The sequence below is a fragment of the Sphingobacterium alkalisoli genome, from assembly GCF_005049105.1.
Taxonomy (GTDB): domain Bacteria; phylum Bacteroidota; class Bacteroidia; order Sphingobacteriales; family Sphingobacteriaceae; genus Sphingobacterium; species Sphingobacterium alkalisoli.
In genome coordinates this window covers 1-115,343 of the sequence record NZ_SUKA01000010.1, presented here as the reverse complement: position 1 = coordinate 115,343, position 115,343 = coordinate 1, and the positions used below count along the sequence as shown (strand labels likewise).

At 41.5% G+C, this 115,343-nt stretch carries 94 protein-coding genes and 1 rRNA gene (1 of these 95 running past the window's edge); 27 read left to right on the top strand and 68 right to left on the bottom strand.

What is annotated here, in order from left to right; translation table 11 throughout:
- The 3 genes from FAZ19_RS22290 to FAZ19_RS22280 all read right to left on the bottom strand — a co-directional run.
- Window positions 1-1,090, bottom strand: partial view of a DUF7507 domain-containing protein gene (locus FAZ19_RS22290; protein ID WP_136822986.1) — the 5' end (the start) only. Its footprint begins 5,345 nt before the window's first position; the window shows 1,090 of its 6,435 coding nt (coding positions 1-1,090); the start codon lies at window positions 1,088-1,090; its stop codon lies off the left edge, out of view.
- Window positions 1,091-1,242: 152 nt separating this feature from the next.
- Window positions 1,243-1,986, bottom strand: coding sequence for a tyrosine-protein phosphatase (locus FAZ19_RS22285; protein WP_136822985.1), 744 nt, complete (start codon window positions 1,984-1,986; stop codon window positions 1,243-1,245).
- A gap of 214 nt (window positions 1,987-2,200) precedes the next feature.
- Window positions 2,201-2,761, bottom strand: coding sequence for a hypothetical protein (locus FAZ19_RS22280; protein ID WP_136822984.1), 561 nt, complete (start codon window positions 2,759-2,761; stop codon window positions 2,201-2,203).
- Here FAZ19_RS22280 and FAZ19_RS22275 point away from each other — a divergent pair, their 5' ends adjacent.
- Window positions 2,762-2,989, top strand: coding sequence for a hypothetical protein (locus tag FAZ19_RS22275; protein ID WP_136822983.1), 228 nt, complete (start codon window positions 2,762-2,764; stop codon window positions 2,987-2,989).
- Between the two features lie 98 nt (window positions 2,990-3,087).
- Here FAZ19_RS22275 and FAZ19_RS22270 read toward each other — a convergent pair whose 3' ends face one another.
- The 4 genes from FAZ19_RS22270 to FAZ19_RS22255 form a co-directional block, all read right to left on the bottom strand.
- On the bottom strand, window positions 3,088-3,714 hold the full coding sequence (locus FAZ19_RS22270; RefSeq protein ID WP_136822982.1) for a response regulator transcription factor: 627 nt from the start codon (window positions 3,712-3,714) through the stop codon (window positions 3,088-3,090).
- A 36-nt stretch (window positions 3,715-3,750) separates the two neighbouring features.
- The gene (locus tag FAZ19_RS22265) at window positions 3,751-4,548 is read right to left on the bottom strand and encodes a hypothetical protein (protein WP_136822981.1); all 798 of its coding nucleotides are present in this window, start codon (window positions 4,546-4,548) and stop codon (window positions 3,751-3,753) included.
- An 11-nt stretch (window positions 4,549-4,559) separates the two neighbouring features.
- Window positions 4,560-7,553 (bottom strand): sensor histidine kinase, encoded by a 2,994-nt coding sequence (locus FAZ19_RS22260; protein ID WP_136822980.1) that lies wholly within the window; start codon window positions 7,551-7,553, stop codon window positions 4,560-4,562.
- A gap of 222 nt (window positions 7,554-7,775) precedes the next feature.
- Entirely contained in the window at window positions 7,776-11,120 is a 3,345-nt protein-coding gene (locus tag FAZ19_RS22255; RefSeq protein ID WP_136822979.1) for a DEAD/DEAH box helicase, read from the bottom strand.
- A 345-nt stretch (window positions 11,121-11,465) separates the two neighbouring features.
- Between FAZ19_RS22255 and FAZ19_RS22250 the strand changes: the two genes are divergently transcribed.
- The gene (locus FAZ19_RS22250; RefSeq protein ID WP_136822978.1) at window positions 11,466-12,281 is read left to right on the top strand and encodes a metallophosphoesterase family protein; all 816 of its coding nucleotides are present in this window, start codon (window positions 11,466-11,468) and stop codon (window positions 12,279-12,281) included.
- On the top strand, window positions 12,281-12,883 hold the full coding sequence (locus tag FAZ19_RS22245; RefSeq protein WP_136822977.1) for a hypothetical protein: 603 nt from the start codon (window positions 12,281-12,283) through the stop codon (window positions 12,881-12,883). Before FAZ19_RS22250 ends, FAZ19_RS22245 begins: the two co-directional genes overlap by 1 nt.
- A 283-nt stretch (window positions 12,884-13,166) precedes the next feature.
- On the opposite strand, the gene FAZ19_RS22240 is transcribed toward FAZ19_RS22245, so the two are convergent.
- The 3 genes from FAZ19_RS22240 to FAZ19_RS22230 are packed head-to-tail and all read right to left on the bottom strand — an operon-like array spanning window position 13,167 to window position 16,021.
- Window positions 13,167-14,156, bottom strand: a complete 990-nt coding sequence (locus FAZ19_RS22240) for a mannose-1-phosphate guanylyltransferase (RefSeq protein ID WP_136822976.1) — start codon at window positions 14,154-14,156, stop codon at window positions 13,167-13,169.
- Between the two features lie 21 nt (window positions 14,157-14,177).
- Complete coding sequence (locus FAZ19_RS22235) at window positions 14,178-14,699, bottom strand: exonuclease domain-containing protein (protein WP_136822975.1); 522 nt, start codon at window positions 14,697-14,699, stop codon at window positions 14,178-14,180.
- A gap of 44 nt (window positions 14,700-14,743) precedes the next feature.
- The gene (locus FAZ19_RS22230; RefSeq protein ID WP_136822974.1) at window positions 14,744-16,021 is read right to left on the bottom strand and encodes a replication-associated recombination protein A; all 1,278 of its coding nucleotides are present in this window, start codon (window positions 16,019-16,021) and stop codon (window positions 14,744-14,746) included.
- A gap of 238 nt (window positions 16,022-16,259) precedes the next feature.
- On the opposite strand from FAZ19_RS22230, the gene FAZ19_RS22225 reads away from it, so the two are divergent.
- Window positions 16,260-17,360: a tetratricopeptide repeat protein gene (locus FAZ19_RS22225; protein WP_136822973.1), complete on the top strand. Its 1,101-nt coding sequence runs from the start codon at window positions 16,260-16,262 to the stop codon at window positions 17,358-17,360.
- A gap of 172 nt (window positions 17,361-17,532) precedes the next feature.
- A complete protein-coding gene (locus tag FAZ19_RS22220; protein WP_136822972.1) occupies window positions 17,533-19,650 on the top strand; it encodes a carboxy terminal-processing peptidase in 2,118 nt (705 codons plus the stop codon).
- Between the two features lie 75 nt (window positions 19,651-19,725).
- Here FAZ19_RS22220 and pgi read toward each other — a convergent pair whose 3' ends face one another.
- Window positions 19,726-21,372 (bottom strand): glucose-6-phosphate isomerase, encoded by a 1,647-nt coding sequence (gene pgi, locus FAZ19_RS22215; RefSeq protein WP_136822971.1) that lies wholly within the window; start codon window positions 21,370-21,372, stop codon window positions 19,726-19,728.
- Window positions 21,373-21,452: 80 nt separating this feature from the next.
- On the opposite strand from pgi, the gene prfB reads away from it, so the two are divergent.
- Window positions 21,453-22,536, top strand: a protein-coding gene (gene prfB, locus FAZ19_RS22210) for a peptide chain release factor 2 (protein ID WP_136822970.1) whose coding sequence is annotated in 2 segments (ribosomal slippage) — window positions 21,453-21,512 and window positions 21,514-22,536 — 1,083 coding nt in all. Because the reading frame shifts where the segments join, the coding sequence is not laid out codon by codon here.
- 90 nt (window positions 22,537-22,626) lie between these two features.
- Here prfB and dcd read toward each other — a convergent pair.
- Window positions 22,627-23,163, bottom strand: a complete 537-nt coding sequence (gene dcd / locus FAZ19_RS22205) for a dCTP deaminase (RefSeq protein WP_136822969.1) — start codon at window positions 23,161-23,163, stop codon at window positions 22,627-22,629.
- A 700-nt stretch (window positions 23,164-23,863) separates the two neighbouring features.
- Here dcd and FAZ19_RS22200 point away from each other — a divergent pair.
- A complete protein-coding gene (locus tag FAZ19_RS22200) occupies window positions 23,864-24,502 on the top strand; it encodes a 4'-phosphopantetheinyl transferase family protein (protein WP_136822968.1) in 639 nt (212 codons plus the stop codon).
- Between the two features lie 5 nt (window positions 24,503-24,507).
- Here the strand turns inward: FAZ19_RS22200 and FAZ19_RS22195 are convergent, their stop codons facing one another.
- The 25 genes from FAZ19_RS22195 to FAZ19_RS22070 form a co-directional block, all read right to left on the bottom strand.
- Window positions 24,508-25,548: an AI-2E family transporter gene (locus FAZ19_RS22195; RefSeq protein WP_136822967.1), complete on the bottom strand. Its 1,041-nt coding sequence runs from the start codon at window positions 25,546-25,548 to the stop codon at window positions 24,508-24,510.
- Window positions 25,549-25,619: 71 nt separating this feature from the next.
- A complete protein-coding gene (locus FAZ19_RS22190; protein ID WP_136822966.1) occupies window positions 25,620-26,393 on the bottom strand; it encodes an enoyl-CoA hydratase/isomerase family protein in 774 nt (257 codons plus the stop codon).
- An 82-nt stretch (window positions 26,394-26,475) separates the two neighbouring features.
- On the bottom strand, window positions 26,476-29,004 hold the full coding sequence (locus FAZ19_RS22185; protein WP_229707672.1) for a DUF5686 and carboxypeptidase-like regulatory domain-containing protein: 2,529 nt from the start codon (window positions 29,002-29,004) through the stop codon (window positions 26,476-26,478).
- A gap of 383 nt (window positions 29,005-29,387) precedes the next feature.
- A complete protein-coding gene (locus FAZ19_RS22180) occupies window positions 29,388-30,773 on the bottom strand; it encodes an NADH-quinone oxidoreductase subunit N (RefSeq protein ID WP_136822965.1) in 1,386 nt (461 codons plus the stop codon).
- A gap of 29 nt (window positions 30,774-30,802) precedes the next feature.
- Window positions 30,803-32,248 carry a complex I subunit 4 family protein gene (locus tag FAZ19_RS22175; protein WP_136822964.1) on the bottom strand — a complete coding sequence of 482 codons (1,446 nt, stop codon included), beginning with the start codon at window positions 32,246-32,248 and terminating at the stop codon, window positions 30,803-30,805.
- A gap of 24 nt (window positions 32,249-32,272) precedes the next feature.
- Window positions 32,273-34,192 (bottom strand): NADH-quinone oxidoreductase subunit L, encoded by a 1,920-nt coding sequence (gene nuoL, locus FAZ19_RS22170; RefSeq protein WP_136822963.1) that lies wholly within the window; start codon window positions 34,190-34,192, stop codon window positions 32,273-32,275.
- A gap of 22 nt (window positions 34,193-34,214) precedes the next feature.
- Complete coding sequence (nuoK, locus tag FAZ19_RS22165) at window positions 34,215-34,544, bottom strand: NADH-quinone oxidoreductase subunit NuoK (RefSeq protein WP_136822962.1); 330 nt, start codon at window positions 34,542-34,544, stop codon at window positions 34,215-34,217.
- On the bottom strand, window positions 34,537-35,040 hold the full coding sequence (locus FAZ19_RS22160; RefSeq protein WP_136822961.1) for an NADH-quinone oxidoreductase subunit J family protein: 504 nt from the start codon (window positions 35,038-35,040) through the stop codon (window positions 34,537-34,539). The genes nuoK and FAZ19_RS22160 overlap by 8 nt, the downstream gene beginning before the upstream one ends.
- A 1-nt stretch (window position 35,041) precedes the next feature.
- The gene (locus tag FAZ19_RS22155) at window positions 35,042-35,566 is read right to left on the bottom strand and encodes a NuoI/complex I 23 kDa subunit family protein (RefSeq protein WP_136822960.1); all 525 of its coding nucleotides are present in this window, start codon (window positions 35,564-35,566) and stop codon (window positions 35,042-35,044) included.
- A gap of 16 nt (window positions 35,567-35,582) precedes the next feature.
- Window positions 35,583-36,623, bottom strand: a complete 1,041-nt coding sequence (gene nuoH / locus FAZ19_RS22150) for an NADH-quinone oxidoreductase subunit NuoH (protein WP_136822959.1) — start codon at window positions 36,621-36,623, stop codon at window positions 35,583-35,585.
- Between the two features lie 13 nt (window positions 36,624-36,636).
- Window positions 36,637-37,653 carry a 2Fe-2S iron-sulfur cluster-binding protein gene (locus tag FAZ19_RS22145; RefSeq protein WP_136822958.1) on the bottom strand — a complete coding sequence of 339 codons (1,017 nt, stop codon included), beginning with the start codon at window positions 37,651-37,653 and terminating at the stop codon, window positions 36,637-36,639.
- Window positions 37,654-37,670: 17 nt separating this feature from the next.
- Window positions 37,671-39,026, bottom strand: coding sequence for an NADH-quinone oxidoreductase subunit NuoF (gene nuoF, locus FAZ19_RS22140; RefSeq protein ID WP_136822957.1), 1,356 nt, complete (start codon window positions 39,024-39,026; stop codon window positions 37,671-37,673).
- A 5-nt stretch (window positions 39,027-39,031) separates the two neighbouring features.
- Entirely contained in the window at window positions 39,032-39,559 is a 528-nt protein-coding gene (locus FAZ19_RS22135) for an NADH-quinone oxidoreductase subunit NuoE family protein (protein WP_136822956.1), read from the bottom strand.
- Window positions 39,552-40,787 (bottom strand): NADH-quinone oxidoreductase subunit D, encoded by a 1,236-nt coding sequence (locus tag FAZ19_RS22130; RefSeq protein WP_136822955.1) that lies wholly within the window; start codon window positions 40,785-40,787, stop codon window positions 39,552-39,554. The genes FAZ19_RS22135 and FAZ19_RS22130 overlap by 8 nt, the downstream gene beginning before the upstream one ends.
- 24 nt (window positions 40,788-40,811) lie before the next feature.
- Window positions 40,812-41,306 carry an NADH-quinone oxidoreductase subunit C gene (locus FAZ19_RS22125; protein ID WP_136822954.1) on the bottom strand — a complete coding sequence of 165 codons (495 nt, stop codon included), beginning with the start codon at window positions 41,304-41,306 and terminating at the stop codon, window positions 40,812-40,814.
- Complete coding sequence (locus FAZ19_RS22120) at window positions 41,299-41,853, bottom strand: NADH-quinone oxidoreductase subunit B (protein WP_136822953.1); 555 nt, start codon at window positions 41,851-41,853, stop codon at window positions 41,299-41,301. The genes FAZ19_RS22125 and FAZ19_RS22120 overlap by 8 nt, the downstream gene beginning before the upstream one ends.
- A 103-nt stretch (window positions 41,854-41,956) precedes the next feature.
- Window positions 41,957-42,337, bottom strand: a complete 381-nt coding sequence (locus tag FAZ19_RS22115; RefSeq protein ID WP_136822952.1) for an NADH-quinone oxidoreductase subunit A — start codon at window positions 42,335-42,337, stop codon at window positions 41,957-41,959.
- Between the two features lie 109 nt (window positions 42,338-42,446).
- Window positions 42,447-44,177, bottom strand: a complete 1,731-nt coding sequence (locus FAZ19_RS22110) for a tetratricopeptide repeat protein (RefSeq protein WP_136822951.1) — start codon at window positions 44,175-44,177, stop codon at window positions 42,447-42,449.
- A 26-nt stretch (window positions 44,178-44,203) separates the two neighbouring features.
- Window positions 44,204-45,127, bottom strand: a complete 924-nt coding sequence (locus FAZ19_RS22105; RefSeq protein ID WP_136822950.1) for a PstS family phosphate ABC transporter substrate-binding protein — start codon at window positions 45,125-45,127, stop codon at window positions 44,204-44,206.
- A 428-nt stretch (window positions 45,128-45,555) separates the two neighbouring features.
- Entirely contained in the window at window positions 45,556-46,434 is an 879-nt protein-coding gene (locus FAZ19_RS22095; protein ID WP_136822948.1) for an energy transducer TonB, read from the bottom strand.
- Between the two features lie 30 nt (window positions 46,435-46,464).
- A complete protein-coding gene (locus tag FAZ19_RS22090) occupies window positions 46,465-47,022 on the bottom strand; it encodes an ExbD/TolR family protein (protein ID WP_136822947.1) in 558 nt (185 codons plus the stop codon).
- Between the two features lie 12 nt (window positions 47,023-47,034).
- On the bottom strand, window positions 47,035-47,691 hold the full coding sequence (locus FAZ19_RS22085) for an ExbD/TolR family protein (RefSeq protein ID WP_136822946.1): 657 nt from the start codon (window positions 47,689-47,691) through the stop codon (window positions 47,035-47,037).
- 94 nt (window positions 47,692-47,785) lie between these two features.
- Window positions 47,786-48,616, bottom strand: a complete 831-nt coding sequence (locus tag FAZ19_RS22080; protein WP_136822945.1) for a MotA/TolQ/ExbB proton channel family protein — start codon at window positions 48,614-48,616, stop codon at window positions 47,786-47,788.
- 402 nt (window positions 48,617-49,018) lie between these two features.
- On the bottom strand, window positions 49,019-49,366 hold the full coding sequence (locus FAZ19_RS22075) for a translation initiation factor (protein WP_136822944.1): 348 nt from the start codon (window positions 49,364-49,366) through the stop codon (window positions 49,019-49,021).
- A 16-nt stretch (window positions 49,367-49,382) separates the two neighbouring features.
- On the bottom strand, window positions 49,383-50,258 hold the full coding sequence (locus FAZ19_RS22070; protein WP_229707674.1) for a diacylglycerol/lipid kinase family protein: 876 nt from the start codon (window positions 50,256-50,258) through the stop codon (window positions 49,383-49,385).
- Window positions 50,259-50,527: 269 nt separating this feature from the next.
- Between FAZ19_RS22070 and metK the strand changes: the two genes are divergently transcribed.
- Window positions 50,528-51,781: a methionine adenosyltransferase gene (gene metK, locus FAZ19_RS22065; RefSeq protein WP_136822942.1), complete on the top strand. Its 1,254-nt coding sequence runs from the start codon at window positions 50,528-50,530 to the stop codon at window positions 51,779-51,781.
- A 137-nt stretch (window positions 51,782-51,918) separates the two neighbouring features.
- Entirely contained in the window at window positions 51,919-52,341 is a 423-nt protein-coding gene (locus tag FAZ19_RS22060; protein WP_136822941.1) for a Dabb family protein, read from the top strand.
- 11 nt (window positions 52,342-52,352) lie between these two features.
- Here FAZ19_RS22060 and FAZ19_RS22055 read toward each other — a convergent pair whose 3' ends face one another.
- Genes FAZ19_RS22055 through FAZ19_RS22030 form a run of 6 tightly spaced genes read right to left on the bottom strand, consistent with a single transcriptional unit; the run spans window position 52,353 to window position 58,514 of the window.
- A complete protein-coding gene (locus tag FAZ19_RS22055) occupies window positions 52,353-53,624 on the bottom strand; it encodes a DUF58 domain-containing protein (protein ID WP_136822940.1) in 1,272 nt (423 codons plus the stop codon).
- Between the two features lie 56 nt (window positions 53,625-53,680).
- The gene (locus FAZ19_RS22050; RefSeq protein ID WP_136822939.1) at window positions 53,681-54,685 is read right to left on the bottom strand and encodes an AAA family ATPase; all 1,005 of its coding nucleotides are present in this window, start codon (window positions 54,683-54,685) and stop codon (window positions 53,681-53,683) included.
- Window positions 54,682-55,881, bottom strand: a complete 1,200-nt coding sequence (locus tag FAZ19_RS22045; protein ID WP_136822938.1) for a DUF4350 domain-containing protein — start codon at window positions 55,879-55,881, stop codon at window positions 54,682-54,684. The genes FAZ19_RS22050 and FAZ19_RS22045 overlap by 4 nt, the downstream gene beginning before the upstream one ends.
- Window positions 55,878-56,711 carry a DUF4129 domain-containing protein gene (locus FAZ19_RS22040; RefSeq protein WP_136822937.1) on the bottom strand — a complete coding sequence of 278 codons (834 nt, stop codon included), beginning with the start codon at window positions 56,709-56,711 and terminating at the stop codon, window positions 55,878-55,880. The genes FAZ19_RS22045 and FAZ19_RS22040 overlap by 4 nt, the downstream gene beginning before the upstream one ends.
- Window positions 56,656-57,561, bottom strand: a complete 906-nt coding sequence (locus tag FAZ19_RS22035; protein WP_136822936.1) for an ABC transporter permease — start codon at window positions 57,559-57,561, stop codon at window positions 56,656-56,658. Before FAZ19_RS22035 ends, FAZ19_RS22040 begins: the two co-directional genes overlap by 56 nt.
- Entirely contained in the window at window positions 57,552-58,514 is a 963-nt protein-coding gene (locus tag FAZ19_RS22030; protein ID WP_136822935.1) for a stage II sporulation protein M, read from the bottom strand. The genes FAZ19_RS22035 and FAZ19_RS22030 overlap by 10 nt, the downstream gene beginning before the upstream one ends.
- Window positions 58,515-58,660: 146 nt before the next feature.
- Here FAZ19_RS22030 and FAZ19_RS22025 point away from each other — a divergent pair, with 146 nt between their 5' ends.
- Window positions 58,661-59,389, top strand: coding sequence for an RDD family protein (locus FAZ19_RS22025; protein ID WP_136822934.1), 729 nt, complete (start codon window positions 58,661-58,663; stop codon window positions 59,387-59,389).
- 9 nt (window positions 59,390-59,398) lie between these two features.
- On the opposite strand, the gene fabD is transcribed toward FAZ19_RS22025, so the two are convergent.
- From fabD to FAZ19_RS22005, 4 genes are all read right to left on the bottom strand, one after another.
- Window positions 59,399-60,283, bottom strand: coding sequence for an ACP S-malonyltransferase (gene fabD / locus FAZ19_RS22020; RefSeq protein WP_136822933.1), 885 nt, complete (start codon window positions 60,281-60,283; stop codon window positions 59,399-59,401).
- Window positions 60,284-60,337: 54 nt separating this feature from the next.
- The gene (locus tag FAZ19_RS22015; RefSeq protein WP_136822932.1) at window positions 60,338-61,570 is read right to left on the bottom strand and encodes a M16 family metallopeptidase; all 1,233 of its coding nucleotides are present in this window, start codon (window positions 61,568-61,570) and stop codon (window positions 60,338-60,340) included.
- A gap of 95 nt (window positions 61,571-61,665) precedes the next feature.
- The gene (locus tag FAZ19_RS22010) at window positions 61,666-64,491 is read right to left on the bottom strand and encodes an outer membrane beta-barrel protein (RefSeq protein ID WP_136822931.1); all 2,826 of its coding nucleotides are present in this window, start codon (window positions 64,489-64,491) and stop codon (window positions 61,666-61,668) included.
- Between the two features lie 4 nt (window positions 64,492-64,495).
- Window positions 64,496-65,230 carry a hypothetical protein gene (locus tag FAZ19_RS22005; protein ID WP_136822930.1) on the bottom strand — a complete coding sequence of 245 codons (735 nt, stop codon included), beginning with the start codon at window positions 65,228-65,230 and terminating at the stop codon, window positions 64,496-64,498.
- 150 nt (window positions 65,231-65,380) lie between these two features.
- On the opposite strand from FAZ19_RS22005, the gene FAZ19_RS22000 reads away from it, so the two are divergent.
- Window positions 65,381-65,977 (top strand): ribonuclease HII, encoded by a 597-nt coding sequence (locus tag FAZ19_RS22000; RefSeq protein ID WP_136822929.1) that lies wholly within the window; start codon window positions 65,381-65,383, stop codon window positions 65,975-65,977.
- A gap of 454 nt (window positions 65,978-66,431) precedes the next feature.
- Here the strand turns inward: FAZ19_RS22000 and FAZ19_RS21995 are convergent, their stop codons facing one another.
- The 5 genes from FAZ19_RS21995 to rsgA form a co-directional block, all read right to left on the bottom strand.
- Entirely contained in the window at window positions 66,432-68,903 is a 2,472-nt protein-coding gene (locus tag FAZ19_RS21995) for a YfhO family protein (protein WP_136822928.1), read from the bottom strand.
- A 160-nt stretch (window positions 68,904-69,063) separates the two neighbouring features.
- Window positions 69,064-69,744 (bottom strand): potassium channel family protein, encoded by a 681-nt coding sequence (locus tag FAZ19_RS21990; RefSeq protein ID WP_136822927.1) that lies wholly within the window; start codon window positions 69,742-69,744, stop codon window positions 69,064-69,066.
- A gap of 165 nt (window positions 69,745-69,909) precedes the next feature.
- On the bottom strand, window positions 69,910-71,697 hold the full coding sequence (locus tag FAZ19_RS21985) for a TrkH family potassium uptake protein (RefSeq protein ID WP_136822926.1): 1,788 nt from the start codon (window positions 71,695-71,697) through the stop codon (window positions 69,910-69,912).
- A gap of 23 nt (window positions 71,698-71,720) precedes the next feature.
- The gene (locus tag FAZ19_RS21980) at window positions 71,721-73,520 is read right to left on the bottom strand and encodes an AsmA family protein (RefSeq protein WP_136822925.1); all 1,800 of its coding nucleotides are present in this window, start codon (window positions 73,518-73,520) and stop codon (window positions 71,721-71,723) included.
- 86 nt (window positions 73,521-73,606) lie between these two features.
- Window positions 73,607-74,527, bottom strand: coding sequence for a ribosome small subunit-dependent GTPase A (gene rsgA / locus FAZ19_RS21975; protein WP_136822924.1), 921 nt, complete (start codon window positions 74,525-74,527; stop codon window positions 73,607-73,609).
- Between the two features lie 132 nt (window positions 74,528-74,659).
- On the opposite strand from rsgA, the gene polA reads away from it, so the two are divergent.
- The 12 genes from polA to FAZ19_RS21915 all read left to right on the top strand — a co-directional run bounded on the left by polA (window position 74,660) and on the right by FAZ19_RS21915 (window position 88,591).
- Window positions 74,660-77,458: a DNA polymerase I gene (polA, locus tag FAZ19_RS21970; protein ID WP_136822923.1), complete on the top strand. Its 2,799-nt coding sequence runs from the start codon at window positions 74,660-74,662 to the stop codon at window positions 77,456-77,458.
- Window positions 77,459-77,464: 6 nt separating this feature from the next.
- Window positions 77,465-78,604 carry a toxin-antitoxin system YwqK family antitoxin gene (locus FAZ19_RS21965; protein ID WP_136822922.1) on the top strand — a complete coding sequence of 380 codons (1,140 nt, stop codon included), beginning with the start codon at window positions 77,465-77,467 and terminating at the stop codon, window positions 78,602-78,604.
- Window positions 78,605-78,650: 46 nt separating this feature from the next.
- Window positions 78,651-79,304, top strand: a complete 654-nt coding sequence (locus FAZ19_RS21960; RefSeq protein ID WP_136822921.1) for a phosphatidylserine decarboxylase family protein — start codon at window positions 78,651-78,653, stop codon at window positions 79,302-79,304.
- Between the two features lie 84 nt (window positions 79,305-79,388).
- A complete protein-coding gene (locus FAZ19_RS21955; protein ID WP_136822920.1) occupies window positions 79,389-80,423 on the top strand; it encodes a sensor histidine kinase in 1,035 nt (344 codons plus the stop codon).
- A gap of 70 nt (window positions 80,424-80,493) precedes the next feature.
- On the top strand, window positions 80,494-81,141 hold the full coding sequence (locus FAZ19_RS21950) for a DUF47 domain-containing protein (RefSeq protein ID WP_136822919.1): 648 nt from the start codon (window positions 80,494-80,496) through the stop codon (window positions 81,139-81,141).
- Window positions 81,142-81,175: 34 nt separating this feature from the next.
- Window positions 81,176-82,186, top strand: a complete 1,011-nt coding sequence (locus FAZ19_RS21945; RefSeq protein WP_136822918.1) for an inorganic phosphate transporter — start codon at window positions 81,176-81,178, stop codon at window positions 82,184-82,186.
- A gap of 230 nt (window positions 82,187-82,416) precedes the next feature.
- Window positions 82,417-83,805: an OmpA family protein gene (locus FAZ19_RS21940; RefSeq protein WP_136822917.1), complete on the top strand. Its 1,389-nt coding sequence runs from the start codon at window positions 82,417-82,419 to the stop codon at window positions 83,803-83,805.
- A gap of 168 nt (window positions 83,806-83,973) precedes the next feature.
- Window positions 83,974-85,383, top strand: a complete 1,410-nt coding sequence (locus tag FAZ19_RS21935) for a tetratricopeptide repeat protein (protein WP_136822916.1) — start codon at window positions 83,974-83,976, stop codon at window positions 85,381-85,383.
- A complete protein-coding gene (locus FAZ19_RS21930) occupies window positions 85,380-86,129 on the top strand; it encodes a shikimate dehydrogenase family protein (RefSeq protein ID WP_136822915.1) in 750 nt (249 codons plus the stop codon). Before FAZ19_RS21935 ends, FAZ19_RS21930 begins: the two co-directional genes overlap by 4 nt.
- Complete coding sequence (gene gldD / locus FAZ19_RS21925; protein ID WP_136822914.1) at window positions 86,119-86,706, top strand: gliding motility lipoprotein GldD; 588 nt, start codon at window positions 86,119-86,121, stop codon at window positions 86,704-86,706. The genes FAZ19_RS21930 and gldD overlap by 11 nt, the downstream gene beginning before the upstream one ends.
- Before the next feature lie 17 nt (window positions 86,707-86,723).
- The gene (locus FAZ19_RS21920) at window positions 86,724-87,365 is read left to right on the top strand and encodes an MBL fold metallo-hydrolase (RefSeq protein WP_136822913.1); all 642 of its coding nucleotides are present in this window, start codon (window positions 86,724-86,726) and stop codon (window positions 87,363-87,365) included.
- Complete coding sequence (locus FAZ19_RS21915; protein WP_136822912.1) at window positions 87,362-88,591, top strand: FtsX-like permease family protein; 1,230 nt, start codon at window positions 87,362-87,364, stop codon at window positions 88,589-88,591. Before FAZ19_RS21920 ends, FAZ19_RS21915 begins: the two co-directional genes overlap by 4 nt.
- Here FAZ19_RS21915 and FAZ19_RS21910 read toward each other — a convergent pair.
- Both FAZ19_RS21910 and FAZ19_RS21905 read right to left on the bottom strand, forming a co-directional pair.
- Window positions 88,588-89,238, bottom strand: a complete 651-nt coding sequence (locus FAZ19_RS21910) for a peptidase associated/transthyretin-like domain-containing protein (protein WP_136822911.1) — start codon at window positions 89,236-89,238, stop codon at window positions 88,588-88,590. The two genes, FAZ19_RS21915 and FAZ19_RS21910, sit on opposite strands and share 4 nt — an antisense overlap.
- A 70-nt stretch (window positions 89,239-89,308) precedes the next feature.
- Window positions 89,309-89,584, bottom strand: a complete 276-nt coding sequence (locus tag FAZ19_RS21905; protein WP_136822910.1) for a NifU family protein — start codon at window positions 89,582-89,584, stop codon at window positions 89,309-89,311.
- 215 nt (window positions 89,585-89,799) lie between these two features.
- Between FAZ19_RS21905 and FAZ19_RS21900 the strand changes: the two genes are divergently transcribed.
- From FAZ19_RS21900 to coaBC, 3 genes are read left to right on the top strand one after another with little or no spacing between them, the layout of a single operon-like run.
- A complete protein-coding gene (locus tag FAZ19_RS21900) occupies window positions 89,800-90,720 on the top strand; it encodes an outer membrane protein assembly factor BamD (RefSeq protein WP_136822909.1) in 921 nt (306 codons plus the stop codon).
- 26 nt (window positions 90,721-90,746) lie between these two features.
- Entirely contained in the window at window positions 90,747-91,076 is a 330-nt protein-coding gene (locus tag FAZ19_RS21895; protein ID WP_136822908.1) for a DNA-directed RNA polymerase subunit omega, read from the top strand.
- 12 nt (window positions 91,077-91,088) lie between these two features.
- Window positions 91,089-92,294, top strand: coding sequence for a bifunctional phosphopantothenoylcysteine decarboxylase/phosphopantothenate--cysteine ligase CoaBC (gene coaBC / locus FAZ19_RS21890; protein WP_136822907.1), 1,206 nt, complete (start codon window positions 91,089-91,091; stop codon window positions 92,292-92,294).
- Here coaBC and FAZ19_RS21885 read toward each other — a convergent pair.
- Entirely contained in the window at window positions 92,289-93,665 is a 1,377-nt protein-coding gene (locus FAZ19_RS21885; protein WP_136822906.1) for a methyltransferase RsmF C-terminal domain-like protein, read from the bottom strand. The genes coaBC and FAZ19_RS21885 overlap by 6 nt on opposite strands.
- Window positions 93,666-93,721: 56 nt before the next feature.
- Between FAZ19_RS21885 and FAZ19_RS21880 the strand changes: the two genes are divergently transcribed.
- Window positions 93,722-94,105: an SRPBCC domain-containing protein gene (locus FAZ19_RS21880; protein ID WP_136822905.1), complete on the top strand. Its 384-nt coding sequence runs from the start codon at window positions 93,722-93,724 to the stop codon at window positions 94,103-94,105.
- 147 nt (window positions 94,106-94,252) lie between these two features.
- Here FAZ19_RS21880 and FAZ19_RS21875 read toward each other — a convergent pair whose 3' ends face one another.
- The 13 genes from FAZ19_RS21875 to rrf form a co-directional block, all read right to left on the bottom strand.
- A complete protein-coding gene (locus tag FAZ19_RS21875) occupies window positions 94,253-95,626 on the bottom strand; it encodes a discoidin domain-containing protein (RefSeq protein ID WP_136822904.1) in 1,374 nt (457 codons plus the stop codon).
- A 2-nt stretch (window positions 95,627-95,628) separates the two neighbouring features.
- Entirely contained in the window at window positions 95,629-97,443 is a 1,815-nt protein-coding gene (locus FAZ19_RS21870) for a LamG-like jellyroll fold domain-containing protein (protein WP_136822903.1), read from the bottom strand.
- A gap of 11 nt (window positions 97,444-97,454) precedes the next feature.
- Window positions 97,455-99,446, bottom strand: a complete 1,992-nt coding sequence (locus FAZ19_RS21865; RefSeq protein ID WP_136822902.1) for a M60 family metallopeptidase — start codon at window positions 99,444-99,446, stop codon at window positions 97,455-97,457.
- 19 nt (window positions 99,447-99,465) lie between these two features.
- Window positions 99,466-101,193 (bottom strand): LamG-like jellyroll fold domain-containing protein, encoded by a 1,728-nt coding sequence (locus FAZ19_RS21860; RefSeq protein WP_169305749.1) that lies wholly within the window; start codon window positions 101,191-101,193, stop codon window positions 99,466-99,468.
- A 20-nt stretch (window positions 101,194-101,213) separates the two neighbouring features.
- Window positions 101,214-102,827: a DUF5008 domain-containing protein gene (locus FAZ19_RS21855; protein WP_136822900.1), complete on the bottom strand. Its 1,614-nt coding sequence runs from the start codon at window positions 102,825-102,827 to the stop codon at window positions 101,214-101,216.
- A gap of 31 nt (window positions 102,828-102,858) precedes the next feature.
- On the bottom strand, window positions 102,859-103,560 hold the full coding sequence (locus tag FAZ19_RS21850; protein WP_169305748.1) for a fasciclin domain-containing protein: 702 nt from the start codon (window positions 103,558-103,560) through the stop codon (window positions 102,859-102,861).
- 29 nt (window positions 103,561-103,589) lie between these two features.
- Complete coding sequence (locus tag FAZ19_RS21845; protein WP_229707675.1) at window positions 103,590-105,143, bottom strand: RagB/SusD family nutrient uptake outer membrane protein; 1,554 nt, start codon at window positions 105,141-105,143, stop codon at window positions 103,590-103,592.
- Between the two features lies 1 nt (window position 105,144).
- Complete coding sequence (locus FAZ19_RS21840; protein ID WP_136822898.1) at window positions 105,145-108,312, bottom strand: SusC/RagA family TonB-linked outer membrane protein; 3,168 nt, start codon at window positions 108,310-108,312, stop codon at window positions 105,145-105,147.
- Window positions 108,313-108,317: 5 nt separating this feature from the next.
- Window positions 108,318-109,364: a DUF5007 domain-containing protein gene (locus FAZ19_RS21835; protein ID WP_136822897.1), complete on the bottom strand. Its 1,047-nt coding sequence runs from the start codon at window positions 109,362-109,364 to the stop codon at window positions 108,318-108,320.
- A gap of 8 nt (window positions 109,365-109,372) precedes the next feature.
- Complete coding sequence (locus FAZ19_RS21830; RefSeq protein WP_229707676.1) at window positions 109,373-110,035, bottom strand: hypothetical protein; 663 nt, start codon at window positions 110,033-110,035, stop codon at window positions 109,373-109,375.
- Window positions 110,036-110,065: 30 nt separating this feature from the next.
- The gene (locus tag FAZ19_RS21825; protein ID WP_169305747.1) at window positions 110,066-111,574 is read right to left on the bottom strand and encodes a RagB/SusD family nutrient uptake outer membrane protein; all 1,509 of its coding nucleotides are present in this window, start codon (window positions 111,572-111,574) and stop codon (window positions 110,066-110,068) included.
- Between the two features lie 49 nt (window positions 111,575-111,623).
- A complete protein-coding gene (locus FAZ19_RS21820; protein WP_136822895.1) occupies window positions 111,624-114,581 on the bottom strand; it encodes a SusC/RagA family TonB-linked outer membrane protein in 2,958 nt (985 codons plus the stop codon).
- Between the two features lie 459 nt (window positions 114,582-115,040).
- A 5S ribosomal RNA gene (rrf, locus tag FAZ19_RS21815) occupies window positions 115,041-115,152 on the bottom strand.
- Window positions 115,153-115,343 lie beyond the last annotated feature (191 nt).

The following is a 115,343-nucleotide window of genomic DNA, read 5'->3' as shown; positions in this document are numbered from 1 at the left end:
TGCTGCGCAAGCCGGATCCGCGAAGATCGTATAAGGTAATGTTGCCGGTGTTGGTGACCGATATGGTATAGGGTATCACCTGGCCAGCCTGCTGAAAGGCATTGCTACGATCGGTGGTATGGGTAACGGTGAGGCCTCCAGTGCGCTGCATGCGTATCACCGTACAATTAGGGCAAGCGGGGTCGATCAAGGGATCGGTGGGGGCAAGTGGATTGCCATCCCGCGATACGGCTGTTACCGCCGTACCTTTTTGATCTTGTCCCTGTACCGTGGCCTGGTTGTACACGGCTCCGTGGTCCAGATCGGCCTGGGTAACGGTATGGGTGGCGACAAATTGCCGCGATACCCCTACGGCCAATGTGCTGACGGTACCCACGGCCGGTTGATCGGCCTTTGGGTCGGAGATCACGATCTGTTGCAGGGTGACATTACCGCTATTGGTGACCTGAATCGTATAGGGTATCTTGTCGCCTACTTTCGTATAGTTCTTGCTGCGATCGGTCGTCTTGACCAGATCTAATTTTAGCTGCTGCACGATGGGTACCACGGTGCAGGCCGGACAGCCGGGGTCGATCGGCGGTGTACCGGGCTGTGTGGGATCGAGCGGGCTGGGATCGGTCGATCGGACGATCAAGGGGGTGCCTGTAGCATCCCTTGCCTGCGCGGTAGCCTGTCCGTAAACGACGCCCCGGTCTACATCTTCCTGGGTAAGGGTATACACCGATACAAATGTACGGCGATCACCCACGGGAAACGTTGCAATGCTGCCTACAACGGGGGCATCGGCTTTGCTATCGGTAAGCTGTACCTGATAAAGCGGTACTGTACCGGTATTGGTAATCGTAATCGTGTACTCGATTACATCGCCGGGCTTGCTGTAGCTGTGTGTGCGATCAACGGCTTTGGTAAGCTGTACGCCCGCGCTGACTCCAGGCGCAGCAAAACTAGCTGCCTGGGCCACGACGCTGGTGGCACTTATTAAAACAAGTAGCAAAAGCCACCTGACACCTTCTTGGAGGCTGCTATATAGGGGTTTTTCTTTTTTTGGATTGGATGTTGGTAGGTTTCTATACTGGTTTTTATATATCATTTCACAACGTATTTTAAAACTAAGGCTCCACTCCTTTCCGCAATGAAGTTTTGGCAGATCTTCATTGCAGATTGGGTCGTAAAGGAGCGTGGCAGTATATCAGGCTGCCCGATTGGTTTATTGGTTAGGAAGTGGAAAAAACTATTCATGTGCTATGCGATACTAAAAAGAGTCTCGTTTTGAAGTGGACTATGCTTAAAATGGCCGGACAGATCTTCTTTTTTGACGTAATGCGCCAACGCACTTACATGGCGCAGCTGCCGTGCGTCGGTACCGACGAGATCAATCATGCCATTTTTGAGTAGATATTCGGAAACTTTCTGCTCGCGCCCCCCGTAGTAACCGTAGAGCGAAAGGATATTAAGTTGCAACAAACAGCCGAGATCCTTAAACTTCTTGAGGCGCTGTGGTTCCTGGTGGTAAAACACATACCGTTCGGGATGTGCCAAGATAGGCTTGTAACGCAGTTCGATCAACCGGCTGATGATATGTTCAATGCGCAGGCTTTCTTCTAGATAGGACATCTCGATAAGTACATGCCGACCCGGAAGACAGACGAGGGGCTTTCCGGTTGGGGATAGCAGGTCTTCAAAATCGGCATCGACCATGTATTCGGCCGCATAGGCCATACGGAGGTTGCGTCCTTTTAAACCCGACTGTAGTTCGCGAAACGCGGCTTCTATACTCGAATGGTCATTGGGATACAGCCGATTGAAGATATGGGGTGTGGCATAAAATTGATCAATTCCTAGACGGAAGAGGGTATCCATCATGAGCAGGCTCTCTTCAGGAGAACTGCTTCCATCGTCGAGACCGGGCAACAGATGGGAATGGACATCGACCTTGATCCAACTCAGATCATTATAACGACGTTTACGACTAAAAATACTAAACATACAATACGAGCAGTTAATAATAATTTCTCTACCACGAAATATCGACAACTGTACCCTTCCCGGCCGAAGGTCTTGTCCTGTACATCAACGCTATCCAACATCGCTCCTATTGGAGGAATACTGAATAGCGTGACTTGTTTTTCACGAGTAGTTCTATACTGTAAACAAAGTTACGCTGTAGGTGTAGGATAAAACCTACCCAAAGGGGTAGTTTTTATTTTAATCGTACGCGCCGCCAGGCGCTCCAACAAAACCATAGGGTAAGCAGCAGAAAAAAGAGGCTGATCCAGATGACTTGATTGATATCTCTTAACAGAAAGGTGCCCTGCAGTTCATTGGACAGCACTGTCATCACCAACGTGCCCTGTAAGAGAATCTGTAAGGAGTAAATGACAGCAAAACTGATCGCAAGGGGCCACCGGACTTGGAATCTGCTATTTTCACGTGGATCATAAATGTACAGCAGGCGCCATTGGGCCACGAGATAGACGGCGGAAAGCCCAAACCGCAGGATATAATGCCACTTTTGCTCGATGTAGCCATAGGAATGACGAAAACCCATTTTGATGTCGCTGACAACGAGTGCTAACAACTGTGCTTTCTCTTGGGCCGAAGCTAGTGTATAAGGGATGATATCGATAAGCCCAAATACAAAAGGGATCAAATGCAGGTACCAATAGCGCGAAATGCGGGCTCCGGGATAAAGGAGCAGCAGGGTATAATAGTAACTACAGGGGGCTGTTAAATAGTAAAAGGGAATCCCCTTATTATACAAATGAGGAAAGGAAGGCATATGGCCATTGACCAACATGAGGTAGACGAAAATATTCCAGGCGATGGAAATAACGGCAATGGAAACAAGGATCTCGGGCCGTCGCCGTCGAAGCCTTCTATGCGACAGGCGGTATGCGACTCCGATTATAGTGAGAACAAGACCGGATACGGAAAAACAAAAACCGAGAACAGTCATCAAATCCATGATAAGCTACAGGTTAAAAGTTAATTTGTTTGTTAGACAAGGAGGTTTAGACCTTGACTCCATCCGGCTTTGGAATCCCAAACCTAGTGAATTTTATGGTGACATACAAAATAAGTCTTCGGTTATTTATATTTTAGGATCAGCTCGGCCCGGCTATTGACCTGCAACTTCGCATAAATATTGCGTACGTGGTATTTGACGGTATCGACCGATATAAAAAGCTGCTCGGCAACCTGCTTCGTAGGGGCGCCACGCTGGAGTAAGGTGACAATCTCAATCTCCCTGGGGGTGAGCTGTTCGGTACGGTTTATCTCGGCTCTGTCGAGCGTGGGATTGAAGTGCTCGAATACCAAGCGGGCCACCTGCGGGCTCATCACCGACCCACCGCGCATCACTTCGAGCAACCGTGCTTCCAACTCGAACAGGGGTGTGCTCTTGAGCAGGTAGCCCGAAGCTCCGGCACAAAGGGCCTGGAAAAGATTGTCCCGGTCTTCAAATACCGTAAACATAATCACCTGAACGGAACTCGCTCTCTTCTTGATATACCAGGTGATCTCAATGCCCGATTTGCCGGGCAAACCGATATCGCAGAGTACCAGGTCAAGCTGTTGCCGGTCCCAAATATCTACCAAGCTATCCATGGAATTGGCCGTAAAAACCAATTCGAAGTGCTCGGAACTGGTAAAAAAGTTAGCAAGGGAATCTAATACGGGTTGACGGTCTTCGATAATGGCTAAACGGTGTTTCATGTTAGATTTTAGATATGAGATGTGAGATTTTAGATGTTAGATTTGCCTATTTGCGAATCTGCGTATTTGCCTATTTGCGGATCGACGTGGTAAAGCGCTATAAAAAACCCAGACACTGAAAAACATAAAGAACAGGCTTACCCACACAATCTGATTGATATCGCGCAGGATAAATGATCCCTGCAATTGATTAAACAATACATTGAGGATCATACTGCCTTGCAAAAATAAATGAAGGGAATACATGCCTGAAAACCCTATAACGGACCGCTTCTGAGCCGCATCGTGCGTTTCGCTGGGTTCAAAAATATAAATTAATCGCCACTGTGCCATCAAGTACACGAAGGCTAACAGAAATTTGACGATATAATGCCATTTTTGATCTATAAAACCATAACTATGCTTAAATCCCATCTGCAGATCGGTGGTAACCAATTCCAATAGCGCGACCTTTTCTTCTGTACTGGCTACTGCATAAGGCATAATATCAATAAGACCGAAGGCAAATGGCAATAGATGCAGATACCACAGTCGGGAGATCCGGGCCTTGGGATACAGCTTCAACAAGGTATAGTAGTAGGTGCAGGGGGCAATAAGGTAATAGATCGGAATGCCCTTATTATACAGATTAGGCCATTGTTTGATATGTCCGTTTAAGATCATAATGTAAATAATAATATGCCACATCATGACGCCTACAGCAATGCAGATAAGCTGCTCGGCACGATCGGTACGCAGGTGCTTATAATAAAAGCGGAGTAAGATACCGGCTAGCGAAAGTAATAGGCCCAACCCCGCAAAATAAAGTCCTAATACATAGGTAATATCATTCATAGTAAGCTCAATTAATCGTTAAAAAATAGCCATAAAAATCCCTTATGGAGTGGTACGGTAACCTCAACTTGATAGCCTGTATCGATAGGGCTGGACGAAAAACGGCCTCCGATCTGCTCTGCCCTGAGCTTCATATTCTGTACGCCCTGCCCCGGTCGGCCAGCTAAGATATGGGGCTCAACTTCCTCCACGCCTTCATTGCGTATCGTCATTTCAATGCGCTTTGCAAGTACATGCAGCTTGATATATACCTTTGCATTGCCGCCATGCTTACAGATATTGTGCAGAGCCTCTTTATAAATAAGGTATAGATTCTGCCGCACACTTTGTGGCATGCTGCGCTCGTACCGGTGGTCCATATCGAAGGTAATATCTAAGCCCAAAGGCTCGAGCATCTGACCGGCAAGGTGCTTCATCCGATCACCAAGGCTTCCTTTTTGATTGTTTCGTGCATCGATGGCCCATATGATATCGTCCATCATCTGGATGGCCTCGCGGCTATAGTTGCTGATGGATGCGACAGAATCGGCCTGTTGGATATATCGACCAAGTCGCAGTAGATCGGCCTGCATAGAGATACCTGTAAGGAGCCCCCCTACCTCGTCATGCAAATCCCGGGAGATTTGCTTGCGCAACCTTTTTTCGCCTTTGACCTTGCGTGTTCGCTCGTACAGCACAAAACTGGTCAGCCCCGCAATAAAGACCAGAACCAGCAGATAGAAGCCCTGTGTCTCGGTGAAGATGGGTTTCTTATACAGGAGCCAGCTGCGCTCGGCGGAGGCTCCCTGATTGCCGGATTGCAGGACAACGGAGACATGGTATTCGCCTGTAGGCATGCCCGTGAGATTGATCTGCCCGGAAGCGGGCATCGCCTGGTAACCATCCATCAACGGTAGAATGCGGTAGAACATTTTGTAGGCCTGTCGATACTGCGCTAAATGCGCGAAATCCATGGAAAACCAAACGGCATCCTCGGGCATATTAATCGTATCCTGGAGCTCGCCCCTGGCATAGGTATGCGCATACTGATTGGAACGCTTGCCGATATGGATACCCAACAATAAGGGATCTGGAAAATGATATTGGTCGATCGTGGAGAGCAACAGGGAGGGCCGGAAGGATACATAGCCACCGGTACCTCCCATAAATAGGCGACCCGTGGATTTGTCGTAATAGATGGCCTGATGATTAAATTCTTCGAACGGCAAGCCATCGCTGTGGTCGTAATTGTAAATATGCGAACCCACCCGGACGGAGAGCCCCTCGTGGGTACCCATAAAAAGGGCGGTATCCTGCCAGATAAACTGATAGACGACATCGCTCGCGAGTCCTTCTTTTTTCCCTATACTCCGCGCAGGATTATTATTTCTATCCAGAACAACCAGGCCCCGTCCTTTGGTGGCTAAATAGGTGCTGTCGCCAAGTACAAGGTGGTCGTAAACGACGAGCTTGGTCTGCGCGGCGGGATAAACTTTTTGCGAACGCCCTTTTCGCCAGGTAAAGTAACCGTCTTCGGAGGTGTAGCTTAATATCCCTTGGTGCCACCGCAGAGACATGATACGCATGCGCTGACTAAAAAAACCTCCCTTGCGATCCTGAAGAGGTGATACAACACCTGTAGACCGGGCATATTTCCAGATGCCATTGGATGTACCGACCAACAGCGTATCTGCGGTATACACCGCAGCACAATATGCCATGGGCGCAAAATGCTGTTTATAGCTACTCGGAACAAGCAAAGGTGCCTTTTTTACTTTCCCCTTTATCAGGTAACCCAAGAAATCTCCTTCTAATATGGTGTAGCTGGTATCGGAACTGATGGGCAGAAAGGCGTAGTAATTATTTTCCGGTGCTTCGGTAAATTTATCCTGCTTGCCGCGGATATCCATGCGATCGAGGTAGCCATAGCCGCCAAAATAGTATTGATCGCCCTGCCGGACCATGCCGCGCGCGGAACCGGTATCCATAAAATCAAAATCTACCTTTGCCGGAAAAACACTGTAAAGACCTCCGTCTGTAGAAAGGAACCATTCATCGCCGGCTCGCTGCCAGCTGTTTAACCGCTGATATAATACATCTTCTTCTAAGCGATGGGAACCTTCATAAAGCAACCGAAAGGCGGTATCCCTACTGTACTCGCGGTACTGTCCTTTTTTGTAAAACACCTTGACCCGGTCGCTATCGGTAAACGACCAGTGGCTCCAATTGGTAAAATCATCGGACGGGCCGTCTTCTGAACGTAGACTTGAGAGGCGAAAACGTTGCTTATCGTAAATATAGTAGCCGTGCCGGTAATTGCGGATAAGGACGCCTCCCTTGATCGGCAGCAGGTCTTCAATATAGTCGAAGACGCCGCTTGGAAAGGCGCGCAACCCTCGCCGATGGGTATGGAAATCGTAGCTATAGAGCCTGTTATTGAACGCGAGCCATACGTGCTGCTTATCGGCCACAAAAAGCCGACCGACAGGCTTGCGCTTGGTATCGGTATCGGGATCAAAATAAAATAAAAAAGTCTTGCGGTCGCTCTGGATCTGCCAGACCATCCCGTCGGCCGTAGCAATAAGGAACCGATCTCCCTGATTGAACATCCCCGCAACTTGAAGCCCCACCAGACCTTTGGCGTAGGATTCTTTATCAACGAACCGCCATTGCTGCGTGTCGAAGACCAAAAGACCATTGCGGCTGTGTAGCCAAATACGGCCCCACTTATCGGCGGCAAGGGACTCCAGCTCATCAAAGGGCACTTTGCCCGAAAATAATTTGGCAAAGGGCACGACATTGACACCATCATACCGATACAACTGACCGCCGGAAATGGTCCAGATAAGCCCACTTGGATCCTTAACGGCTGCCTTGATCATGCTATGATACCTATCAACTCCACGCATGACCTGCGCGTAGCGGTACGGCACCGTATTTCCTACGGCGTAAGAAAAACTTAACAGTATGAACCACAGCAAAAGCAGCAAACGGGATGTATTGTTATACGACGTGGTCTGTTCCATGAATTGCAAAAAGGTATTGTTGTTCTTATCCGGCTATCGAAGTTCAAACTTAGATAAAATGCTTTGCATTCGCGATACGAAACAGAAAAAAAAAGAAAGATTCCAACGCGGGGAGCGCCGGAATCTTTCAAACCAATTATTAACCTACCACATTAACGTAAATAATGTGCCATTTGTTGCAGGTTGATGATTTTTTAACATTTTTTTAACATTTATGCCTTATTACAGTATATCAAGGAGGTCATTTTTGGAAAAATTACGCAATAATAGCCCATCTGTTTTCACCATATCTTGTGCTAGCTTATGCTTTCGCTGTTGAAGATGTCTTATTTTCTCTTCGATGGTGTCCGAACAGATCAAGCGCACCGCAATTACATTCTTTGTCTGTCCGATCCGATAGCTCCGGTCGATAGCCTGGTTCTCTACCGCAGGATTCCACCAGGGATCTATGAGATAGACGTAATCTGCTTCGGTCAGGTTGAGGCCGGTGCCGCCTGCTTTTAAACTGATTAGGAATACCCGAATATGTTCGTTGGCCTGAAAATTATCGACCTTGGGCCCTCTGTCCTTGGTCTGCCCGGTCAGGTACTCAAAAGGTATTCCGCTGTTCTCGAGCTCGGTTCGGATGAGATCCAGCATTCCCACAAATTGAGAGAATATCAGAATTTTATGCTCACCGGATTTGTTGACAATCTGTTCCATCAATACGTCGATCTTGACCGCATCGGCTCCGGAATAGCCCTCCTTCAACAATACGGGAGAATTACAGATCTGTCGAAGACGGGTGAGCCCGGTGAGTACATGCATTCCATTTTTATGGATCTCATCCTCGTCTGTAGCAGATATATATTCGCGTAGCTCGCGTTCATATCTATCGTATATTTCCCGTTGCGTGGCATTCATTTCACAGAAGATCACTATTTCGGTCTTTTCGGGCAACTCTTTGGCTACCTGCTTTTTCGTTCGACGGAGCATAAAAGGCCTAATCTTCTCCTGCAATTCGACAGCTCTCTTGTTATATTGAAATTTATCAATGGGCAGTGCATACACATCCCTGAAATAGGACTTGCTACCCAACAGGCCAGGGCAGGCAAATGAAAGCTGCCCATATAAGTCGAATGTGTTGTTTTCGATGGGTGTGCCGGTAAGCACGATCCTATTTCTAGACTGCAGCAAACAGGCGGCTTTATAGCGTTCGGAATTTGGGTTTTTGATGGCTTGCGACTCGTCTAGAAAAATGTAATTGAACCGAAACTCTTTTAACCATCGGATATCGGAAAGCAGCATACCGTATGAGGTGAGGATGACCTCATAGTCGTGCATGTCGTCTGTATTCTTACTTCGATCGGCGCCATAATGCACTCTTACCGATATCGAAGGTGCAAATTTTGTGAGCTCATCCTGCCAATTGGAAAGCAAGGACGTCGGTACCACAATCAGATTGGTATGATGGGTATGCTTATCACGCTGTGACAGGATGAAAGCGATAACCTGTATGGTCTTGCCCAAGCCCATATCATCCGCTAGACAGCCTCCAAAGCTGAACTGATCGAGGAGATTCAACCAATTCAGGCCTTCCTGTTGGTAGCGCCTCAACGTAGCGTGCAGACCTACAGGGACAGGTACCTCGGGGATCTGCTTTATCTGCAGAAATTGCTGTGCATATGCTGCTAATTCAACCTCGACTTCTTCACTCCGCATTTCTTTCTCAAACAGATCGGAAATAGCGGTGAAATTGACTTTGGGTATCTTGATCAACTCCTTATCGATATCTCCGACCTGGAAGTAGCCCGCAATTTTTTGCATCCACTCCTCCGGCAGGAGGCCCTGTGTTCCATCGTCGAGCTGTACAAATTTACGTTTGTGGCGGATCGCCCTATGCAATTGCTTGAGGGAAGCTTGCTGTCTGCCAAAACGCACCTTTACATGGGCATTGAACCAATCTACTCCGCTGATGACCTGTATATCTACCTTGGCTTTATGCGGATTTAATGTATTCACCTTAAGCTCATTGAACCCTAAGATGGTCGCTCCCGCCTGCCTCCATAGCTCGAAGGCATCCAAAAACCAGCTGTCGTCCAAAAAGGCATCTTTATGGAGGTAAAAATACTCGTGCTCCTGCAGCTGCTGTTCGAAATCGGGATGCTGCTGCATGACCAAAGTGGTAAGCTGCAGCTCGGCTGCCTGATCTCGTGCTACTTGGAATACATTCCCATTTTGATCGGTATCAAGCAATTGCTGCCGCGAATAGACGGGTACTTCGATCGCTCCGTAGCGCATAACGGGTGTAATGGAGATGTAATTCCCTTCTTGATGCAGGTAGATGAGGGGGGCTCTTTCATAGCTTTTCTCCGCCAATTCGACAGCTGTTGCCGCTTTAATGTAGCTGTAGTGGATTTGGATGCGCTGTGCAAGTGGGGCGAGAACGGTCTGTAGAAATTCTTCGTATTTGGAAGAATGTATCAGCAACTTCTCGTTATTACGCTTAAAGAACTTGATAACCCGGAGCATATCGGAATCACTCACTAAGCTCATCCGATTACCGCGAACGACAAAGTACTCATTTCGAACAACCACATTGGTGAAGGGCAACATACTGTCATGGAATACCAACTGCCCGGTGATTTCGTAAAAGGGTTCCTTTTTAAAGACATGCAGTTCGATCTCTGCTTGCAGGGTATCGAGCGCTATCGGTACGAGGGATTTTGCGCTGATCTTCTCGGCGATGCTTTTATCGTGATAGTAGGTCTTCAACCCCATCGAATTCGCTACGATGACCTTCAGCGCTTCGAATTGAGCCTCCCCGTGCTCGGTCGTATACTGATCCTGAAAACTACTTACTGCCGTGTAGAATTTGACGTGTAAGAGATCTTGGGATTTCCATATTAATTGCCTCGTATCAATAGTTGTCAGCGGATTTTTGATCTTTCCGGACTGGCCCACGTCGCTTTCCATGACCTGGATATGGAGCTTATTATAAAACCGCTGATGACCAATAACGAGAATCTGCTTTTTTTCGGTATCCTGCTTGGCAAGCGAAGCTACCTTAGCGGGTTGGATCGGTAGGAGTTCCCGGTTAAATACGGCCGCATCGAGCTTCATTAATTCTTTTAACCGGGGCTGTATCTCTACGGCGCCGTTTTGATAGGCTAACTCAAAATAGACATCCAGATCGGGTTCATTTTCTAATCCATATCCCTTGGCAACGGGATGGATCTTTTGTCGACGAAGAGTGGGGTCGAAAAAGAGGCGGATCTCACTCCGCTCTAAAATGCTGAATATAATTTCAGCTTGATATGGGCAGAGAAACTGACTATTGGAATGATCGCAGGAACAGCTAGTAATCAACGATGTGCCTACCTGACTGACCGCTACTGTTGGAAAGGCGATTGCATTGATTGTCTTGGAAAACAGTCCTGCATTGATTTCGAGTTCGATGGGATAAATAGAATCGAAATCCCGCGGATCTAACGAAGCCGCGGATTGAACATGTTTCAATAAGCCAACATAGGAGAGCGCTTGTATGTCGGTATCGTGTAAAATGTATTCGTGTGATGATTCACGCATGCCTAGCATTTCTTCTTACTCTAAAATTCGCACGCCAGATACATTCCCACATGCAAGCAACCGCAAGTTCGCTAAAATATTGTTTTTTCCAACACAGCGGATTCTAAAAATCAGGGATTTCGCTTTTAAAAAACATTCGTCACTGCGAGGAGGTACGACGAAGCAGTCTACGCCCAATAATGAGATTGCTTCGTCGTCGTACCTCCTTCTCGCAAGGACGAGAAACGGACAAAAAAGTTAAAAGCGAAATCCCTATGCTAAAAATAGGAGATTTATCTGACTTTTTCGCCTTAAAAGTTAGTTTTATAAAGTATAATTTTGCGCTCGGATACTATACATATACATATGAAACCTCGCGTATTTCTTTTTGGTATAGCGCTGTTAATGCTGCTAACGGGCTGTAAGAAAGCTTTTCAATACTCGCTATTGGAGGTAAGACCCCTGGCACGTGATCTTAACGTCAAGGCTGTTGAACAGATCCGCTCGCTTCCACAGAAAAGTAGCTTTACTTTTTTGGTTATCTCGGATACCCAGATTGCATTGGGCGAGCTGAGCGATTTTGTAAAATATGCCAATAAGCACTATACCGAGGAGGGGATCGCCTTTGTATTACACGGTGGCGACATCACCGATTTTGGTGCGAACTACGAGTATAACGACTACTACAATGACATTAAAAAGTTGAAATTTCCGAATATCGCGACCATCGGAAACCACGATATGCTCGGCAATGGGCCAGAAATATATCGAAAATACTTCGGACCCGACGACTTCACTTTCCGCTATGGAAAAAGTGCATTTATTGTCTTTAATTCTAATTCGAGGGAGCGTGGATTTGATGGGACGCTACCCAACGAGGAGTGGCTCGCCCAGCAGATCCGGCAGACGGACACCCAAGAGACGGATCATATCTTTTTCCTCTCGCACGTACCTCCGATGTCGGCAGATTTCGATCCCAATAAGGTCGATTCGTTTACGGAGCTGCTTGCGTCTACCGATAAAGCAAGCCTGTCGATCCATGGGCATACGCATGTCTTTTCGTACGACGAGCCTTACAATGATGGCATGCCCTATCTCATCGCGCCCTCACTGGAGAAACGTTCGTTTGTGGAGGTTACCGTTGAAGATCAATCCATTTCCGTAAATCTTATCCACTACTAATGAGAGCCTATATTTTATTACTGCTTCTACCTTTTTTTCTCGCGGACGTTGTCTCGGCCCAGGATACCCTGCAAAAATCCGATCTGACCTACAAAGGTCTGGCCTACAAGATTATGCCCAGCAATATCAAGCTTCAATTTGCCGGAAATATTGGTCTATTCTCGACAGGTATTGGTTATGAATCGCCCAACAAACGTTGGAAAGGGGATCTGTTATATGGGTTTGTACCGCGCAGGTACTCGGGCACCGAACCTATCCATTCCTTGACCGTTAAAGGTAAATACAGTACGCTACATCGCGAATATAAAGAGGATATCCATGTGGAGTGGCTCCAGATGGGGCTATGGGTCAATTATGCCCTGAATGAGGATTTTTTCTTTAAACTACCAAGCTATTATGAACCCAATTATTATTTAATCCGACCGGGATTAAATATAGGGGGTTTTCTGGGTAGCGAGGTACGCTATAAGAACTGGGGGCTCTATTATGAGGTGGGTACAACGGATAAATACCTGATCCATTTTTTTAAAAATTTTCCATCGGTGCAGTTTAATCATATTGTCAGTGCAGGACTCGGACTGGTGTTCCATCTGAAGCCGTAGTTAGCGCAAATTTCGCTTTTAAATCTTCGTAACATTCCACTGGAAAAATACGATTTAGCACATCCAAAGGGTGCTAATGTTAAAAAAACGTTAAATATACATTTATTTAACCGTTTTGCTTGCAAGATATCAAAAAGCGCCTTATATTTGTATCATCATAATTTAGGTTTATAATTGGTTAGTAAAGGTTTTCATTCTCCCCGTTTGAAAACCTTTCTTTTTTTTTGTAAAAACTCTAAATTATTCATTTTCGAATCAAGTCTAACAGCTTGATATCACACATTTACAGCAGAGGCGAATTATTATTTTCCAATTCTTCATACAAATGCTTGACATCTTGTGAGGATCGCTTATGCACTACCAGGATGGCATCTTCGGTATGGACGAGAATGGTATTTTCTACCCCCAAGAAAGACACATATTTTTGGGTACCGATAACCATATTGCCACTGCTATCCACCTGATGCCCTTTTACTTGGAGGTAATCATACAACGAATCGTAAGACCCCATGTCGGACCAAATAAAGTTAGAGGGAATGACTTTTATGCGTTCACTGCGCTCCATTACGGCATAATCAATGCTCTTTGAGGGTATCTTAGCGGAAAGATCTGCTGAAAATGGGCCTCCGTTGGCAGATTCATACACTTCTTTGGATGTGCGGAATACTTTGGGCTCGAAACGGAACAGCTCCTCCAAGTAAATGGATGCCTTAAAACAGAATATTCCAGAGTTCCATAAAAAGTTTCCTTTTTTCAGAAATTCCTTTGCGGTATCTTCATTGGGTTTTTCGCGAAAGGAAAGCACATCGTTTCCTTGATATTCAATGTAGCCATATCCGGTCTCCGGACGTGTAGGCTGAATACCGAAGGTGACTAAGAAGCCTTCTTCGGCATATTTTATCCCTTGGCGCATGATATGCTCGTACGCTTCCTGGTTCTCGATTAAATGATCTGATGGCGTAACGATCAAAATGTCGTCCGGATCGCAGGCTAATGCCGCAAAAGCAATTGCGGCAGCGGTATTGCGGGGGGCGGCTTCGACAATCGTATGACTGTTGGCATCGGGAAGAAATTCTCTTGCGAGGTCTACATTCTTGATACCTCCCACCATAAGCGTTTTATCGGTGATCTTCTGATTTCGGGCTACTGTCAGTTCAAACAGGGACTGTCCTTCAAACAAGGGAATATATTGTTTGGGCTTTGCCTTGCGAGATAACGGCCATAGACGTGACCCCACGCCCCCAGATAATATTACATTAACAACAGATGCCATATAGTTTATTTTCGTAGATATCTAAATGATTAAAGAATCAGCTGCTCTATCTTGATGTAGATATAACAGCGCGCTTGCGCGGGCGTCGGAGAGTGCATCGTGATGGTCTAATGGAATACCCATAACCTGACAGCACATACTTAATTTTGTTTTTAAGAAACCTTTGGCTCTATAGATATTGCTGGTGCAATCCCATTTCTCGGGTAGATCTAACGCTTTATAGTTCAGTCCGTAAAACTTCATCGTGCGCTGCAAGACTGACCGATCAAAAAGCTCGTTGTGCGCAACCATCTTTTGATGGGATAATAAGGGTGCTAGCTGAGGAAACAGTTCGCTGAACGTGGGTGCAGTCAACGTGTCTTTTGCTTTAATTCCATGCACCCGCGTGGTCTGCCACATATATTTATTCTGTGGGGGCTGTACCAAACTATAGAATTCATGGGCGATTTTGCCATCCACTACATTTACGATTCCTACCGAGCATACACTCACATAATCGGAAGTGGCTAATTCAAAATCTATCGCGGTAAATGTTTCCATCATCGTACAAAGTTAACAATTTGATGTTAGATATTAGATTCTAGTATCTAATACCCATATTTTTCCTTCCATTTTTCTTTTAATGACTGCCGGAGCTTGTCTTCCGCACTGTTTTTACCGGGGTTGTAGAGTTTGGTATTCTGAATGGTATCGGGCATATACTCCTGGTTTACAAAATTACCGGTAAAGCCATGGGCATACTTATATTCGACACCATAGTTTAGTTCTTTCATGAGCTTGGTTGGTGCATTGCGCAGGTGCAAGGGTACTGACAGGTCGCCGGTCTGTTTTACCAATGCCTGTGCTTTATTGATGGCTTCATAGGCGGCATTACTCTTGGCGGAACTGGCAAGATACGTAACGGTCTGCGAAAGAACAATCCTGGACTCTGGCCAGCCTATTACATTGACTGCCTGAAAACAGTTATTGGCCAACAGAAGGGCATTTGGATTGGCATTACCTATATCTTCTGAAGCTAAAATCAACAACCGCCGTGCAATAAAAGAGGGGTCTTCACCGCCTTCTATCATCCGTGCCAACCAATATACGGCAGCATTGGGGTCGGAACCACGAATGGATTTGATAAATGCCGAAATGATATCGTAATGCTGTTCGCCCGTTTTATCATAACGCATATTTTGCTGCACCTGCTGCAGGACAAAATCATTCGTAATGGTCTTACCGTACGGCACCGCCGCATTCACAACGAGTTCAAAAACATTCAGCAAACGCCGGGCATCGCCACCGGATATACGAATCAATGCATCAAACTCGTTGATCTTTATGACATCATTTTTTAAAAACTCATCTTCCTTGATGGCTTTCTGAATCAACGAAACCAGGTCTTCCTCGCTCAAATTTTCTAATACATAAACCTGACAGCGCGACAACAAGGCTGAAATCACTTCGAAAGACGGATTTTCTGTGGTAGCGCCGATAAGGGTGACTAAGCCCTTTTCGACAGCGCCTAGTAACGAATCTTGCTGGGACTTCGAAAATCGGTGGATCTCATCAATAAAAAGAATGGGCTGCTCTTGGTTGAAGTTCATCAGCTGCTCGGCCTTATCGATAACTTCCCTTACATCCTTGACCCCTGATTTGATGGCACTCAAACTGAAAAAAGGTCGGTCGAGTTCTTTGGCGATCAGAAAGGCCAAGCTTGTCTTCCCCACCCCCGGGGGGCCCCAGAGTATCATGGACGGGATATTTTGCTGTGCTATTGCATTACGAAGGACGGCATCTTCGCCTACAATGTGCTGCTGACCGACATAATCGTTTAAATTCTTGGGCCGTAATCGCTCTGCCAACGGAATTCGTGTAACCATATCTACAAACTTAAGTGATTTTATCCAAACTCAAATAGCTACCGCGCGAACTTAGTGAAGTAGGCAGGGATTTCGCTTTTAACTTTTTTGTCCGTTTCTCGTCCTTGCGAGAAGGAGGTACGACGACGAAGCAATCTCGTTATTGGGCTTAGAATGCTTTTAAAAGCGAAGTCCCTGTGAAGTAGGCGCGACGTTTGTGAATATAAAGCATTTTAAGTAAATTTGATAAAATAGTTATATGCAAAGATCTTTTTTTATTCCCATCGTATCTGTACTAGTGACTGTTTTTCAAGTAGATTTAGTCGTAGCCCAACGTCAGGAGGTACCGCTGGATCCGGCTGGATTCGTCACAAAATATGATACCGAATTCGAGGGTGTGGGGCCAAAAGTGTATGTACTGCCTGCTCCGCGGACGAAAGAAGAAATGCTCACGGATACATTCGCAGAAATTTTATCGTTCCAGGATAGTATCCAACAGGCTATGGTCTACCAACGTCTGATCGCTGATTTTAAATCGACGAACAACGAGGGTCTGGTAAAAACAATCGTAAACCCGCTACCGCAAGATGAACTTGGCTGGAATACGGTAATTGAAACCAACATACAGCAAGAAAACCACGGAATAGCCTATGGATTGCTTAATGAATATGCCAACCAGTCTTTATCCATAGAACAGATTAACCGTGCGATCGCACTCTTAGAGAGTGCTTTACAACAAGCAAACAAACAGGAGAACACACGCGATCGTGGAATTATTCAATCGAACCTGTCTTCGCTATTGATCTATTCTAAAAACTTTATGGAGGCGGGCAACTATGAAGAGGCCTATTACCAACAAGCTGTAAAGGATAAAAGCATCGTGGAGCAGGCGGAATCGTTGGTGAAAATAGCCAAGATACAGGCGCAAGACAAAGACTTCAATTCGGCTGAAAACACCATTATCCGAAAAGCTATCCCCTTGTTTAACAGGAGCAAACATTACGAAGGTAAACTATTGGCCTGGCAGGAATTGGCCTCGATTTACCAGATGCAAAACAAACACACGGAAGCACAATGGTTTTTAATACAGGCTCGCGATCTGGCCGAAACAAAGAATTTTCCGAATGAGCTCGCCGAGATAGAATATATGTTGGCTTCGTCTAAAATCATTCAAAAAAACTACAGTGTCGCAAAAAAAGAGCTGGATCGAGCGAATAATCTTGCGCGCAAAGAGAACAACAAGCTGCTGCAGCTGGCCATTGTCGAAAAACTTGGCCGTATCAACATGATCCAACGCAATATTGATGATGCGGCTGAGAATCTTGAACATTACTGGGCCCTGAGGACCGAGCTTTTTTAAGCAAGGCACCCCACAATCCGGGCGTACTACGAAAGTTACAAGTGAATTGACACATTTTAGTAATTTATTACGTTAAGCAGATATAAGCTTGACATTTTTTTAACTAAATTTAGCCCTTTCAGAATTTGGAGAGAATTTTGCAAGAAGAATGACAATTAATACTACGTTACATATGTTTAAAAATTTAATTTTTTGTTTAGCCTTGATCTCTGTGGTGGCATGTGGATCTAAACCACGCGTGCAGTTGGAAGAGGGAGGGATAAACTTAGTTCCTACAGTACAACATGAGGTGATCGCTAAAGAAGTGGCTATGCTGCTGGAAAACCATAGCTATAAGAAGGTACCTATGAGCGATTCGGTATCTGCCATCGTTTTCGACAATTTGATAAAGTCGGTAGATCAAGGTAAAACCTACCTTATCCAAGCGGATATCGACGGTCTTCAACAGTATAAACACACCATCAGTCAGGATTTCCGGGACGGTGATTTATCGGCATCCTTTCTTATTTTTAATATCTATTCACAGCGTTATCTCCAATGTATGGAATACGCACTGACACAGATAGATGCTCCCCATGATTTTACCATCGAAGAGAACTACTCTAACTTTAGAGAGAAACTGGATTGGTTTAAATCGGAAGAGGAGCTGAAAGACCAATGGCGAAAACGCGTTAAATATGACTTGTTAAATCTTCGCCTGACTAGCACAGACAAAGATGCCGACCAGGATAAGCACAAAGAGACGCTCCGCAAACGTTACAACAACTTGATCTCGCAGGCTAAGAAGACGAACTCGAACGATGCTTTTCAGTTGATTATGACTTCCTTAACGGATGCTGTAGATCCACACACGACGTATTATAATCCTTCTTTCGCCCAAGCTTTTAACGAAGGTATGTCCAACACGCTTGAGGGAATCGGCGCACGTCTTCAGATGGAAAATGAGATGGTAACGATCAAGGAAATCATTGCCGGAGGCCCTGCCTTTAAAGACAAACGTTTGGAAATGGATGACCGTATCATCGGGGTAGCTCAGGATGATGGTGAATTCGAAGATATTATCGGCTGGCGCTTGGATGCAGCGGTAGCGAAAATCAAAGGCCCTAAGGGTACTGTCGTACGTTTAAAAATACTTCCGGCAGGGCAAGAGCTCACCGCACAACCGAAAATCATTGCTTTAACGCGTGAAAAGATTGTGATCGCGGAAGAGTCTGCTCAAAAATCGGTCAAAACCGTTCGGGGTGAAGATGGCAAATCCTATAAAGTGGGGGTGATCACCTTGCCTAAATTCTATATTGATTTTGAGGGTTACCGTAAGCGTGATCCTGACTATAAGAGTACTACACGGGATGTGAAATTAATTTTGGACAGCCTGAACGACGAGAAAGTGGATGCTGTGGTACTGGATTTACGTAATAACGGCGGAGGCTCGCTCCAGGAGGCTATCGAGCTGACAGGATTATTCATTGATAAAGGCCCTGTCGTGCAGGTACGTGATGCCCGTAACCGGGTGCAAGTGGAGAGTGATACCGAAAGTGGCGTAAAATGGAGCGGTCCGTTCGGCGTGATTATCAACAGGTTCTCGGCGTCTGCATCTGAAATTTTTGCTGGTGCGATTCAGGATTATGGCCGGGGTGTTATCTTAGGTTCCACGACCTATGGAAAAGGAACGGTACAATCGGCTATTGAAATGGCACGTTTTATCAGTCCGACAAACAGGTTATTGATGAAGGCTGCTGGAGGCGATCCGGATGTTCCTAATGGTGCGCCGGAATTTGGTCAGATCAATATTACGATGGGTAAATTTTACCGCGTAAATGGTAGTAGTACACAACATAGGGGGGTAGATGCTGATGTGATCTTTCCGACGCAGTATTCTGCTGAGAAGTTTGGCGAAAGCTCAGAGCCATCGGCCTTGCCTTGGGATCAGATAAAGACGACGACATATGCTAAAGTTGGGGATCTTACGACAACGATTCAAAAACTGAATGCTGCGCATCAGGCGCGTATGGCAAAATCGCCGGAATATAAATTCTTGCTGGAAGATATTGAAGAGTTTAATAAAGATGAAGCAGTGCCTCAAATTAGCCTGAACGAGATAAAACTAAAAAAGGAACGCGATGATAGCATGGCCAAAAATAGGGCGCGCATCAATAAAGTACTGGAACTGCGTGGGCTTCCACTTTGGAAAGAGGGCGAACCGCAGCCGAAAGTAGAATTTGACTTCCTACTGGACGAAAGTTTGAACGTGATGTCGGATTTTATTCCACTAGCCAGTCTTAGCAAGTAATATTGCTTATAAACAGAAAAAACCTTCAACACGATTACGCGTTGAAGGTTTTTTCTGTTTACGATAATCCTATTCCTAGCGCCAGGCCTTGTATTGATTGATCAATCCGTTGGTAGAGCTATCATGACTTGAAATCGCTGTATCACTCTCCAATTCGGGCAATATTCTATTTGCCAGCTGCTTCCCTAACTCTACTCCCCATTGGTCAAAGCTGAAAATATTCCAGATTATACCCTGAACAAAGATCTTATGCTCATAAAATGCGATCATTGTTCCTAAAGTTCGTGGCGTAATTTTCTTGATCAAAAAGGAATTACTTGGACGATTGCCCTCGAACACCTTATAGTTTTTTAATTTCTCTATTTCCGCTTCTGATTTGCCTGCTTGCTCGAGTTCGGCGACGACTTCTTCCTCACTCTTACCGTTCATCAATGCTTCGGTCTGTGCAAAAAAGTTAGATAACAACAATTGATGGTGATTGCCGAGGGGATTATGTGAAATGGCTGGCGCAATGAAATCGCAGGGGATCAGTTTTGTTCCCTGGTGGATTAACTGGTAGAATGCATGCTGCCCGTTGGTACCAGGTTCTCCCCAAATAATAGGTCCGGTTTCGTAATCTACCCTGTTGCCATTTCGGTCTATATACTTGCCGTTACTTTCCATATCTCCTTGCTGGAAATAAGCTGCGAAACGATGTAAATATTGGTCATAGGGCAATATGGCGTGACTTTCGGCTCCGAAAAAATTATTGTACCAGATGCCCAATAGCGCTAATATCACGGGTATATTTTCCTCAAAAGGGGCCTCTTGAAAATGTGTGTCTGCTTCGTAAGCACCTTGTAATACCTCTTCAAAATTGTCGAACCCGATCGAGAGTGCAATAGAAAGACCGATGGCAGACCATAGGGAATAACGGCCGCCTACCCAGTCCCAAAACTCAAACATGTTCTTTGGATCGATACCGAATGCCGAGACACCTTTTTCATTTGTACTCAAAGCGGCAAAATGCTTGGCTACATCGGCTTCCGTCGCTCCGGACTTAAGGAACCAATCTTTTGCCGTCTGGGCATTTGCCATGGTCTCTTGCGTGGTAAATGTTTTTGATGCGACTAGAAAGAGGGTTGTTTCTGGGTTGAGCCCCTTCAGCGTTTCTGCGATATGGGTGCCATCTACATTGGAAACAAAGGAAACGTTGAGGTGTGTTTTATACGATTTTAACGCTTCTGTCACCATAACGGGCCCCAAATCCGAGCCACCAATACCGATATTAACAACATCTGTAATCGCTTGTCCGGTATAGCCTTTCCACGCTCCAGAATGGATCTGCTCGCAAAAGGCTTTCATCTGCGCTTTTACCGCTTTTACTTTCGGCATCACATCTTCATTATCTACGATAACGGGCTCTCCGGATTGATTACGCAAAGCGGTATGCAATACCTGCCGCCCTTCGGTAACATTTATTTTTTCGCCTGAAAACATCGCCTGGATCGCCTTTTCCAATTGACATTCGCGCGCTAATTGCATCAGTAATGCAAATGTTTCGGCATTGATTCTATTCTTGGAATAATCTAGAAGGATATCATTCAGCTGCACGGAATAATTTTCAAAACGCAGAGGGTCTTCTTGAAAAAGTTGCGCGATGGATTTTTCGCTGATGGTGATATAATGATCTGCCAGGTACTTGTAGGCTGGGGTTTCTGTAAAATTGATGGATGGTAGCATATTTGATTCTGTTTAATCCAAAGATAAGAATTCTGAGCAGTTTATGCTAGTTTTCAGGTTGTACTGTTTACATTTGCGTTATGACAAAAGAACATATTCAAGACTTGAGGGACAGAGTGACGGCCCTGAGGAGGCATCTTTGACATAGATGCCAAAAAAGAGGAGATAGCGGAACAAACTGAAATCACCCTACAGCCCGACTTTTGGGACGATTCTAAAGCAGCGGAGGTCATCTTACGCGCGATTCAGATCACCAAAGTATGGACCGATCAGTACGATGAGGTTTCCTCGGCTGTAGACGACACCAACGTTTTGTACGAATTTTTCCAGGCAGGCGATGCTACGGAGCAGGAAGTCGAGGAGCAGTACCAGATTGCGCTGGCTCATGTCGAAGACCTCGAATTTAAAAACATGCTCAGTGCAGAGGAGGATCAATTGGACGCCATCTTACAGATCACGGCTGGTGCAGGTGGTACGGAGAGCTGTGACTGGGCAGCAATGCTCATGCGTATGTATATCATGTGGGGAGAAAGGCATGGCTGTAAAGTAACGGAACAGGATCACCAAGAGGGCGATGTTGCCGGTATAAAATCAGTAACGTTGCAGTTATCGGGCGATTTTGCCTATGGTTACCTAAAAGGCGAAAATGGGGTTCATCGCCTTGTACGTATTTCGCCCTTTGACTCCAACGCCAAAAGACACACTTCTTTTGCATCGGTATACGTATATCCGCTAGTAGATAATAATATTGAGATCGATGTTAAAGATTCCGAAATCGAATGGGATACTTTTCGTGCCGGAGGAGCTGGTGGACAGAATGTAAACAAAGTCGAAACAGCAGTACGTCTTCATCACAAACCGACAGGTATTATTATCAAAAATCAAGAATCCCGATCACAGCTTCAGAACAAAGAAAATGCACTAAGGCTCTTAAAATCGCAGTTGTACGAGATTGAAATGCGCAAACGTGCAGAGGCTAGCGCAGCTATTGAAGGGTCTAAAAAGAAAATTGAATGGGGATCACAAATACGTAATTATGTATTGCATCCTTATAAATTGATTAAAGATTTACGAACCGGCACGGAAACCTCCAACACGCAAGGGGTACTGGACGGGGATCTGGATGAATTCTTGAAATCCTATCTGATGGAATTTGGTGGCTAGTATTGAACAAGGATAAAAGGAACAAGGATAAAGGATTGAAAAACTTTCTTCGTTCCTTTAGTCTTTATTCCATCTATTCATGTTTCTTGTTTAAAACGAATTCTTCCACATCATACTTTCTACCGGACGCACGGTTTTGCTATTGTATTTGGCATTGCCTTTTGTGTTATATAGCGTCTCGATCTCTCCTTCAACAGCAAAGTAAATCAACTGACCGACAGGCATACCCGCGTATATACGAACAGGTTGTGCAACCGAAATTTCGAGTGTCCAGGTATTACAGAAGCCGACATCTCCTTTTCCGGCAGTGGCATGGATATCAATACCCAATCGGCCTGTACTGGATTTCCCCTCTAAAAAAGGAACATGGGCATGGGTCTCGGTATATTCTAATGTTACACCCAGATACAAGGTATTAGGCTGTAGTACAAAGCCTTCTTCCGGGATTTCGAAATGATCTATTTCATTGTGCTTCTTAGCATCTAAAACACGATCCCTGTAGGTTGCCAGATGCTTTCCTAGATGCACATCATAAGAATTTGTACCTAAACACGTACGATCATATGGTTCAATAACAATCGTTCCTTTTTCTATTTCTTCTAATATTCGCTTGTCTGATAAGATCATATGATAATTTAATAACTAGCCGCGCCAGAAAGTTTTCAAAAATACGTTATTACTTGAATCCAAGCAACTTTTAAAATCAATAAGGGGTTTTAATGAAGTTTTAAATTCGATATTTTTTGAGTCTGGTCCACCGCCTTACCTTTCCGCCACTAGCCGTGGCAGGGCTTCTCCTTTCTCCTTGACGAGAAAGGAGCAAAGAGTCAAGACTTGGTCAATGTTATGCTAAAAGCTTTTGGATTTACTAAACAGATCTGAGCCGTTGCACTTCGTAGATCTGTTCTTAACGCAAATCCAAAAGCTTTCTTAACGCTACATCGACCTAGGTCGTCCTTTTAAATTCAGCTAAAGTTTAAACTAATATTTAAGAATAAAGCACTATCCTTTCATCACCGATAAATGTCGCCTTAGCCATTTGCCTTTTGCAGGAGGAAGCACGGACCACTTTGGCAAATGGGTACAGCGACGACTTTTTGCTTCTTTTTTTAAGGTAAACGGCGTAGCCCTCATTCATACAAAAAATAAACACATATGAATAAAAAGAAGGCCCCTGTCGCGGGCAAGCGACAAAATAAATTTGATTAAAATAAACCTGCCTTTAATCCCATCAATTAACCTTAAATAAACAAAAGCCCACAATTCATGTATAACATGTTTTTAAATTTAATGTTGCCATTTCCCTTTTTACTGTTTACATTTATCTATGGCACTGGTATATTTAAGAGAGCTAGACAGCACAACCAAATTTGCAATTTGGAAGATTGAAGAAAATGCGCAAGAGCTCTTGGCGAAACTTCAATTGGATGAACATGAAAAAGCAAAGCTCCAGCAGTTTGGTAAAGGCAAACGAACGTTGCATTGGTTGGCTACCCGTGTGCTGCTGCGTTATTTATTACAGACGAGCGAATATATCAATTGCCCTTCAGATTCAAATGGTAAGCCTTACCTTCCAGACTACCCGTATAAAATTTCGCTGACCCACTCTTTCGATTATGCGGGCGTGATGCTCAGTACCAATGGGGAATGTGGAATTGACCTCGAAATCGTAAAAGACAAGGTACTGCGGATTAAAGAAAAATTTCTTAAACCAGAAGAGCTTACGTTTATTTCCGCTAAACATGAGGTCGAACAGCTATATGCCTGCTGGTGTGCCAAAGAGGCGGTTTATAAGTTGCAGGGGAATAAAGGCGTTTCTTTTCTGCATGACATGACCATAAAACCATTTGACTATAAGGCACAAGGGGTGATGACCTTAGTGCTACAAAAGGACAGTGATGCGCATGAATTTCATGTACATTATGAAAAATTCAACGCCTATATGTTGGGATATGTAGTAGAATAACCGTATTAATGCTGCTCCAACTGATCTCGCTTTAGCGCCAAACGCTTATTGGCTTTATAAATTTTTACGGCTATTAAAAAGTAGGCTAGAAGAAGGGGGCCATATACTAATCCCATGATTCCGAACAATGGCAACCCGATAATAACCCCTACTACGGTAATGATAGGATGGATATCGCCTATTTTTTTGGCAATTATAAGCCTTAATACGTTGTCAATATTGATGACTAGACCAAAACCCCAGAGTAATAATCCAACAGCTTGCCAACTCTGACCTTCGGCGAACAGGATCATTGCCGCCGGAACGAAAATCAGGGGCGGACCTATAAGTGGAATAAACGATAGTATAGCGCAGATAACACCCCAAAATAGGGGATCCGAAACGTCAAAGATCCAAAATCCCAACGCAAGACAGCCCCCCTGTACAATCGCTATAAAGGTCTGACCGACGATATTGGAATAGGTAATGTTTTTTAACTCATTACCAAATTCTACTGCATTCTCCGCGTCAAAAGGCATATAAAAAACGATGCCATTTTCGAAGCCTTTGTAATTGACAAATAGAAAGTACAAGATAAAATACATGACAGATATTTCTAAAAAGATATTGGCCGCCATACCCAAAACGGCTGTCAACAGTTCACCGGCATAGGCTGCACTGGCTTCAAGCTGCTCCTTTAGAAAGTCGGGCTTGCCCAACTTATCACCGACAAATGTATTGATCGCATCAATAATACTGTTTATCCAGTCGGGATTATCTTGTAGCTCCCTTGCTTTATTCAAAAGCATAGAGCCAATACCTACAAATGGAAGGACAATGATGAAAAGGGAAATAATAATAATAAACACCGAAGAAAGCGGCTTAGGCCAATGCCAGTTTTCGATCAGAAACCGATTGAGGTTTCGAAATAGGGTGTACATGACCATCGTTCCCAGAATAGCACTAAAAATTCCCTTTAATGCATACATCAGTATAGCACCGAGAAAAAGGACAATAATGAGGATGATGATATTCCGTTCCTTTTGTGAAAAAACAGCGTTATTCATATGTCAAAAAATCGTTTAGGGAGCTTGATCGCTCGAAAAAAATGTATCTGTAATGGTATAACAACAATGCACTAGAAATTTGGTTTTCGTTTTTCAATAAAGGCTGCAATCCCTTCCTTTGCTTCCGGAGAGGCGAAGCATTGACCGAATAACTCAATCTCCTTCTCAAACCCCTTTTGAGGAGTTTGTATTGCGGTATTTACCGCATCAATCGCCTTGGAAATGGCATTTGGTGATCTAGCAAATATCTTCTGAAGGAGTTGCTTACTGAAATCCATGATCGCAGCGGGATCAACGACATGATTCACCAGCCCCCAGTTATATGCCTCGTTGGCTCCTACCCTGTCGGCGGTCATGATCATCTCAAGGGCTTTTCCGCGCCCTATCAGCTGGGTGAGGCGCTGCGTACCGCCATAGCCAGGTATAATACCGAGGGAGACCTCGGGTAGCCCCAGCTGCGCATTGGTGGAAGCCACCCGGATATGACAGGACAAGGCTAACTCCAGACCTCCTCCAAGTGCAAAGCCATTGATAGCTGCGATCACGGGTTTAGAAAAATTGTAAATCGTATCCATAAGACCGTGTCCCTCCTTGGCTAAGGTCTCGGCGCCTGCATCATCCAAGGATGCAAATTCGGTAATATCTGCACCTGCAACAAATGCCTTCTCTCCCGCTCCTGTAAGGATCACTCCCCTTACTTCGGATTGCTGCTCCAGAAACCGGAATGCCGCGGTAAGCTCGAGCACGGTCTCCCGATTCAATGCATTTAATTTCTGTTCTCTATTTACGGTCAAAACTGCAGTTTGATCGGTTACCTGCAAGAGTAAGTTGTTATATGATGTCATTTCTACGTATTTACGGTTACAAATCTGTGAGGTATTATCTGCTTTTAGCCAAAATGATGCCGAGATAAGCGTCGTCTTGTTTTTAGAAATCAAAATGGAGCGAAACGCGAAACCGTTCTTTATTTATGCTCGCGTGATCGAGGTAATTGAGTCTTTTTATATATTCGACTTTAACTATTTTAAGGATATTATCGATGCCGACATATCCTTCCCAATAGGGGTTCTTGCCCAGAACATGCGTCATGGCATTTCCTTCCTCGTCGTTATCAAAATAAACGCCTCCTACACCATCATAGGGGTTATTCGAAGTCGACAGATCTCCATAGAACATTTTTGCGCCAAATACTTCGCGCAGTTTTAACTTTTTGATCAGAGGAAGTTTATTAAAAATAAATCCCTGAAGCTGGTGATCGTAGGAAAACTTAATGAATTGGTCGGCGACGAATTCCATATTATTGGTCAGTTCGTAGGAGATGGTATGACGGTCTTTGATTTCCTGGACGTTAGGCATTTCTAGAAGAGGATATGGCAACTCGCCCCAGATCTTTCCGACGGAGAAGGTCATATCGCCAAAACCAAGCTGATTTAAGAACCATCTTTTGGATACAAAAAACCGTAAAGCGTCGTACGTGTAGGGAACGTCCCAGAACCCCTTCAGGCCTCTGTTGTATTGCAGGCTGAAAATTGGATATTTTTCGACCACAGTGGTTCTCCGTAGATTACGGTAATAAAATTTTTCGAACGGTGCCCATCGCAGTGTCAGCTGTACATCGTTGGTATGGATCTGATCTAAAAATTGGGTGGTATCTATTGCTAACGGAAAGCGCAAGTCGCCCAGCGGTACCCTTCGCTGATGGGTCAGGTTTGTAGAAAGACTAATATGATTCCCAAACTCGACCAGATGTCCTAATCGGTAGGCATCGGAGCCCAACCATTTTAACGGTCTATTCGTACGAAAGCCCTGGAAAAAGCTATCTCCCTTTAAAAAGCCAATCCCTCGCCCTGGATCAAATACATCATGTTGTACGATACCCTCGATGTAATGCGCCGGAAAAGTTGCGATGGATTTTCCATTTAAAGACACTGCCGTCCTTAAGAAATATTTCCAAGCGTCATCCCGTGTGCCATAGGCCAAATATCCCTCCAGATACATTTTGTCGGAAAATGCTTCTGTGGTCCGCCCTCCTAATCTAAATCGATTCCCCTCCAGATTGTTCTGGTGATAGGCGTATTCGAGCGGACCTAACTCTACTTTGCCCAACGAATAGTAGCTTTGTGAAAAGAGGTATCCTATGGAGAGTAAGGTTTTGAACGATTTCAAATTGTTAACACTGTCTACATTACTGTAGGTGCGCTGCTCGACAGGGTTGAGCGCAACAGGACGATCTTGGCCTACGATGGAATTGGCATCCAATTTGGTTTCAATGGGCGCTCCGGTAAATAATCCATCGGGAAGGGACATCCGTGAATTATAATCTTCATTGACACTCAAGCGTTCGCCAAATACGGCATCCGTCTTCCCCCTACCAAATAGGACACGTACCATTGCCGTATCCTGAAGCATAATGCCATCCCGATCTGGTGAATAGGCCAAGCGAATAGTAAACTCATTTACCCAGTTGACGTTGGTGTTGGCACCAACGGACATATTCGCTTGCTTCACGGCATACCTGCCATCCAAAGAGACCTGCAATTCGCCTCGCAATAATAGATCGGTGCTATTACGTGGTTCGAATGCTAAGCGTACATACGGCTCCTTGGCTGTGCGAACCGTATCAAGGATATAGTACTTATAGTAGATCTTTCCATTGTCGGCAATGGGGCTTAAAAAGAGTTTATTGAGGAAAAAGATACTTTCGTCGTAGATGTCTACCGGTTGGAAGAGGTAGTTCATATACGACTGCATATTGGGGTTATTGATGTAGCGTGTATCAAATTCTGTCTTTTCCTGCGCACGGATGATTTTCTTTTGCCGGGAAGGGTTCTGCTTGACGTAATTGTCTGAGATATTTTCTTCCATATAGAGGGTAAGAAGTTCTTTACCCGCGACGACAGACGTATCGACGTTTTGAAAGAAAAAGCTCAGGTTGCCCAGGCGATTTTTGGCACTGCTTGGCGGATCAACCAATCCGAATTTTATCTTTTCATACTGTTTAAAATAAAGACTATCCTTGCCCGAAAGTCTATTTTTCCCTTTGTTGCGGATTACTAGATCAATAAGTTCGACAGCAGGATTATTTCTGTTGGAATATTTTCTCTTTCGGAATACATCGACGACTTCAATTTCATTCTGATCGGGCTTGAGATAGAGTGTCAGCATGGTATCCTGCGGAAGTACCGCGGCTTCTAGCGAAGAATACCCGATTGCTTTGATGATGAGGATCAGGGAAGAAGAATCGGAGGTCACCGAAAACTGGCCTTTAGCATCGGTAGATGTACCTATATTGCCCCCTTTTATAAATATACTTGCGCCTGAAACTGGCTTGTGAGATGCTTCGTCTATTACCTGCCCCTTATGTGTAAATTGAGCCAATGTAGAGAGGATTGTGAAATTCACAATGGCTCCTATAAGAAACATACGTAATAGCAACAATTTTCCTTCTCTGCCCATAACAACCTTGGTCGGTTATAAAGATACAATTTGTAGAGAAAGTTCAAAATTTAATGCCTAAAAAACCTTCATGATTATTAGCGATACCTCCCGAAGTGCCATCATAACGATCACGTCAGCCCCAGCGAGACGAAGTGAAGTCGAACAGGCCTAGGGATTTCGCTTTTAAAAACATTCGTCACTGCGAGGAGCTACTACGAAGCAGTCTAAGCCCAATAAATGAGATTGCTTCGTCGTCGTACCTCCTTCTCGCAAGGACGAGAAACGGACAAAAAAGTTAAAAGCGAAATCCCTGCGAACAGGCCTAATTGTTACTCTAACTCTGACGACCTGTTATACGTGCCTAGCGGAAAACCAGACAAGTACTTTGGCAGTACCGTATTTTACAGGATGCCCAGGATACAATCCGGATACAATCCTATCAAAAGGGTAACTACTGTCGCGATGATAAGAACAATTTTGAAATTCAGCGGCATACTTACTTCTATGGCTCCCTCGTCTGCTGACTTGAAATACATATGGACGACCACACGCAAATAATAGAAAACACCTATGGCTGCATTGATGGCGGCAAGGACTAACAAGGTAATTTGATAATCCTGCATGACGGTATTAAACATCATAAACTTACCAATAAATCCGGCTGTTAGCGGAATACCTGCCAACGAAAGCATGGCTATGGTAATCGTAATGGCCAACAATGGATTTGTTTTCCCGAGTTCATTAAACGCAATAAATTGATCCGATCCGTGGGCTCTTTTTACCAATATTAAACCTCCAAACGCAATTACCGAAGCTAACGAATAGGCTATCGAATAGGTAAAGATACCAGAAGCAGAATCTGCGCCGATTGCTACAATGGCAAATAGCATATAGCCCGCATGTGCTATACTTGAATAGGCCAGCATACGCTTAAAGCTCGTCTGCATCAATGCACTGATATTCCCCATGAATAGGGTGATCACCACGATCGTGAGTAAAACAGGTGTCCAATAATCATGAAGCGGGACAAATACATAGCTGAATAGACGTAAGAAACCTGCAAAAGAGGCTACTTTCACGACTGTACTCATATAGCTTGTAATCAATATGGGTGCACCATCATATACATCGGGGGTCCAGAAATGAAACGGTGCTGCACCGATTTTAAAACATAATCCGACCAGCAGCAGTAATATACCGCCGTAGAAGAGTGGAGAGATCGTATGTGGATTGTCTATCACATATGCCTTGACACCTGTGATATCGAATGTACCGGTCGCCCCATACAACAAGGTAATACCGAATAATAAAAAGCCTGTGGAGAAGGCGCCCATCAGAAAGTATTTCAAAGCGGCTTCATTGGAGTTGAAATCAGACTTTCGTATACCCACGAGTATGTAGAGCGTAACCGACATCACCTCTATGCCGACAAAAAGCATCGCAAAATTATGGTAGGAGCTGACCAACAAAGCACCTGTCAATGAAAAGAGCATTAAGGTATAGTATTCGGCGACGTTGCTACTGATAGCTCTAAAATATTCTTTGGAAAGCAGTAAGATCAAGCCGGTAATGACAATGCATAGGATCGAAAACGACAGCGCAAGATTATCAAATACGACCATTCCATGGTATACAGGCGTGGCACCTTTATCCCACGCAGCTATCTCAAAACCGATCGCTACGACAAGCCCGACTAATGTTACGGGCAACAAGGCATTCTTGGCTTTATACAGCCCTAAATACAATACTAATATTCCTAATAAAGACAGCGTTATAATCGCACCCATAATTCTTTTCGTATATAATATTCGCTATATTAAAATTTTACCTCTTGCAATATCTGTAGGACGGAAGCTTCCGACAGCTGCAATAACCCGTTCGGAAATATCCCTAGATACACAATAAGGATTGATACAACCGTGAGTACCACGATCTCGTGACCTTTTATATCGACGATATCCCTGTGCTGATCAGCCAGCTCGCCCAACATGGTTTGTTGATACAATCGCAACATGTACACAGCACCCAATATCAAGGTGAATCCAGCAAAGACGGCAAACCATACGCCGTAGTCAAAAATCCCCTTGAGCAGTAAAAACTCTCCGACAAAGCCATTGGTTAACGGAAGTCCTACGGCGCCCATTAGTATGATCAGGAAAAAGATCGCCAGTTTTGGCATTTTACTGGCTAGCCCACCAAGGTCTTGCAATAACCGAGTCTGTGTCTTTCTCTCCATAATGTCAATTACAAAAAATAATCCGATGACACTGATCCCGTGGTTTACCATTTGCATGATCGCTCCTTGAAGCGCTTCTTGGTTCCATGCAAAAACGCCTGCACTGATCAATCCGACGTGTGCTATAGAGGAGTATGCGATAAGTCGTTTGGCATCTTGTTGCTTGATGGCAATGATCGAAGCGTATACAATACCGATTACACATAAAATCAATACGAGCTGACCATAAGCAGCTACACCAAGCGGCGCAATCGGAATCAACCAACGGATCAATCCATATACACCCATCTTTAGCATGATACCAGCCAATAGCATAGTGCCTGCAGCGGGTGCATGGGTATAGGTGTCGGGTTGCCAGGTATGAAACGGAAAGATGGGGATTTTAATAGCGAAAGCTAAGAAAAAGGCCCAAAATATCCATCTTTGGGTAGGATCGGATAATGCTAATGTGGAGAAGGAACTCCATTCAAAGTCTTTGTTGGGGGTTTGATGGTATAGATAGATTATTGCTACCAACATGAATATACTTCCCAAAAAAGTATATACAAAAAACTTAAGATTGACTTTTATGCGATCGCCATCTCCCCATAAGGCACATATAAAGTAAATAGGAATCAAGGCTATTTCCCATCCGACATAAAAGGTAAAGGCATCCAAAGCAGTAAATACCAATATTAACCCGGCTTGCATAAAAGCTACCAAGGCATAGAAATTTCCTTTTAAGGATCTACCAAAGGTCGAAAGTACGATTAGCGGAATCAATCCATTTGTCAACAATACGAGCGGCAAACTGATACCGTCGATTCCGATATGAAAATGAATACCTAAACTCTTTATCCACGGAAAAGATTGTTCGAACTGAAGCGCCGCATCAGGGACAAATTGGCACAGGAACGGTACGGTCAATAGGAACTGCAATAATGATAAACCTAACGCCACCCATTTTGAAATCGTCGAGGACTTCATGAAGGCTAAAATCAGTGCGCTTATTATGGGGAATATCAGTAGTATAAAAAGGTTATCCATTGATTACTTCAATTATTTTTTAAACTATAGGTTTAACAATCCGTACAACATGATAGCGATCACGCCGACTACCATCATGAAAATATAAAATCCGACATGGCCACTCTGTAACTGCCGAATACCTCTACCCGAAACAATAAAGAAATTTGCTATACCGTTGACCAGACCGTCAATTGCTTCACGATCGACGATCTTATAGAAGAACTTAGACAACGCATCCAGCGGTCGTACAATTATCGCATCATAGATTTCATCAATATAAAATTTGCGATATGATAAGTTGTATAATGCGTTCTGTTGTTGTCCGTCTTCTTGCGGAATCTCTTCCCGTTTAACATATTTTGAATAGGCCACGAAAGCCATAACAAGCGCTGCTACCGATGAAATTCCCATTAGGATATATTCGGTTGTATGATCCAGATGGAAAGGTTGCGCGACGGCTTGGCTATCTGCGAATACCGGTGTCAAGAAATTGGATAGCCAATGGCTCCCGTGCAATGCTTCGGGAACATTGAGCAAACCGCCCCCTACCGCTAACAGTGCCAAAATAATCAACGGAACAGTCATCTGCCAAGGCGACTCGTGCAGGTGATGGCGCTGTTCTTCTGTACCTCTGAATTTACCAAAGAAGGTTAAATAGAGTAACCTAAACATATAGAAGGCTGTACAGAGTGCCGCGAGCAATCCTACTCCCCAGAATAAGGGGTTGTGGGCAAATGCATAGGCTAATATTTCGTCTTTCGAAAAGAATCCGGACAACGGGGGTATACCGGCGATGGCTATTGTACCGATCAGCATAGTACCGTAGGTGACGGGAAGCGCCTTTTTTAGTCCACCCATCTTGCGCATATCCTGCTCATTGCCCATCGCATGAATGACAGAACCTGCGCCTAAGAATAATAAGGCCTTGAAGAATGCGTGTGTCAATACATGAAAAAAAGCTCCTGTAAAAGCACCTACGCCTAATCCTAAAAACATATACCCCAGTTGGGAAACTGTGGAATAAGCTAATACTTTTTTAATATCGTTTTGTGTTACGGCAACCAATGCGGCCAATAGCGCAGTACAGACTCCGATAATGGCAATTACCTGCATCGTAACGGGAGACAGGGTAAACATAATGTTGGATCGCGCGATCATATATATACCTGCTGTAACCATCGTAGCGGCATGGATCAAAGCGGAAACGGGAGTCGGTCCTGCCATGGCATCCGGTAGCCAGGTAAATAACGGAATCTGTGCAGATTTTCCGGTAGCAGCGACAAATAACAACAGCGTAATCACCAATAAAGTCGAATCACCAGATGACATTTGAGCGGCTTGTCCTAACACCGTGCTGAATTCTAACGAGCCGAATGTGGCGATGATAAAGAATACGGCAATAAGGAACCCTAGATCGCCTATTCTATTCATTACGAAAGCTTTCTTTGCAGCGGAAGCGTAACTTGAGTTTTTATACCAAAAACCTATGAGCAGGTAAGAACACAGTCCTACCCCTTCCCATCCAATAAACATGACCAGGTAATTGGATCCAAGCACGAGAAGCAGCATAAAAAAAACGAATAGATTCAGGTAGGCAAAAAACTTCCCAAACCCGGCATCGTGCGCCATATAGCTAATGGAATACAGGTGTATCAGGAATCCGATCCCTGTGACGATGAGCAGCATAATAGCGCTTAGCGGATCGACAAGGAAGGAAAGGGAAAAATTAAGCGAGCCCACGCTAATCCAGTCGAATAGATGATAGGTGAATACGCCTGTTTCTCCTGCCTGACGGGCTGCATTTACTTCTCCAAATAACACGCAACTGATCACGAAGGAAACAAAGATTGCGCCACTACCAATTATCCCGATCAACGGCTTAGGTAGTAGGTTCCGCCCTAGTCCGTTTATTATAAATCCTATTAAAGCGCTTAATGGTACTAACCAAACTAATTCTATCATATTATACGGGTGTGCTTAATTATTACCAACGTAGTTTACTTAATGATTCTATATCCACTGATTTCGTATTACGGTACACCATAATGACGATTGCCAGACCTACTGCAACTTCAGCAGCTGCGAGTGCCATGACGAAGAAAACGAACACCTGACCGCTTGCATCGCCTCGATAAGCTGAGAACGCAGCCAACAGTAAGTTGACGGAATTTAGCATCAACTCGACACACATCATAATGATAATGACATTCCGACGAATCAGTACGCCAATTACACCGATGGAAAATATGACGCTACAAAAAATCAAATAATGATTTAATGGTATTCCTTGTATGGTTTGAATGACACTATCCATTAGATTCTTTTGTTTCTTTTTTAGCTAATAAAACGGCTCCAATCATTGCAGTAAGGAGTAACAGGGAGGACAACTCGAATGGCAGTAAAAACTCATCAAACAAAACCTTGCCCAGGTTCTCGACCAACCCCACATCTGTATTGCCGGTGACGTAATCGTTGTTGATTTCAAGCACACGAAACGCGCCCAAAAGTGTTGCCAATAAACTCATGCCTGCTATGGCTCCCATAATTTTGACCAAATTGGACTTCATGGGCTCGCTTTCCTTATTGAGGTTCAAGAGCATGAGCACAAAAAGGAAAAGTACCATGATAGCACCCATATATACGATGAAATTTACAACGGCCAAGAACTGCGCGTTTAACAGAATATAATGCACCGTAAACGTAAAAAATGTAATAACGAGATAGAGTACACTATGCACTGGATTCTTTGCAAAGATCGTCATCAAGGCAAAAAATATAGACAAAAATGCGACAAAGTAGAATATGGACATCTTATAATGATTTTTGCTGTGTTAACTGTATCAAATCTATTTTGGGCTCTACCAGCTTGTCCTTACCATAGATAAAGTCCTTACGTAGATAATCTGCCGTAACATGGGGACCATCTAAGTAAATAGCTTCCTTCGGGCAGGCTTCTTCACACAATCCGCAAAAAATACAGCGCAACATATTAATTTCATAAACAGAAGCATATTTCTCCTCTCGGTAGAGGTGCTCTTCGTCTTTTTGACGTTCTGCTGCCGTCATTGTAATCGCCTCTGCCGGGCATGATAGCGCACATAGGCCACATGCTGTACAGCGTTCCCTTCCTTCTTCATCTCGTTTAAGGGAATGTTGACCACGGAAATTTTTCGAATAGGGCCGGATTTGCTCCGGATATTTTATCGTAGGAATCTTCCTAAAGAAATGCTTCAAGGTAATACTAAGCCCTTTCGCGATGGCAGGTAAATATATACGCTCCCAAAAGTTCATTGGCTTTTGCTCTAATACTTTTTTTCTGTTTGATAACGACTGCATCTTGCTCCCTTCTTAACTAGTTAAAATAAGTATCCTTTACAATAGTAATTATTCCTGTCAATACAATATTGGCTATGGCCAGCGGAATCAGCATTTTCCAACCTAATTTCATCAACTGGTCATAACGAAAACGCGGTAATGTCCAGCGGATCCACATGAAAAAGAAGATAAAAGCGAATATTTTGGCGAAAAATACCAACACGCCTATAATGGTGATCCAGTTTTCTGACAGCCCCATTTCATACATGAATGGGAAATTATATCCTCCAAAATATAAGGCAGCCATCAGCGCGGATGAAACAAACATATTGATATATTCAGAGAACATATAAAGACCTAATTTCATGGACGAGTATTCGGTATGGTACCCCCCGATCAATTCCGTTTCACATTCTGGCAGGTCAAAAGGAACCCGATTACATTCTGCGAATGCGCAGGTCATAAAAATAAGAAATCCTAGTGGTTGTACCCAGATGTTCCAATTTACAAAACCAGACTGTTGGGATACAATATCGCCAATAGATAAAGATCCTGTTACCATCAACAAGGCTATGAGGGACAATCCCATTCCGATTTCATAACTGATACTTTGGGAGGCTGCACGAATAGCCCCCATCAACGAGAACTTATTATTCGATGCCCAACCGCCAATCATTACACCGTAGACACCTAATGCGATTACACCAAATATGTACAATACACCTACATTGATGTCGGCTACCTGTAAGGTTACCACGCGATCGCCAATCGTGAGATTTTGTCCCCATGGTATCACAGCAGAACTAATACAGGCGGTGATAATAGCAAGTGTCGGACCAATGATAAACAACGGTTTATGGGCACCTGCCGGAATAATTTCTTCTTTGAAAAAGAACTTCCCTCCATCACAAAGTGGCTGCAACAGGCCGAACAAGCCAGCACGATCGGGTCCATAACGATCTTGCATGAATCCTGCGATCTTACGCTCGGCCAGGGTGGAATACATCGCTATTACCAATGAAATGGTAAAAATGATGACAACCAGTATTAATTTTTCTAAAATAAAAGCTCCTTCCATTTCGCGTCTGTGCTTATTTTAATTTTTCAGTTCTTGCTAATTGTTCCTCATTTGCTTCTTGCAATGATGGATTTTCCTGGATAACCGCAGGTGGATTAAAGTTGTAATAGTGATTTGAATTGATAACCGACTCTTTATCTACCTTAGTGGGCTCCTCCAATATCCACTGGTTAGTCTGTTTGGTATCAAAGCGGCAGGTATTACAGATGAAATCTTCCACTTCGCCAAATTCGTCTTTTCGCCCTGTTACCCGAAGTACATCTGCGCCCTTGTACCATAAGGTGACCTTACCTGAACAGCTTGGGCAGTCTCGGTGTGCATCGACGGGCTTGGTAAACCAAACCCGATTTTTGAATCGAAATGTTTTATCCGTAAGCGCACCTACAGGGCACACGTCGATCACATTTCCGATAAAATCGTTATCTAATGCTTCCTCGATGTAGGTTGATATTTCGGAATGATCACCTCTATGTAAGATGCCATGTTCCCGCTTATTAGTCAATTGATTGGCGACATACACACAACGATAACATAAAATACACCTATTCATGTGCAATTGTATCTTATCTCCAATGTCGATACGTTCGAAGGTGCGGCGTCCGAACTCATAGCGTGTTTGCTCGGCACCATGCTCATAGCCCAGATCCTGCAACTTGCATTCGCCGGCCTGATCGCATACAGGACAATCTAACGGATGGTTGATCAATAAAAACTCCACAACACCTTTGCGCGCATCGACCACTTCGGGCGACGTAATATTTTGCACTTCCATGCCGTCCATCACTGTCGTACGACAGGAGGCTACTAATTTAGGCATTGGCCTAGGGTCTTTCTCAGAACCTTTGGATACTTTTACAAGACAGGTACGGCATTTCCCTCCTGAGCCTTCCAACTTGGAATAATAACACATCGCAGGAGGAACGATATCCCCACCAATCTGACGTGCGGCATTTAGAATAGAAGTACCCGGAGCTACATTCACCGGAATACCATCAATCGTTACTGTAAATTTTACTTCTTCTTCAGCCATCGTATCTGCTATTAATATTATTGTACTATGGGTGTAACCGGATCTGCATAATGTGCTAATCCATAATTCCTACTGAGTGCTTCCTGGGGCTGGGTAATATGCCATTCGAATTCATCTCTGAAGTGACGAATAGCTGCTGCAACCGGCCAGGCAGCGGCATCTCCCAACGGACAGATGGTATTGCCCTCGATACGGCGCTGCACATCCCACAACAAATCAATATCTTCTATGTTACCTCTTCCTGTTTCAATCTTATGCAAGATCTTTTCCATCCAACCTGTTCCTTCCCTGCAGGGTGAACACTGCCCACAGCTTTCGTGATGATAAAAGCGGGCAAAATTCCACGTATTGCGAACGATACATTGATCTTCATCAAAAACAATAAATCCGCCAGATCCCATTGAACTACCTGTTGCAAAACCGCCGTCGGCCAATGATTCGTACGTCATCAGTCGTGCGTTTCCATTGATAGTCTTTGAAATCAAATTTGCCGGTAAGATCGGGACCGATGACCCGCCAGGTACCAAAGCTTTCAGCTTTTTACCATTAGCAATCCCACCACAGTATTCGTCGGAATAGATAAATTCCTCTACAGGAAGTCCTAAGTCTATTTCATATACGCCAGGTCGTACAATATTACCACTAGCGGATATTAATTTTGTACCGGTACTTCTTTCAATGCCAATCTTGGCGTATTCTTCGCCTCCGTCGTTGATGATCGGAACAGTAGCAGCAATGGATTCCACGTTGTTTACCACTGTTGGGCAACCATAGAGTCCCGCAATCGCCGGGAAAGGTGGCTTGATGCGTGGATTGCCACGTTTACCTTCTAGAGACTCCAACAGAGCTGTTTCTTCACCACAGATATAGGCTCCTCCTCCAGGCTGAACATAAATCTCCAGATCATATCCTGTCCCTAAAATATTTTTCCCTAGAAATCCGGCGGCTTTCGCCTCCGCAATTGCGCGCTCTACAATGCGTATCTGCGGCATCATTTCACCTCGTATATATATATATGATGTGTTGGCTCCCAGGGCAAAACTCGACACAATCATACCTTCGATCAAAAGATGCGGTATATGCGTCATTAAATAACGATCTTTGAATGTACCGGGCTCGGACTCGTCGCCGTTGCACACCAAATAACGTGGCACACCTTCCGGCTTGGCCAAGAATCCCCATTTCATCCCTGTCGGGAAACCTGCCCCACCGCGTCCACGTAACCCGGATTTTTTCACTTCTTCTACGACATCCTCGGATGACATGGTTTTCAACGCTTTCTCTACCGCACGATACCCTCCCTGTTGTCGGTATACGTCAAAGGTATTGATGCCTGGAACGTCTATATGTTCTAATAATAACTTACGACCCATAATGATTACGCTTCCGTTTGTGCTTTATTTTTCAAAGTTTCAATCAATTGAGCGACACTTTGTTCTGTTAAGTTTTCGTAAAAAGTGTAGTCTGGTCCAATTTGTAATACCGGGCCATAACCACATGCGGCAAGGCATTCGACTCCGCGCCAGGAAAATAAACCATCCGATGTGACTTCACCCTCTTTTATGCCAAGGGTATTTTCTATATGTTGCATAATGCGCTCTGCACCGACCAAACAACATGGTCCGGTACGGCATATTTCTAAATTATACTTTCCCTGCGGGCGCAAAAAATACATCGTATAGAAGGTCGCCACTTCGTACACCTCGATCGGTTCGATGTGAAGGAACTGGGCAACTTTATCCATGGCGTCTGTACTTAACCAACCGTATTCCGCCTGCACCAAATGTAAGACCGGTAAAAGCGCAGATTTCTGTTTGCCTTCTGGGTACCGACTTGCGACTTCTGCAAACTTGTTCAATAGTTCAGTAGAAAACTCTACGGGGTGATTTTCTTTTACACTAAGCATCTAATTCTCCTGCAATAACATTTAAACTACTCATGTTAATAATAGCGTCGGAAATCAACATTCCGCTACTCATAGGTGCAAACATTTGGTAATTGATAAAGGATGGTCTCCTGAAATGAAGGCGATACGGTGTGCGACCGCCGTCATGAATTAAGTAGAAACCCAACTCGCCATTACCTCCTTCTACGGCGTGATACACTTCGGATTGCGGTGTTTCCCACTCCCCCATCACGATTTTGAAATGATAGATCAGCGCCTCCATATTGGTGTACACTTGCTCCTTTGGGGGTAGGTAAAACTCTGGGACATCGGCATGAAAAACGCCCGAAGGCTCTTTGGAAATTTTTTCCAACGCCTGTCGTATAATACGCATCGACTGCCACATTTCTTCGTTACGAACCAAAAACCGGTCGTATACATCGCCATTTGTACCCACCGGCACCTCAAAATCAAACTCTTCGTACGAACAATAAGGGGAAACGACACGAACATCGTAATCTACGCCTGTTGCGCGAAGAATAGGCCCTGACCAACTGTAGCTCAATGCTTCCTCCGGGGTAACTGCCGCTACGCCGGAAGTACGCTCTATGAATATTCTATTGCGTACAAACAATTCCTCAAACTCTGTTAAGACTGCCGGGAATCGCGTGATAAATTCTTCTATTTTTGAAAATGCGATTTCGTTAAAATCGCGTTCAAATCCACCTATACGTCCAATATTTGTTGTCAGGCGTGCACCGCAGATCTCTTCAAAAATTTCATAGATAAACTCACGCTCTTGCATCACATATAAAAATCCGGAAAAAGCGCCGGTATCTACACCTAGAATACCGTTACAAATAATATGATCGGCAATACGCGCTAGCTCCATAACGATTACACGCATGTACTGAACGCGCTTTGGAATTTCAATGCGTAGCAACTTCTCTACCGTCATATGCCATCCCATATTGTTAATAGGAGATGAACAGTAATTCAGACGATCGGTTAATGGCGTAATCTGATAAAACGGACGATGCTCGGCAATTTTTTCGAATGCTCGGTGAATATAGCCAATCGTCGAAACTCCGCTCACTATGCGCTCACCATCAATCTGAAGGACATTCTGAAAGACACCGTGAGTCGCCGGATGGGTGGGGCCCAAATTAAGGGTGATTAACTCATCTTGCGGATCATTATCAACAAAAACGCTCTTATTACTTGTTATTTCGGTGATAGGTAAACTCATCTGTACTCTTAAATTAACTTGGATCTAACGTCCAAAATAAAAATCTTTCTTATCTACCCGATTCGGATCTTCTAACGGATATTCCTTCCGCATGGGGAAAACACCTAGGTCGTCCATATTTAAAATACGTCGCAAATCCGGGTGTCCTTCGAAAATAATTCCAAAGAAATCATATGTTTCCCGCTCCATCCAATTGGCGCCATGCCAAACTACCGTAGCTGTTGGAATAACTGGATTTTGTCCATCAATATACACTTTAATGCGTAAACGTATATTTTGATAGAGATTGTGCACATGGTAAACAACTGCAAAGGATTTTTCCTGATTTGGATAATGTACTGCCGTAATATCCGTCAAGTAGCTAAACTGGAGTAGATCGTCCGATTTAACAAACTGTAATACGTCAATAATGCTTTCGACGGAGGTCTCTACCGTTAAAAGATCGTGTGGTTCTAGGGGATTTTGAATCTGGTCTCCAAATTTATCCTTTAGCCGATTTAAAACACTTTGATTATCCATTGTGCGTAACAATTCCGTATTTCTCTAATAATGCTTGATACTCGGGGGTATTTCTCCGATTAAGCGATTCGCTTTTTACAATATCTTGAAGTCGTAGTACCCCATCTAGAATTGCTTCGGGTCGAGGCGGACACCCCGGTACATATACATCTACCGGAATAATTTCGTCTATACCCTGTAATACCGAGTAGGTATCAAAAATACCTCCGCTGGAAGCACAGGCTCCGACGGCAATCACCCAACGAGGTTCTGCCATTTGAATATACACCTGCTTTAAAACCGGCGCCATTTTCTTGGCAATAGTGCCCATTACGAGCAACATATCTGCCTGCCTCGGGGAAAAACTAGGTCGCTCTGCTCCGAAGCGAGCCAAATCATATGTGGAACCCATGGTAGCCATAAATTCAATCCCACAACAGGAGGTTGCAAAAGGTAAAGGCCATAGTGAATTAGCCCTTGCCAGACCTACAGCTTTATCCAATGATGTTGCAAAAAATCCTGCCCCCTCTACTCCCGGAGGAGTTTCTCCTAACTTTACGTTACTCATGCTGTTATTGTTATTCGGTTTACTTCACTATGCTGATCGAATCAGCCACAAAATAGTAATTTTCAGCTTTCTAAAAAAAAGCTAATCTTTATTTATAACGATTCTAATCCCAATCTAGTGCCTTTTTCTTAATGACATAGATGAACCCCGCCAAGAGCATTCCCATGAAAATAAACATCTCGATAAGACCTTCTACTCCGAACTCCCTGAAATTAACGGCCCAAGGGTACATAAATATAACCTCGACATCGAATACCACAAACAGCAAGGCGACCAAAAAATACTTAATAGAAAAAGGTTGACGGGCATTTCCAATGACTTTAATCCCCGATTCAAACGAATCCAGTTTACTCTCTGTACGAACTTTAGGACCGAGTAAGTGTGTGCTTACAATAGCAAACACACCAAATCCCACAGCAACCGCCAGCTGTATAAGAATAGGAACGTAATCGACTGGAAGGCTTGCTCCCTGTAGGTTTTCCATAGTTTTCTAATTGTTGTTGTCTTAACAAAGATAGGGATTTTTGCCAATAAAAAAAGGGACTGAAACAGCCCCTTCTTATGATATTTATCATTAACTACCCAAATAGGGATTAACTTTCTAAATACTCAATATATGCATTTGCAAACTCATCTGCTGGAGATAACTTCACCGTATTCTGGAATGACTCCATTGCGGCATCATATTGCTCCTGTGTAATTTGGTAATATCCAATGTAGTTGTGTGCATCTACTAAATAAGACTTCTCCACATCCGTAATGGCTGTACCAGCAGCTTCTTTGTCTTTAAGGACTTGAATCAGCTGCGTAAATGCTGGAACAAATAAACCCTGACATTGGTCCGCTTCCTCTGGATTAACATTATCCAATGAAATATTTACATAACCTGTTAAATATAATGCACGTGCTAAATATTCGTCGTTAACTTTTTGATCGTTCGATTTGATAATAACGTCGAACGCTTTCAGTGCAGCATCGAATTCCTTCGCAGGATCTTCTCCTTTTTCTTTCTTCTTTACACCAGCACGGAAATTTGAATCCCCTAAGAAGAAATTTGCCTCGTAGAAATAATCGGTGCCTTTTTGGCTTGCCGGAATATTAAAAATACCAGATGCAACTTCGTATTTCCCTTGTCCATACGCAATCATACCTGCAGATCCGATCTCCGGCATCATCTCTGCATTCTTGGCTAAAGCAGTTTTCAGATTTGCCAATCCTTTTTCTACATTTCCAGTTTCAATATACGAAAGGCCTGAAAACAGATAATCATAATCAATTAACCGACTTGTATCCGATTCTGCGAATAGCTTATCAAAGTAACCCACTGCTTTTTGATAATCCTCATCCTGATTAACGGCGATATATCCTAAATAACGATACACTTTAGCATCGATACCCGGCGCATTTTCCAATTGCTGTGCCACTGTTTTCAATTCTGCGTATTCCTGACCAAACACCAAAAAGTCTGCGTAACGTACACGCGCATCGATCGAGTTGTCGCCCGTTACTTCTAAGTACTTCTTATAATTGGTAACCGCTTTAGCAATCTCCGTTTCGTAGGTTGCCTTTTGCTCATCTGTTTCATTAGGAAGACGCTTGGCAAATTGCAATTGTGTTTCCGCAAGCTCCCGATAAATAGGACCAAATGTAGGGTATTCTGCCGCTAATGCAGTTAATTGCTCTAAAGCTACATCATAAGCCTGTGCACGACGTGTAATAACTGCTTGAGCTACCTTTGCCTTAATTAAGTTTGGGTCTATATTTAACGCATCACGATAGTTAACATAAGCTTGACTACTCTCATTCAACCCAACGTAAGCGTCCCCCAGGGCAACCGGAATCAAGGGATCTTTCTGATTTTTCGATTTTGCCTGCGTCAAATACTCAATTGCTTTGGTATAATCCGGTTTTGGCGCATCAATATAAGCCCTACCTACAAAATATAGTGGTAGATAATCCTTCTTTTTTAAATCAGCAGTTCCTGCCGTAAATTTTTGTTCCGCAGCGGCGACATTTCCTTTTTCTAGATCTACAATCCCTAGTCCTATATTGTTCAATTGCTCTTTTGGACTATTGGTTAAACCCTCTTGAAAAACGATCGCAGCTGAATCCACCTTATCATTGATTAGATGAACCTGGCCCAGGTAAAAGTAATTCTCGCCATCTTTGGCTTTCTTTTGCACAAGATTCTGCAAAATACCTTTAGCTTTATCGTATTGCTCTGCCTCCATTGCCGCTTGAGCATCTTTTAAACTTTGCGCACTTGCAGTACCTACTACTGCCCCCGCCATTAAAAGACTCAAAAATAATTTGCTTTTTGTCATAACTTTATTTGTGTTCTTTATTGTTTCTAATTTATTCTATCTCTTATTATAATCTCTCGACCAGGCATCGTGGCGGGAAGCAATCCCGACTTTAACACGATCCGTTGCCCTCTATCTCCTGTCAAGAAGGCCGAAAAACCCACTCCTAATCCAAAGTTAGGTTGGTAGTTTAATACAAAAATTGCTCTTTTCAGCGGATATTCGTCCGTCGATAAAGTCGCCTGAGAGGGTTTCACATACCGATGCTTTCCCCCCTCATCATTTAAAACGCTTAATATACGAATTTTATCTATTTCCTTAAAAGAACTTTTTAAATATAGATACTGATTAAAACTAATCGCTCCTATTTTATCCACATTATCTGCAACCTCTTGCAATACCTCTTCGGACGATGTAAGTGCTTCCACATTGTTGCTCGCTATTTTTTCGATGGCACCTAAGTGTTTAAAATAACGCAACACGCTCGAGTTTACATTATCAAAGACTAGCTTCGTATTTTTGGCTTTATCTCCTTTTAATAAGGCCATAACGTCTACAACGGTAAAACTAGTATCTATGCTCGCATTATTTGTTACCAAAACTATGCCATCATATGCAATCGGATAAATGAATGGTTTAATAGAACGTTGCTCAAAAGATTTACTTTCTTCGGGTGTCAGCTTGCGCGTTAGCACAGCAAAGTTTGTCTCACCCTTTATCAGGGCATTGATTGCACGCACTTCAGCTGCCGGATGAGGAACGATGGTTGCATTATAATATGAACTCTCAAAAACATCCTTATTTTCTAGAAACAACGGTAATATCGTTTCATCAACTCCCACCTGCAAGCTTCCTTTTAGTACATCTTCGCTATCTTCTTTTGCTTGACTCTCTTGATTAGCGCTATTACCGCAACCAGCCAAGCTAAAAGAAAGAAACATAACTGCATAAGTCCAATTAACTACCTTCATCTAAAATTCTTTATATTGATGTGTCTATATTTTCTATCAGCTTCCATAAACCGAACGGTTTAACTTAATGGCTGAAGAGCTGTAAATATAGTTCCCATTATACTAGTAGGATTCGCAAACTTGAAAAAAGATTAATCCTATATCCTTCCTTTTTTCACTCCAAGCGCTGCTATGGAAGTTCCTAACGGGTGAAGTTATTTTGAAATAACCGAATAAAGCGCATAAAAGAATATACGATAAGCAATATACCAAACATATTCTTATATCGTGCGTCTATTTCTAAGGGAAACTTATCCCAAAATATAATCAATAGGCCTAACGTGAAATACACTAAAAACATGAAAAGGCCTAAAATAGACAGAAATCGCTGTGTCGGCGATTTCTGTCTAAACTTTGTATTACTATTCATTATTGAATTTTCACGCTAATTACATATTGGTTAAATCCAATCGAATTGGCAAGGTATAAGCAACGCGTACCGGACGTCCGTTTTGAATACCAGGACTCCATTTTTTTGCCTTTTTCAATAGATTAATAGCCGCTTGTCCAGTGCCGTATGATAAATCGCGAACAACTTTAATATCGGTCAATTCACCCGTTTTTTCCACGACGAAAGAAACCTGTATGGTGCCTTTTACTCCGGCATCAATTGCTCCCGAAGGATAGGCATAGTTATCACCGATCCATTTACGGAAGGCCGCTAAACCGCCTGGTGGCTCTGGTTGTACTTCTACGGCCGTGAAAATCTCGTCGCCCGTGCCTGTTCCACCTTCAACACCTTTGGTACTACCTGTAGCTGCACCAGCAACATCTTTCGTACCCCATTTACCTTCTGTCGTAACGGCGCCACCTTTCATCCCTTTCATTGCTGTGGGACCGATAAGCTTTTTCTTATCTGTCGCTTCCTCTACAGTAGCTACTTCTGTTTCAACAGCTTTTTCTTTTGGTACGGGTTTGATCTCGGGTAATGCCACGACATCTAACGCTGGCTTAGATTCTGCAATCTTAGGTGCCTCCTCTTCAACAGGTGGTTCCTCCTCTGGAGGTAACTCCTCAACAAGATCTTCCAATGTTACTTCTTCGGTAAAAGCGATTTCCTCCTGGGGAGCCTCGCTTTTCGGGAATAGCTTGATATCGAAAACCTGGGTAGCGCTAAACACAGCAACCACACCTGCCACGATCGCTAAAGCAATGTTAGTCGCCTTAGGGCCTAGCTTACGAAGCTCATATGCTCCGTAGGCCTTGTTTCTTCCTTCGAAAACAACATCGAGCCACTCGCTTTTGAATATATTTAATTTTTCAAACATAACTTTTTGATTTTATGTTGGATCCTGCAACTAATCGTTGTAGATTCCTTCTTCTTCCAATAGCGCGATCTCTTCCGCCATGATACGATTTGAAATCATGTAACGCTTAATGTCAGCGATCTTCATTTCGTCTAGCGCATCAATAATATTGCGTGTTACGGATTGTTCGCTCGGCCGAATAACGACGATTACGTCCTTTCCTCCTGCTTTTTTCGGAACTTCTGCCTTCATACGCGCTAACACCGCACGAATACCGTCTTTACTGTAATCGATCACAGCTGGTGGATAAATTGGACTTGTTATTGAGCCATTGTACCATACAATTTTATCATCCGAGCCCAATACTAGGGTCACACTACGGTGCTCATCCACGTTTACATCGGTATTTCTATCGGTTTCAACGTTTTTATCAGGCATCGCAACATCCATTGCTTGCGGCTTGTTCAATGAAGTCGTCAACATGAAGAATGTGATCAATAAGAACGCCAAGTCTACCATCGCGGTTAAATCGACCTTACCTCCGTTTTTCTTGGACCTTACTTTCCCACCCTTTTTACCGCCGCCGGAATCTTGATTTAATTCTGCCATATCTCTTTAATATTAATCAGCTTTAAGTCCGGTTACAAAACTGAACTTGTTCTGTTTTTGATTACGTAACGTTTCAATAATTAAGTTCAAGCTAGGGAACTTCTCATCAGCATCTGCTTTGATCGCTACCGTCATCAGCTCGATATCATCTGGATCTTTGCTATCTACTATAGCTCTATCTTTCAGGATCTTTGCCGAGGCGATACGTGCTTGCTTTACCCAATGAAACAACTCATTTGTCGGGTTTGATGTTGAGTCCACAGGAACACCGCTTTGAAGCTCCACCGTCCTCGCTCCTGATTCCAAAGCCAACAACTGTTTCATGTTTTTCATAGGAACACCAAAATCCTCACTAAGCTTAAATTGCTCGTACTCTTCGGCCGTGAAGTTGATCTTGTAAATACTGGACATATTTTTCAACGTCTCTTCGCGTACATTGGGATCACTCATACTGAAGAACACTTTCCCTTCATCACCAACGGTGATGACACTTAAATTACCATCAGGTAATTTCGCTTGAGAATAAGATGGAGCCGTATCAACAACTAATGTCTCAGGCGTCCTAGCTGTAGCTGTAAGAACGAAGAACGTAAGTAGCAAGAAAGACACGTCACACATCGCAGTCATATCGATCGCAGTACTGGATCTTTTTACTTTTGCTTTACCCATTTCTTTAGTTTTATTTAATTAACAACTCTGTCTTTATTTAATGATGCTATTGATTTTCATTTTCCATAAAAAAAATGAAAATACTTAAGATAGCCTATTTGTGGTTCGCAGCGTACGTCTGTACGATTGAGAAGCCAGCTTCATCAATAGAGTAAGTTAATTTGTCAATTTTTGCAGTCAGGATGTTGTACATTACAATCGCAAAAGTTGAAGTTGCGATACCTGTAGCTGTGTTGATCAAGGCCTCAGAGATACCATTTGCTAATTTCGCTGAATCTGGAGCTCCACCAGTTGCCAATGCCGAGAAGGCTTTGATCATACCCGTTACTGTACCTAATAGACCCGTCAATGTACCGATAGATACTAACGTAGCGATAACATTTAAGTTTTTCTCTAACATAGGCATCTCTAATGCAGTCGTCTCTTCAATTTCCTTTTGAATTGCTAAAGCTGATTTTTCTGCGTCTAAACCTGGGTTTGCTTCTACATCTTTGTATTTCAACAAACCTGCTTTGATTACGTTAGCAACAGAACCTTTTTGTTTGTCACATTCAGCAACCGCAGCGTCGATGTTTTGAGTTTTCAAAAATCCCTGGATTTTTCTTACAAAGTTTCCTACATTTCCTGTACCTGAAGCTTTTCCGATTACGATAAAGCGCTCAATAGAGAAAACCCATACCATCAAGAATAATCCAATAAGGATCGGAACGACAACTCCGGCGTGATAAACCATACCAAGGTAGTTACCTGGTTTCGGTTGGTTTTCTGGGTTGTCATCTATAAAGTTTGAAGCATCACCCATCACAAATTTCCATACAAGATAACCAAGTATAAAACAGATGATAATTGATAAGCTTGCAAATACATTACTTGAGTTGCCACTTTCTTGTTTTGCTGGGCCAGTAGTTTTTGGTGCGTTTGCCATTTTACTAATTTTTAGATTTTTACTGTTGTTTAATTATTATGTTTAATTCAATTTATAAGCACGAATACACGTTATTTTAACGTTCATCAAAACAAATATACTATTTTGTTACAAAAGTTAAATTTTATTTGCATTTAAATTATATTCCTTTTAATTCCGAGGCTTGAGATGATCATCAGCAGCAATCATATCTCAAATTCTATATCCTTAACGGCGCCTTCAGGTGAATATTTTACAATAAAAACCATTTTTTTTATGATATGCAAATTATTAAATTGTTAAATACAAAAAATAAGTAAGTGTTCACTCATTGAAAAGTATTCTTTTATCTAACGTTATCGCCAAAAATATATTATATAAAACATTAGTTATAACATATTTATCTAAAGCTGAAATCGTTTGTTATCCAATGCTTTTCGCTTTAAAGCCCATCTGAAGAAGCATGTCAAATATTTTTTGTTTAAAATCGCCTTGTATCAAAATCTCCCCATCCTTCGCACTTCCGCCTACTCCACACTTCTGCTTTAACGTCTTAGCTAAATCTGCTAAATCCTCTTCCTTACCCACAAAACCATCCACTATGGTGACAATTTTACCTTTTCGGGCTTTCTTATCTAACAATACGCGCAATCGTTGTTTTTCATTAGGTAATGTATCCTGATCCTGAATTTCTTCTGTATTTCTATAATCAAAATCATCAGCAGTTGAGTACACAACACCCTCGTAGCGCTGCTTTTTTTGCTTTGCCATATCTAGTTAATCTAATTTAACAAATAATTTTTAATGAGCTGGGTTTGACACTAATATTTAATGTTTTACCCATTTGAATAGGTTCACCATCTACATGTACAGGCCCTTCGCTAGCCCGTGCGATTTGAATATCCTTTCCGGGAATGATTTCTACATATTCGGACTGGTCGGCCGTTTTGCTAAATAGATGATAGATCATCATCGGTAATATGTACATCGGAAATTTGTGCACAATACACACATCCAACAAACCGTCGTTCACGGAGGCATTAGGCGCTATGTAGGCATTATTACCATATTGAGGAGAGTTGGCTACACTGATCATAAAGGCCTCTCTCTCGTATACTTTGTTATCGATCGTAAGTGTGTACCTACAGGGTTTATAATCACTCAACACATTCACGATAGACCGCATATATCCTATCGGCCCTCGGGTTGAATCATTTGCAAAATGATCGCTTACCGATGCATCAAAACCGAGTCCCGCGATATTAAAAAAAGGTCTATCATTCACCATGCCGCTATCTACCTCCACCACATCAAATCGATTGATACGACGGATTGCAGAGGTTTCATTTAAGGGAATACCTAAATAGAGGGCTAAACCATTTCCGGAACCTTCGGGGATAATCCCCAATGGCACATTGGTTCCGACTAAGGCAGATCCAAGTTCATTTATCGTACCATCGCCCCCGACTGCTATAACCGCATCAAAATTTTCAGCTACGGCTGTTTTCCCCAACTCGAACGCATGGTTAGGTCTTGTCGTTTGTTGGAAAGTCGGATTAAACTTTTGCAGATCAAGCACTTCCAGAACCTGCTTATTAAAAGATGTTTTCTTTTTACCTCCCGAAATTGGATTTATGACGAATAATATTTTTTTTCGATCCATTATTTAACACTGTTCTGTCGTAAAGATAAGCAATGGATCCGATTTAGGTATATCAAAAAAGGGTAATAAATAGAAATTAAGTTTTTATAATACCGAAAGAGTTGTAGCTTTGCATCGACAAAAATGTGGACTGATTTGCATTTACATCGAGATGTAAATGGGAGATTGCAACCACAGAAAAAAAGTGCTAAAACCTTTCAAAACTAAAAGTTTTTCCACTTCTTATTCTTAGAAGCATCTTCGGCAAATCATAATTTCAAAGATTTAATATGGCGTACTTATTTACTTCCGAATCCGTTTCGGAGGGGCATCCTGATAAAATTGCAGATCAAATCTCCGATGCCTTAATCGATAATTTCCTGGCATGGGATGAAGACGCGCGCGTCGCGATAGAGACTTTAGTAACGACGGGACAGGTTGTATTGGCGGGTGAAGTAAAGTCAAAAATTTACCTGGATGTACAAAAGATAACACGCTCGGTGATCGAACGTATCGGATACACCAAGTCGGAGTATATGTTTGAGGCAAATTCGTGTGGGGTACTTTCGGCAATACATGAACAGTCGGCTGATATCAATCAAGGTGTGGACCGTGTTACAAAACAAGAGCAAGGGGCTGGTGACCAGGGAATTATGTTTGGGTATGCCAATAACGAAACAGAAAATTTGATGCCCTTGGCATTAGATTTATCACATCGCCTTTTGTACGAATTAGCTGCACTGCGCCGGGAAAACAAGGAAATAACTTATTTACGTCCCGATGCCAAATCGCAAGTGACCCTGGAATACAGCGACGATCACAAACCCACACGTATCGACACCATTGTTATATCTACACAGCATGATGACTTTGCGTCGGAAAAAGAAATGCAGGAAAAGATTAAAGCTGATATTATAGCGATCCTACTTCCTCGTGTAAAAGCGCAGCTAAAACCTGAGTTACATGCGCTGTTTAGTGATGACATCAAATTCCACATTAACCCAACCGGTAAATTTGTCATTGGAGGCCCTCATGGCGACGCTGGTCTGACCGGACGCAAAATCATCGTTGATACTTACGGGGGAAAAGGAGCTCACGGTGGCGGTGCCTTCTCTGGAAAGGATCCTTCAAAGGTAGACCGATCGGCCGCGTACGCCACAAGACATATTGCAAAAAATCTCGTAGCCGCAGGAATTGCCGATGAACTGTTGGTGCAAATTTCTTATGCTATTGGCGTAAAAGATCCGATGGGCATCTATGTGAACACCTACGGCACAAGCAAAATAAATTTATCTGATGGTGAGATCGCGAAAAAGATTTCAGAAATATTTGATATGACGCCCTACGGGATTGAAACACGTTTGGGATTACGCAATCCTATTTATTCGGAAACTGCGGCATACGGGCATATGGGACGTACGCCAAAACGGGTTACCAAAACGTTTGAGAACTCCAATGGGGAAGTCAAAACTATTGAAGTAGACCTCTTTACGTGGGAACGACTCGATTATGTTGACCGAATAAAAGAAGCGTTTAACATTTAACACGCACACTACCTGACGACAAGAGCTGTCAAAAAGCTGTTATAGCCTTTTTTGACAGCTCTTGTTAATTTCCACTATCTTTTCGAAGCAAACGTTTATTTTATTTATATTAGTTGCTGAATCCTAAACAAGTGGCCATGAAAAGAAGAAACTTTATAAATACCTCTACCGCGGGCATAGCAGCTCTTACGCTAAGTGGCGTAACCGCAAAACCAAAAACATTCTCGAAAAAAATTCAGGAACAAGCTTCTGGAACGATTGTACACACGGTGTTTTTTTGGTTGAAAGAAGGCTTGACTGAAGAGGAGATCCAAAATTTCACTGAATTTTTTGAAGAACTCCGAGAAGTACCCACGGTGCAAAGCCTCCACTATGGAAAACCAGCTCCCACTACCGCGCGCGAAGTAGTCGATAATTCATTTTCTTATAATCTGATCGTGACATTCGCGAATATGGAGGACATCAATGTCTATGAAACACATCCTTTTCACCTTAAAGCAATTGAGAAATACAGTCACCTATGGACAAAAGTAAAAGTGTCGGACACCATACTCATGTAGTTTCTAATGTGCTATATCAAACCTCGCGCTTTTATTTCTAAATATTTGTTTATTGAATTAATGCTCAAGTCTGCAGGGTTCGTAAAGATGGTCTGCAGACCATTTCTATTCAGTTCCTGAATAATTAATTGTTTTTCATAGACAAATTTCTCAGCAATAATCTTATTGTAAATATCATTTATCTTGAATGCAGGTTCTTTGGCCATGTCGACTAGTTCTGTATTTTTAAATACGACGACAACTACAATATGGCTTTTGCTGAGCATCTTAAGGTAAGGTAGCTGTCGATACAACGCATCCAAGGTTTCGAAGTTGGTATACATGAATATCAAGGAACGCTTGTTGATGTTCTTCCTTGCAAATGCATAGAGATTCCCAAATTCGGACTCTTCAAATAGCGTGGAAATACCGTATAACTTATCAGATATTTTCCGAATTTGGTTATTTCTCTTCTCCGCCGGCACATGATTATTGATATCCTTTGAAAAGGTAAGCATACCCGCGCGATCCTGCTTTAATATAGCCGCATTGGAAAGCACTAAGGTGGCATTGATCGCATAATCTAATAAGGTCATTTCATTAAAGGGCATCCGCATCGCTCGTCCGGTATCGATGAACGAATAAATTGGCTGGGATTTCTCTTCTTGAAATTGGTTTACCATTAGCTTGCTGTGCTTGGCGGAAGCTTTCCAATTCATATGCTTGTACTCATCGCCACGCACATATTCTCGCACATGATCAAATTCCAATGTGGATCCGATCTTGCGAATACGTTTTACACCCAATTCCACGAGACGGTCTGTAGTTGCTAATAGTTGATACTTCCGCATTTGAATAAAAGAAGGATAGCAGGGAATGATCCTATCTTCATCCAATATAAATTTACGCTTAAATAGCCCTGTATACTTTACTAAGGCGTTACAAACACCAAATCGGTATGTTCCACGTGTTACGGGTGTCAAGTTAAACTGAATTTCTTTTTCGGCATACGCCTTGATCAGCAGACGAAATTCATTATCCCGAAGCTGTAACTGTTCCGGGAACTCTTCCAAAACATTAACCGTGACCGATACAGGAAACATGCTCTTGATGAGAAGCGAAAAAGGATTTTCGTCTCCGTTGGATAGCTTTTCGGGATATTTCCTTTGCAATAACACCTTATTATTGGGAAAATATAAAACGAGGAGATCCCACACACAAATCGCAAGCCACACCCACATCAGAATATCCACCACGATGCGAAAATCTTGTATATAGGCTGAAAGAACATATAGGGCTGCCATCCCCGACAGGATATAGAAAAAGAGGTTCGTAATATATAATCTCCTAAACACTTTCATTACCGCGGAATCTCTACACTTTCAATGATCTGACGTACAATATATTCTGTTGAAAACCCTTCCATCTCCTTTTCTGGTGTGAGCAGAACACGATGTCCAAGAACCGATGGAGCAACATACTTTACATCATCCGGTGTAATAAAATCGCGTCCCTGCAGGGCAGCAAAAGCCTTAGACGACTCCAAAATAGCAATCGATGCCCGCGGAGAGGCACCCAGCGTTAGGTTTTGATCTACACGTGTTTGTTGTATGGTTCGTGCAATATATTGGAGAATATCTTCGTGCGCATAGATCAACTTCACCAAGTTTTGGAAATGGATAAGCTCATCAACCGAGAGCACGGGCTGTACTAGATCTTCTTTATTTGTCGCTTTCTGTGCATGGTGTTCCCGTAATATTTCCAGCTCTTGCTCGTATGCGGGGTAGTGGACATCTATTTTAAATAAAAATCGATCCAGTTGGGCCTCCGGCAATCGGTATGTCCCTTCATGTTCAATCGGGTTTTGAGTAGCAAAAACAAGGAAAGGGCGCGTCAGCGGATAGGTGTGTCCATCGATTGTGACCTGATTTTCGCTCATGCATTCAAATAATGCCGATTGTGTCTTGGCGGGTGCTCTGTTAATTTCGTCGATGAGCACAATGTTTCCAAAAATAGGTCCTTTCTTAAACTCAAATTCGTTTGTTTTCAAATCTAGAATAGTCGACCCCGTGACGTCGGACGGCATCAAATCGGGTGTAAATTGGATGCGCTTGAATTTGCTATTGATTGTCTTCGCAATCAGTTTGGCGGTGAGCGTTTTAGCGACTCCGGGCAAACCTTCTATTAACGAATGCCCTCCGGCAAGAATAGACACCAACAACATATTGATCACCTTATCCTGTCCGATGATTACCTTCTTCACTTCTTGCCGTACTTCGTCAAATTTGGAACGCAATACAGTGACATCTATTCGATTTTCAAATTCCGGGGTATATTTCTCAGGTGTATTTTCTAGTTCGTTCATATGTTATTCGCTTTACTTTTAAAGTTTTCTATGCTATTGTTGATGAATTTAACATCTTCGATGGTGAAGTTTTCGAGATGTCTATATCGATCGAGATGTGTTACTAACGATTGGGTTTCTTCTACAGGCACCCCCGATCTACGAGAAAGAGTCCGAATGAAATCCGGGTTCATCAGATCCAACGTATCCAGTTGATAGCTGCTCCGAATCGCGTAGAGAAAATAGTCAATCTTTTTAAGAACAATATTCCCAGGCTGACCATTTTCATAATACAACGTACCTATAGTTTTCGCAAAGTCTCTTGAAAGATTGGATTCGGGTTTTACAATCTGTACGGCTCGTTGTTCACGCCTGCTTTTAAAAAGAAGCAGCAACAGCAATCCTATCAACAGCAGATACCAAGCCTGTCGAAAGCCAGGCAGCGAGAGTACGACACGAAGTGGTGATCGCGACACGTTGCTATCGTAATAGTTATCGATCCAGCGTATATTTTTGTGATTTACGATTTGGAGTGCTTTACTCGAATAGTGGTAACCTGCCCGAGTTAACATATTATAATTCGTGAATACCGACGGGGCCGCGTGCAAGTAGAAATGGCCCTTACCAAAGGATACCTTGATAAAATTAGGTATTTTCCTTCCCCTCGAATGTAAATTTCCCAAAATAGTACAGCTTTTGCTATTCAGCTTGGTAAATACAGTAAAATCCGTTACTTTTTCCAATCTAATGCGTGCAGTATCACCCGCCAACGAGTATCTCACACGCTCATCCGAAGGAAAAAATATGGAGTGACGCAGCTCTTCCTGCGCGACACCCAGTGTATCTAACAGCCATTCGTTAAAATACAAGCTGGAAGCAAACACCTCTCCTCCATGCTGTACAAAATCCAAGAGCGGCTTCATCTTCTTGTCGCCATAGTCACCATAATCGAGGATATCGATCAAAGCCGTATTGTATTCCCGAAGACTGTCAAGCTGTTCGATTTCTTCATACAGCGGCTGTTTTGAATCTTCGATTTCCCTGGCTGTTCCTAATACGGAAGATAACTCCTGATGGAGCACGTATAATCCGAACGGGATCTTGTCGCGCTGATCGAAGGTGGGAGTCCAATTTATCGGACGTTTGGTTCCTGCATCAATAAGTGCTATTCCTCCTAGTACGACAATAATTAAAACGACAATAATCCCCCTGTTCATAACCACTTCCTTTGAAATTGTTGAAATACGCTTGCATAACGGTTGTATTCATTTTTATCAATCGGAAATTCTCCGAACCAAACATAGTCAAAGATGGCGACACACTCCTGAAATTGCCGTTTCAATTCTTGATTACCTATTTCCTCAGCTAATTCCATATTCGTTTTGGTATGTTTCCATTCGACAACTCCTTTTCGAGATAGCCCCTGAATAGTAAGCAATTGCTGATATCGAATAGCCAGCGGAAAATTTTCTTTTTTTAATGCTTCATGGATATAATCCAGCACATTTACCTGCATCAGATTCTGCTCTACAAAATGTACTTGTTTCTCTTCGTCAGCATCTTCATCTTCTAAATAAGTCATCAGCTTATTTCTATTGAAGATCAGTTTATAAATCAGGAATAGAAACATAATTCCTCCTATCGCTCCTAATATATAGAAAAAGGTCTTGTTTATTCCCGTGGTGTTAGGTTTGGGAAATAAATCTTCCAATAGCTTAGTAATACGATTCAAGATCGTATCGATAAAATTCATCTTCTGTGCCACGCTCTCGGAATACACAAAATCTTCCTCCTGATACTTCGCAATTAGCTGCTCGAAGGTTTGCTTATTTGCATCCGTCAAATGCGTTGCTGAAGGTATGGAATCGTAATAATTGCTTCGCCAATATTCACGTACCTCAATCGTATCTACAGATTTTTCCTCCTCGGGTGCTTCCAACTGTTGCGAAAAGGACTGAAAATTGTTGAAACAGAGTAACAGCAGCACCCATCTATGCATGGTTACTCCTTCCGATTTTGGATATCTTTTCGAAGATATCCTCTCCATACTTTAATTCCTTCGCTGTTTCATAAATGATTCCGTAGCTCATGACAGCTAGCATGGCATAAACAATACCAAATAGCGTCAAAATGCTCCCTCCTACTGAAACCAGCATTCTACCGTAGAATGTTTCGAAAAAATCGGAACTGAATTCCAATGAATTATAAGCAATCAAACCGATAAGAAGTGACGGGATCAATACCACTAGACTGAGCAAGGATTGAAACAAAAAGCTCACGACGTAAGAGGCTATGCCGTACTCAAAAGCTCTCCTTTTTAACGCCGAAAATGCCGATAGAAAACAATCGGTCAAATCGTCGTAGCCTTCCCTATAAAATAAAAAAGCACAGAAATACCACAGCCCGATCATAGCATAAAATATACCCAAGGCTATGGAACCTACCAGTGGGATGAACACGCCCAAAAAAGTCACGATTCCGATCGGAATAATAGCGATAATGGACACGATAAAAGCCGCTAATAAGAAGCGCATGTATTTCGTTATATTTTCCTTAAAATTCTTCCACACATCCTTTTCGTCAAATTCAAGTTTACGGGTATCCCGAATCAACAAAAAGTATTCTATTGCAAATCCAAAAGCGACCAATGCGGTAATAGAAAGTATGATAAATGCCGCTCCGATATAAAAAAACAGATCGACAGAGAATTCGGCAGATAGGTTATATTTAGTAGAAATATAATAGGAAATCAGTAAAACAATACAAATCGGAAAGAATAAAAGCCTAACCATCACTTTGGAACAGTGCCCCAATATAATCTTAAGCAGATTAATAAAATCTTGAACAAACTCTCCGAGCTTCCGTTCTCGTTTAAACTCAAAATCTATTAATTCCATTCGTGTCTTTTTGCCATTTGCCGCGGTTTAATAATATAGGTATATACGATCGCTATCAGCGACAGGGTGATGCAGAACAGACTCAGCCAAACCGAAGCCTGATAGTGTCTCGTCACGAAACCTTCTAATGTTCCAGCAACTATAAAGAAGGGAATTGTACTAATCAACACCTTCGCTGCCCGTTTTGTGGCTCTTTTAAATGACGCTAACCTCGTATACGATTTCGGAAACAGAATACTGTTTCCTATCGCCAAGCCACAGCCACCCGCGACTACGATAACGGATAGTTCTATCGTGCCATGGATCCAAATAGCGGACAACGCTTCTTGGAGTACGCCGTACTTATAAAATAAATAATGGAATGACCCTACCATTATCCCGTTGCTAAACAGAATAAAACCCGTCCCTATACTCAGAAAAACACCATAAATAAAAGCGAAAAATGCTACTTTAATATTATTAATGGTGATAAAAAGTGCGCCACCAAAGCTATCCCCCTGTTGGTATACAGCCGCAGGATTACCTGCCTTTATATTATCAATTGTCATATTTACATAGGTATCACCCATGATCAAACGGACGAAATGTTCGTCGTATTGAGCCGATACAAAGCCAATTACATTCGCTAACAAGAATAGTAATAAGGAGTAGATCATCGGCCGACGAATCTGCCAAATGGCTTCATATATTTCATATCGGAAGAAATGAACTAACTTATTACTTGAGGACTTTTGATCCTTATAAATGATTTGATGCGAACGAATTGCCAATTCGTTCAGATATATCGTGGTCTTACTTTTGGGATAAAAGGTTTGCGCGTAGGCGAGATCGTTGGAAAGTTCGATATAATTTGTCGCAAGAATATCTGGATCAACATCAGATTTATTTGTCAAATTATTCTCAATTGACACCCATTTTTCTTTATTCCGCTCAATAAAGGATGCTTCTCGCATAATTTAAATTATAGTCCCTAACTCAAACATAGATAAAATGCTTTGTATTTACGAATACCCAGTGCAAAAAAATCAATTATGATTAATTTTCCTTTATATGCAATATATTTGTAATAACTGCATAGTGAAGATTTTTTCAGGTCGATATGAACAAACTTTATATTAATACGCCGCAAAACGTAAAATTTGAATACAAATTGGCTTCTCTAGGGGCTAGGGTTCTGGCGTTCGCCATTGATTATGGAATTATAATGACTTATTTTATATTCACATTCCTCTTGCTTGCCTTCTCCGGATTTCTTGACCGCAAAGATAATTGGTTAATCATGGGAATGGTATCCTTCGCATCTCTTCCAGCTATATTCTATACGCTCATTCTCGAAACGGCAATGGAAGGTCAGACCATAGGCAAGCGATTAATGAAAATAAAAGTTGTAAAGATTGACGGAACACGCGCTACCTTCTATCAATATTTTATCCGTTGGATAAGCAATACCGTAGATGTCTTTTTAAGTATGGGAGGCTTGGGTATACTGAGTATTATTCTGACGAAAAACAGCCAGCGGCTTGGCGATCTGGCCGCTGACACCACCGTAATTAATGTTAAGGAGGATCTAAAATTAAAGATGACACTCTTTGAAGAGATAACGGCAGAACACCAAGTTACCTATCCAGAGGTTGTCGGGCTGACGGATCAGGATGTCAATCAGATTAAAGAAATCTTTGAAGTAGCAAAAAGTCGAAAAAACTATGGTATTGTTGTTGCACTGGCGACGCGTGTGGAGATCCTGTTGGGTATAAAATCACAGTTTGCACCTGAAGATTTTATACCCCTCATCATACAAGATCACTATTACCTATACAGAGACAAATAGCAGCCGGTGTTATAACGAAGCTGAGGACGTTTGTACCTGTCTATCTACTTTCTTCACCAATCCTTGCAGTACGTTGCCGGGCCCTACTTCCACGAAAGCTTCGGCTCCATCGGTCAACATATGTTGAACGGTCTGCGTCCATCTTACCGCCCCAGTCAATTGGGCGATCAGGTTAGCTTTTATCTGCTGTGGATCGGTATATGGTTTGGCATCCACGTTTTGATAAATGGGACAGGAAGGAGCCTTGATTTCTGTAGCCTCAATTGCCGCCTGCAACTCTACTTTTGCAGGTTCCATCAAAGGAGAATGGAAGGCGCCACCAACATTTAGTTTCAGCGCACGTTTAGCACCTGCTTCTGTCAATAATGCGCACGCCTTGTCGACACCTTCTACAGATCCTGAGATCACCAACTGTCCTGGGCAGTTATAATTGGCTGGAACGACTACATCTTCGATCTGTGCGCAGATCTTTTCTACCGTCTCGTCGTCTAGACCTAATATTGCCGCCATTGTTGAAGGTTTCAGTTCACACGCCTTCTGCATGGCATTTGCACGTTGTGACACCAATTTTAAGCCATCTTCAAAAGATAATGCGCCTGCCGAGACTAAAGCAGAAAATTCACCTAAAGAGTGTCCGGCCACCATAGAAGGTTGAAAAGATGTCCCCAGCGCTTTGGCCAAAATTACCGAATGTAAAAATATAGCAGGCTGTGTAACATTGGTCTGCTTCAAATCTTCATCAGTACCGTTAAACATCACATCTGTAATGCGAAATCCGAGTATTTCATTTGCCTGTTCAAATAACGCCTTCGACTCTTCGTTCGAATTGTAAAGATCTTGTCCCATTCCGACAAATTGAGCCCCTTGCCCTGGAAAAATATATGCTGTTTTCATTTAAATAAGTAAAAAGCTAAAATTAAAAAATAAAAATCACAACGCCGCAATCTATCAATCTTCGGGCATGAATGCCAAAGAAACCATCGCTTCTTCCTCTAAAAACTCCTGCGATAGCGCTAGGATATCCGTTGCATGCACATCATCTATTTTTAAAAACACTTCTTCAAGCGAAATAACCCGATCGTAATCGATTACATTTTTAGCTTCCGCAATGATCATACTCATACGATTTTCCTCTGCAAGAGCGATCTGCCCCTTGAACTTCTGTTTGGCACGTTGCAATTGATAAGGTGAGATAGGCTTACTTTTTAATGTATGAAGTTCTTTTTTCACCAAACGCACAGCCCTATCTAATTTATCTTCATCGGTACCTAGATAGATGCTAAAATTGCCAGTATCACCGTAAAGTGTTAAATTCGATTCTATCGTGTATGCGATACCGTGCTTTTCGCGAATCCCTAGATTTAAGATAGAACTCATTCCAATCCCACCAAGCATATTATTGAGCAATAACATGGCTGTTTTCCGGTCGTCGTAAATGCCGAATGTTTGCATGCCCAACATATAATGTGCTTGATTAATCGGCTTATACACAGCGATCGTACCGGGTTTGCTACCCTCTACTAAATCACCTTTCCTAGCCGGCACGTTTCTTTTGATCTTACCAAAAATCTTATTTGCAATGCGTTCCATTTGTGCTTTGGTATATCTACCTGCTACTGCTATGATGATTTCCTCAGTATTGTAGTTAGAAAGCATGAAATCATAAACGTCTGTCTTGACTATACTCTTCAGATCGGACTCCAGCCCCAAAATATTGTGTCCTAAACCCGAATTTGCAAAAAGTAAATCTTCGAAATCATCCATAATAGATTCTTCCGGACTGTCCAAGTAAGACGCAATCTCATCCAATATTACCCCTTTCTCTTTTTCCATTTCGTGATCTGGAAAAGTGGAATGAAAAAGTACGTCTTCAAATAAATCCAATGCTCTCTCCAGGTAAGGATTCAAAAATGATGCGTGTATACAGGTGTACTCTTTGGTTGTATAGGCATTCAGATCGCCCCCCACCTGCTCTAGGCGATTCAAGATCTGGTTGGTAGAACGTCGTTCTGTACGTTTAAACAATAAGTGTTCGATAAAATGCGCGACACCATACTTTCCTTCTACTTCATGACGCGATCCCGCATTCACGATCATACATGTATGGGTAATCGAAGAATCTTGTTGGTGTAAGAGTATGCGTATTCCGTTATCCAATCGGATAAGATCTAATTCCTGCATGGAAAAATGAAATTAAAATGTTTGCAAAGCTACATAATTAAATACAAAACGGCTGAAGTATCCTTCAGCCGTCCCTGCTCCATACTTAAATGCGACTACATTCTAGGGCGACGCATTCCTCCCGGAAATGAGTTTCCCGAATCAGGCGCCATACCCGAAAATTTCTGAAGCTTAAAGGTAAAGGTAAGCATGAAATAACGTGCCAATCGGTTCGTTCTACTATCGGTCAAAATATCGCCAACCGAACGATCAATGTTTGTTTGTTGATTTAATAAATCGAAACCCTGCAAACGAAGTGTGCCACGTTGTCCTTTCATAAATCTTTGTTCGATATAGGTATTGATTATAAATGGATTTGCATCCGTACGATATCCTTTATTAAACTCCTTGGATACATCAGCACCAAAAATTGTAGTAGGCGTAATATTCACAGAACCAATCAGTGATGGCGTGATTTTTCTTGTGTTTGGCGATGCAAAATCAGGTAGTGAGGAGCTCGTAATATTATAGGCATAGCGAAGACCAGGATTGATCTCCAAATTCTCCGACGGATTGTACCGGAAAAATAGCATCTGATTAATTGTCGTATTGTTCGTTACTCCTTTAGCAAAATCATCAGCTGTTGCACTTTGTGTTAAATAGGATATATTACGGTTGAAGTTCACTCCTCCTCCATACATAATGTTATACGTTTTCTCTTTTAAAGATCTTCCCCAATGGTAAAAAGAACCAATAGAATACACAGGAGAAGATTCATTTTGATAACCCACTTCCTGATACAAACCGTCGCCATCTACCGTATAGCGTCTATTCATTGAAACGATCTTGTCCTGCGTTAGCTCAGTCCGAAGAATAGCAAAAAATGTTTTCCCTTTTTGAAAATCGCCAGAGCGGAAACGCAAATTCATGGAGTGTCTAAATTCTGGATCTAATTCTGGGTTACCAATGGTGATATTGGTTCTATTTGTTGACACCTCAAAAGGCAATATCTGCGAAACTCCTGGTTCAGAGGAACGTCCTGAATAGTTCAGGGTCAAATTAGATTGCTTAGAGAATTTGTATTCAAAACGAGCTATAGGAATAATATTGAAATTAGCACGATCAATCACCGCCGATTCTGTTGCACTAAATGCATCTCCTTTTAATTGGGAGGGTTGTACAGAAGCGCCAAGGGAATATTTAATTTTGTCGTTATCATACATATAACTAGCACCTACACGGTGAGTCGTGAACGCATAATCATAATCATAAGAATAATTCAATAGTGTAGAACTTAACGGATCACCGTTCTCATCCTGTGCTCTTTGGCGATTATAATTATCGTAGTCATTGATATTGTAGTCGTATGTTACCTCCAGCTTCGCGCGTTCACTGAACGGCTCAGTATAAGAAATTGACGTCCCTGCATTCCAACTTTTATTTTGAGATTCGCGAAGGGTTTGTTCAAAAATTTCGTTAACGGGTACATCTTGATTGGATGGATCGTAAACCAAACGCTCCAGAATTTGATTATACTCATTATCTGTAACAGCATTATCATAATTAAAGTTGAAAAATAAATTTCTCCCTTTGTCGTTTAGCTTTCGGTTATATAAACCCGAAAAGTTATATCTCGGAGAATTCACATCACTGATCGAGGTCTGATTCTGAATATTATCTAACACGCTTTCATCATAAAAGGTTGAATTTGCGAGATTATCGGTTGTATTCTTGTTGAAACCAATCTGAGGGGTAAATTTAACATAATCATTATCCGAAATATTCCACTCTAAATTTCCTTCAAAACGGTGATTGGCACGAATACTATTGTTATCCTGATCAGACTCTTCGGTGAGGCTCTGTCCAATATATTCGGTAAAGGAATTGGAAAGGGTATTGTTATCATCTCGACCAAACGAATAACTTCCATAAAGCTTTAACTTATCACTAAAATCGTGACGTATATTTAAACCTACAGATCCCGTGTTCGTAATCCCTTCGGATCCGCCAAACATTCCACTACCTCCGCGACCTCCTCCTCCTTGCCGCCCCCGGGCGCCTCCTCCCATGGAATTGAAATCGAAAAGATTAGCATTCATATTGTTTAGATTACCTAAGAAAGAAACCTGTGTTTTATCTCTAAACCCCATGACCATACCTGTCGCTTGATAGCGTTCTTCAGTCCCCGCTCCCACTCGAAGTGTAGTAGCAACACCATTATTATATTGAGGGTCTATTTGAATATTCAGCACCTTCGTTGACTCTCCCGACTTATTTCCGGTAAGATTTGCCATATCGCCATAATCGTCTACTACCTGGATCTTCTCAATGATATTTGCGGGCAGGTTTTGCGTAGCTGTTTTTACATCTCCACCGAAGAAATCCTTCCCGTTAATACGCACTCTGGTAATCGCCTCGCCTTGTGCCGTTACATTTCCGTCTTTGTCGACTTCCACGCCCTGCAATTTCTTTAATGCATCTTCTGCAACAGAGCCCTCTCTTAGCTTTAGATCTTTGGTGCCATATTCTACCGTATCGCCTTTCACCTGCACTGTAAGCACACCACTAACGATTACTTCCTCCAGCATATTTGGTATCCCTTTTAATTCAAAAGAAGGTATAATCATTTTCTGTTCACCAACAGGAAACGTAAATTCCCGTTCGAAAGCCTCGAAGCCTAAGCTTGCAATCCGAATTTTAAATTGATTACCCTTTACATTATTAAAGGTATATATACCTGCCTGGGAAGAACTTGTTCCCAATGAGTCTTGATCCGACACCAATAACACCGATGCTCCTGCCACTATCCGTGAAAGCGAATCTCTCAGCATACCTTGTACTGTCTTTCCCGTCTGTGCCTGGATAGATCCTGCACACGTCAACAAGAGGATAAGTATTAAGGATTTTAAAAAACGACTCATATTATTTGATTTTCTCTTCATTTTATTATTTCACTTTACCAAAGACCCATACGTCCGTTTCGAACTTATACGGATTGCGTGTACTTTCTACAACTTGCATTCTACCGTACATGGAATAAGGAGAACTACCTGACCTATTCTTTGCGGCCTTTTGCAATTGACGAAACACATTGTTAACGACGATCTGTACCGCGATCTCCTCTTCTTCAAACTCGATAAGACCTAATGGAATCTCCGCCTCATACAGAAAGTGCTCGTTGCTATCCAATTTAACAACAGCCTTTACACCATAGTTATTTTCAAAGGAAAGAAGTCCGTTTATTACTTTTGAAAAACCTTTCACGTAGTAGCCTCTTGAGCTATTTAATAGTTCCTGTTGAAATGCCGAACGATCTAAATCTTCGTTTTGAGATAGTGCACGTAACCGCTCTCTGTCTGGAAAGGGATAGGTGAGTTGAGCACCATCCTTCTTTCTGTCTGTATAGCTGAGATTAACAATGATGCCGTTACGAATAACTTCCTGTCTCAATACGGGATCCTGAACACGCACCGCCACAAATAGCTTGTCCCCTTCTTTCCCTATTCCAAATGACCACGCATCGTCTTCGATGGGAATTAGCTGATCGTTCCATTCATTAAGATTACCATCTATAACGATACCGGATATTGGTTGAAAGGTATACGTATCCGATTTTTTCTTCTGCGAAAAAGTGGTAAATGGCAAACTCCCTACAACTAATAATACCCAAAATTTATTCATCGTTAAATTTATCTGTACCTTTATATAACAAAAACTGTGAAACTTATCTTTAAACAAGTCCATATTTTGTACAAAAGAACAAATAAGTAACGTAAATTAATGTTAACGATATTATATCACAGATAAGTTACACTTTTATAGAAGAATATAATGTTACTATCTCATTTTCAGCACACCTATCTCGAAGCCGGCTGCGATGAAGCAGGTCGGGGTTGCCTTGCCGGCCCTGTTTTTGCCGCAGCTGTAATATTTCCACCTGCCTATTGCAATCCGCTACTGAACGATTCAAAAAAACTATCCGAAAAACGACGGATGGAATTACGTCCTGTTATTGAAAGCGAAGCTTTAGCATTTGCAGTGGCGAGCGTCTCACCTCAGGATATTGATAAAATCAACATTCACAATGCTTCCTACAAAGCCATGCATTTGGCACTAGATGCATTAGCCGTGAAAGCGGAGTTTATTCTGGTTGATGGCAATAGGTTTATCCCTTACCAGGATGTAAAACATGAATGCATTATAAAAGGGGATGGAAAATACCTATCCATAGCCGCCGCTTCTATTTTAGCAAAAACTTATAGGGATGATTTCATGAGCGATCTCGCTGGAGAGTATCCATCATATGACTGGAAATCCAATAAGGGCTATCCTACCATAACTCATCGAAATGCCGTTTTACAGCATGGATTCACACCACATCACCGGAAAACGTTTCGCGTTACAGATCCGCAATTAAAGCTCTTTTAAAACCGTAAGAGGTGGCGCCAAAGCACGACATTACCCACTTTGCGAATCAGAGGAACTATTGCAGAATGGTTTGGATCAATGTTAAAGAGTAAGGGGGATAAAAAAGGAAGCAAAAAAGTCGTCGCTTTACCCATTCGCCACATTGGCTAGTGCTTCCTACTGCAAAAGGCAAATGGCTAAGGCGACATTTTCGAATTTGTGAGGATAGTGCATTGATTATATTGTACTTTTTGCTTCAGCTGAATTTAAAGGGACGACCTAGGTCGATGTAGCGTTAAGAAAGCTTTTAGATTTGCGTTAAGAACAGATATACGAAGTGCAACGGCTCAGATCTGTTTAGTAAATCCAAAAGCTTTTAGCATAACATTGACCAAGTCTTGACTCTTTGCTCCTTTCTCGTCAAGGAGAAAGGAGAGAAAACCTCTTTCCCTTAATATCTCTATCGAATCCCTCTTTATACTTTTTTAGGCGTTCGCTTCCTGTTTGTATACCATACGGCAGCAATTAAGCCGAGGACTAATACGAATGAAGCTATTAAAGAAACCATATTGCTAATGCGCATGGTTGAGGGGGCGAAAACAAATTCAACGGTATGATTTCCTCCGGGAAGTTGTAGCGCCCTTAATATGTAATCCGCCCGTAAAATAGGTGCTTCTTCACCATCTATATACGCTTTCCAGCCCTTATCGTAATACACTTCGGAGAACACCGCAAAAGCATCGTGTGGTGCAGAATACTCGTATTTTAACGTGTCTGGATGATAGCTCACCAAATTTATTGCAGCATTACCGGGCTGTCCCAATCGACTTGCATTGACCTTATTTTTAAACTCCTCGTGTACAAATGCTTCTTTCAAAGGATCAAAGCTACTGATGGCTTGCATCTCCTGTGCATTGTCTTTCACGAAAGTTACTTTTTCTACGAACCATGCATTGCCTGCCGCTGTGCTCCTACGCTGGATACGCTCCGCCCCATTTGACTGATCCTTAGTCATTATATAACGCACGTTGAACATGTCCAACACGTCTTCATTGATAGCACCATTAAACTGATGTTCGAGCACCTCTTGGAAACGCATGAGCTTCGCAGCATGATAGCCTCCTAAATTTTTGTGAAAATACGATGCATGCGCATCCGAGAACGGATTGGTCGTCAAATCCAAAACCCGATAGCTAGGGTCATTATCCATGCGAATCAATTGATCGACTTCTTTCTCCTGGATGGGTCTCTTCGTTAGGCTTTCTTCCAAGAAGGATTTATCATTCAAATATCGCTTATCCACGGACCATAGATCTACTAAAGTCACGACCCCTAAAATAGCCACGAAGACGGTGGATGTTAGCTTTTTCTTATACAATCCCCATACAGAGGCGAAGATTAATGCCACAATGAACAACGAACGCCAAGCATCAGCCGAGGCCAGTGCAGAACGGTCCTTTACCAAAGCGTTACCGAGCTGATTGCCCATATTCGCATCACCAAGTTGTTGTCCTAATCCCGCTATAAGTTCACTGTGATTAGACGATCTGAAACCCAAAAACAGATCGGGTAAAAGTGCTACAAGCAAGCAAAATCCACCCACACCTATAAAGGTGTACAATACTTTTTTATCTAGCTTGGGTATCTCTTGTGCCCTATTCAACAGCTCGTGTACTGCCATAACGGCCAGTAGCGGAACCAGAATAGAAAGGATAACCAAAATAGATTCTACAGCTCTAAACTTGTTGTATAAAGGCGCATAGTCGAAGAAAATATCCGAGACCAACGGAAAATGGCGACCCAAAGCTAACAACAGAACGAGCGCAGAGGTCGCGAGTATCCACCATTTTAAACGATCCTTAACAATGATAATTCCTAATATAAATAGAAAGAAAATTCCGGCTCCAAAATACCAAGGCCCCGAAGTACCCAAGTGTTTCTCGCCCCAATATGTTGGTATGTTTTGTGCAAATTGTACGGCCTGTACTTCAGGCACACCAAGTCCCGTAAAAAACTTGACCACATTCGACTCTTTGTCCAGTACACCTTGTGATTTACCGCCATACGCGTTTGGAATAAGGAAAGTTATATTTTCACCAATTCCCTGGCTCCAGGCGTATGCATACTCCCTATCCAACCCGCCATCTTTCGCACCATCTTCCACTTTTACAATATTCGCTTTACCTCGGGTTGTGAGCTTACTATATTCATAAGTAGGAAACAGCACAGAAGCATTCACCAGTACAGCGATTACCGCAGCGGCCAATTGTACAGCAGTGGCTTGCGCAAATTTGGGCAATTTCTTATCCCGAATCGCATAATACAATTCAAAGCCAACCAAAACCAACATGGCAATAAACAAGTAGTAGGTCATTTGAATATGGTTAGTCCGAATTTCCAAAGACAGGAAAAGAGCCAATAAAACCGAACCCCATAATCGATTGCCTCGATAGCATAGAATAATAGAACCTATTATCGGGGCCATATATGCTATGGCGTAAGCCTTATTAACATGCCCAGCCTCTATGTAAATAAAATTATACGATGAAAATGTAATAGCAATGGCACCCACAGCGGCCAGCCAGGGCTTCACCCGTAGTACACTAAGCAGGAAATATGCGCCCAACAAAAAAATCAATATAACATCAGCTGGCAACGGAAATACCGTTTTAATCGCTCTATTAAAATAGGTTGTTACATTTGAGGCATGCTCATACCATATCTGATAGGTAGGCATCCCTCCGAACATGGAATTCGTCCATTCCGGCGCATGCCCGTCTTTCTCCTTATAGTCGAAAATCTCTTTTTGGCTCCCTAAAGCCTGTACAACGTCATGCTGCGCCAACGCTTTACCCTGCCATAGCGGAGAAAAATAAAAAATCACCAATAATATAAATATGGCAACGATAATAAGATGTGTTGAGTTTTCCTTAAACCAATTTTTCATCCGTATATAATTTGTTTTTTTAATGTGATGAAACAATCATGAACATATTCCTTACCTTTTGGTATGCTCATGATGGATTCATCTATAATTTAGCGATTATGCTTTTTTGTTAATGGTCAAAAATAGATAAATGATTTTAATATTTCCTATATATACAGAGCTAGTTTCCCTTTTCAATTAATTTTTTGATATCGGAAAGTTCGCCAAACAATACCAACAAGTCATTTTCATGGAGAATGGTGTCAGATTTTGCGATCCCTGAGGCCTTTTTGCCACTTGTACCTTTCCCTGCACTGTCTGAAAGATGAAGCGTTGTCAAAACAATGACTTTGTATTTATTCGTCAAATCCGCCTCTTTTAAGGTCAGTCCGATATATTTGGTCGGCACCTTCGTTTCGATAATACTATATTTATCGGATATTTGGAAGGAGTCCACAATATCTATATTATCTAGGCGCAGGGCAAGGCGTTCAGCGGCTTCTTCCTCAGGCATTATATATTCATCGATTTGCATCGCCTCCAATACTGTCTTTTGCAAATCGGAGACAACACGGCCAACGATCCGTTTTACCTTAAATTGCTTCATGAGGGCAGTCGTGAGTAAAGAAGCTCCCTCATCTTCACCTATAGCAATTATGACGGCATCACTATCCTTTAGGGGTAATGAGCCTACCGCATCTTTATCCGTCGTATCCATACATACCGTATGTGTGATTCGGTCTTTAAATTGTTCGACAATAGTCAGACTTTTATCGGCAGCAATTACTTCGTGCCCCAACTCGGTCAAACGAATCGCCAAGGATCTTCCAAAGTGTCCTAATCCTAAAACTATATACTTCATTTATTTCTTTTTTTTGTTGCTAATGACCTTACTATGCCAAATACAACCCATCGTATTTAAATCCGGAAGCGCCATCTTGAACTCAATAGCGCTACGCATGGCAAGATGCATAACAGTTTGGCATTTAACGTACTTTTTAGCATGATCATAAGCTCCTCTAGATCATCAGAATAATATTTTCTCAGCTGGATAAATATAGCTTTTGTTCTTGATATTTTTTATAAATGCGACCAGAAGTGTTAGTGTACCAACCCGTCCTACAAACATCGTAAATACTATAATGATCTTGCCCGGGCTGCTTAGTGAAGGCGTCGCACCCAAGCTTAAACCGCAGGTGGTGTACGCGGATACTGTTTCAAATAACAGTATCTTCATTTTTTGTTCAGGTTCTGTAAAACTCAGCAGTATAAAGGACAATGTAATAGTTATTAAGGAAAGGATAATGATAGCGAAAGCTTTGTTAACAGATTCGGCAGCAATACTTCTCCTGTAGATTTCTAAGGAATCTTTACCTCGCGCTAATGAAAATATATTCATCAACGCTATAGCCACCGTCGTCACTTTTACCCCGCCGCCCGTGGAGCCTGGCGCAGTACCAATCCACATCAATGTCGTTAGCATAATCAAAGTAGGGGCAGTAACTAGATTTGGGTCTACACTATTAAACCCCGCTGATCGTGAAGCATTTGCCATAAAAAACGAAGTTACCCATTCACCAATCACTGTTCGATCTTGCATTAGCGTTTGATTTTGCTCCATCACAAAGTATGAACCTGTTGCCAATACCAGTACGATCATATTGCATGAAAGGATGAACTTTGTATTAAAAGAAAATGATTGGGGCCGGTGAACACGCTTTTGATTAAAAAAGATCGCCCCCAATACACCTCTTAATTTATCCTTGACATAGGTATAGAAGTTAAATATTGTACTAAATCCTAAACTTCCAATAACGAATAAAAGGGAAAGGGCAATCTGAAAGTTATAATTATACCTGTAGGTATCGTTCATCAAACCGTCTTTGATAATGGTAAAACCCGAATTACAAAAAGACGAAATGGCATGGAAAGCACAGAAAAATATTTTTTCTCCTAAACTGTCAAATACAGCATCTTCAACTGAAATGTAAATAAATACGCCGCCAATAAACTCAAAGAGCAGTGTAATAAAAATAATCGTCAACAAAGTTGATATTACTGCGTTCAATTTATTTTCCCCTAATATTTCACCAAACATGAGCTGATTTTTAAACGAAAAGCCGCCAGAGAAAAAATAACCAAAAAAACCCGTAAATGTCATAATCCCCAATCCACCAACCTGCACCAACAGCATAATAACCCCCTGCCCGAATAACGAAAAATTTGTCGAAATATCTGTAACTGTTAACCCGGTAATACATACGGCACTTGTTGCCATAAAAAAAGCATCGACAAAACTTAGTGGCTCAATTAAGGTCGTCCTTGGCAGCATAAGAAGAATAGTACCAACAAGAATAAGACTCAAAAAGCTAATAACAAATAATATAGTTGGATTAAAGTAAAAATTATCGAAGAAAAGACTGTTTTTGGACAATTCAGAAAGAAACACGAGCGCAATTCCAAGATACAACCATTCCTCTTTTGCAAAGAACGCCAGGGGCTGCCCGTTCGTTAAGCGGGCGACTATGATGAACAAAAAGTACAAAATGAGGAAAATACTAGAATAGTTGGAAACCGTAATCTTTTTGAGGATCAAGATGGACGAGATTTTACGAATCAATTCTAATACAAAAAGCATGTAGAACATAAAACGAATGGCTAGTTCCGTTTTAAGAGCTATGTCAGGATTTGTAATGTAGCCTACGTGAACAACGACTGTGAGCGCACAAACCATACTCACATAGAACATGACCTGTTCAACTACTTTTTTTCGATATGTAAATACAAACTTTAAAAAGCTAACAGCTGTCTCCATCACACAAACATAGGAAAATACCGCTATTCTTCCTCTTCGTCCTTTTCCTTTTTCTTAAAAATACCTTTTATAAAATTTCCGGTTTTCTTAAGCACCGAATTTGAGTTCTTAGCAGCCTCTTTGGCTTTCTCCGCAGTGCCCATCAGCCTTGCCTCCCGCTCGGGGCTTATACCAGCAGTTTGCTTTATGCCATCCAGCAAACTTTGCCATAGTGTTTTAAAGAACGTGTGCTGAGGATCCCGTCTATAATTAATTTTTCCCACGTGATAGATTTCATTCGCGTCGGGGTTGCTATCGTTAATAATGATCTGATTTACCAGGAAGGAAACAATCTTTTTAGATGTTTGTGCTTGTCCCTTCTCCTGTTCATTGAGCAGACTCAGCTTTAAGTTATTATAATCAAATCTAAAATCGCCCCAGTTCCTATGATCGGTCCCCTCCATATCAAAGGTTACTCTCTTCATGTTTCCTGATTTCAACTCTACATTCAACAAAGGTCGCAAAATACGGTTGAAAGCCGTGGCATTCATGGCTCCTACACTACCTTTATAGGTATGATACCCCGTCTTACTCAACATATCAAAGCTAAATTTTGCATGCAAATTTCCCGAATTCATGATCTTTGCAGAAAGATCTGCCCTCATAAATTTATCCTTATGGAGTGTCAATGTATCATTCGTTACATTAGTTAAGTTTCCTTTTGCATTGTTAAAGCTGATGGAACCTTCTCTGCCATATTTGGCGCTAAATTCATAATACGTAATCGTGACATTATCCACCAAAACAGTATCAAATCGAATGATACTGTTTAGTTTCATTAACTTTTGATGAGGCGAATGCCCTATTTTATTCTTCGGATATTTGGGATAGCGCGTATCATTCGACAGATCTACCGTTCCATTTTTTAGGCGCACGATAGATCCGATCGTTTGCTGCTTTTCGACAAGTTGTCTAACATCTATATTTTCAACAGAAAGGCTATCGATCTTAAGCACTGTCATCGTGATATTCCTGTTCTTCTGCTTAAAGAAAGCCGACTTACTCATCTTAGGTTCATACGCAAACTTCGTTAACAACAACGATCGGTCTTTGCTGTTAAATTTCAAATCTTTAAAACGAAGCTTATAAAAATCATCTGGAAGATCGTACGCAAACCCCGGAATATGTACATCAATCATTTTGGCGTAGAATAATCTACTCGAATCATGCTGCGAGTCTTTATCCAATAATATATCTTCCAATTTAACATTAACCTTGTCAAGTTTGATGTTGCTGGATTTCCCTTTCTCTATCTTCGAGTAGGTAAACTTAACACTATCCAACTGCACATCACGCACATTAACGGACGTAAAAACATCCTCTATGCTCTCGTAAAGTGTCTTTTTAGGGTCGTTAGATACGGTATCGTTAAAAGCATGCTTCTCTGACCACAAATAAACTTCAGGCTCTTCTAAAACAATGCTTTTAATACGTAACGTTCGATTTCGCAGCACATCCCATAAGCTGAATCTTCGCACTTTCAACGATTTCACTTTAATATGAAAACGGTTATCTGGCGCTTTCTTGCTCGCTATCATCTGCTGATAAATCGCAGAATCGGGGATTAATTCGGCCTGACGAAGCGTAACATTTCCTAATCCAATATTGAGATCCAACTCATCGTACGTTAAGGTATAGAGTCCATCCGAAGAATTATGTATTGCCTCCTTAAGCTTGGTTTCCAGAATGGGCTTCCAGTTTCTTCCATAGTACCACAGCACCCCACCTACCACTAAAAGTATAATCGCCAGAACGATAAGTGCCCATTTCCAGATTGGTTTCATATGTATATAATCATTACTTTGTGAGATTGGGTGCGCGTCGAGCAACCTTTAATTAAAACAATAAACAATATCTTTTGTTTTAACGCCTACCTCCTTGTATCCTCATTGTTATATATACTGAGGTAACTATCGTAACGTGATGACTCGATTAAGCCTTCTTCGACCGCATCCATTACCACACAACCGGGCTCATTCAGGTGTCTACAGTTATTAAACTTACACTTGTTCATCAATTGCCGCATCTCTGGAAAAAAATGTGACAGCTCCTGTCTTTCGATATCCACTATTCCTAACTCTCGGATGCCGGGCGTATCGATCAATTTACCTCCAAAGGGTAGGTCGATCATCTCGGCAAATGTCGTGGTGTGTTTACCTTGGTCAGACCAATCCGAGATATTTCCCGTTCTTAATTCTGCGCCGGGCACGATCCTATTCACCAAAGTTGACTTTCCCACACCCGAGTGGCCGGATACCAACGTAACCTTGTCTTTCAAAAGATCTCGAATCGCAGCCATATTAGTTCCCTCTATAGCCGATACTTCATAGCAGGGATAGCCTATATTTTCATATATCGCCTTGTATTCCTGTAATATTTCCAAACCTTCGTCGCTAAACAAATCCAATTTATTAAACACCACAATAGCCGGAATATCGTAGGCCTCTGCCGTCACCAGAAAACGATCGATAAAACCGAGTGAAGTTGGAGGAGAAGCTAACGTAACCACTAAAATAGCCTGATCCAGATTGGCACCAATAATTTGTGTCTGCTTGGAAAGGTTTATTGATTTGCGAATGATATAATTTTTCCGGGGCTCTAATGTGTTGATTACGCCGCTTGCCTGATCGGGTTCTACCTCAAAATGCACCCAGTCGCCCACTGCAATAGGATTTGTGGTCTTAATATCCTTGGTTCTAAACTTCCCTTTGATACGACAATCGTATTTTAGGCCATCTTCTGCCGAAACCTGGTACCAACTTCCGGTGGATTTTGTTACTAACCCTCTCATGCTTCCGTATTTACCGATTTATCTATCATATCTTCATGCAAAAGTCGTAAAAAATTATTAATATCGGGCTTGCACTGATTTTATTACCTTTGTGTAAATACGGCAGTATCAATAAAACAAATTATTCTACGGATGAAAAAATTATTTCTATTAGACGGGATGGCGCTCATTTATAGGGCTTACTTTGCATTAAACAAAGTACCCAGGTTAACGAGCTATGGTCTGAACACTGGTGCGATAATGGGATTCACCAATACCTTATTGGAAGTATTAAAAAATCACCAGCCTTCGCATATTGCTGTGGTGTTTGACACGGCAGCTCCTACCAACCGTCATTTGGAATTCGAAGCCTATAAAGCACACCGTCAGGAAATGCCGGAAGACCTTGCAACCTCTATCCCCTATATCTTTCGTCTTATTGAAGGTTTCAATATCCCTATTATAACAATGGACGGTTACGAGGCAGACGATATCATCGGTACGTTAGCCAAAAAGGCAGAAAAAGAAGGATTCACCGTGTACTGCATGACACCGGATAAGGATTTCGGCCAATTGGTATCAGATCGTATATTCATCCTTAAACCGGCACGTATGGGCAATGGCGCCGAAATATTGGGCGTAGCGGAAATACTTGAAAAATGGGAGATAACAGACGTTTGTCAGGTTATTGATATTCTCGGACTTTGGGGCGACGCTGTCGACAATATCCCAGGAATACCGGGAATTGGTGAAAAGACGGCAAAAAAATTAATCCAGGAGTTTGGCTCAGTAGAGGGAATCATTGCCAATTCGGGCCAACTAAAAGGAAAACAAAAAGAGAATGTAGAAAATTTTGCACAGCAGGGACTGATTTCCAAAAAACTCGCTACGATATTACTCGATGTACCTATTGATTTGGATGAGGAAGCCTTAGTATTGGATCAACCAAATAAGGAGCTTTTGGAGCCTCTTTTTGCGGAATTGGAATTTAGAACGCTGGGCAAACGCGTATTTGGAGAAGATTTCACCATCACTGACTCCACTTCCAAATCTACGAACGGACAGATGGATCTATTTGCGGCAATCAGCGAAACACCTGTTGATAGCAGCACAGAAATACCGTTGCCTGCACCTCCTTCATCTAACATTTTAAACACCGATCACGATTATATATTAGTCGACACCGTACAGGAGATCGAGAAATTGGCCAACCTTCTAGCGGATCAAGCGCGTTTTTGTTTCGATACGGAATCAACTAGCTTGGATGCTTTGCAGGCGGAGATTGTGGGATTATCCTTCGCATTTGAAGCCGGTAAGGCCTATTACATTCCTACCCCAAGTGACAAAACGGAAGCACAAGCTATTGTCAATATCTTCAAACCGATCTTTGAAAATCCGGCGATTCAAAAAATAGGACAGAACATTAAATACGATCTACTCCTTTTGTCGAGGTACAACGTCAATATGCGTGGCCCGCTATTTGACACCATGCTAGCCCATTATCTCATTGATCCCGACACGCGCCATGGAATGGATATTCTTTCGGAGACCTATCTGGGCTACAGTCCAGTATCTATTACAGAACTTATCGGCGCAAAGGGTAAAAACCAAGGCAATATGCGCGATGTGGAAATGGAAAAAATCAAAGAATACGCCAGCGAAGATGCTGATATTACCTGGCAACTTCACGAGAAATTCAAACCCCTGCTGGAAAACACATTTACCAGATCGCTTGCTGAAGAAGTAGAGTTTCCTTTGGTATATGTATTAGCTGAAATGGAAAAAACAGGTGTTAAAATCGATGTTGACACGCTCCGAACCTTTTCCAAGTCGTTAGAGCGTGACGTTGCCACCCTGGAAAACACGATATATGAAAAGACGGGCGTAAAGTTCAATATTGCCTCTCCAAAACAACTTGGCGAGGTGTTGTTCGATAAGCTTCAATTGGATCCCAAAGCCAAGAAAACAAAAACGGGACAATATAAAACGGGGGAAGACGTACTATCTGCGCTCGCGCACAAATCCGATATTGTCAAGGATATATTGGACTTCCGTCAACTCCAGAAGCTTAAATCCACTTATGTAGATGCATTACCTAGTTTGATCAATCCAGAAACTGGCCTCATTCACACTTCGTACAATCAAGCTGTAGCGGCTACGGGCCGCCTGAGTTCTACGAACCCTAACCTACAAAATATTCCGATCCGTACAGAAAAAGGACGTGAGGTACGTAAGGCTTTCATTCCAAGGGCTGATAATCACGTCATTCTATCTGCCGATTATTCGCAGATTGAACTACGTATTATGGCCGAATTGAGCCAAGACGAGAATATGCTCGATGCATTTATGCAGGGGCATGATATCCACCGCGCGACAGCAGCCAGAGTATACGGAATAAGCTTGGAGGAGGTAACCTCCGAACAGCGACGGAATGCCAAAGCGGTCAACTTTGGAATCATCTACGGGCAGTCAGCGTTTGGACTCTCGCAGAGTTTGGGGATTCCACGCCGGGAGGCAGCAGAAATAATTGAACAATATTTTGCACAGTACCACGGTATCCGTACGTATATGTCAACAGCCATAGAATTTGCCAAAGAAAATGGCTATGTCGAAACCATTCTAAAACGGCGTAGATACCTACGCGATATCAATTCGGCAAATATGACCGTACGGGGCTTTGCAGAACGGAATGCCGTAAATGCGCCAATCCAAGGTTCTGCCGCCGATATGATCAAAGTTGCCATGATCCATATTCAACAAGATATCAAAGATAAAAAGTTAGCTGGCAAAATGATTATGCAGGTACATGATGAGTTGGTATTTGATATTCCGACACATGAGATAGAAGAATTTAAAAATATTATATTTGATCGAATGAAATCTGCTATTCCGATGCGCGTACCGATAGAGGTCGAGATAGGAACGGGTTCCAACTGGTTAGAAGCACACTAGAATTTTATGAAAAAATCGGTTTTACTTTTAATATACGCATTATTCTACGGCAATCTTTGCTGGGCACAGCAGGATTCCGTAAGCAAGCCGATTTTCTTTGAACAGGCGCCACAGGGCTTAGTACGATTCTTCTTTGACCAGAACTATTACCTCGTTGATAAAAATTGTCCGTACAAATACATTGAACGAGTAGTCGGCTTTATCCCATCCAAGAATCAATTTCATGGTGAATTTAAAGATTTTGGCCCTAATGGCCATATCCTTCTATCTGGAAATTATATTAACGGAAAGAAGGATGGTATTTTTAAAGCATATCATCCCAATGGGAAACTGAAGTGGGAAACTACTTTTAAAGACGGCGAATATTTTGGGGAATGGAATTATTATTACCCGGATGGCAAGCCGATGTTATTTCTGGAATTTGACACGGCCGACTATGCCATCAAACAGATGTGGAATCAAAAAGGCAAGCAGATCGTAACCGATGGCGAAGGGAAATATGACTTTACGATGCCCATTATTGGGTTTACGGAGCATGGTTTCACTTTTTACAATAGAAAAGGAAAAATAAAAAACGGGAAGCCCGAAGGCATCTGGCAGGTTATGCTCGGCGATCATCAAAAAACGAACTACTATATAGGAGAAGAATATTATGAAAACGGTATTCGCCATAGAGTACACCACGTGTATGATTTTTTTAACTATTATAGGGCCAGTCTTACCAATTTAAAAGAATTCAGCATTTTACCGAACGACTATTTCGGGCTAGCGGAGCTGCTTCTTTCCAAAAACTGCTCTTTTGATGATTTTTCGGGTTTTTCGATTTACTTAGCGAAGCGTTTTACCACATCTAAAAACCTATTGAATCGGCAAATAGAAGGTGATTTTCAAGCCACTATTCAATATAAAGTTGCGGTTTCCTTAGAAGAGGAACCAAAGGTGATCGAAATCAACTTCCCAGATTCTCTTCCGCCAGATACAAAAGAAGCATTGGAAACTATTATCAGAGATGTACCTTATTACCTCCATTCTTATAAAGATGGTCAAGAAATAGATGATATGCTAACCGTTACATTTAACATCACAAACAGTCCTGACGAGCTGATTTTTCATTCCGTACGCATCCAACGAGAAAAGGGTGAATAGTTAACATAAAATTTTCTAATTTTGTAAAAAAACAGATTAAATACTTATGAAATTTCACAAGGAGGGCTATACCAGTCTTGCAATCACCATATTATTCATATTCATCATAAATGCCATAGCAGATTATTATGATGCAGCTGCTTCGATCAAATGGATATTGTATATATTTTCTGCTTTTCTTTTTATTACCATCGTTCAATTTTTCAGGAGTCCTAGAAAAAACATTGCTCTTGAAGATGGAGTGATCTTATGTCCAGCGGACGGGAAAGTGGTCGTTATCGAGGAAACAGAAGAGACCGAGTATTTTAAGGATAGAAGAATACAGGTATCGATCTTCATGTCCCCAGTTAATGTACATGTGAATAGAAATCCCATTTCAGGTATTGTATCCTACTTCAAATATCATCCGGGCAAGTTCTTGGTCGCGTGGCATCCCAAATCGTCTACCGATAACGAGCGCACCACAGTTGTTGTAAAACATCAAAACAATACAGAAATATTATTCCGTCAGATTGCTGGAGCACTGGCTCGTCGGATCGTATGGTATATAAAAGAAGAGGATGTTGTAACACAAGGCAGCGAGTTTGGTTTTATTAAATTTGGTTCCCGTGTGGATCTCTTTTTACCACTGGGCACCGAGATTAATGTCAACATAAATGACAAAGTAGTTGGCGGTAAAACCATTATTGGAAAATTTTAATATTATCTTAACATATATATAACTAATTTTAGGCTTCAAAATTTGAAGCTTTTTTAACCCCTTCCATGACCATCAAGAAGCTGTATGAATTTTAGGGCATTGGTTATCAGCTTATCTCTCGTATTCGCGGGATCGCTGGCTTTTATAAGTCTTTTCTACGAAAATAACTGGACACGTTTCATCCTCATATTTTTCGTGGCGCTTGTAGTGAGCTATATCGCGCTGGATAATATTTTCCAGAACTATATCAATAAGAGGATTAGTAATATCTACAAGCTCATAAACAACCTAAAACTTGGCAAAGACATTCAAAATGTATTAGCACAACATTCGAGCGATGATCCGATTAAAGATGCGGAACAAAAAGTACGTGATTGGGCGACACAGAAAGTATCCGAAATTGACAAGCTCAAGGAGCAGGAAAAGTTTCGGAGAGAATTCCTATCCAATATTGCGCACGAATTCAAAACACCGCTGTTTGCGATTCAGGGATATATCGAAACGATGCAGGATGGCATGCTTGAAGAAGACCCCGAAATGGCACTTATCTTTCTGAGTAAAGCATCGAAAAATATTGATCGGCTAACCTATCTTATCAATGACCTGGATGAAATATCCAAATTGGAATCGGGAAAAATTTCCCTAAACATTCAAAAATTTGATCTCGCCTCACTTATCACCGAGACAACAGAACAACTTGTTGACAAAGCAAGGAAAAGCAATATTACCCTCATTACAAACTTAAAAAATAACAACAGCATTTTTGTAAAAGCTGATCGGCTAAAAATACAGCAAGTATTAATCAATCTGATCGATAATTCCCTGAAATATGGTAAGACGAATGGCAAGACTACGATCAGCGTATTTCCCCTTATTGACCAGATTCTTGTGGAGGTAACCGACAATGGCTACGGAATAGAAGAAAAAAATCTAGCTCGCGTTTTCGAACGGTTCTACCGTACGGACAAAAGCCGGTCCCGGGATATCGGCGGATCGGGACTCGGACTCTCCATTGTAAAACATATATTAGAAGCCCATCAGCAAACGGTGAATGTAAGAAGTACGGAAGGAATCGGCACCACTTTTGGATTTACCTTGGCAAAGAGTAAAACAGGCTAAACATTAAACCAGGCAAACTTAACATTAACTTAACATTAAGGTTATACTTTTGTAGCAAATATTTATCATTATGTCTTTAAATAGCATTTTTCAGTATTTTGTCCCGAAGGACAAAAAATTCTTTCCCTTATTCGAACAAGCTGGGGCCAATTTGATTGAGATGGCAAAGTTGTTAAAAGAAAGTGTCAACAGCACAAACCTAGAGATCAGAAAAGAAATATCTAAAAAATTAGAAGACCTTGAACATACCGGTGACAACATTACCCATCAGATCCATTTAGAACTAGGTAGAAATTTTATCACCCCTTTTGATCGCGAAGATATCCACGCGCTAGCAAGTTCGCTAGATGATGTTGCTGATTTTATTCATGGCGCTTCCAATAGAATGGAACTTTACAAAGTGGAGCTGCCAAGTCAAGCGATGATTGAAATATCAGATTTGATATTGGAAGCTACGGAACATGTTGCCACAGCGTTGTACGAGCTGAAAGATCTTAAAAACATCCGAAATATCACCGATTCATGTGTACGTATTAATAGTGTAGAGAACAAAGCAGACTATATTTTTGACAAAGCAGTAGCTGATCTTTTCGAATATGAGAAAGATGCGATTACGCTTATCAAATATAAAGAGGTACTATCGGCGATGGAAGATGCTACAGATAAGTGTGAGGATGTGGCCAATGTATTAGAAAGCATTTTAGTTAAAAATGCATAACACCCTTCTTAACACTATTAAAGCATAATATATTATGATAACAACATTATTAGTCGTCGTTATCGTGTTGGCTATTGCATTCGATTACATCAATGGTTTTCATGACGCAGCCAATTCTATTGCGACGGTGGTTTCGACTAAGGTACTTACACCTTTTATGGCGGTGCTTTGGGCGGCATTATTCAATTTCGCAGCTTATTTTTATTTTACCGACCACAAAGTAGCCAATACCATTGCCAAGACTGTCCTTGAACAATACATCACACTGGAAGTTATCTTTGCGGGTCTCGTCGCCGCAATTTCCTGGAATTTATTTACGTGGTACTATGGTATTCCATCCAGTTCGTCGCATACCTTAATTGGAGGATTTGCGGGTTCGGGAATGGCATATGCTTTAATCCTTGGAGCAAACCCACTTGAAGCGATCAACATCAGCGCAACGTTAAAAATTATTTCTTTCATTGTCCTTGCGCCTGTCATCGGGATGACGATATCGATCATCATTACATTGATTATTATCAACCTGGCCAAAAAATCCCGACCCTCTGTTGCAGAGAAATGGTTTAAAATCGGTCAATTGATCTCCTCTGCTGCGCTAAGTTTTGCCCATGGAGGGAACGACGCACAGAAAGTAATGGGTGTGATTGCTACAGCCTTAATTGCGCAGCAAGTTATACCCAATTTTGAAGCCATGCCTGCTTGGGTGCCCCTATCCTGTTACGTTGCCATCGCCGCAGGAACGATGAGCGGTGGTTGGAAAATTGTAAAGACGATGGGAACTAAAATCACGAAAGTGACTCCGTTGGAAGGTGTAAGTGCCGAAACGGCAGGAGCAATTACGTTAGGGATCACGGAACACTTTGGTATACCGGCCTCTACTACGCATACGATTACCGGCTCGATTATAGGGGTAGGTGTAGTGAAACGGGTATCGGCAGTACGTTGGGGGGTCACGATTAGTTTACTGTGGGCATGGGTACTCACCATTCCGGTTAGCGCCGTGTTGGGTGGAGTCACTTTGGCTATCATACACTACATTCTATAAGTTGCCATTGGTCATATTTTACTACATCGGCGTTGAATTATCGACTTTCAATGAAAAAGAATTGAAAAAATTTGGTGGATATGATTCTAATCTGTAATTTTAGCCAATATTTTGGTGTTTAACACCTTAATTACAACAAGATGGAGCTATTATAATTTTTGGCATCGTTATTGTTAAGTTATGTTAAATTGAGAACAATTAAAATTTTAATAACCTTTAAACAAAAGAGTATGAACTATTCTACAATTAAAAAAACAGCTGTTGCAGCTTCTTTAGTAGCCGCTTTAGGCTTTGCTGAGACTGCACAGGCTCAAACTCCTACTGTATTTGGCGGTAGATCACAATACAGAACTTGGTCAATCGGCCTTCAAGGTGGTATCACTACACCTAACGTATTGGTAGGTGGATCAAACAACTTCGGTCAAAAAGTTGGTCTTTTCCAAAATAAAGTTGGTGAGTACTATGGTTTGACTATTCGTAAACAATTCTCTCACTTATTCGGTATTGAATTAGAAGGTAACCGTGGTCGTGTCAAAACTTATAACCATGAAGTATCAGGCCCTGCTATCGAAAGCACAGCTTGGGGTATCGACGCTAGATCAGCAGAAACTGAAATAAACTGGGCTGGTAGCTTGAATGGTGTATTCCAATTGGGTACAGTAGACTTCATGAGAAGAGAAAATGCAGTTAATTTCTACGCTAAAGTAGGTTTAGGTGTATTGGCAAACAACCCTGTTCAATACACAAACAACGATTTCACAGGTGCTGAAGTAGATAACAAAGGTTCTTGGGGTGAAGAAATTTTCGGTGACCGCGAGCCTGTTGGAGATAGAGATTTCAAATTAGCAGCTTACGTACCAGTTGGTGTAGGTGTTAAATTTAAATTATCTGAAGTAGTTGCGTTGAACTTAGGTTACACAATGAACTTTACAGACGACAACTTATTATACGGTCCTGGTCGTTCAGATGTTAAAGGTAAATTCTCTAACTTATACGGTGGTTTAGAATTCACTTTAGGATCACGTGATAAAGAAAACTTAACATTTACAAACCCAGTAGCTACATTATATGATGAATTAAAAGATCCATCATTACGTAATGAAGTTGAGGCGTTAAAACAACGTGTTTCTACATTAGAAGGTACTGTTGATCAATTAGGTAAAGATTCTGATGGTGATGGTGTATCTGATAAATTTGACAAATGTCCTAGCACTCCTGCAGGTACTGTAGTTGATGGTTCAGGATGTCCGATCAAATTTCCAGAGCCAGTAGTACAAAGTAACAATGCTACAGGCGCTTACTACTCTCCAATTCAATTCGAATTTGATAGTTCAGTATTAAAAACTTCTTCATACTCTACTTTAGATAAATTAGCTAAAGAATTGCGTGATGCTAACTCATCTGTTACTTTAGATGGTTATGCTTCTGCAGAAGGTACTGAAGATTATAACATGAGCTTGTCTAAAGACCGTGCTAACGCAGTAAAACAATACTTAGTTAACGCTGGTGTTTCTGCTTCAAGCATCAATGCTAATGGTTACGGCGAGGCTAATCCAATTGCATCTAATGCAACTGAAGATGGTCGCGTTCAAAACCGTCGTGTTGAAATCAAAAAATAATCCTACTTTTTACAAGTAAGGTTAACATAAGAAGAAAGCCGTTACTCATTGAGTAGCGGCTTTTTTGTGTTAAACCTTCCCTTTATATTACATTCCTATGTTAGGATGTGGAAAATAATTTATAGTAACTTTACACCGAAAAGTGTATTTTTCAATAAATCGTAGAATATGGAAGAGGAATTTGAATTTGGATCTCCGGAAGAACAGAAGCAATCTGTGGACCGTTATGAAGAAATGATTCGTAATGATGATCAGTATTTTTTCGATTCGACCGCTTTTGAAGGGATTATTGAATACTATACAGACAAAAATGACCCCATTAAGGCCTTGCAGGTTATCGATTACGCGATTAACCAACATCCTTATGCTACTTCTTTTTTACTGAAAAGGGCCCAGCTTCTAGCAAGCATACAGCAATTTGATGCGGCATTATCTTCGCTCGAAAAAGCAGAGCTTCTAGAACCCTCAGAAGGAGACATACATTTGATCAAAGGGTCAATCTTAGCTTCTTTAGGAAGCTACAAGGAAGCCGAAGACGCCTTTCTGTATGCGCTTTCGCATGCCGAAAATAAAGAGGACGTCTATTATCAACTTTCTGGCCTTTACCAGATACAAGGTGATTACGACAAGGCAATTACCTTTTTGAAGAAGAGCCTGGAGATCAACATGGAAAACCAGGATGCCTTATATGAGCTAGCCTTTTGCTACGATATATTGGATAAACAGGAAGAAAGCATTGTATTCTATTCACAATACATTGATAACGAACCCTACTCTTATGCCGCGTGGTATAACCTCGGAAATGCCTACCACAAACTAAGTCGGTTTGAAGAAGCCATTGATGCCTATGATTATGCAATATTGATTAAGGAGAATTTTGCTTCAGCATACTTTAATAAAGGAAATGCGCTGGTAAATCTGGATAAATATTCTGATGCAATCCTAGTCTATAAACAGACTTTTGAATATGAACCTCCTAATGCCGACACGTATTGTGCTATGGGCGAATGTTATGAAAAACTGGAGCAGATGGACACCGCACGTGATTACTACAAAAAAGCGGTCAAGTTGGATAACACCATGGCAGATGCCTGGTTTGGAATAGGCGTCACCTTGGATTTTGAAGAACGCTATTTCGAATCGCTGCACTTTTATAAAAAAGCCTTGGAGATAGATGATGAAAACCCAGACTATTGGTTTGCAATAGCCGATGCACGATACAAATTGGGACAAATCGAGGAATCTGAAATGGCATATGGCAAAGTGGTCGAGCTAAACCCCACTGATATAGAGGCATGGCTTGATTTCTCTTCCATCTACTTCGAACAAAAAAAGTATACCGAAGCAATTGAAACCATGTCGGAGGCGATAAAATGCAATCCCGATTCAGCGGAGCTGTACTACCGGTTGGTAGCTTATCTCTTTGCCAATGGACAATATAACGACGCGCTTAATTTCTTAGAATTAGGTCTGGCCATATCGCCCGAAAAGCACTTTATTCTATTTGATTACCTTCCGCAGTTACAGGGCAATCAAATCATCGTCGACATCATCAAAAAATACGCGTCCGATAAATGAAAAAACTTGGTTTGATTGGGTATCCTCTTGGACATTCATTTTCTAAAAAATATTATCTCCAAAAATTTGAACAAGAAGGTATCGCAGATATAAATTACGATCTATACGCCATAGAAGATATTCAGGACTTCCAACACCTATACCGTTCTGATGTTGGCTTTTATGGTTTTAATGTAACGATCCCCCATAAGCGCAGCGTGATGCAGTTTATCCATGAACTCTCTGCCGAAGCGCAGGAAATCAATGCGGTCAATTGTATTAAGATTAAAAGAGAAGGGGATGGTATTTATTTAAAAGGTTTTAATACCGATGCATTCGGGTTTGAGGAATCCCTTAGACCACTCCTAAAACCCGTACATAGACAAGCGCTTGTATTGGGAAATGGAGGTGCCGCAAAGGCGGTAATATATACCTTAAAGAAATTAAATATTCCCCATCTGATCGTTAGCCGTACACAGGAAAATGGCGATCTGACCTACGAAGCATTAAAACAGATCGACTTAAAAAATTATCAGATCATAATCAATTGTTCCCCTGTGGGTACTTTCCCGCATGTACAGTATGCGCCGGATATAAACTACGAACAGCTCTCCACAGATCATTTACTATACGATCTAATCTATAACCCCACAGAGACTCTTTTTCTACAAAAAGGAAAACAGAAAGGTGCTGTGATTAAGAATGGACATGAAATGCTTATCCTCCAAGCGGAAAAAAATTGGGAGATCTGGAATAATGAAGAATAAAATACGGATAAGCCTAGCCTTTATTATTACGCTTCTCGTACATATCGGTTGCCAGCCAGCACCGTACACGCCAAAGCCTAGAGGTTTTTTTAAGATTGACTTTCCTGAAAGAGAATATGTGCACGCCAACACAGGATGCCCTTTTGATATAGAGATCCCAGGTTATTCCCTACTTGTTGCAGACCCTTCACAGACTAAGCATACCTGTTGGAAAAACGTAGATTTCCCCCAATTCAATGCCCGTCTGCACCTCAGCTATTACCGCATCAGTCCGTCTGCTCCGTTTGATTACCTCACGGAAGACGCCCGTACATTTGTATTCAAGCATACCGCTAAGGCGACTTCCATTGACCAAAAAAGCATCCAACATAACGATCATAATCTATATGGAGTGGCGTATTCCATCCGCGGGAATACCGCTTCGAACTATCAATTTTACGTCTCCGACAGCACCACACATTACCTAAGAGGAGCATTATACTTTAATGAGAAGCCACATCTAGATTCTATTCAACCTGTTTTAGATTTTTTGAAAGAGGACATTCGCCATATGATTTCTACTATTAGGTGGAAATAATTCCCTAGATTTGAGGTATGATAAGCATTGAAACTTTCGTATTTAACCCTTACCAGGAAAACACGTATATACTACATGATGAGCAGCGCAACTGTATCATCATCGATCCGGGTATGCACAATCCTATGGAGGAACAGAAACTTAAATCTTTTATCGAAACGCATACACTCACCCCTACTTTACTGCTCAATACCCACTGCCACATCGATCATGTGCTGGGTAATAGGTTTGTTTTTGACGAATGGGGTCTAAAGCCTCAATTTCATGAAGGTGAAGTTCCCGTATTGGTTGCCGTGCAGAATTACGCACCGCAGATGGGAATCCGGTACGACGTTTCCCCGATTCCGGATACGTTTTTAACCGAACATGATACGGTGCAATTGGGGAACCACGAACTGACCCTTATTTTTGCTCCGGGGCATTCACCTGCACATCTTTGCTTTTACTCGGCGGCCTTCGGCTTCCTAATCGGGGGGGATGTGCTGTTTAGAAACAGTATCGGACGCACAGATCTACCAGGAGGAGACCATGATACGCTATTGGCCAATATTTCCACCAAAATTTATACCCTACCGGATGATACGGTTGTATATCCCGGCCACGGCCCTAGTACTACCATCGCGTTAGAAAAAAACACCAATCCATATATTAGGGGATGAGACACATAAGAGTTCCTTTACTATTTGCTTTTAGATATCTTTTTTCGAAGAAATCGGTGAACGCTATTAACATTATTTCGCTGATCAGCGTAGTGGGTGTCTTTGTGAGTACGGCCGCATTGGTCATTGTGCTTTCTTTTTACAACGGCATGGAGAGCTTTATACTTTCCATGTACAGCACATTCACCCCCGAGCTTCGGATAGAACCCGCAAAGGGAAAGGTTTTCTCTACCCATACCGCGGGGTTAAAAAAAATAGCGGCAGACAAACGCATAAAAAGCTACTGCGAGGTGCTAGAAGACAAAGTATTGCTGCAGTACGACAACCAACAGTTTATCGGGCAGTTGAAAGGGATGGATCCCGAAGGTCTGTCCAAACAAGGGACAGAAAATATCCTTCATACCGGGAATTATACCCTTCAGCATGACAGCACGTTTTACGCCCTTATCGGTGCACAAGTGCAGGCCAACCTGAACGTGCCAATATCTGGCATTGATAATATTATTGAGTTATTTTCGCCACGAAAAGGGGCTTCCGTGAATAGCGTGAACCCGTTGGACGATTTCAATTCACGAAAGATCAGTTTGAGCGGTGTCCTGACCTATCAGCCCGAATTTGATAATCTGGTCATCGTACCGCTGGCGTTTGCGCGCGATTTACTTGGCGAAGCCGATAAAATCACCGCAGTAGAAATATTTTTGACCGATTCCCTCCAATCCCATGCTGTTCAAGATGAAATTAAAAACACCTTAGGTAAAGACTTCCATGTAAAGAACAGAGAAGAACAGAACCCTACCTTATACAAAACCATAAAATCCGAGAAATGGATCGTATTTTTTATTCTTACGTTTATCGGAATCATTGCGATATTCAATATTGTGGGCTCATTGACAATGCTCGTGATCGACAAGAAAGACGACATGAAAATCCTCCAAAGTTTGGGGGCCGAGCGTTCAATGATTGAGCGTATCTTTTTTATTGAGGGAATTCTTATCTCTCTTATCGGTGGTGTTCTAGGTATTATAGTAGGGTATATATTCTGTAAATTACAGGAAATCTATGGATTTATACGCACCGGCGAGACGGATGGTTCATTAATAGATGTTTATCCGGTGGATATTCGTTCGGAAGACTTTGTACTGGTATTTGTGACGGTAGCCTCCTTGTCGTTACTTGTAGCCTACTTCTCCTCCAAATTGAGCGTAAGAGAAATCGGCAACCCTTAATATTTCAGTTTTTCCCGGCTCCAATCGCCTCTCTTTATTTGTTGGATCAATTCTCCCCAGGCGAAAGGGTTTAACAGCGGATTGCTAAACCGTTGATTAATGTTCTTATTGTTCATTATACCGTGCCGTTGCGAGGAATTGTAACTTTGGATCTCTTCAGCACTTCGAGGCACGATTCGCGCCAAAGCAGCCAAAGCTTCCGGAGTAAGGTTTTTTCGCGCTGCTGCAATATTGTCATCTCCCAGGTTCAATGCCATGAATTCAGAAACATATTGTTCATAGCTGGCCCAAGGAAATGGTGTAACAGCCGGGAGCTCAATGACCAGGCTTTGCATCTTTATATGTGCGGTGTGTCTATCTAAGTCTGCTTCGGGAATAACAAACGTTACGGGGTCGTATCCTACCGAACTAAACCGGATGGTATCGCCGACATGTGCTACAAATGAAAAGTAACCATCATTGTTAGACACGAAAACCTGTTTGTTAAAGGATATATTTGTTATCGACACATAGGCTACAGGAAGATCGGATCCGATGGAGGTAATCAAACCACTAAACTGCAATATTTTCCGCTCCTGCGATTGGGCTGTTACAAACAGGCCTAACGTCAGGAAAAGGATTGCGATATGTCTAAAGCTATTTGGCATCTTAACAAAACTAAAGAAAATAAATCTGTAACCGCTGTTAAAATGTGTTAATCACTACACAACAATTCTATTACAATTGATTAGGTGTAGTCGCATTAGGGTCGTTTATATCAGTGATATTAATTGCTTCGACCGACACAATTTCGGGGACAGCTTTTTTGATTGCCTGCTCCAGGCCGGCTTTAAATGTCATGATACTCATAGAGCAACTTGCGCAGGCCCCTAATAATTTCAACCTAACCACATTGTCTGCTGTTATCTCTTCAATACTCACATTACCCCCATCTGTTTCAAGATAAGGCCTAATACCATCTAATGCTTGTTCGACTCGTTCTGTTATGGTCATTCTTGTTTCAATTACTTTTACCAGTTGTAAATATACACATTTTTATTTTCATTGCCACGTTGGATTAATTTATAATGCAATAGCATGACACGCGAAATAATTAGGTTAAACTTTGTTAAACTGCATATCCGTTCCCATAGTAATCCATTAAAATCAAGTAAATTGCGCTTCAAAAATTAATTGAATATTATTGTTAATTGACGTATCTTTGTAAAATGTTTTTAAATAAGCGAATAGGAATACTAACTGCCTTTCTGGTCATCATTTTCTCTTTTACGGGCTGTAAAAGTAAATTCGAAAAACTACGAAATAGTAATAATCTTGGGATGAAATACCAGGAAGCCGTTAAATTATACGAAAAAGGGAAGTATTCGAAGGCTTTAATTTTATTTGACGATTTAATTCAAAAATACCGTGGACGTGCGGAAGCGGAGGATTTGTACTACTTCATGGCTTATACCAACTACAGACTGAGAGATTATACCTCTGCGCGCTTTCACTTTAAGCGCTTTGCAGATACCTATCCAGGCAGTATAAGAGCTGAAGAATGTCTGTTCATGTCTGCTTATTGTTACTATGTTGAATCGCCTAGGTCAAATTTGGACCAAGAGAATACGAGAAAAGCAATCGACGAATTACAACTTTTCATCTTTAGGTATCCCGAGGCCGAAAAGGCAAAAGAAGCAGGCGATTTAATTCAGAATCTACGGGATAAATTAGAAAAAAAAGCATTCGATAACGCTAAACTATATTTCAATATGGGCTTGGCAGATGATTACCGTGCCGCGGTAATTGCCTTAGAAAATGTGTTGAGAGAATATCCGGATACCAAATATGCCGAGGAAATAGAATATTTAATGATGAAGTCGCAATATTTATTTGCCGACAACAGTTATCCTAATCGTCAGGAAAAACGTTTTAACGAGGCAATAGACTATTACAATTCATTTGTCAACAACTATCCGGAGAGCAAATATAGATCGGAATTAGACGGATTAAAAGCCAGTGCAGACAAAAAGATTGTATTTGCGATTCGTCGATTGGATGAATTAAACAAACAAATTGAAGAGCGTGAAAAAGAACTTGGGATCACACCGGTACAAGAACTTTCAGAAACGAACAGTACAACAAATTAATAAGAGTTTTCATAATATATAACAATATGAGTCAATCAAAGAGTAACACCGTTGCTAATTCTACTGTCACCCGAGATTTAAGAGATTTCGATAAGACCACGGATAACCTTTACGAGTCTATCGTCGTGATCAGCAAAAGAGCAAATCAAATTGGGGTAGAAATCAAAGAAGAGTTAACATCAAAGTTAGCGGAATTTGCAACTAGTAATGACAACTTAGAAGAGGTATTTGAAAATCGCGAGCAAATTGAAATTTCGAAACATTACGAGCGTTTACCAAAACCTAGCTTAGTTGCTATCGATGAGTTTTTGAACGACAAGGTGTATTTCAGAAACCCTGCTAAAGAACAAGAATAAGCTGCAGGCGCCATGTCTTTGAAAGACAAAAATATTTTGCTAGGTGTATGCGGCAGTATTGCCGCATACAAAATAGCTTCCCTGATACGACTCCTCGTAAAAGCTGAAGCCCACGTACAGGTGGTAATGACCCCTGATGCCACGCAATTTATTACGCCGCTCACCCTTTCCACCCTTTCCAATAATCCAGTTTTAGTAGATTATTTTAACCCCAAAACAGGGGAATGGAATAATCATGTGCATTTGGGATTGCAATCCGATCTGATTCTTATTGCCCCTGCCTCTGCCAATACGATTGGGAAGCTGGCGAATGGGCTATGCGACAACTTACTAGCAGCAGTATATCTTTCGGCCAAATGCCCCGTATATCTGGCCCCCGCAATGGATTTGGATATGTGGCAACATGCCGCTACACGACGCAATATTGCTCTTCTCGCATCCTATGGTAATATTATTATCCCTCCGGGTAATGGAGAACTGGCCAGTGGATTAGTCGGCGAAGGTCGTCTTGCAGAACCCGAAGATATCCTATCGTTTTTACTGGAACATAGCACTACTACACTGCCTTTAAAAGGCAAACGGGCTCTTGTAACAGCGGGCCCTACGTATGAAGCCATTGATCCGGTACGATTTATCGGTAATCACTCCAGCGGTAAAATGGGCTATGCGATTGCAGCCCGATTGCAGCGTTTAGGTGCAGATGTAACGTTAGTGAGTGGCCCTACGAGCTTGAAAACACCTCAAAATGTAACACAGATAGCTGTTCAATCGGCCGCGCAGATGTTTGAAGCCTGTGAAGCAGAATTTCAACAGGCCGACATTATCGTAATGAGTGCCGCAGTAGCCGATTACACACCAACTGTCGTAGCCGATCAAAAAATCAAGAAAAAAGCGGAAGATTTTAGTATTGCGCTGAAAAAGACAACGGACATCCTTGCTACGCTGGGTAAAGAAAAGAGAGAAGGCCAAACGTTGGTGGGATTTGCACTCGAAACGAATAACGAACTCGAAAATGCAATCGATAAATTACACCGCAAGAATTTAGATCTTATCGTATTAAACTCCATGCAAGATAAAGGTGCCGGATTTGCGACAGACACCAATAAGATTACCCTTATCGATCGGGCAAGAAATATCCATAGCTACGATCTGAAATCAAAAGAAGAAGTCGCAAAAGACATCTGTATGCATATAATTGCGCACCAGACAGCACTATAGATTAGCGATCCGTATCCTCTTCGGATAATAATTATTGATGCGATTGGGCATCGCTTTCATCCAACCTAGATTCATTCCTTTATACCTGATCAGTATCCAGCCTAATTTGCCTGTGGTATTAAGCTCAACCGGAAGCACTTCTTTACGCAGGAAACTTAATGCATTTTCTAAATCAAGCGATAGAAAAGGAATGTTGCTCTGTATGTAATTACTAAGGGCTAGATCGTGCGAAGGGATGAGTTCCTTCCCCGTAAATTTTCCAATTTGTGTGCCCGCATTTCGCAGGTATAATACATTTTGAAGCGCTTTTAGATCTAACTCGTACTGACTAGGTATTATATGGATATTATCCTGGTGTGAGAACACGAATACCTTGTCGTCGTTGTGTACCCATTTTGGGATTATGTCGAGCGGAACATCATACTTTTCGGGCTTTATCCTTTTCATCGCAAATGAATCCTGTATGCCGCTCCGCTGTAGCACAGCAAAGGAAAAGCACTCGCCGCCTTCCATTTTGTGTGGATAGAATCGAAAAGCGCTCGCCTTATACTTTGGCGATGTCGTTTCCTCTATCTGCCAATCGGTGTTAAGATTTAATGGCACACTAACCATGTCGAATGTCTCGATCAACCAATCCACTATCTCTTCATTCTCTTCCATGGAGTCCGAGCAAGTGGAATAAAACAAATAGCCATTTGTTTTTAAAGAAGCGATACTTGTGGTTAAAATCCGTCGCTGCCGCTCGCTGCACAGCGCGACATTTGCTTCCGACCATTCGTCTATCGCCGTACTATCATCTTTCCTCAATACGCCCGAACCGGAGCAGGGCGCATCGACGACCATTAGATCAAAATATCCAGGCAACCGATTAAAGGCAGAGGGATCATTATTGCTGATTACGACATTCGGATTACCCCATTTCATCAGGTTATCTGCTAAGAGGATGACCCGGGCCTTAACGATATCATTGGCAACCAGCAGGCTATCGGGATGAAGTGAGGCATTAAGTAACGTAGATTTTCCGCCGGGAGCTGCGCACAAATCCAATGCCCTTATCGCCGATTGATCGAGACCGAGTTGCCGGATAGCGTAGCTTAGAAACATCGAACTCGCCTCTTGTACATCAAAGCAACCTGCGTGAAATAGGAGGTCTAAGTTGGATATCAGTTGCTCGCTGAGGTAATATCCCTCTTTGCACCACGGCACCTGTTTGTCGAGCTTTAAATGCGTCAGATCGGCCGGCTTGGCTGGATTAACCCGAATAGTATTTGACTTTTTCGCGGTATCGTGGATAGCGACGAAAGCTTCCGTATCGAAACCTTTATCTGCCCTCAAACGACGAACTAGATCATTGGGTAACTTGTTACTCATTCTATCAAAAGTAAAAAATCAAAAGTAAAAAGTGAAAAATTTACCTAAGTTTGTCTATGAAGAATTTCAAGCAATACTTTGTTATTCCGGCTAGTCCTACGGAGATTTATCTTGCACTCACCACCGAAATCACCATTCGTCTTTGGACGGGGGATACTGTAGAAATAGATCCTCAGGTTGGAGGAGAATTTTCCTTATGGGATGGCGCTATCACGGGGCGCTTCCTCGAACTCGAACCGGGGAAAAAGATTGTGCAGCAATGGTACTTTGGCGAGCAGGAAGAGCCTTCTATTGTTACCCTCAAACTGCATGAACATAAAAAAGGTACTTCTCTTGAAGTAAACCATATCAATATTCCTGAGGATGCCTACGACGAGATCGTTGAGGGCTGGGAATCGGAATATGTAGAAAGTTTAATTGATTTTTATACGGAAGAGTAAGAGCTAAAAGAAGGTGTCCAATTGTTTTTTTGCACCTAAAAATTTGCATTTTTTAGGATAAACAAAAAATCCCCAAAACGCTCTGCGGTCGGGGATCTCTTCTTTAAAGGCTTTTTAGACGATCTCTTTTAATTTACTACTGTCTTATTACTCTTTATACCCTTCAAAACTAATTTCTCCTAAACTCATGAATTGTGCATTAAATCCATTTTTAAAAGAAACCCTCACATATTTTGTTTGCAGAGTTTTGATCAAGTCAAAGCTAACCACTGTTCTCGCTACATTTGAGGTATTTGTAAACGATTGGTATGTCGTAAATGTTTCGCCATCCGAGCTTATTTGCAAATCAAAGTCTTTAGGTGCCCCACTGCCGTTATTATGACGTATATTCAAAATTACCTTAGTAATTAGCAACTCCTGATCAAACGTGATGGTAGCTTCATGGGGCCAAGGTGGGATTGCTCCAGACCAAGGCGTATGCCAAAAAGTATCTGTATTTCCATCAATCAATGCAGGGCCGCCGCCGCCGTCCCCCTCATGATTGGCACTCACAGCAACTGACCAACCTGTTTTAGATGCTGCAGTATTAAAAGTCGTCAAAGTAGGGTTATAGACGTAATTAAGCGTCTTTACGAGTACTCTTCCATAGACATCTTCGTATTCCACGTCAATATTTTTAGTCGAAGTGCCCACTACTGCCGGAAAAGTGACCAAAGAGGTTCCAACAACCTCTTCAATAGCAGTTCCATTAGCGGTAGGATAAGTCACTTTAATTTTCTTTACTCCAATATTTGAGTTGGTCAACGCATTTAAGGTTACAATACCCAAAAAAGGAGTGATTGTTGTGCCTTCAAGCTGGTAACTATACTGGTATTGTAGCTGTTTCGATACTTTACGGCCTACATTATCCTCCAGCTCTACATTAATCGTATTTGTTCCATCCTTTGCTTCAAATAACCCAGAAATATTTTCTTCTGCGCTCTGCAAAGACAACTGGCCACTTCCGCCCAATATCTTTGGATAGGTAACCGTCACTTTAATATCGGCTAGATTGGGGTTATTTAGATTTATACGCATTTGTCCTTCATACAGAAATGGGCTTTCTGCATTTGCAATTACTTCTTCGATAATATACCCCTTATTACTTACACTCGTCTTTGCCATTTTAGATACTACGCCATTCGATGCATAGGATGTTAAGATAAAATCATGATCCCCCTGTTCCTGCGTTACAAAAACTCCGTCCTCCGTAAAATCGGTAAATTCTACTGATCTATCCACGCCTTGATCTTCAAACGACACAACGACTTTCACCGTCTTATCACTCATTTCAGGCCATTTGACTACAAATTTATAATCATATCCTCCTATCAACGTGACATCAGTAGGTTTTGCTATCACATCAATGTTTCCTTGCTCTTCACCTTGCTCCACGACAGGGAGAAGCAATTTTTGTTTGGTACATCCCACCAATAGGAATGAACAAAATAAAAGCAAACCTATATTATTTAATCTTTTCATGATTATTGTTCAAAAAATTCACTTAAGAAATTATTTAAAAACTCAATTCCTGGCATTTTCCAGTCATCATTTATCTCTAATTGCAGCCAGTAGAATACCTCTGTAAATAGATCTATATTTTGGAGATAAACTTCAGTAGCAGGAGATTGGCAAGGAATATAATTTTTAGCAAAACTAATACTTGGGGTTCCTGACAATGTCATCGCGGGGGCTGAAGTACCTAATTTATTTATCCATACATTTTCTTCAAAGCTTTGGTAGCTAGCCAACAAACTATTAAACAAAGGGTCTGATTCTTCGATATTTTTAGAACAAGAAATCTTTCTTACGTCGGTCTCTGAAAGCGCAGTTTTCCAAACTCTGAAATCTGCAATATCATAGAATGAATACCCCAAATCTGTCCGCTGCGTATTAAAACCAACGGTTAACGGCTCAGAATTTGCAAAAGCATCAACTCCCATAGCAATATTTTGTTGCTTTATTAATGCACCATCGAGGTAAACGGAAATACTCGTAGAGTTGGCCGATAGTTTCCCAAAGGTAAAAGTACAGTGATGCCACTCTCCATCGGTCCCTCTCGTAAACTCTACCTCTTGGGTATTCGTCCCATCTTGGAACCTTAACTTAAAATTAACATTTTGACCATATAAATGCCACCCTGCATTCGCGTTGTTTGCCGCAGCGTCTTTCCCCATAAAATAGTTATACCAAAACGTATACCCCCCTGTAAAGTCTAAGCCTTTCCAGACGTTATCCTCATGCAATCTGTATTTGAAATCGTAGGTAATTGATCCATCTGGAGTTGAATTTGCATTAAAAACATTACTTGAGGCATCGCCAGGAGACTGTGCACGAACTCCTATAGTGGGGAACGTTCTTGTTCTTCCATTCGAACCAAAACTATAATGATTATAGGTCCCTGGGAAATACCCATTTGCAAAGAAATAGGTCATTGACTCCGCCTTTAACTCGAGAGGTTTAAATCTATTATTATAATAGAGACTAAACGTGTTGATTTCGTTATCACTAACTCCCCCGATGCCTCCAGTTGTACTTCCGCCATGTGGTGAAGTGATTGCAATAAGCCAATTTTCCTTTTCAAAATTTTCTCCCGCTTCAATTGCAGCTATTATGCTACCAATATAAGCATCAATCTGATCCAAGGCTGCTTTATATTTTTCATTTTGCACTACAAAACCACCATCCTTACCTGCGTCCAGCAATCCATTAAATTGTATGATAGATAGATCCGGTTTTTGATCTTTTAATAATGCTATTGTTTTTTGCTCCACTTCCTTGTCAGAAGCCTCCACGTTATTAAAGTCCGAATCAGCCAATAACATATTGCTCATGGTTAGATTTTGCACCACTGTTGCCGTTTTCAGCCGCTTGTTTGTCCCCTCAATACGATTTATTAGCGATGGTGTAAACTCCAATGGTGCGTGATCATCTTCCAAGTCAATTGAAGGCATATAAGACTCCTGTGTAATCTTATGCTGAGAAGAAGGATAACCCGTAAGGAGAGATGCCCAACTTGCCGGACTGCCGGTATTTTGATCTGCTTTCGCCTCATAAGAATATTTACTATGCTCCATCAATTTTCCGATTGTGGTCGGCTTATATTCTTTAATCTGTGATCCGACCAGCCCATCCACAGCTATCACTAATACTTTCCGCTTCATTGCTGTATCTACTTCAGCAGTATATTCTTCGAATTGTGGTTCCGGATTCGCAAACTTCGTACAGGAAGAAGCCAGAGCAAGTCCAGTAACAGTCAACAAGAAGAAAGTTCTATTAAGTTTGATCATATATTTCATACAAAAGTCCTTTAATTCGATTCATAAAAAGCGCCAGCCTCTGCAATAGCCGTATGGGCCTCTCCTCCCCAATTATTTTCCGTGAATGCGAATCGTATAAAGCGAATTTCCTCCACAGTATCGAATTTCATCTCTACCCTATTTTTGCGACCACCTGCATCTGTATTCGCTGTAGAGATTATTAACTCACCACGATCTATCCATGGAGCATTCTCAGAAATCTTCGTAAAGATTCGAGTTGCCCTTCTGAACGTATTATTTTGTCTGTTTTGGTAATAAACGCCGCGTATTGCTTGCGGACTTTTCATATCCAGATCAAGATATGTCGGGTTGGTAGCAGAAGCTGTAGTATTTGGGGTACAATTACCATAGCAAGTATGCCAATACGTGTCCAGTTTTCCATCACTCAAGCTCGGGAAGCCTCCGCCCTCCCCTGCACTTGCCATATTCGAGCTCCAAACGAAATCTGATCCGATAATATCATATTTGGGATCCAGTTCATCATTTCCGCCCGTGTTTGTCAACGGATTATACGTCCATATTTTAGTAGTCATACCAGGATAGGTATTACGCATATCCCGTTTTGCTGCGCTGCTCACCCGAATACCCCACGCATCCATAAAACGCGCGTAATCCTTGCCTGTAAATTCACAGAGGGCCCTATAAAAAAAGTCCATTTTCGCTTCATCTAATGAGAACGCATAGACCGAATTTCTGGCCTTTGTATAAATGAAAGTCCAAAAGTCCCATCCAGATTCCCCATTTTTACCCTTCACTTTATTGAATATTTGTAAAAATGGTGTCAACCTTAAAAATGGTTCTTCTCCTGTATTAAAATTCTTCGCAGCATTTGTGGCAGCAAACTCCAACCCTCTCGGAATGTCCTTACTCACGGCTCCATGTGCCGCTATGCCAGGGTTTCCTAACCGATGTGCCCCACGAAATACAAACAAGTTATTTGTAGTTTCGCCCAGCGCAGACCAGCTCCATGTCGATCCCATCTGATAGTTGTGTCCTATTTCGTGATAGGTTCCCCATGCTCCATCGATAGTTCCACTAAAAATATAATCAGCATTAGAGAACTGCATAAACCAATGCTTATCTTGCGTGGCCATCCAAGGTTGTCCACTGTGCGCATATGCCGGCTTTCGCAATTGAATATCAAGCACGCCACGTTCTGGTAATTCAGGCCAAGCATTTTTTGGATCTGGATTTCCTTTAGTTAGACCCATCCAAGTGTAGTAATCCTTCTCATAAATATCATTCCATGCTGTCAAGGTCTCTGCAACTTTAAGCTCGCTTCTATATTGAAGGACCATTGAACGCGGAACCGTAAAAATAGCCCGTTCGGAGCGAAGTTCAAGCCAAGGCACGTCGTTATTCGCGACATCCTGCAACCACTGCTCTTGATTACTCTTACCCAAAATAAAATCCGATGTCCGTGCAACATTGCTAAATTTCAATCCCACGGGTTGACTCATCGCAATAGCCGCATGAATCCAAATAATGCCACCATACGGGTTACGTACATAGTTGGTACCGGGAAAAAGTTCTTTCACTGTGTAAATAACGGGATCTCTACGCAATGGCTCTTCACCTGTTAAATTCACGGTATGCGCACCCACTTGCACAGTCAGGCCCGTCGCGCCCGTTGGTACCACAATTTTTACGTTCTCACCTGCCGGGGCATATAGTCCAGTACTAAAGATAGGTCTTGGCGTCACCGAAATTTTCAGATCAGAACTCCTGATATATCGAAAATTCAAATCCAAGGAGACTAGGGTATCCTGTATACGTTTAGCACTTGCCCCGACCAACCCAGGATAGATACGTGCCCGATCCAACATAGATTTATCTACATAATTTAAACTGGTATCACTGGGGTTTTCACCATCGGTATCTCCCGATTGGAATCCATTTTCGAAATCATAGCCATACTTACCACATGATATAAATGTTGAAAGTAAAATAACTGCGATTATGCTTTTCTTAATTATACTCATAATATAAATTATATAATAATTAGTATTCAAAAACCTTATATGGAGGAGTCCATGCCTGTCCTTTCAATTGCCATTGTTCCTGTGGTAAGACTCCAAACCATTGGTAAATAAATAGAGGGATATCAATTAAATTCGGAACCAACTTAAATGTAGACTCATTGATGTCTGGTATAATAAACGGAACCAATTCGTCAAATGTCGACCAACTACTTTTGTTGATTATAGTCATATTTCCAGCTTTGCCAGATACATCAGTCAATACAGCCTTTCCATTATCATTGTACATTGGCCAGTAACCTTGCAAATTATTATAATACGGGGAGTTATCCGGCTTAACCATAGCCAATCCACTGTACTTTCTTACATCTTCGTCACTGAAAGCGATATTATAAAACTGAAAATTACACACCGTAAAATCTCCAGTATTATATTCAGAACCGGGATGTCTTCCGAACATAAGTGGAAACGTATTTGTCAAATTGCTCGTTCCAGCATTGGTTTCATCTGAAAGTTCACCATCTGTGTATATTTTCGATCGATTATTAGTACGATCGATTATAGCCGTCACGACATGCCATTTGCCATCATTAATCAGCTTAGTGACGAGTTTCTTACCTGATCCATTGTGACCCAACTCTGCTTTACCGCCCGACATTAAAACCTGCCAGCCAGGAACAGCTCCATCATCAAATTTCGGTCGTTTCATAAAAAGAGCCGGATAATTATTTACCTGATCAATAACATTTTGCTTAAAAAAGAAAGTGATAGTCGCACTTTCATTTCCGGCAATATTCAATTTCGACGCATCATCCAGTCGGGCGGCCATCGCCTGAACACCATCAGTACTATACAGCAAACGCATGCCCGCTCCACTGAAAGGAATGGTCTTCGTACTAGGTTTTGCAATATATTTGCGGCCGAATTTTGGAGAATAAAAATATGTAAACGTATTTTGGATCGACTTACCGAAAACGGTATTATCTGTGTTTGATTGATCTGCGGTAATTTCACCTCCTATGCTCGAGGTCAAAATCACCACCCAGTTTTCATTCGCATAATTAGTTCTGGATTTTAGGGCATTGATCAATTCCCCTACCTGCACATCCAATTGCCCAATTGCCTCAACATATTTTATATCATTAGTTTCATAAGAGTTAGCTTCACCTATTACATAGGGGTTGCTCAAATGGCTTATCACTAAACTCGATTCTGTCGTCGCTATAGTACTTTTTGTTTTGTTTACGACCTCAATATCATTAATTACCACTTCTTTCTTATCAACATCTTTTAACAACGTAGAACTAACCACAGCTGAAGTCGTATAAGCTTCGCTAGTGAACTCACTATCATTCGCTTTAAGTCTTGTTACAAAAGTAGGGGCGGCTTGCAAATCGATACTACCCAAATCGCTACTCACTTTGTGTACATCTGGATGAACACCCGTGAAAAGATTAGCCAAACCAATCGCTTGGGTAAAATTTTCGGTGGCATAATCCGCTAACGAACTATTCGTATACAATGCATTCCGGGCGATAACTCTTAAATTCTCAGGTTCCAGGTCTGTTAAAACTTCACCACGTAGACCATCAACAACTACTAACAAAACTTTATTTTTGGAGATGCTAACGTCGGTAGATCCATAATCTTCCTTCAATAGATTTGGAAAATCCTTATTGCAGGATGACAAGACTAAGATCGAAAAAGTCATCAAAGCGCTGACTTTAAAATTTTCAAATATTTTTCTCATATTCAACATCTTAAAATGAGTTAATTTTTAATTTCAATTCGCACTATATTTCCTACATTAATTCCATCTACAGAAAATATAGTACCACCTATTAATAGTGCTGGATATCCTTCGCTTGATGTGGTCTCTGCGACAGTATATATAGACCCAGAAAAGGCTCCCATATTATTGTACTCTTGTTTGGCAGAACCATCCATTTCTAGGATCAAAAGATTAGACCTCGTTACTCCGTCATACTTTTCAAATCCTCCTGTTACCAGTACTTTTCCATTATTCATTGCATAAGCATAAGTTGGAACACGACTATCTGTGTCTTTCATTTTAAATTGTTCATCGACACTGCCGTCTTCGTTCAGAATAACAACACCATTTGCGGCTTTTCCATTGTACGAAGTAAAACGACCAGCTAAAGCTATCTTTTTAAGGACCGGATTATACGTTATAGACAATATCAAATCATTTGCTCCAGCACCGGTAAAAGATTTGTCTCGGGTACCATCCGGGTTTATGGCAAATATCCTATTTGCAGATTCGCTATTAAACGTGGTAAAATTACCCACCGCCAAGATCTTTCCATCAGCTAACTGAATAGATCCTCCTATAGTACCATTTACCCCCGTATTGCCCCACATAAAAGTTGAGTCAATGGCTCCGTCATTTTTCAGCCTTACAACATTCCTCACCCTAGTATTAAAATAAGACTTTTGCTGTTTAGAAGAAAACATGTAATCCGTACGTAAATGGTTGGTAAAATTGCCGATGACAATCATACCACTATTAGGTGTTGGGTAAATTCCGGTGATGCTGCTAAAATTAACCCCTCCTCCTGAAACCACAGAAGACGTTAAATAACCATTAAAAGCAGGTACCGTATCTAAATTATTCTCTGGTTTATCAGGATCCGGATTAATTACATCAACTATCATCGTATCCAATGCTCCAGTAGATTGCAAACGGGTAATGGCAGATACCAATCTTCCGTTAAAAGAACTTAATCCTCCCGCAATCATAAATTTACCATCAGGTAATTTGGCGATAGTGCTGATTCCGCCCATTCCACCTTTTTTAAAGGCTCCTTCTACACTTTTCCCTAATGAAGTAATACTATGTATATTGTTCCTAAATATTGTACTACTGGCTTCATCTTCATAATTTGTAAAATAGCCTCCTATCCAATAGTTTGCACCATTTTCAAAAATTGTGTTTACGGTGCCATTAAAACCATTAGCAATGTCCAAATCAGTGTCTACCTTCACCTTTCCTTCAATGGGGATGCGTGGCCCGTAAAACACCTGATTTCCAATTAACACTTTTAATCTGCCCGAACTCACCAGTTGTGGCACACGCAAATCCATTGTAGAATCTGTATATGAAACTACATCTGTTTCTTGTTCACTTATATAAGCTTTTAAAGCACCTGTTTGTGATTTTAATCCGTTAATAGAAACCTGGAACACTTCTCCTGGTCGTACCGCATCCAACTTACGATTCAAATTTTGAAATTTAACGCCCAAAGGAGCTTCACCTCCGTCATATGGATTGACACCTATTTCTGGATCCTTGCAGGAATAAACACCCAATGCCACCACAAGGGCAACTAAGCTCATAAATGTCTTATTTATATATCTTTTCATCTTTTTACTTATTCATATACCCGTGAATATTTTACATCAAACTAAAAGCCCTATTCGCAAAATTTATACTTGAGAAACCAAACGAGTGCTTCTTGATATTCAAAACATGTAAGTTCCCGTTTCGGGTACGAATATCGGAAGTTGCAATAGGTGTATGAATTATTCCAAAATCAAAGTTAGATAGGTATAATTGTCTATATCCAGCGTATTTTACACGCTGCTCCACACCCGCATTATTCTTTGAGACTACATCATTATACAGTACACCAATGTTCATATTCTGTCCACCCAGTGCAATAAACCCTTGTCCAGGAAAAGACTCCATCTTTAACGTATCTAATTGAGGATAATCTTTCAATGACCTTCTTTCCTCAAATACGTACATTGATAAGTACTCCTTCCATACAATTGGGTTTACCTGAGCCAAATCGATCACAGTATCTCTACCCTGAATAAATAACACCTGATTTAGCAGACGAACCGATTTTTCTATCGTCACATCAGGAGGTGCAAAAAAAGTAATATTGTCATTATTCAACACGGCTTCCATATCTGCCAGTTTTACTACCTTCATCAAGGAATCAAACAACTCTGGTCTGGAGTCTAGGTACTGCAAAATTGTACCATCGTAGTTATTTGGATAGGTTCCAGAATCAATATATCCACTTTTTTCACAAGAAAAAAGCACCACAAGCATTGAGAAGGCTCCTACTATATATCTTATTATATTCATATCTTTCATTTCATTTACAATTTATGCTGTTAATTCCAATAAGGATTAAGTGTCATACCGGGGTTATTTACCAATGCCTTACGATCAATCGGCCACGTCCATGCACCTCTATAAAACGCATCAATTGGAATCGGAACACAAAACTCTGAATTCAACACCCGTTTGGTTCTTACGAGGTCATAATAGAAATGACCTTCCCCGAGTAGCTCTCTCACACGCTCCCACCATATAAAGTCCTTCAATTCCTGATCTGCTTTTCCTGCTAATGGAGTTGCATTTGCCCTGCCACGAATTAAATTAATTAAATTAGTTGCTTCTGCCTCATTCGCTGCACCACCTATCTCCGCTAATGCTTCTGCACGCAATAAGATGACGTCTGCATAACGAAATACAATCATATTGTCGTCCGGATTGAAATCCTCTCCCTCTTCACGAAAGATATTCACGTTCTTCAACACTACAAATTGTCCATCTTGCGCATATAAGTTATCTTCTTCAAACCACGTAGACTTACGTTCATCCGCTAGATCTCTCGGGTACATCTCTTCCATAAAATCCAAGTCATAGTGGATGTAGGAATTCTTAATTGTTTCGAACTTGTAGGGTGCACGGAGTACATTATCGGCATACATTGCGGAGAGGTGGAATGTCTCACCGTAATTGTAATTTTGCGTAATTTCAAACAATCCTTCTTTCGTCCTTCCTTTGAAAATTTCTTTTGTTTGTTTAAGAGGCATTAACGCGTAGGATCCCTCATTCTCATCAATAACCTCCCTACCCAAGGATACGGTCCGCTCATAGAATGTAGTCTTATTAGCATCCGAAAATCCGGCAAGCCACATATTGATATGCATCATCAATGCAATTGCTCCACCCCGCATTGCACGATTTCCTACCTCGGTCGGATCCTCTTGTGTCCAGGGTAAATCCTTATAATACGTCGTCATATCTGCATCAATTGCTTTCAATACGTCCAACATCGGCGTACGACCAATCGATTTATCATGATATGCTTCAGTATAGTAAGGTACGTTACCAAACAAACGAACCAAGAAGAAATAACTCAGGTTTCGCATAAATACTGCTTCTGCTATATATTGGTTCTTCTTATTCTCGGATAATATACCCTCCTCCATATTTTCTATCTCATAAACCGCGATATTGGCTTTGGCAATCACTCGGTAAAAATGACTCCAATCTCTTATCTGATGAAATCCAAAGAAGTCTTCGTTCGCGGCATAATTTCTAGCAGGATTGGTGTACTGGTTAAAAATTCCATTCAAATCATTATTTCGAACAAAACTTAACCAATTCATAAATGAACCAGTTGCATTAGACCCACTGTTTCTATTTAACGGTGCACAACGTAAATCCCCAGTACCAGGGAAGAAGGCTTGTCGCATGGTAGCTGTACGAAATCCTGAATACAAGCCTCCAACAAACATCTTTACATCTTCCTCCGTCTGCCAATAGTTGTTGCCCGACAAATTATCAATAGGGGTAACTTTAAGCCATTCCTTACCACAAGAAGACACTCCCATGGCGAATAGCATTGCTATATATAAATAGTATCTTTTCATCATCTTAAAATTGAACATCAACACCAAATGTAAATTCTCTTGCCCGCGGATAACCCGCCGAACTATCGTATCCCAAATCAGAAACCAGTTCTGGATCTGGCCCCGAATACCTGGACCAAGTATAAATATTATTCGCATTTACATACAGTCGTAGTCCCGTTATTCCAAAACGCTTTTTAATATAATCTCTATCCACATTGTACGATATGGTTGTCGAACCCAATTTTACGTAAGATCCATCTTCCTGAAATAATGTAGAATTGTATCGATATGGATTAATAAATCCTGCCCTTCTAAAATCAAACGGATTCGGATAAAAAGCATCCGCATTCGCATAGGTCCAATAGTCAAAATTATCCAACGGTACCAAAGCGCTCGGGTTTGCTGCATCTGGATTTTTCGTGGGGTAATAGTAGCCTCTAAACATATCTGCAGCAGCATTATTAATTATATCCCTCTTTATGCTGAAAATAATATTAGGTTGTATACTCCAGGCCTTATATTGTATTGTTGCTCCAAATCCACCCGTAATTCGTGGCCGTGAGTTACCTGCAACAACCAAGTCCCGTTGATCCAGAATATAATCTCCATTCAAATCCGTAAAATAGGGGTCACCTGCCCGGAAAAAATATTCTTGCCCTGTGCTATTTGTAGCCCGGTATCGCAAGCCAGTGGCTGGATTCACTGGTACATCATCATCGGATTGGAAAACACCTCTATAATGATACAACACGTTTGAAAATGTATTTCTGCCAAGACGTTGTAATATGGTCACATAGTCCATTGTGGGATGCTGCTCTAGAATCTGACGAACATTATTTGGCAATTGGGATTGAATATCCTTATTGTAAGCCATATTTCCGTAGAAGGTTAATCGCCAATCTTCATTTTTAGCATTGGGGCGGTAGAACAATGATAACTCATGTCCTCTGTTGACAATCGCCTTATCATTCGCTACTACTTTCGTAAATGCGTTAATATTTGCCAAATCAATATCAGCCAACTCATTCGTATTTTCTTTATAGTAGTGTTCATATGTCATGGTAAACATATTGTTGAAGAAACCTAAATCTACAGCGAAGTTCCATTGCGTTGTCGTAATAGGTGTCAAATTAATATTTGGGATCTGACCCAGATCAATCGATACAGTTGGCTCGTTATTGTACGTATTATCATCCATTGTATACTTACCGTATACATCAAAAATACTACCTGTTGGGAATATATTTCTACCCCACGTAACGCGGAAACTACCCTCGCTCAACCAATCTTGATCTTGTAGAAGTTCTTCGCGCGAAAAGTTCCAACGCACACCAGCTGTAGGATTATGCGACCACGGGCTCTTACCCCCCGAAGTTGATGTTCCGTCCAAACGGTATGATAAATCCACAATGTACTTGGAATCATATTGGTAACTCATTTGTCCCGCATATCCTACCGTCCTTCTATCGTATAGGTTATTTAGAATACCTCCGCGTGTATTACGCGTATTGTAACCTAATCCGACTTGAATTTGATCAGATCCAGTACCATTTAAATCCATGGCTTGCGCTCTATAACTCGTAGTTGTAGCTTCCATAAAAGCAAATGCATTAAACACATGCTTTTCATTATCAAACAACGTCGTATTATATTGAAGCATATTCCGATTGTACAAATCCTTTGTACTGCTTTCAAACATATAGATGTTAGATTCTCCTGAGTTTAAAATTTCTGGTGTGAAACGATCTTGATTCGACAAGTCATATTGATATTTTAATGTCGTACTCGCTCTCAAGCCTTTCAAGAATTCGTATTCCAATTGCACCTGCGTAATCATATTCCCTGTCTTATTATCATTGACAATAGAGGTTGCTCCAAGCGCATCATAACTACCCGAAAAAATGGATGGGGAAGGCAGTAACGAAGATGTATTGACGGAGTTAGCTACCCCAGACTGTTCAAAAGCATTTCCCGAACCCGTGCTATTACGTGCCATATTAGCCGTCAGATATCCACTAATTAAGAATGCATCACTCGGTCTGTATTGCATATTGGTCTGCACCGAATATCTTGTAAATCCCGTGTTTCGAATAATACCATTTTGCTTAAAGTATCCCGGAGCAACTTTATAATTGAACTTTTGATTACCTCCCGAAAAATTTAAACTCTGTTGCATATTAAATTGATTACCATAGAAATGAGACTGCCAATCGGTAGAATTATTATAATAGGCGTTCAAAGAGTCCGCTAACCAAGGTGTATCATTAATGAGTTCCAACCCTGATCGATATGTGGAATCGTATTGTAAGATTTGATTAACCCGAATTCTACTCTCTTCCATTCCCCCAATGATAGGTCTCAACTTTGGAACGGTGGACATAAAATATTTCGATTGATAACTGATAATTGGCACGTTCGAATTACCACGTTTTGTTGTAACCAAGATAACACCATATGCACCCCTCGAACCATATAATGCTGTTGCCTGTGCATCCTTTAGGATAACAATTGTTTCGATTTCCTCAACTGGAATCATTGATATAGGACTAATACCAGGACCCTGTGTCTGAAATCCATATTCAAAATTACTCCCCTCTTCTATCGGCACGCCATCTATAACAAACAACGGCGATGTCGGAGACAAAAATGCACCATTTCCCGACATTGATACATTAGAGGAATTCAAACCTCGAATTGACATCGAACCACGCATACCTGGAGTACCGTTATTCAATTGTACATTCATCCCCGGTACACGTCCTTGAAGCAGGTCCGTGAAGTTAGCTGCGGGTGCGTCCTTGATGTCTTTAGCACTAATAACAACAGCAGATCCTGTCAGTGTTTCTTTTTTCTTTGCTACGTAATTTATGGTTACCGTCTCGATTTCCTCATCAGACGAAAGCAATACGACAGAATAGCTCTTAGTATTTGCATCAAATTTAACGGTATTGGCTTTATAACCTACCGCTGTAAATATCAAACTTTTGGTTAAGGCCGGCACATTAATTGTAAACATACCGTTCGCATCAGACAAACCGACGGCTTTATTTCCTGGTAAAACTTTGATCGATGCGCCAATGATTCCGGCCCCATCACCATCAGATACCTTTCCGCTAATAGCCAGCTCCTGTGCGATGACCTGAGTGACTAGCAAACTAAATAAAATAATTAAACTATATAAACTTCTCATAATTATTATTCGTTTTCAAACTTTGGCGTTTCTCCGTAAAACCTAAATTGTATCTCCCAGTGCCCTTCCTCGTAAATGGCAAAATCAAAGCCTAAGCTAGCTTGTGTCAAATACCCACCTCGACCTATCCGATTATACCTAAGGTTAATTGCTGCCATCGTTCCCGTCGCATCGGTATATTTCGACGGATAGGCAACTAGTGGCATAGGATATAGTACATCATAAATAACTTTGCCATTTTCAAATCGATGATTAAAGCCATGTATCAATTGCTCCCATTTTGTTTCCTTAAACATTTGTATATCAATAGTTTGATTCAAAGAATCGAGTATACTCACTGTAAGTGAACTTCCAGGACTAGTATTTTCTACATCTTTATTAATATACACACGAACGTCGTATATAAAATTTCCTGTGCGGCTACCATAGATATTTTCTATTCTACTAGGCCACAGATAAGCGTTAGCAGCAAGCCCAGTAGATGCATTATACTGTGAGGGCTCATACGCCCTTGGCTTCAGGAGAGACAGCTTCAATCCCCGCTGAATCTTTCTACCCCCCGTGTTACCTATTGCGACATCCATCGTATAGCCTTCATAAGGTACTGTTTGAAGCCCCAATAAAGAGGTCGTATTCCAAAAAACTAAATTGCCTGAATTCTTTTGAATCTCTATAGCTGGTCTATATTCAATTTTTTGTTTTGCTTCAATTTCTTCAATTGATTTCTCCTCTCCGGTATAGGCTTCTTTCCATATTTTTACCGGATATTTTTTCCCCAGGACATTTTCTCCGACAGACTCTCCGTCTGCGTTTTGGATATCCAAGATTTCAAAAGATAGTGGCAACGTACTTTTATTACTCGTTGCTACGATATCGTTAAATGAAATAGTACGACCCACATAAGGAGAAAACTCTGTTGTACTGTATTGTACATCATCGCTCAGCGCGTCTAAATCATCAGGAACATATGATTCACAAGCAAAAAATCCCACTGTCACATTAGCACACAGTACTAAAAATAACGATCTGAATGGTATATTAGATTTTTTCATTGGTGTTACTAATTAGTTGAGAAATATTTATTTAACTTACCAAAACCAAAATCATGTTGAGAAGAAAGCGTATGGAATATTCCGTTAGTTACTTGAAGATCTACCGATTTGGTATTTGTGCTTTGCCAATACCTTTTGTAGATTGACTCATTTACATCGCTAAAGACAATTTGCTGTTCTCCCCCTCCTACTATACCGGAGGAAGTCAGCACTCGATATTGTGTATGCATGGTATAATCATACTTTGAACTTGCAAAGGTCTGCCCATCTTTGTAATTTCTAATACCATGAATATCAATATTTTGGTCAAAAACATACCGATACGCCAATGTATCCAACACATTAAGGTTGAAGTCTTCAATATAAAGAGGCGATAATCCAGCAGACATTCTAGTGCTGTTTAGATTAGCTATAGCTAACTCAAACGAGCGATTATTTACGGCAAAAAATGTTACTTCGTTTTGCGGATCATTTAGCTTAGATTTTAATGCAGGCAATCTTTCCAACATTAACACCAAGGAATCGTACACCCCAGGCTGATGAATCAGGTAGTCATACACAGTGCCATCATACGTGATATTGGTCTTTTGGTAATCGTAATAATGATCATCCGATTTTTCACAGCTTGTGACTAGCACAACTGAACTGATGAGTAAAATTAGTATTTTCATTCCTTTCATTGGATTCATGTCTTTAGTTAGTTAGTTCCAGTATTGATTTTGCGCAAGCTTACTATTTCTATTCAAGACATCAGTTGCTATGGGCCAGAATATGCCCTTCTTATTAATTAAATTCAAAAACTCCAGATCATCATTTTTAATTTTATGATATCTAACCAAATCATAAAATCTCCAACCTTCTCCCATTAGCTCTCGTCTGCGTTCTTGGAATATTTCGTCAATCAATGATTCGGTTGATAAAACGGAATAGTTTTCAATGCCACGTAAACTTTTTATAATATTTAATTGTTCAATCGCTGGTAATCTATTTCCCAATACAGCTAGTGCTTCAGCACGAAGAAGATGTATTTCTTCCAATCTTGTAAACACCAAATTAGAACCAAATACTGCGTAGTTCCCATCTGTCACACCGTCTCTCAAAATACGGATCTTGTTAAAAATGGGTATCTCATTCGTAAAATTCAGAAAGTAGTTGGTCTTATATAAACCAGAAATGGTATCTACTCCGAAGCGCTTATCATTTAGGTCTTCAAATAGATCAGTAATCAAACTTTTATCGACATAGATATCCGGGAATTCCTTATTAACTACAGGTTGAGCTAGCGTTAACTGTTCCATATGTCCCGAAGAAGTTGCCTCTCCATACACATACGCCGAACTAAAGTTGACAATCTGTCCAAAAGCAAAGTTGTTAGAAAAAATACCATAGTTTCCCGTTAGTCCCCTCACGCCACTACCGCCGGCAGCAATCTCTGTCAATCTGGTTATGTTGGCGCTTTCGTAATTATCCAAAATGAACTTCGTATATGCCGCTACGTCAATATACTTTCCTTGCCAGGCAGCAATATGAGATAATACTGCATAGGCGCTGATTTTGTTAAAGAGTACCTTCTCCCAATTTACAGGAGTCTCTCCATAATACCGATCCACTATTGATCCATATCGATATGGCAAATCTTCCAAACACTCTGTTAGTTCCTTTTCTGCATAATTCAATACTACTTCAGCTTCTTTAATATCCACCTCTTCAAAACTGCCGTTGTCAAATGACTTTGTCAACAATGGTACATCGCCCCATACGCGAACCATATAGAAATAGGCAAAGGCACGCAATGCCCTTGCTTGTGCAATATCCATTTTCAAATTGGTTTCTGTATATCTCGTATCATGCTGCAAAACTTGAGGTGCCTTTTCTATGAATACGGAAGCCGCATTGATCACGGCGTAAAAACGCTGCCAGCTAGATAGCTTTTCAATAACGGGAAAAGAAGCATTAAGCTTGTTTTCTTTTACAGCAGTCAGGTCTCCTCGACTGTACACCGAAAAATCTCCTCCACGGACATCTCCGTATATCCAATGTCCATTATTCGATACCAACGCTGCCCGCATCAAACCGTATATTCCTATCAATCCAGATTTGCTGTCTGAAATACTTCGCCAATGTAATTTCTCACCAGCCACTTCGAGGCTTGGGGCATCAAGACTTTTTGTACAAGAACTGACAACCGTCAATAATCCTATTAAAGCCATAAACAACTTACTATATGTAGATTTAAACATGATAATTTGTGTGTTATTTTTATAAATCCAATTTCATTCCTACTGTAAATGTCTTAGTCATTGGCATACCATATCCGTCGTAAAATCCATTATAATTAATCAGCTCGGGATCATTACCAGAAAAAGAAGTTATAGTATATAGATTTGTCGCATTTACATATACATACGCCCGTCTCACGGACTTTATCGCGCTCTTAATTGCGTCCAATCGAGACAAATCATAGCCTAGAGATAAAGAATTCAGCTTAAGGTAAGACGCATTTTCTAAAAACAGATCCTGATCGACCCGGTAAGGATTCGTGTTACTCCAAACATTATAGATAGGATATTTTGAAATGTCCAAGTCTTGCTGCCATTGAAATATTTCCCGCACGGCATTCAAGCTATTACTTGATTCATTGTTTATAAAATCGTACCGGTTAGCTGCACGTTGATTTAAAGCAGAATGGCCAAGAGCACAAATAAAAGAGAAATCCAGCTGAATGCCTTTATATTTCAACGTATTATTAAATCCTCCGAAGAATTTTGGAGTAGAGCGCCCTTCGAGGACTTTATCTTTACTATTAATGACATTGTCACCGTTCTGGTCCTTCCAATTGGCATCTCCTACGGCAAAAGGAACTCCGTCCATTGTGAGCAAATCTCCTGAACTGTTAGTTGGAATCTCGCTTACAGTATTGTAAATTCCCTGGTTTTTGTAGAGCCAATAACTATCAATAGCCTCTCCAACCTTAAGCAATCGATCACCTACCACCAGTTCGGTTAGACCTCTAGGCAATTTGACAAGCTCATTTCTATTGACGTTAAAGTTAAAAGAAGAATTCCATCCTAATGTATTTTCTTTGTTTGCTAGAATCTGTGCTGATATCACAGCATCTATGCCCGTATTTTTCACTTCCATTCCATTCTTGAACTCCGCACTATACCCATATTCTGCCGGAACAGGAATACCCAAAATTTGATTTTTGTTATACGTTTGATAGGCTGCCACGTTGAAACTTAATTGATTATTCAAAAACGATTTATCCAATGCGATTTCCATTTTATCACTGTATGCCCAATCTAAACCATACCCGATCCAACCCCTATTGTAGTTACGCGTAATACCCGCATATCCGTAATATGAAGAAATAGTAGGCTCTCCATCCCAGCCTAGCGAACCCGTATATTGCGGTCCTACTGCGTACCGACTATCAAAGTTTGGTAAGCCAATACGTCCGTAAGATGCCCTCAAACGAAACTCGTTACCTTGATCAAAGTGGTTGGCAATATTCCATCCCGCTGATATAGCAGGTGTAAATATCCATCGGCTATCTTGTTGGACAGTAGAGGTACCATCCCAACGCAACACAGCGCTTAGGTCAAATATGTTACGGAAGGAGTAGTTCATATTGCCATAAAAAGATTGCAGATGGAATTGTTCCTTATTATTCCAGCGTAATACTCTTAACCCTCCCTGCGGCGTTAAATAATCTCCTTCATTAGGATCTCCTTCCACTACATTCAATTTGATATAATCATTAGGTCCGTCAAAAGCACGTGCAAAATAGTAGCGGTATAAATCTTCCTGATAGTCTGTTCCCCCGACTATATCTATCTGATTATTTTCATCTAATGTCAAATTATATGTCAGTTTATTATTAAAAATAAAGCGCTGAGAATAACCATAATAAGTCGACATATAATTGATAGTCTCCATCAATTCTTTGGGGTAAAACAGATCTCTTCTGCCTTCATTATAATCCAACATAAAACTGGAAGAAAACTTCAAATTTTCTAAAATATCAACATCAAGCTTAATATTTCCTTGCAGATTATTCGTAATGTTGTCATCTACTGTTCTCCGTTTGTAGAGATCCAGATTAGCTCCATAAACATTCATATTAGGAGAGATAGGTGTAGACAAATCTGGTAGGTAGGCCATTTCAGTGAATCGCTCACGTAAATTCCTATTACGGTCACGATCACTTCTTCTCGCATTGATATAAGTAGATAGTTTAACCCATTCAAACGGGAGCATATTTACATTAAATAATACATTATAACGCTTGAAATTTGCATCATCTGATGAAACTGCATTCTTCACATGACCCGCAAAAAACGCAAAATTAGCTCGATCCGTACCTCCTTTTACATTCAGATCAACATTATAAAGTAAGGCATTACTGTAGTAACCATCACGCCAATTGGCAGCCCCATAATAATTCATATTTGTAGAGTCCGACAGATAGCCAGGATACCGCAATTCATATGTATCATTTGTTGTTCGATACTTATCGTAAAACTGTCTCCTGAATCTATTTTCATAATCCGCGTTATACGGGGTTACAGCAGGCTTTGTATTTACACCAACATAGCTATTGACACCTATTTCGCGCTCACCCGATATCCCGCCATATGTCGTTATCCAAATGGCCCCATTGGCGGCCAATGGGCCCAATTCAGCTAGACGTACTGGATCCTTGATGACCTCAATAGATTTAATCGTTGACATATCAATAGTTGCTAAATAATCGGTTGCTGCTCCCAATCTTGTCAAGTCATAGCGTTGAAGTGAATTTGAAAAATTATGCTCATTAATCATGGGAATACCATTTACATAAACACAGGCTATGTTCTGATTAATATCCATATTAGATAGTTGAGGCCTCGTAAGTCCTCTTACAACAATATTTTGATAAGTACCAGGCTCCACAGTTGGAGTTTGTACCCATACACCAGCAGCGTTTCCCTTAAGCATACTAGCGATATGCACATAAGGGTTGTTCTTTACAAGTATGACGTTTATACTATCAGACGTTAGTACTTTAGCATTTAAAGTATTAATCTTTGCAACGTCAGCGGAATCAAGAGATCCCTCTTCTAATGTATCTTGCTGCATTAGATAATCAAAATACACATGATCAATGCTATTCTTAGCCCATAAAATATGAGGAACTACTAGTAAGAAAAAGACATAATAAAGGCTTCTTATCATACAATTTGCTATTTAAGGTTAATTGTTTTTCAATATTTAGGTTAAAACAATTAAACAATGATAGAGATAAGATTTCTCTTTTCCTAGCCCTTAGCAGGCCGAAAACGCACGAAACCGTTTGCGTAATTTAACGCAAACGATTGTTCTATTTAACATTTTTTTAACAACCAATAACTGATTTCTCCCTTGTAACAAAAACCTAAGGATAGTGTGTTCTAATCAGGACGATATTCCTTACACATGATGGGATGCATTTAAATTTCAGACGGAAATGGAATGGTGGTGGGGTTTGCTAGTAATAGGCTACGAAGAGCAAGATAAACTTGGTAGTAAAAGGTGAGCTAAGACGTAAGGTGTATAAGAAATCTGCCGGTTAGAGCTACAGCAGACAGCATGAAATATAGAAATATAGGGCACAAAAAAAAACCCTTACTGTTTCCAGCAAGGGCTCTGTATAAAAAAAGGCACCGACCTACTCTCCCACCTGTTACGGCAATACCATCGGCTCTGGCGGGCTTGACTGCTCTGTTCGGAATGGGAAGAGGTAGACACCGCCGATATAGGCACCTGAAGATCTTTATTTAGATCTGAGAGATCAGATATTAGATTTGAGAACCGGCGAACGGTCCCATATCCCATATCTATAGTCTCATATCTAATCTAATGACTATCGAAAGAAAGAAAAACATACGGAGAAAACAACAGCAACTATCCGCCTGGAAAGCTTCGGGCTATTAGTACTACTCGGCTATGGTATCTCTA

Bases quoted from the DNA above. Each gene is read 5' to 3' on its own strand.
- FAZ19_RS22175 (WP_136822964.1), bottom strand. From the start codon at position 32,248: ATGGATAACCTTTTTATACTACTGATATTCCCCATAATAAGCGCACTG.
- FAZ19_RS21860 (WP_169305749.1), bottom strand. From the start codon at position 101,193: ATGAGAAAAATATTTGAAAATTTTAAAGTCAGCGCTTTGATGACTTTT.
- FAZ19_RS22135 (WP_136822956.1), bottom strand. From the start codon at position 39,559: ATGCTTAGTGTAAAAGAAAATCACCCCGTAGAGTTTTCTACTGAACTA.
- FAZ19_RS22125 (WP_136822954.1), bottom strand. From the start codon at position 41,306: ATGGATAATCAAAGTGTTTTAAATCGGCTAAAGGATAAATTTGGAGAC.
- FAZ19_RS21835 (WP_136822897.1), bottom strand. From the start codon at position 109,364: ATGAAAAAATCTAATATACCATTCAGATCGTTATTTTTAGTACTGTGT.
- FAZ19_RS21935 (WP_136822916.1), top strand. From the start codon at position 83,974: ATGGAAGAGGAATTTGAATTTGGATCTCCGGAAGAACAGAAGCAATCT.
- FAZ19_RS21915 (WP_136822912.1), top strand. From the start codon at position 87,362: ATGAGACACATAAGAGTTCCTTTACTATTTGCTTTTAGATATCTTTTT.
- dcd (WP_136822969.1), bottom strand. From the start codon at position 23,163: ATGATCTTATCAGACAAGCGAATATTAGAAGAAATAGAAAAAGGAACG.
- FAZ19_RS22010 (WP_136822931.1), bottom strand. From the start codon at position 64,491: ATGAAGAGAAAATCAAATAATATGAGTCGTTTTTTAAAATCCTTAATA.
- FAZ19_RS22245 (WP_136822977.1), top strand. From the start codon at position 12,281: ATGAGAGCCTATATTTTATTACTGCTTCTACCTTTTTTTCTCGCGGAC.
- FAZ19_RS22005 (WP_136822930.1), bottom strand. From the start codon at position 65,230: ATGAATAAATTTTGGGTATTATTAGTTGTAGGGAGTTTGCCATTTACC.
- FAZ19_RS22235 (WP_136822975.1), bottom strand. From the start codon at position 14,699: ATGATGGAAACATTTACCGCGATAGATTTTGAATTAGCCACTTCCGAT.
- FAZ19_RS21965 (WP_136822922.1), top strand. From the start codon at position 77,465: ATGAAAAAATCGGTTTTACTTTTAATATACGCATTATTCTACGGCAAT.
- FAZ19_RS22275 (WP_136822983.1), top strand. From the start codon at position 2,762: ATGAGGAAAGGAAGGCATATGGCCATTGACCAACATGAGGTAGACGAA.
- FAZ19_RS21945 (WP_136822918.1), top strand. From the start codon at position 81,176: ATGATAACAACATTATTAGTCGTCGTTATCGTGTTGGCTATTGCATTC.
- FAZ19_RS21875 (WP_136822904.1), bottom strand. From the start codon at position 95,626: ATGAAAAGATTAAATAATATAGGTTTGCTTTTATTTTGTTCATTCCTA.
- FAZ19_RS22145 (WP_136822958.1), bottom strand. From the start codon at position 37,653: ATGGCTGAAGAAGAAGTAAAATTTACAGTAACGATTGATGGTATTCCG.
- FAZ19_RS21930 (WP_136822915.1), top strand. From the start codon at position 85,380: ATGAAAAAACTTGGTTTGATTGGGTATCCTCTTGGACATTCATTTTCT.
- FAZ19_RS21820 (WP_136822895.1), bottom strand. From the start codon at position 114,581: ATGATAAGAAGCCTTTATTATGTCTTTTTCTTACTAGTAGTTCCTCAT.
- FAZ19_RS21955 (WP_136822920.1), top strand. From the start codon at position 79,389: ATGAATTTTAGGGCATTGGTTATCAGCTTATCTCTCGTATTCGCGGGA.
- FAZ19_RS22055 (WP_136822940.1), bottom strand. From the start codon at position 53,624: ATGGCAGCCCTATATGTTCTTTCAGCCTATATACAAGATTTTCGCATC.
- nuoF (WP_136822957.1), bottom strand. From the start codon at position 39,026: ATGGGTCGTAAGTTATTATTAGAACATATAGACGTTCCAGGCATCAAT.
- FAZ19_RS21995 (WP_136822928.1), bottom strand. From the start codon at position 68,903: ATGAAAAATTGGTTTAAGGAAAACTCAACACATCTTATTATCGTTGCC.
- FAZ19_RS22070 (WP_229707674.1), bottom strand. From the start codon at position 50,258: ATGGATCGAAAAAAAATATTATTCGTCATAAATCCAATTTCGGGAGGT.
- FAZ19_RS22050 (WP_136822939.1), bottom strand. From the start codon at position 54,685: ATGAACGAACTAGAAAATACACCTGAGAAATATACCCCGGAATTTGAA.
- FAZ19_RS22260 (WP_136822980.1), bottom strand. From the start codon at position 7,553: ATGGAACAGACCACGTCGTATAACAATACATCCCGTTTGCTGCTTTTG.
- FAZ19_RS22225 (WP_136822973.1), top strand. From the start codon at position 16,260: ATGCAAAGATCTTTTTTTATTCCCATCGTATCTGTACTAGTGACTGTT.
- FAZ19_RS22095 (WP_136822948.1), bottom strand. From the start codon at position 46,434: ATGTTTGAAAAATTAAATATATTCAAAAGCGAGTGGCTCGATGTTGTT.
- FAZ19_RS22120 (WP_136822953.1), bottom strand. From the start codon at position 41,853: ATGAGTAACGTAAAGTTAGGAGAAACTCCTCCGGGAGTAGAGGGGGCA.
- FAZ19_RS21825 (WP_169305747.1), bottom strand. From the start codon at position 111,574: ATGGCTTTAATAGGATTATTGACGGTTGTCAGTTCTTGTACAAAAAGT.
- FAZ19_RS22130 (WP_136822955.1), bottom strand. From the start codon at position 40,787: ATGAGTTTACCTATCACCGAAATAACAAGTAATAAGAGCGTTTTTGTT.
- FAZ19_RS22085 (WP_136822946.1), bottom strand. From the start codon at position 47,691: ATGGGTAAAGCAAAAGTAAAAAGATCCAGTACTGCGATCGATATGACT.
- FAZ19_RS21880 (WP_136822905.1), top strand. From the start codon at position 93,722: ATGAAGAATTTCAAGCAATACTTTGTTATTCCGGCTAGTCCTACGGAG.
- FAZ19_RS22285 (WP_136822985.1), bottom strand. From the start codon at position 1,986: ATGTTTAGTATTTTTAGTCGTAAACGTCGTTATAATGATCTGAGTTGG.
- FAZ19_RS22075 (WP_136822944.1), bottom strand. From the start codon at position 49,366: ATGGCAAAGCAAAAAAAGCAGCGCTACGAGGGTGTTGTGTACTCAACT.
- nuoK (WP_136822962.1), bottom strand. From the start codon at position 34,544: ATGGATAGTGTCATTCAAACCATACAAGGAATACCATTAAATCATTAT.
- rsgA (WP_136822924.1), bottom strand. From the start codon at position 74,527: ATGAGAGGGTTAGTAACAAAATCCACCGGAAGTTGGTACCAGGTTTCG.
- FAZ19_RS22185 (WP_229707672.1), bottom strand. From the start codon at position 29,004: ATGGGCAGAGAAGGAAAATTGTTGCTATTACGTATGTTTCTTATAGGA.
- FAZ19_RS21830 (WP_229707676.1), bottom strand. From the start codon at position 110,035: ATGAAAATACTAATTTTACTCATCAGTTCAGTTGTGCTAGTCACAAGC.
- FAZ19_RS21845 (WP_229707675.1), bottom strand. From the start codon at position 105,143: ATGATGAAAAGATACTATTTATATATAGCAATGCTATTCGCCATGGGA.
- FAZ19_RS22250 (WP_136822978.1), top strand. From the start codon at position 11,466: ATGAAACCTCGCGTATTTCTTTTTGGTATAGCGCTGTTAATGCTGCTA.
- FAZ19_RS22110 (WP_136822951.1), bottom strand. From the start codon at position 44,177: ATGACAAAAAGCAAATTATTTTTGAGTCTTTTAATGGCGGGGGCAGTA.
- FAZ19_RS22060 (WP_136822941.1), top strand. From the start codon at position 51,919: ATGAAAAGAAGAAACTTTATAAATACCTCTACCGCGGGCATAGCAGCT.
- FAZ19_RS21980 (WP_136822925.1), bottom strand. From the start codon at position 73,520: ATGAAACCAATCTGGAAATGGGCACTTATCGTTCTGGCGATTATACTT.
- FAZ19_RS22220 (WP_136822972.1), top strand. From the start codon at position 17,533: ATGTTTAAAAATTTAATTTTTTGTTTAGCCTTGATCTCTGTGGTGGCA.
- FAZ19_RS21900 (WP_136822909.1), top strand. From the start codon at position 89,800: ATGTTTTTAAATAAGCGAATAGGAATACTAACTGCCTTTCTGGTCATC.
- FAZ19_RS22080 (WP_136822945.1), bottom strand. From the start codon at position 48,616: ATGGCAAACGCACCAAAAACTACTGGCCCAGCAAAACAAGAAAGTGGC.
- FAZ19_RS21985 (WP_136822926.1), bottom strand. From the start codon at position 71,697: ATGGAGACAGCTGTTAGCTTTTTAAAGTTTGTATTTACATATCGAAAA.
- FAZ19_RS21855 (WP_136822900.1), bottom strand. From the start codon at position 102,827: ATGAAAAGATATATAAATAAGACATTTATGAGCTTAGTTGCCCTTGTG.
- FAZ19_RS21905 (WP_136822910.1), bottom strand. From the start codon at position 89,584: ATGACCATAACAGAACGAGTCGAACAAGCATTAGATGGTATTAGGCCT.
- FAZ19_RS21940 (WP_136822917.1), top strand. From the start codon at position 82,417: ATGAACTATTCTACAATTAAAAAAACAGCTGTTGCAGCTTCTTTAGTA.
- FAZ19_RS22270 (WP_136822982.1), bottom strand. From the start codon at position 3,714: ATGAAACACCGTTTAGCCATTATCGAAGACCGTCAACCCGTATTAGAT.
- FAZ19_RS22255 (WP_136822979.1), bottom strand. From the start codon at position 11,120: ATGCGTGAATCATCACACGAATACATTTTACACGATACCGACATACAA.
- FAZ19_RS22015 (WP_136822932.1), bottom strand. From the start codon at position 61,570: ATGCAGGAATTAGATCTTATCCGATTGGATAACGGAATACGCATACTC.
- FAZ19_RS22030 (WP_136822935.1), bottom strand. From the start codon at position 58,514: ATGCGAGAAGCATCCTTTATTGAGCGGAATAAAGAAAAATGGGTGTCA.
- polA (WP_136822923.1), top strand. From the start codon at position 74,660: ATGAAAAAATTATTTCTATTAGACGGGATGGCGCTCATTTATAGGGCT.
- FAZ19_RS22200 (WP_136822968.1), top strand. From the start codon at position 23,864: ATGGCACTGGTATATTTAAGAGAGCTAGACAGCACAACCAAATTTGCA.
- FAZ19_RS22230 (WP_136822974.1), bottom strand. From the start codon at position 16,021: ATGGTTACACGAATTCCGTTGGCAGAGCGATTACGGCCCAAGAATTTA.
- FAZ19_RS21910 (WP_136822911.1), bottom strand. From the start codon at position 89,238: ATGCCAAATAGCTTTAGACATATCGCAATCCTTTTCCTGACGTTAGGC.
- metK (WP_136822942.1), top strand. From the start codon at position 50,528: ATGGCGTACTTATTTACTTCCGAATCCGTTTCGGAGGGGCATCCTGAT.
- FAZ19_RS22160 (WP_136822961.1), bottom strand. From the start codon at position 35,040: ATGTCCATATTCTACTTTGTCGCATTTTTGTCTATATTTTTTGCCTTG.
- nuoL (WP_136822963.1), bottom strand. From the start codon at position 34,192: ATGATAGAATTAGTTTGGTTAGTACCATTAAGCGCTTTAATAGGATTT.
- FAZ19_RS21920 (WP_136822913.1), top strand. From the start codon at position 86,724: ATGATAAGCATTGAAACTTTCGTATTTAACCCTTACCAGGAAAACACG.
- FAZ19_RS22000 (WP_136822929.1), top strand. From the start codon at position 65,381: ATGTTACTATCTCATTTTCAGCACACCTATCTCGAAGCCGGCTGCGAT.
- FAZ19_RS22105 (WP_136822950.1), bottom strand. From the start codon at position 45,127: ATGAAGGTAGTTAATTGGACTTATGCAGTTATGTTTCTTTCTTTTAGC.
- FAZ19_RS21895 (WP_136822908.1), top strand. From the start codon at position 90,747: ATGAGTCAATCAAAGAGTAACACCGTTGCTAATTCTACTGTCACCCGA.
- FAZ19_RS22240 (WP_136822976.1), bottom strand. From the start codon at position 14,156: ATGGCATCTGTTGTTAATGTAATATTATCTGGGGGCGTGGGGTCACGT.
- FAZ19_RS22155 (WP_136822960.1), bottom strand. From the start codon at position 35,566: ATGCAGTCGTTATCAAACAGAAAAAAAGTATTAGAGCAAAAGCCAATG.
- FAZ19_RS22265 (WP_136822981.1), bottom strand. From the start codon at position 4,548: ATGAATGATATTACCTATGTATTAGGACTTTATTTTGCGGGGTTGGGC.
- FAZ19_RS22040 (WP_136822937.1), bottom strand. From the start codon at position 56,711: ATGGAGAGGATATCTTCGAAAAGATATCCAAAATCGGAAGGAGTAACC.
- FAZ19_RS21870 (WP_136822903.1), bottom strand. From the start codon at position 97,443: ATGAAATATATGATCAAACTTAATAGAACTTTCTTCTTGTTGACTGTT.
- coaBC (WP_136822907.1), top strand. From the start codon at position 91,089: ATGTCTTTGAAAGACAAAAATATTTTGCTAGGTGTATGCGGCAGTATT.
- FAZ19_RS21865 (WP_136822902.1), bottom strand. From the start codon at position 99,446: ATGAGTATAATTAAGAAAAGCATAATCGCAGTTATTTTACTTTCAACA.
- FAZ19_RS22180 (WP_136822965.1), bottom strand. From the start codon at position 30,773: ATGGGTGCGATTATAACGCTGTCTTTATTAGGAATATTAGTATTGTAT.
- FAZ19_RS21885 (WP_136822906.1), bottom strand. From the start codon at position 93,665: ATGAGTAACAAGTTACCCAATGATCTAGTTCGTCGTTTGAGGGCAGAT.
- FAZ19_RS21950 (WP_136822919.1), top strand. From the start codon at position 80,494: ATGTCTTTAAATAGCATTTTTCAGTATTTTGTCCCGAAGGACAAAAAA.
- FAZ19_RS22035 (WP_136822936.1), bottom strand. From the start codon at position 57,561: ATGGAATTAATAGATTTTGAGTTTAAACGAGAACGGAAGCTCGGAGAG.
- pgi (WP_136822971.1), bottom strand. From the start codon at position 21,372: ATGCTACCATCCATCAATTTTACAGAAACCCCAGCCTACAAGTACCTG.
- fabD (WP_136822933.1), bottom strand. From the start codon at position 60,283: ATGAAAACAGCATATATTTTTCCAGGGCAAGGGGCTCAATTTGTCGGA.
- gldD (WP_136822914.1), top strand. From the start codon at position 86,119: ATGAAGAATAAAATACGGATAAGCCTAGCCTTTATTATTACGCTTCTC.
- FAZ19_RS22195 (WP_136822967.1), bottom strand. From the start codon at position 25,548: ATGAATAACGCTGTTTTTTCACAAAAGGAACGGAATATCATCATCCTC.
- FAZ19_RS21850 (WP_169305748.1), bottom strand. From the start codon at position 103,560: ATGAATATAATAAGATATATAGTAGGAGCCTTCTCAATGCTTGTGGTG.
- FAZ19_RS21960 (WP_136822921.1), top strand. From the start codon at position 78,651: ATGAAATTTCACAAGGAGGGCTATACCAGTCTTGCAATCACCATATTA.
- FAZ19_RS22025 (WP_136822934.1), top strand. From the start codon at position 58,661: ATGAACAAACTTTATATTAATACGCCGCAAAACGTAAAATTTGAATAC.
- FAZ19_RS22090 (WP_136822947.1), bottom strand. From the start codon at position 47,022: ATGGCAGAATTAAATCAAGATTCCGGCGGCGGTAAAAAGGGTGGGAAA.
- FAZ19_RS22115 (WP_136822952.1), bottom strand. From the start codon at position 42,337: ATGGAAAACCTACAGGGAGCAAGCCTTCCAGTCGATTACGTTCCTATT.
- FAZ19_RS22190 (WP_136822966.1), bottom strand. From the start codon at position 26,393: ATGACATCATATAACAACTTACTCTTGCAGGTAACCGATCAAACTGCA.
- FAZ19_RS22045 (WP_136822938.1), bottom strand. From the start codon at position 55,881: ATGAACAGGGGGATTATTGTCGTTTTAATTATTGTCGTACTAGGAGGA.
- FAZ19_RS21840 (WP_136822898.1), bottom strand. From the start codon at position 108,312: ATGAGAAGTTTATATAGTTTAATTATTTTATTTAGTTTGCTAGTCACT.
- FAZ19_RS21990 (WP_136822927.1), bottom strand. From the start codon at position 69,744: ATGAAGTATATAGTTTTAGGATTAGGACACTTTGGAAGATCCTTGGCG.
- nuoH (WP_136822959.1), bottom strand. From the start codon at position 36,623: ATGGAAGGAGCTTTTATTTTAGAAAAATTAATACTGGTTGTCATCATT.